At 72.8% G+C, this 111,867-nt stretch carries 108 protein-coding genes and 7 tRNA genes (2 of these 115 running past the window's edge); 27 read left to right on the plus strand and 88 right to left on the minus strand.

What is annotated here, in order from left to right; genetic code table 11:
• The 5 genes in view from ACFY15_RS22785 to ACFY15_RS22805 are tightly spaced (at most 34 nt apart) and all read right to left on the minus strand, a layout consistent with a single transcriptional unit that may run on beyond the window.
• Positions 1–70 carry the 5' portion of a nuclear transport factor 2 family protein gene (locus ACFY15_RS22785; RefSeq protein ID WP_390688558.1) on the minus strand. Its footprint begins 314 nt before the window's first position, so only the first 70 of its 384 coding nucleotides appear in the window; its start codon is at positions 68–70; its stop codon lies beyond the left edge, outside the window.
• A 16-nt stretch (positions 71–86) separates the two neighbouring features.
• Entirely contained in the window at positions 87–542 is a 456-nt protein-coding gene (locus ACFY15_RS22790; protein WP_390688557.1) for a nuclear transport factor 2 family protein, read from the minus strand.
• 13 nt (positions 543–555) lie between these two features.
• A complete protein-coding gene (locus ACFY15_RS22795; protein WP_390688556.1) occupies positions 556–987 on the minus strand; it encodes a nuclear transport factor 2 family protein in 432 nt (143 codons plus the stop codon).
• A gap of 34 nt (positions 988–1,021) precedes the next feature.
• Positions 1,022–2,668, minus strand: coding sequence for a thiamine pyrophosphate-binding protein (locus ACFY15_RS22800; protein ID WP_390688555.1), 1,647 nt, complete (start codon positions 2,666–2,668; stop codon positions 1,022–1,024).
• A 19-nt stretch (positions 2,669–2,687) separates the two neighbouring features.
• Positions 2,688–3,512, minus strand: a complete 825-nt coding sequence (locus ACFY15_RS22805) for a type 1 glutamine amidotransferase domain-containing protein (RefSeq protein ID WP_390688554.1) — start codon at positions 3,510–3,512, stop codon at positions 2,688–2,690.
• A 273-nt stretch (positions 3,513–3,785) separates the two neighbouring features.
• Here ACFY15_RS22805 and ACFY15_RS22810 point away from each other — a divergent pair, with 273 nt between their 5' ends.
• The 5 genes from ACFY15_RS22810 (at position 3,786) to ACFY15_RS22830 (ending at position 7,217) form a co-directional block, all read left to right on the plus strand.
• A complete protein-coding gene (locus ACFY15_RS22810) occupies positions 3,786–4,058 on the plus strand; it encodes a UBP-type zinc finger domain-containing protein (RefSeq protein ID WP_390688553.1) in 273 nt (90 codons plus the stop codon).
• Positions 4,055–5,785 (plus strand): FAD-dependent oxidoreductase, encoded by a 1,731-nt coding sequence (locus tag ACFY15_RS22815; RefSeq protein WP_390688552.1) that lies wholly within the window; start codon positions 4,055–4,057, stop codon positions 5,783–5,785. Before ACFY15_RS22810 ends, ACFY15_RS22815 begins: the two co-directional genes overlap by 4 nt.
• Positions 5,786–5,846: 61 nt before the next feature.
• On the plus strand, positions 5,847–6,338 hold the full coding sequence (locus ACFY15_RS22820) for a hypothetical protein (RefSeq protein WP_390688551.1): 492 nt from the start codon (positions 5,847–5,849) through the stop codon (positions 6,336–6,338).
• 76 nt (positions 6,339–6,414) lie between these two features.
• Entirely contained in the window at positions 6,415–6,744 is a 330-nt protein-coding gene (locus tag ACFY15_RS22825) for a putative quinol monooxygenase (protein ID WP_390688550.1), read from the plus strand.
• Positions 6,741–7,217 carry a group II truncated hemoglobin gene (locus ACFY15_RS22830; RefSeq protein ID WP_390688549.1) on the plus strand — a complete coding sequence of 159 codons (477 nt, stop codon included), beginning with the start codon at positions 6,741–6,743 and terminating at the stop codon, positions 7,215–7,217. The genes ACFY15_RS22825 and ACFY15_RS22830 overlap by 4 nt, the downstream gene beginning before the upstream one ends.
• A 60-nt stretch (positions 7,218–7,277) precedes the next feature.
• Here the strand turns inward: ACFY15_RS22830 and ACFY15_RS22835 are convergent, their stop codons facing one another.
• The 6 genes from ACFY15_RS22835 to fmt form a co-directional block, all read right to left on the minus strand.
• Positions 7,278–7,640 (minus strand): barstar family protein, encoded by a 363-nt coding sequence (locus ACFY15_RS22835; RefSeq protein ID WP_390688548.1) that lies wholly within the window; start codon positions 7,638–7,640, stop codon positions 7,278–7,280.
• A complete protein-coding gene (locus ACFY15_RS22840; protein WP_390688547.1) occupies positions 7,637–8,074 on the minus strand; it encodes a ribonuclease domain-containing protein in 438 nt (145 codons plus the stop codon). The genes ACFY15_RS22835 and ACFY15_RS22840 overlap by 4 nt, the downstream gene beginning before the upstream one ends.
• 63 nt (positions 8,075–8,137) lie before the next feature.
• A complete protein-coding gene (locus ACFY15_RS22845) occupies positions 8,138–9,154 on the minus strand; it encodes a sugar-binding transcriptional regulator (protein WP_390688748.1) in 1,017 nt (338 codons plus the stop codon).
• A gap of 138 nt (positions 9,155–9,292) precedes the next feature.
• Complete coding sequence (rpe, locus tag ACFY15_RS22850; RefSeq protein ID WP_042809361.1) at positions 9,293–9,979, minus strand: ribulose-phosphate 3-epimerase; 687 nt, start codon at positions 9,977–9,979, stop codon at positions 9,293–9,295.
• Between the two features lie 820 nt (positions 9,980–10,799).
• Positions 10,800–12,266, minus strand: a complete 1,467-nt coding sequence (locus ACFY15_RS22855; RefSeq protein WP_390688546.1) for an RsmB/NOP family class I SAM-dependent RNA methyltransferase — start codon at positions 12,264–12,266, stop codon at positions 10,800–10,802.
• A gap of 127 nt (positions 12,267–12,393) precedes the next feature.
• Entirely contained in the window at positions 12,394–13,338 is a 945-nt protein-coding gene (gene fmt, locus ACFY15_RS22860) for a methionyl-tRNA formyltransferase (protein WP_390688545.1), read from the minus strand.
• 249 nt (positions 13,339–13,587) lie between these two features.
• Here fmt and ACFY15_RS22865 point away from each other — a divergent pair, with 249 nt between their 5' ends.
• Positions 13,588–14,112, plus strand: a complete 525-nt coding sequence (locus ACFY15_RS22865; protein WP_390688544.1) for a hypothetical protein — start codon at positions 13,588–13,590, stop codon at positions 14,110–14,112.
• Positions 14,113–14,391: 279 nt separating this feature from the next.
• Here ACFY15_RS22865 and ACFY15_RS22870 read toward each other — a convergent pair whose 3' ends face one another.
• From ACFY15_RS22870 to pyrR, 14 genes are all read right to left on the minus strand, one after another.
• The gene (locus ACFY15_RS22870; protein ID WP_390688543.1) at positions 14,392–16,512 is read right to left on the minus strand and encodes a primosomal protein N'; all 2,121 of its coding nucleotides are present in this window, start codon (positions 16,510–16,512) and stop codon (positions 14,392–14,394) included.
• A gap of 229 nt (positions 16,513–16,741) precedes the next feature.
• Positions 16,742–17,950 (minus strand): methionine adenosyltransferase, encoded by a 1,209-nt coding sequence (gene metK, locus ACFY15_RS22875; RefSeq protein WP_390825998.1) that lies wholly within the window; start codon positions 17,948–17,950, stop codon positions 16,742–16,744.
• A 194-nt stretch (positions 17,951–18,144) separates the two neighbouring features.
• The gene (gene coaBC, locus ACFY15_RS22880) at positions 18,145–19,371 is read right to left on the minus strand and encodes a bifunctional phosphopantothenoylcysteine decarboxylase/phosphopantothenate--cysteine ligase CoaBC (RefSeq protein ID WP_390689178.1); all 1,227 of its coding nucleotides are present in this window, start codon (positions 19,369–19,371) and stop codon (positions 18,145–18,147) included.
• 89 nt (positions 19,372–19,460) lie between these two features.
• Positions 19,461–19,733, minus strand: a complete 273-nt coding sequence (rpoZ, locus tag ACFY15_RS22885; RefSeq protein ID WP_004948662.1) for a DNA-directed RNA polymerase subunit omega — start codon at positions 19,731–19,733, stop codon at positions 19,461–19,463.
• A gap of 28 nt (positions 19,734–19,761) precedes the next feature.
• A complete protein-coding gene (gmk, locus tag ACFY15_RS22890; RefSeq protein WP_042809918.1) occupies positions 19,762–20,325 on the minus strand; it encodes a guanylate kinase in 564 nt (187 codons plus the stop codon).
• Positions 20,326–20,386: 61 nt separating this feature from the next.
• Complete coding sequence (locus tag ACFY15_RS22895) at positions 20,387–20,710, minus strand: integration host factor (RefSeq protein WP_030234009.1); 324 nt, start codon at positions 20,708–20,710, stop codon at positions 20,387–20,389.
• Between the two features lie 282 nt (positions 20,711–20,992).
• Positions 20,993–21,844: an orotidine-5'-phosphate decarboxylase gene (gene pyrF, locus ACFY15_RS22900; protein ID WP_390689179.1), complete on the minus strand. Its 852-nt coding sequence runs from the start codon at positions 21,842–21,844 to the stop codon at positions 20,993–20,995.
• Positions 21,841–22,950 (minus strand): quinone-dependent dihydroorotate dehydrogenase, encoded by a 1,110-nt coding sequence (locus ACFY15_RS22905; protein ID WP_390689180.1) that lies wholly within the window; start codon positions 22,948–22,950, stop codon positions 21,841–21,843. The genes pyrF and ACFY15_RS22905 overlap by 4 nt, the downstream gene beginning before the upstream one ends.
• A 100-nt stretch (positions 22,951–23,050) precedes the next feature.
• Positions 23,051–26,359 (minus strand): carbamoyl-phosphate synthase large subunit, encoded by a 3,309-nt coding sequence (carB, locus tag ACFY15_RS22910; protein ID WP_390825999.1) that lies wholly within the window; start codon positions 26,357–26,359, stop codon positions 23,051–23,053.
• Entirely contained in the window at positions 26,352–27,491 is a 1,140-nt protein-coding gene (carA, locus tag ACFY15_RS22915; protein WP_390689182.1) for a glutamine-hydrolyzing carbamoyl-phosphate synthase small subunit, read from the minus strand. The genes carB and carA overlap by 8 nt, the downstream gene beginning before the upstream one ends.
• The gene (locus tag ACFY15_RS22920; protein ID WP_390689183.1) at positions 27,488–28,069 is read right to left on the minus strand and encodes a hypothetical protein; all 582 of its coding nucleotides are present in this window, start codon (positions 28,067–28,069) and stop codon (positions 27,488–27,490) included. Before ACFY15_RS22920 ends, carA begins: the two co-directional genes overlap by 4 nt.
• A complete protein-coding gene (locus tag ACFY15_RS22925) occupies positions 28,066–29,358 on the minus strand; it encodes a dihydroorotase (protein ID WP_390689184.1) in 1,293 nt (430 codons plus the stop codon). The genes ACFY15_RS22920 and ACFY15_RS22925 overlap by 4 nt, the downstream gene beginning before the upstream one ends.
• Before the next feature lie 2 nt (positions 29,359–29,360).
• Complete coding sequence (locus ACFY15_RS22930; protein WP_390689185.1) at positions 29,361–30,341, minus strand: aspartate carbamoyltransferase catalytic subunit; 981 nt, start codon at positions 30,339–30,341, stop codon at positions 29,361–29,363.
• Positions 30,342–30,447: 106 nt separating this feature from the next.
• Positions 30,448–31,035, minus strand: a complete 588-nt coding sequence (gene pyrR / locus ACFY15_RS22935; RefSeq protein WP_366453603.1) for a bifunctional pyr operon transcriptional regulator/uracil phosphoribosyltransferase PyrR — start codon at positions 31,033–31,035, stop codon at positions 30,448–30,450.
• A gap of 229 nt (positions 31,036–31,264) precedes the next feature.
• Here pyrR and bldD point away from each other — a divergent pair, with 229 nt between their 5' ends.
• Positions 31,265–31,765: a transcriptional regulator BldD gene (gene bldD, locus ACFY15_RS22940; RefSeq protein WP_007263032.1), complete on the plus strand. Its 501-nt coding sequence runs from the start codon at positions 31,265–31,267 to the stop codon at positions 31,763–31,765.
• A gap of 184 nt (positions 31,766–31,949) precedes the next feature.
• Here bldD and nusB read toward each other — a convergent pair whose 3' ends face one another.
• From nusB to ACFY15_RS23045, 21 genes are all read right to left on the minus strand, one after another.
• Complete coding sequence (gene nusB / locus ACFY15_RS22945; protein WP_390689186.1) at positions 31,950–32,384, minus strand: transcription antitermination factor NusB; 435 nt, start codon at positions 32,382–32,384, stop codon at positions 31,950–31,952.
• Positions 32,385–32,386: 2 nt separating this feature from the next.
• Positions 32,387–32,953 carry an elongation factor P gene (gene efp / locus ACFY15_RS22950; protein WP_366453605.1) on the minus strand — a complete coding sequence of 189 codons (567 nt, stop codon included), beginning with the start codon at positions 32,951–32,953 and terminating at the stop codon, positions 32,387–32,389.
• A gap of 59 nt (positions 32,954–33,012) precedes the next feature.
• Positions 33,013–34,119 (minus strand): aminopeptidase P family protein, encoded by a 1,107-nt coding sequence (locus ACFY15_RS22955; RefSeq protein WP_390689187.1) that lies wholly within the window; start codon positions 34,117–34,119, stop codon positions 33,013–33,015.
• An 83-nt stretch (positions 34,120–34,202) separates the two neighbouring features.
• Entirely contained in the window at positions 34,203–34,937 is a 735-nt protein-coding gene (locus tag ACFY15_RS22960; RefSeq protein WP_390689188.1) for an AAA family ATPase, read from the minus strand.
• A 46-nt stretch (positions 34,938–34,983) separates the two neighbouring features.
• Positions 34,984–35,424 (minus strand): type II 3-dehydroquinate dehydratase, encoded by a 441-nt coding sequence (aroQ, locus tag ACFY15_RS22965; RefSeq protein WP_390689189.1) that lies wholly within the window; start codon positions 35,422–35,424, stop codon positions 34,984–34,986.
• Positions 35,421–36,512: a 3-dehydroquinate synthase gene (gene aroB, locus ACFY15_RS22970; RefSeq protein WP_390689190.1), complete on the minus strand. Its 1,092-nt coding sequence runs from the start codon at positions 36,510–36,512 to the stop codon at positions 35,421–35,423. Before aroB ends, aroQ begins: the two co-directional genes overlap by 4 nt.
• Entirely contained in the window at positions 36,509–37,027 is a 519-nt protein-coding gene (locus ACFY15_RS22975; protein WP_390689191.1) for a shikimate kinase, read from the minus strand. The genes aroB and ACFY15_RS22975 overlap by 4 nt, the downstream gene beginning before the upstream one ends.
• Positions 37,024–38,208 carry a chorismate synthase gene (aroC, locus tag ACFY15_RS22980; protein WP_390826000.1) on the minus strand — a complete coding sequence of 395 codons (1,185 nt, stop codon included), beginning with the start codon at positions 38,206–38,208 and terminating at the stop codon, positions 37,024–37,026. The genes ACFY15_RS22975 and aroC overlap by 4 nt, the downstream gene beginning before the upstream one ends.
• A 114-nt stretch (positions 38,209–38,322) precedes the next feature.
• Positions 38,323–38,514, minus strand: a complete 192-nt coding sequence (locus ACFY15_RS22985; protein WP_390689193.1) for a hypothetical protein — start codon at positions 38,512–38,514, stop codon at positions 38,323–38,325.
• A 36-nt stretch (positions 38,515–38,550) separates the two neighbouring features.
• Complete coding sequence (locus ACFY15_RS22990) at positions 38,551–39,375, minus strand: shikimate dehydrogenase (RefSeq protein WP_390689194.1); 825 nt, start codon at positions 39,373–39,375, stop codon at positions 38,551–38,553.
• Between the two features lie 6 nt (positions 39,376–39,381).
• Positions 39,382–41,085 carry an endolytic transglycosylase MltG gene (gene mltG, locus ACFY15_RS22995; RefSeq protein ID WP_390689195.1) on the minus strand — a complete coding sequence of 568 codons (1,704 nt, stop codon included), beginning with the start codon at positions 41,083–41,085 and terminating at the stop codon, positions 39,382–39,384.
• Positions 41,086–41,213: 128 nt separating this feature from the next.
• Positions 41,214–41,684: a Holliday junction resolvase RuvX gene (gene ruvX, locus ACFY15_RS23000; protein ID WP_389616861.1), complete on the minus strand. Its 471-nt coding sequence runs from the start codon at positions 41,682–41,684 to the stop codon at positions 41,214–41,216.
• Between the two features lie 2 nt (positions 41,685–41,686).
• Entirely contained in the window at positions 41,687–44,356 is a 2,670-nt protein-coding gene (gene alaS / locus ACFY15_RS23005) for an alanine--tRNA ligase (protein WP_390689196.1), read from the minus strand.
• On the minus strand, positions 44,356–44,709 hold the full coding sequence (locus tag ACFY15_RS23010) for a DUF6167 family protein (protein WP_390689197.1): 354 nt from the start codon (positions 44,707–44,709) through the stop codon (positions 44,356–44,358). The genes alaS and ACFY15_RS23010 overlap by 1 nt, the downstream gene beginning before the upstream one ends.
• An 8-nt stretch (positions 44,710–44,717) precedes the next feature.
• A complete protein-coding gene (locus tag ACFY15_RS23015) occupies positions 44,718–45,146 on the minus strand; it encodes a DUF948 domain-containing protein (RefSeq protein ID WP_366453616.1) in 429 nt (142 codons plus the stop codon).
• Between the two features lie 176 nt (positions 45,147–45,322).
• Positions 45,323–45,934, minus strand: a complete 612-nt coding sequence (rpsD, locus tag ACFY15_RS23020) for a 30S ribosomal protein S4 (protein WP_007263048.1) — start codon at positions 45,932–45,934, stop codon at positions 45,323–45,325.
• 223 nt (positions 45,935–46,157) lie between these two features.
• Positions 46,158–46,694 (minus strand): hypothetical protein, encoded by a 537-nt coding sequence (locus ACFY15_RS23025; protein ID WP_390826001.1) that lies wholly within the window; start codon positions 46,692–46,694, stop codon positions 46,158–46,160.
• 201 nt (positions 46,695–46,895) lie between these two features.
• A complete protein-coding gene (locus tag ACFY15_RS23030; protein WP_390689198.1) occupies positions 46,896–48,245 on the minus strand; it encodes a replication-associated recombination protein A in 1,350 nt (449 codons plus the stop codon).
• Between the two features lie 53 nt (positions 48,246–48,298).
• On the minus strand, positions 48,299–48,913 hold the full coding sequence (locus ACFY15_RS23035) for a vitamin K epoxide reductase family protein (RefSeq protein ID WP_390689199.1): 615 nt from the start codon (positions 48,911–48,913) through the stop codon (positions 48,299–48,301).
• Positions 48,914–49,161: 248 nt separating this feature from the next.
• Entirely contained in the window at positions 49,162–50,421 is a 1,260-nt protein-coding gene (gene hisS / locus ACFY15_RS23040) for a histidine--tRNA ligase (RefSeq protein ID WP_390689200.1), read from the minus strand.
• A gap of 8 nt (positions 50,422–50,429) precedes the next feature.
• Positions 50,430–51,140 (minus strand): MBL fold metallo-hydrolase, encoded by a 711-nt coding sequence (locus ACFY15_RS23045; RefSeq protein WP_390689201.1) that lies wholly within the window; start codon positions 51,138–51,140, stop codon positions 50,430–50,432.
• 152 nt (positions 51,141–51,292) lie between these two features.
• On the opposite strand from ACFY15_RS23045, the gene ACFY15_RS23050 reads away from it, so the two are divergent.
• The 3 genes from ACFY15_RS23050 to ACFY15_RS23060 all read left to right on the plus strand — a co-directional run bounded on the left by ACFY15_RS23050 (position 51,293) and on the right by ACFY15_RS23060 (position 54,973).
• Positions 51,293–52,075 (plus strand): peptidylprolyl isomerase, encoded by a 783-nt coding sequence (locus ACFY15_RS23050; protein ID WP_390826002.1) that lies wholly within the window; start codon positions 51,293–51,295, stop codon positions 52,073–52,075.
• A 189-nt stretch (positions 52,076–52,264) separates the two neighbouring features.
• Entirely contained in the window at positions 52,265–53,494 is a 1,230-nt protein-coding gene (locus ACFY15_RS23055) for a DUF349 domain-containing protein (protein ID WP_390689203.1), read from the plus strand.
• A gap of 228 nt (positions 53,495–53,722) precedes the next feature.
• On the plus strand, positions 53,723–54,973 hold the full coding sequence (locus ACFY15_RS23060; RefSeq protein WP_390689204.1) for a hypothetical protein: 1,251 nt from the start codon (positions 53,723–53,725) through the stop codon (positions 54,971–54,973).
• 80 nt (positions 54,974–55,053) lie between these two features.
• Here the strand turns inward: ACFY15_RS23060 and ACFY15_RS23065 are convergent, their stop codons facing one another.
• The 15 genes from ACFY15_RS23065 to pgsA form a co-directional block, all read right to left on the minus strand.
• Entirely contained in the window at positions 55,054–57,477 is a 2,424-nt protein-coding gene (locus tag ACFY15_RS23065; RefSeq protein ID WP_390689205.1) for a RelA/SpoT family protein, read from the minus strand.
• A gap of 295 nt (positions 57,478–57,772) precedes the next feature.
• Positions 57,773–58,330, minus strand: a complete 558-nt coding sequence (locus tag ACFY15_RS23070; RefSeq protein WP_390689206.1) for an adenine phosphoribosyltransferase — start codon at positions 58,328–58,330, stop codon at positions 57,773–57,775.
• Positions 58,327–59,379, minus strand: coding sequence for a protein translocase subunit SecF (gene secF / locus ACFY15_RS23075; RefSeq protein ID WP_390689207.1), 1,053 nt, complete (start codon positions 59,377–59,379; stop codon positions 58,327–58,329). Before secF ends, ACFY15_RS23070 begins: the two co-directional genes overlap by 4 nt.
• Position 59,380: 1 nt before the next feature.
• Positions 59,381–61,183 (minus strand): protein translocase subunit SecD, encoded by a 1,803-nt coding sequence (gene secD, locus ACFY15_RS23080; RefSeq protein ID WP_390689208.1) that lies wholly within the window; start codon positions 61,181–61,183, stop codon positions 59,381–59,383.
• 150 nt (positions 61,184–61,333) lie between these two features.
• Positions 61,334–61,786, minus strand: coding sequence for a preprotein translocase subunit YajC (gene yajC / locus ACFY15_RS23085; RefSeq protein WP_390689209.1), 453 nt, complete (start codon positions 61,784–61,786; stop codon positions 61,334–61,336).
• 164 nt (positions 61,787–61,950) lie between these two features.
• Positions 61,951–63,024: a Holliday junction branch migration DNA helicase RuvB gene (ruvB, locus tag ACFY15_RS23090; RefSeq protein ID WP_390689210.1), complete on the minus strand. Its 1,074-nt coding sequence runs from the start codon at positions 63,022–63,024 to the stop codon at positions 61,951–61,953.
• Between the two features lie 61 nt (positions 63,025–63,085).
• Positions 63,086–63,709 (minus strand): Holliday junction branch migration protein RuvA, encoded by a 624-nt coding sequence (gene ruvA, locus ACFY15_RS23095; protein WP_390689211.1) that lies wholly within the window; start codon positions 63,707–63,709, stop codon positions 63,086–63,088.
• Positions 63,706–64,242 (minus strand): crossover junction endodeoxyribonuclease RuvC, encoded by a 537-nt coding sequence (ruvC, locus tag ACFY15_RS23100; protein WP_390689212.1) that lies wholly within the window; start codon positions 64,240–64,242, stop codon positions 63,706–63,708. Before ruvC ends, ruvA begins: the two co-directional genes overlap by 4 nt.
• 132 nt (positions 64,243–64,374) lie before the next feature.
• A complete protein-coding gene (locus ACFY15_RS23105) occupies positions 64,375–65,127 on the minus strand; it encodes a YebC/PmpR family DNA-binding transcriptional regulator (RefSeq protein WP_389614386.1) in 753 nt (250 codons plus the stop codon).
• Positions 65,128–65,184: 57 nt separating this feature from the next.
• Positions 65,185–65,778 (minus strand): pyridoxal 5'-phosphate synthase glutaminase subunit PdxT, encoded by a 594-nt coding sequence (gene pdxT / locus ACFY15_RS23110; RefSeq protein WP_390689213.1) that lies wholly within the window; start codon positions 65,776–65,778, stop codon positions 65,185–65,187.
• An 11-nt stretch (positions 65,779–65,789) separates the two neighbouring features.
• On the minus strand, positions 65,790–66,707 hold the full coding sequence (gene pdxS / locus ACFY15_RS23115; protein WP_390689214.1) for a pyridoxal 5'-phosphate synthase lyase subunit PdxS: 918 nt from the start codon (positions 66,705–66,707) through the stop codon (positions 65,790–65,792).
• A 171-nt stretch (positions 66,708–66,878) separates the two neighbouring features.
• Positions 66,879–67,421 (minus strand): hypothetical protein, encoded by a 543-nt coding sequence (locus ACFY15_RS23120; RefSeq protein ID WP_390689215.1) that lies wholly within the window; start codon positions 67,419–67,421, stop codon positions 66,879–66,881.
• Positions 67,422–67,491: 70 nt separating this feature from the next.
• Positions 67,492–68,655, minus strand: coding sequence for a glycosyltransferase family 4 protein (locus ACFY15_RS23125; RefSeq protein WP_390689216.1), 1,164 nt, complete (start codon positions 68,653–68,655; stop codon positions 67,492–67,494).
• Positions 68,655–69,557: a phosphatidylinositol mannoside acyltransferase gene (locus tag ACFY15_RS23130; RefSeq protein WP_390826003.1), complete on the minus strand. Its 903-nt coding sequence runs from the start codon at positions 69,555–69,557 to the stop codon at positions 68,655–68,657. The genes ACFY15_RS23125 and ACFY15_RS23130 overlap by 1 nt, the downstream gene beginning before the upstream one ends.
• Positions 69,557–70,219, minus strand: a complete 663-nt coding sequence (pgsA, locus tag ACFY15_RS23135; protein WP_390689219.1) for a phosphatidylinositol phosphate synthase — start codon at positions 70,217–70,219, stop codon at positions 69,557–69,559. The genes ACFY15_RS23130 and pgsA overlap by 1 nt, the downstream gene beginning before the upstream one ends.
• 254 nt (positions 70,220–70,473) lie before the next feature.
• On the opposite strand from pgsA, the gene ACFY15_RS23140 reads away from it, so the two are divergent.
• Positions 70,474–72,678, plus strand: a complete 2,205-nt coding sequence (locus ACFY15_RS23140; protein WP_390689220.1) for an elongation factor G-like protein EF-G2 — start codon at positions 70,474–70,476, stop codon at positions 72,676–72,678.
• 236 nt (positions 72,679–72,914) lie between these two features.
• On the plus strand, positions 72,915–74,597 hold the full coding sequence (locus ACFY15_RS23145; RefSeq protein ID WP_390689221.1) for a hypothetical protein: 1,683 nt from the start codon (positions 72,915–72,917) through the stop codon (positions 74,595–74,597).
• Positions 74,598–74,795: 198 nt separating this feature from the next.
• On the opposite strand, the gene ACFY15_RS23150 is transcribed toward ACFY15_RS23145, so the two are convergent.
• The gene (locus tag ACFY15_RS23150; protein ID WP_390689222.1) at positions 74,796–75,356 is read right to left on the minus strand and encodes an HIT family protein; all 561 of its coding nucleotides are present in this window, start codon (positions 75,354–75,356) and stop codon (positions 74,796–74,798) included.
• A gap of 70 nt (positions 75,357–75,426) precedes the next feature.
• A complete protein-coding gene (gene thrS / locus ACFY15_RS23155) occupies positions 75,427–77,403 on the minus strand; it encodes a threonine--tRNA ligase (RefSeq protein ID WP_390826004.1) in 1,977 nt (658 codons plus the stop codon).
• A 242-nt stretch (positions 77,404–77,645) separates the two neighbouring features.
• On the opposite strand from thrS, the gene ACFY15_RS23160 reads away from it, so the two are divergent.
• Positions 77,646–78,119 carry a GNAT family N-acetyltransferase gene (locus ACFY15_RS23160; protein WP_390689224.1) on the plus strand — a complete coding sequence of 158 codons (474 nt, stop codon included), beginning with the start codon at positions 77,646–77,648 and terminating at the stop codon, positions 78,117–78,119.
• 312 nt (positions 78,120–78,431) lie between these two features.
• Here ACFY15_RS23160 and ACFY15_RS23165 read toward each other — a convergent pair whose 3' ends face one another.
• Positions 78,432–79,646 carry a hypothetical protein gene (locus ACFY15_RS23165; protein ID WP_390826005.1) on the minus strand — a complete coding sequence of 405 codons (1,215 nt, stop codon included), beginning with the start codon at positions 79,644–79,646 and terminating at the stop codon, positions 78,432–78,434.
• Positions 79,646–80,224 (minus strand): DUF4365 domain-containing protein, encoded by a 579-nt coding sequence (locus ACFY15_RS23170; protein ID WP_390689226.1) that lies wholly within the window; start codon positions 80,222–80,224, stop codon positions 79,646–79,648. The genes ACFY15_RS23165 and ACFY15_RS23170 overlap by 1 nt, the downstream gene beginning before the upstream one ends.
• 238 nt (positions 80,225–80,462) lie before the next feature.
• On the opposite strand from ACFY15_RS23170, the gene ACFY15_RS23175 reads away from it, so the two are divergent.
• Positions 80,463–81,188, plus strand: a complete 726-nt coding sequence (locus ACFY15_RS23175) for a 3'-5' exonuclease (protein ID WP_390826006.1) — start codon at positions 80,463–80,465, stop codon at positions 81,186–81,188.
• A gap of 82 nt (positions 81,189–81,270) precedes the next feature.
• On the opposite strand, the gene ACFY15_RS23180 is transcribed toward ACFY15_RS23175, so the two are convergent.
• Positions 81,271–81,342, minus strand: a tRNA-Val gene (locus ACFY15_RS23180).
• Between the two features lie 38 nt (positions 81,343–81,380).
• On the minus strand, positions 81,381–81,854 hold the full coding sequence (locus ACFY15_RS23185) for an SRPBCC family protein (RefSeq protein WP_390826007.1): 474 nt from the start codon (positions 81,852–81,854) through the stop codon (positions 81,381–81,383).
• Between the two features lie 160 nt (positions 81,855–82,014).
• On the opposite strand from ACFY15_RS23185, the gene ACFY15_RS23190 reads away from it, so the two are divergent.
• Positions 82,015–84,660 (plus strand): SCO7613 C-terminal domain-containing membrane protein, encoded by a 2,646-nt coding sequence (locus tag ACFY15_RS23190; protein ID WP_390826008.1) that lies wholly within the window; start codon positions 82,015–82,017, stop codon positions 84,658–84,660.
• A gap of 69 nt (positions 84,661–84,729) precedes the next feature.
• On the opposite strand, the gene ACFY15_RS23195 is transcribed toward ACFY15_RS23190, so the two are convergent.
• Together ACFY15_RS23195 and ACFY15_RS23200 are read right to left on the minus strand one after the other, a co-directional pair.
• Positions 84,730–84,801, minus strand: a tRNA-Val gene (locus tag ACFY15_RS23195).
• A gap of 69 nt (positions 84,802–84,870) precedes the next feature.
• Entirely contained in the window at positions 84,871–85,308 is a 438-nt protein-coding gene (locus ACFY15_RS23200) for a TIGR02611 family protein (protein ID WP_390689230.1), read from the minus strand.
• Between the two features lie 177 nt (positions 85,309–85,485).
• On the opposite strand from ACFY15_RS23200, the gene ACFY15_RS23205 reads away from it, so the two are divergent.
• Both ACFY15_RS23205 and ACFY15_RS23210 read left to right on the plus strand, forming a co-directional pair.
• A complete protein-coding gene (locus ACFY15_RS23205; RefSeq protein ID WP_030011909.1) occupies positions 85,486–85,899 on the plus strand; it encodes an SsgA family sporulation/cell division regulator in 414 nt (137 codons plus the stop codon).
• A 219-nt stretch (positions 85,900–86,118) separates the two neighbouring features.
• On the plus strand, positions 86,119–86,733 hold the full coding sequence (locus ACFY15_RS23210) for a CGNR zinc finger domain-containing protein (RefSeq protein ID WP_390689231.1): 615 nt from the start codon (positions 86,119–86,121) through the stop codon (positions 86,731–86,733).
• On the opposite strand, the gene ACFY15_RS23215 is transcribed toward ACFY15_RS23210, so the two are convergent.
• Both ACFY15_RS23215 and ACFY15_RS23220 read right to left on the minus strand, forming a co-directional pair.
• The gene (locus tag ACFY15_RS23215; protein ID WP_366454309.1) at positions 86,692–86,892 is read right to left on the minus strand and encodes a hypothetical protein; all 201 of its coding nucleotides are present in this window, start codon (positions 86,890–86,892) and stop codon (positions 86,692–86,694) included. The two genes, ACFY15_RS23210 and ACFY15_RS23215, sit on opposite strands and share 42 nt — an antisense overlap.
• Positions 86,893–87,028: 136 nt before the next feature.
• On the minus strand, positions 87,029–87,439 hold the full coding sequence (locus tag ACFY15_RS23220) for a hypothetical protein (RefSeq protein ID WP_390826009.1): 411 nt from the start codon (positions 87,437–87,439) through the stop codon (positions 87,029–87,031).
• Positions 87,440–87,601: 162 nt separating this feature from the next.
• Between ACFY15_RS23220 and ACFY15_RS23225 the strand changes: the two genes are divergently transcribed.
• Complete coding sequence (locus ACFY15_RS23225) at positions 87,602–88,099, plus strand: DsbA family protein (RefSeq protein WP_042820776.1); 498 nt, start codon at positions 87,602–87,604, stop codon at positions 88,097–88,099.
• 1 nt (position 88,100) lies between these two features.
• Here ACFY15_RS23225 and ACFY15_RS23230 read toward each other — a convergent pair whose 3' ends face one another.
• Genes ACFY15_RS23230 through ACFY15_RS23240 form a run of 3 tightly spaced genes read right to left on the minus strand, consistent with a single transcriptional unit; the run spans position 88,101 to position 90,887 of the window.
• Complete coding sequence (locus ACFY15_RS23230) at positions 88,101–88,934, minus strand: GNAT family N-acetyltransferase (RefSeq protein ID WP_390826010.1); 834 nt, start codon at positions 88,932–88,934, stop codon at positions 88,101–88,103.
• 49 nt (positions 88,935–88,983) lie between these two features.
• Complete coding sequence (locus ACFY15_RS23235) at positions 88,984–89,805, minus strand: aminotransferase class IV (RefSeq protein WP_390689236.1); 822 nt, start codon at positions 89,803–89,805, stop codon at positions 88,984–88,986.
• Positions 89,802–90,887 (minus strand): chorismate-binding protein, encoded by a 1,086-nt coding sequence (locus ACFY15_RS23240; RefSeq protein WP_390826011.1) that lies wholly within the window; start codon positions 90,885–90,887, stop codon positions 89,802–89,804. Before ACFY15_RS23240 ends, ACFY15_RS23235 begins: the two co-directional genes overlap by 4 nt.
• A 182-nt stretch (positions 90,888–91,069) precedes the next feature.
• On the opposite strand from ACFY15_RS23240, the gene ACFY15_RS23245 reads away from it, so the two are divergent.
• From ACFY15_RS23245 to ACFY15_RS23265, 5 genes are all read left to right on the plus strand, one after another.
• Positions 91,070–91,142: transfer RNA gene (locus ACFY15_RS23245), tRNA-Gly, on the plus strand.
• A 38-nt stretch (positions 91,143–91,180) separates the two neighbouring features.
• Positions 91,181–91,254, plus strand: a tRNA-Cys gene (locus tag ACFY15_RS23250).
• A gap of 1 nt (position 91,255) precedes the next feature.
• Positions 91,256–91,327: transfer RNA gene (locus tag ACFY15_RS23255), tRNA-Val, on the plus strand.
• 34 nt (positions 91,328–91,361) lie between these two features.
• A tRNA-Val gene (locus ACFY15_RS23260) sits at positions 91,362–91,433 on the plus strand.
• Between the two features lie 48 nt (positions 91,434–91,481).
• Positions 91,482–91,553: transfer RNA gene (locus ACFY15_RS23265), tRNA-Val, on the plus strand.
• A 205-nt stretch (positions 91,554–91,758) separates the two neighbouring features.
• Here ACFY15_RS23265 and ACFY15_RS23270 read toward each other — a convergent pair.
• A complete protein-coding gene (locus tag ACFY15_RS23270) occupies positions 91,759–91,968 on the minus strand; it encodes a hypothetical protein (RefSeq protein WP_390689318.1) in 210 nt (69 codons plus the stop codon).
• Positions 91,969–92,688: 720 nt separating this feature from the next.
• Here ACFY15_RS23270 and ACFY15_RS23275 point away from each other — a divergent pair.
• Positions 92,689–93,927, plus strand: a complete 1,239-nt coding sequence (locus ACFY15_RS23275; protein WP_390689319.1) for a protein kinase — start codon at positions 92,689–92,691, stop codon at positions 93,925–93,927.
• 67 nt (positions 93,928–93,994) lie between these two features.
• Here ACFY15_RS23275 and ACFY15_RS23280 read toward each other — a convergent pair whose 3' ends face one another.
• The 8 genes from ACFY15_RS23280 to ACFY15_RS23315 all read right to left on the minus strand — a co-directional run bounded on the left by ACFY15_RS23280 (position 93,995) and on the right by ACFY15_RS23315 (position 105,425).
• The gene (locus tag ACFY15_RS23280; RefSeq protein WP_390689238.1) at positions 93,995–94,810 is read right to left on the minus strand and encodes a TrmH family RNA methyltransferase; all 816 of its coding nucleotides are present in this window, start codon (positions 94,808–94,810) and stop codon (positions 93,995–93,997) included.
• Between the two features lie 42 nt (positions 94,811–94,852).
• The gene (gene cobA, locus ACFY15_RS23285; protein WP_390689239.1) at positions 94,853–96,088 is read right to left on the minus strand and encodes a uroporphyrinogen-III C-methyltransferase; all 1,236 of its coding nucleotides are present in this window, start codon (positions 96,086–96,088) and stop codon (positions 94,853–94,855) included.
• Positions 96,089–96,478: 390 nt separating this feature from the next.
• Positions 96,479–100,312 (minus strand): nicotinate-nucleotide--dimethylbenzimidazole phosphoribosyltransferase, encoded by a 3,834-nt coding sequence (gene cobT / locus ACFY15_RS23290; RefSeq protein ID WP_390826012.1) that lies wholly within the window; start codon positions 100,310–100,312, stop codon positions 96,479–96,481.
• Positions 100,313–100,557: 245 nt separating this feature from the next.
• On the minus strand, positions 100,558–101,772 hold the full coding sequence (gene cbiE, locus ACFY15_RS23295) for a precorrin-6y C5,15-methyltransferase (decarboxylating) subunit CbiE (RefSeq protein ID WP_390826013.1): 1,215 nt from the start codon (positions 101,770–101,772) through the stop codon (positions 100,558–100,560).
• 60 nt (positions 101,773–101,832) lie between these two features.
• Positions 101,833–102,540, minus strand: coding sequence for a GNAT family N-acetyltransferase (locus ACFY15_RS23300; RefSeq protein WP_390826014.1), 708 nt, complete (start codon positions 102,538–102,540; stop codon positions 101,833–101,835).
• A gap of 178 nt (positions 102,541–102,718) precedes the next feature.
• Complete coding sequence (locus ACFY15_RS23305) at positions 102,719–103,582, minus strand: MetQ/NlpA family ABC transporter substrate-binding protein (protein ID WP_390689243.1); 864 nt, start codon at positions 103,580–103,582, stop codon at positions 102,719–102,721.
• Positions 103,583–103,704: 122 nt separating this feature from the next.
• Positions 103,705–104,373 carry a methionine ABC transporter permease gene (locus tag ACFY15_RS23310; protein WP_390689244.1) on the minus strand — a complete coding sequence of 223 codons (669 nt, stop codon included), beginning with the start codon at positions 104,371–104,373 and terminating at the stop codon, positions 103,705–103,707.
• The gene (locus tag ACFY15_RS23315) at positions 104,370–105,425 is read right to left on the minus strand and encodes a methionine ABC transporter ATP-binding protein (RefSeq protein ID WP_390689245.1); all 1,056 of its coding nucleotides are present in this window, start codon (positions 105,423–105,425) and stop codon (positions 104,370–104,372) included. The genes ACFY15_RS23310 and ACFY15_RS23315 overlap by 4 nt, the downstream gene beginning before the upstream one ends.
• 572 nt (positions 105,426–105,997) lie before the next feature.
• Between ACFY15_RS23315 and ACFY15_RS23320 the strand changes: the two genes are divergently transcribed.
• Together ACFY15_RS23320 and ACFY15_RS23325 are read left to right on the plus strand one after the other, a co-directional pair.
• A complete protein-coding gene (locus ACFY15_RS23320; protein ID WP_390689246.1) occupies positions 105,998–106,366 on the plus strand; it encodes a hypothetical protein in 369 nt (122 codons plus the stop codon).
• Complete coding sequence (locus ACFY15_RS23325) at positions 106,359–106,796, plus strand: hypothetical protein (RefSeq protein WP_390689247.1); 438 nt, start codon at positions 106,359–106,361, stop codon at positions 106,794–106,796. Before ACFY15_RS23320 ends, ACFY15_RS23325 begins: the two co-directional genes overlap by 8 nt.
• Before the next feature lie 22 nt (positions 106,797–106,818).
• Here the strand turns inward: ACFY15_RS23325 and ACFY15_RS23330 are convergent, their stop codons facing one another.
• The 3 genes from ACFY15_RS23330 to ACFY15_RS23340 form a co-directional block, all read right to left on the minus strand.
• The gene (locus ACFY15_RS23330) at positions 106,819–107,325 is read right to left on the minus strand and encodes a GNAT family N-acetyltransferase (protein WP_390689248.1); all 507 of its coding nucleotides are present in this window, start codon (positions 107,323–107,325) and stop codon (positions 106,819–106,821) included.
• A gap of 36 nt (positions 107,326–107,361) precedes the next feature.
• Positions 107,362–107,886, minus strand: a complete 525-nt coding sequence (locus ACFY15_RS23335) for a sigma-70 family RNA polymerase sigma factor (protein WP_366454325.1) — start codon at positions 107,884–107,886, stop codon at positions 107,362–107,364.
• A 73-nt stretch (positions 107,887–107,959) separates the two neighbouring features.
• The gene (locus tag ACFY15_RS23340; protein WP_390689249.1) at positions 107,960–109,120 is read right to left on the minus strand and encodes a glycerophosphodiester phosphodiesterase; all 1,161 of its coding nucleotides are present in this window, start codon (positions 109,118–109,120) and stop codon (positions 107,960–107,962) included.
• A 298-nt stretch (positions 109,121–109,418) separates the two neighbouring features.
• Here ACFY15_RS23340 and ACFY15_RS23345 point away from each other — a divergent pair, with 298 nt between their 5' ends.
• On the plus strand, positions 109,419–110,039 hold the full coding sequence (locus ACFY15_RS23345) for a lysophospholipid acyltransferase family protein (RefSeq protein WP_390826015.1): 621 nt from the start codon (positions 109,419–109,421) through the stop codon (positions 110,037–110,039).
• Between the two features lie 9 nt (positions 110,040–110,048).
• Here ACFY15_RS23345 and ACFY15_RS23350 read toward each other — a convergent pair whose 3' ends face one another.
• Positions 110,049–111,536, minus strand: a complete 1,488-nt coding sequence (locus tag ACFY15_RS23350) for a membrane-associated oxidoreductase (RefSeq protein ID WP_390826016.1) — start codon at positions 111,534–111,536, stop codon at positions 110,049–110,051.
• Between the two features lie 69 nt (positions 111,537–111,605).
• Positions 111,606–111,867 carry the final stretch of an MFS transporter gene (locus ACFY15_RS23355; protein ID WP_390689251.1) on the minus strand. The gene runs 1,283 nt beyond the window's last position, so only the last 262 of its 1,545 coding nucleotides appear in the window; the start codon falls outside the window, past its right edge; it ends in the stop codon at positions 111,606–111,608.

Genomic DNA, 111,867 nt, shown 5'->3' on the forward strand with positions numbered 1-111,867 from the left:
CCCAGTCACCGGCGTTGGCGTACTCGTAGTACTTCCGAAGGACTTCGGTCAGGCTCTCTCGGGCGTCCATCGCGTCTCTCATCCCCTTATCGGTCCCTGCGGGTGCCGTCCGGCGCGAAGGGCGCCCAGAACTGGCTGAAGGCACTGGCGGTGTCGCCGAAGAGCCCGTCGCGGCCCTCGACGATCCGCCCGTCCCGCCACCGCATGAAGTGGAAGACCGGGTAGTCCATCCGCTCGTACGGGGAGGCCCCGGCCGGGTCCGCGCCGTCCCTCAGGGCGGTGTTGCGGCAGACGTCGGCGCTGCAGTCCTCCCCGGTGAGGACGGCCTCCAGCTCCATGCGGAAGGTGCCGCCGGTGAGCTTGTGGGTCTGGCCCATCAGCTCCAGGAAGGCGTCCAGGCTCTCGTACCAGCCGGCCAGCGGGTGGTTGCCGGGCACCAGCCAGCGCAGGTCCTCGGAGTAGTACTCCAGGATGCGCGCGCGGTCTCCGGAGCCGAGGGCGCGGTAGGCGGCCTCGACGCGCTCGCGGGTCACTTCGGTCATCGCCGCGGCCCTCTCAGAGCGAGCCCGAACCGGGCATCGGCGCCAGTTCGTTGACGGTGTACTGCTTGATCAGCGGTCCGTCGGGGCCCGCCACCACGGTCCAGGTCTGGTCGGCGTCGAAGCCGAGCCACTGGCTGCGGGCGGCCGGCGGGTCCCAGATCTTGGCCTGCCAGTTGACGAGGACCCGGACGATCGCCCGGTCGCCCTCGATGACCGGCTCCACCTTGGTGACCGTGTGCACCTCGTCGAAGAAGCGGTGGGTGACGGCCTCGTACCAGCGGCCGAAGCCCTGGTGGCCGAGGAAGGTGTCCTCGGGGACCTTGAACTCCAGGTCCTCGGTGATGAGGGCGAGGACCTGCTCCGGCGGGAGGTGGCGGTCCAGGGCCACGTACCAGTTCTCGGCGAAGGTGCGGATCGCGTCCTCGGTCAGCCGCTCGGCGGGCATGCGGTCTCCTCCTGTTCGGTGGGGTCCGGTCGGTTCAGATCTGGACGTCGACGAGGAACGGGCCGGGGTGGGCCAGCATCCGGTCCGCGGCTGCCGCCGCCTCGTCCGGCTTCTCCACCCGCGTCCCGTCGGCGCCCAGCGCCCGGGCCAGCCCCGCGAAGTCGATCTCGGGGCGGGAGAGGTCGAAGGAGCCCGGGAAGGGGTGCTCGGCGATGTCCCGTTCCCGCCAGTACTGGGCGATGTTGTCGTCGAGCAGCCGGTACTTGCGGTTGTTGCAGACCACGAACTTGGCGTCGATCCCGTGCCGGACCGCCGTCCACAGCGCCTGGTAGGTGTACATGGACCCGCCGTCGCCCGCGAAGCCGACCACGAGCCGGTCCGGGCGGGCCAGCTTGGCGCCGACCGCCCCCGGGAAGCCCACGCCCAGCGAACCGCCCCGGGTGAGGTGGTAGTCGCCCGGGCGCTCCGGCGGGAGGTGGCGGGTGACCAGCGGGGAGGTGGTCAGGGCCTCGTCGAAGACGATCAGGTCCCCGCCGGTGCGTTCGGCCAGCCTCCGCAGGAAGACGGCCATCGGCGTGTCGTCGTCCGGCGAGGCCTGCCCGGCGGCGTCGGCCCGCTCCCGGGCCCGCGCCTCCAGCCGAGCGGCCGCGGCCGCCCGCCGGGCCGGGGTCAGCCGCTGTTCCAGTACGCCGGCCAGCGCGCGCAGCGCCTGGCGCGGATCGGCGGCCAGCCCGAGGTCGACGGGGTGGTTCTTGGCGATCTCGTAGGCGTTCAGGTCGATGTGCACGATCCCGGCGCCGGGCCGGAAGGGGTTCTCCAGTTCGGGGAACACCTCGGGGAAGACGTAGGTGCCGACGATCAGCACCCCGTCCGCCTCCCCGACCAGCTCCTTGCTGTGCGGGCCGAACATGTGTCCCGTCTGGCCGCGGCGCAGCGGGTGCGAGGCGGCGATGTTCACCTCGGACGAGTCGACCTCGTACACGTCGGCGCCCAGCAGCTCGGCCACGGCGGCGAGTTCGGCCTGCGCCCCGGCGAGCGAGACCCCGTCCCCGACGAGGACCACCGGGCGTTCGGCGGCGGCGAGGATCTCGGCCGCCCGGCCCACCGAGGCGGGCGAGGGCGCCACGTCGGTGAGCGGGACCGTGGCGGGCAGGACGGGCTCGGAGTTGAGCTCGTCCAGCACGTCCATGGGCAGGGCCACGAACACCGGTCCGCGCGGCGGGGTGAGGGCGATCTTCACGGCCCGCCGGACCGTGCGCAGGACGGACCGGGGGTCGGTGACCCGGGTCGCGTACTTGGTGACGGGCCTGGCCATGGCCACCAGGTCGGAGGCCATCTGGGCGTCCATGGCGTCGTAGCGCACCCCGGCGTCGCCGGCGACCACGACCAGCGGGGTGTGGCCGCGCAGCGACTGGTAGAGCATGCCGATGCCGTTGCCCAGCCCCACGCCGGAGTGCAACTGGAGCAGGGCCGCACCGCCGGTGGCCCGGGCGTAGCCGTCGGCGATGCCGGCGGCCACGGTCTCCTGGAGGGCCAGGACGTACCGGAAGTCCGCCGCCGCGTCGACCGCGTCGAGGAATCCCTGTTCCACCGTTCCCGGATTTCCGAACATCACCGTCAGGCCGTCGGCCTTGAACTGTTCGATCAGCCTTTCCCGTCCGGGAGTGGCTTCGGAATTCATCGGACTCCCCCTCGTTCCCCTACCACCCGTAACGGGTGAGGCCGTTCTCCAGGACTTCCACGATCTTCTGCCCCGTGAGATACGAGTCGGGGGTGGAACGGCCGGTGACGAAGGGGTAGTCGACAATCACCGACAGCGGATGGCCGAAATTCCCGTGATAGGCGCCGCGCGGCCCGGTCGCGTCGCGCAGGATGTACTCCAGCGGGTACGGCGGCGGCCCCATGTTGAAGTCGGTGCCGAGGAATCCGGTGCCGTCCTTGTAGTCGTACTCCTTGCAGTGCCCGGTGACGTGCTTGCCCCAGATGATGCTCCTGCGGTCGCCCCAGTCGCGGGCGAAGGCCAGGCAGGCGACGCCGTAGCACTCGGCGGCGACGACCTTGCCGGCGTTCCTGAACGCCAGGATCAGGGCGTGGACCCGCTCGTTGTTGGCGAGGTCGACGATGGGACCGCTGCCGCCGACGATGAGGACCGCGTCGTAGTCGGCGATGTCCGCCTCGAGCTTCTCCAGGTCCCGGTGGTACTGCTCCAGCTTGCGCAGATACGCGCCGTCGCTCGTGTACGGGCGCTCCGGCACCCACGCCTCGATGTCGAGGGGCGTGTCGAGGCGGTTCGACTGCTCGAACTCCCGGCCCAGGCGGGCGTTCTCCTCCGAGGTGACCGAGCGGCCGAGCGGAGGGTCGACGAAGTCCGGGTCGAGGCTCGGCGGAAGCGCGTGGGCGCGCTTTCCGGTCGGCGTGGCGAATGTGATCTCGTAGCCCTGCTCGTCGAACTTCGAAACGGGACCGATCAGTTCCTCGGACCAGTAACCGTGTTCGGAGACAATGACCAGAATCTTTCTGCTCACGGATTCCTCCAGGCGCGGCCTGTTGTCGTTTGCGTTCACCACACTGCGTGCGTCCGGAGCCCGCGTCAAAGGGCCGGAATGCGACTTCGTGAGGTAGGGGGCAAGGTGGTGACGACACCTCACCTAGTAGTCCGGCGAGGTCAGGAAGTACCTGCCGGACTTCCTGACCTCGGCCGGATCGCTGAACCGATTCAAGATCCCCGACTTATGGTCTGGACGCGCCGTGATGCGCGGGCGCCGGGTCAGGAGTGCGTGAGGAGAGGGACGGGGACGATGACGAAGGACCTGTTGTGCACACACGTCGACCAGATACGTCCGGTGAAGCCATCAGCCGAGGGCTGCGAGGAGTGCCTGCGCCTGGGGGACGTCTGGGTGCACCTGCGGATGTGCCTGAGCTGCGGGCACGTCGGATGCTGCGACTCCTCGAAGAACCGCCACGCCACCCGGCACTACCGGGCGACCTCCCACCCGATCGCGGCCTCGCACGAGCCCGGTGAGGACTGGGCCTGGTGCTACGCCGACCAGCTGATGCTGGAGCCGGCGTGAGCGCGGCCCAGGGGAGCCCCGCCTCCCCCGCCACGAGCACGGCCGCCGCTCCCGAGCGGGCGGAGAGCCGCAAGCCCGTGATCCTGGCCGTCGACGACGACCCGCAGGTGCTGCGGGCCGTCCGCCGTGACCTGCGCAGCGCCTACGGGGACCGCTACCGGGTGCTGGGCGCCTCCTCGGCCGCCGACGCCCTGAAGATCCTGGACTCCCTCGACCAGCGCGGCCACGACCCCGCGCTGTTCCTCGTCGACCAGCGGATGCCCGACGTCACCGGCGTGGAGTTCCTGCTGGAGGCGGTCAGCCGGTTCCCCGACGCCCGCCGGGTGCTGCTGACGGCGTACGCGGAGACGGACGCGGCCATCACCGCCATCAACCGGGTCCGGCTGGACTACTACCTGCTCAAGCCCTGGGACCCGCCGCACGAGCGGCTCTTCCCGGTCCTGGACGACCTGCTCTCGGACTGGCTCGCCACCTACCGGCCGGCCTACGACGGGATCATCGTCGCGGGCCACCTGGTCTCCCCCGGCACCCACGCCGTCCGGGACTTCTTCACCCGCAACGGGCAGCCGTTCCGCTTCCTGAACGTCGAGCGGGACCCCGAGGCGCTGACGGTGATCGCCGACGCGCGGGCCGGCGCCGCGCTGCCGCTGGTGCGCTTCCCGGACGGCTCGGTGCTCTCGGCCCCGACCGACACGGAACTCGCCCGGCGGCTGGGCCTGTCCACCACGGCCTCCCGCCCGCACTACGAGTGCGTGATCGTCGGCGCCGGCCCGGCGGGGCTCGCCGCCGGGGTGTACGCGGCCTCCGAGGGCCTGTCCACGCTGATGCTGGACTCCCGCGCCCCGGGCGGCCAGGCCGGCACCTCCAGCCTGATCGAGAACTACCTCGGCTTCCCCTCGGGCCTCTCCGGCGGCGACCTGACCCGCCGGGCCACCATCCAGGCCTCCCGGTTCGGCGCCGAGATCCTGCACCCCGTGGAGGTGGTCTCCCTCACCCGGGACGACCCGGCGAAGATCCTGACCCTGGCGGACGGGACGGAGATCAGCGCGGAGACGGTGCTCCTGGCGACCGGGGTCTCGTACAACCGCCTGGAGGCCCCCGGCGCGGACCGCTTCGAGGGCGCGGGCCTGTACTACGGAGCGGCGACCACGGAGAGCTCGGCCTGCATCTCGCAGCACGTGTTCATCGTGGGCGGCGCCAACTCGGCCGGTCAGGCGGCCGTGCACTTCGCCAAGTACGCGGCCCGGGTGACCATCCTGGTCCGGGCGGCCTCCCTGGACGCGAGCATGTCCCGCTACCTGATCGACGAGATCGGGCGCACCCCGAACATCGAGGTGAAGGTCCGCACGACGGTCACCGCCCTGCACGGCGGGGAGCACCTGGAGCGGATCACCCTGCACGACGCGGACACCGGCGAGGACCGGGAGGTCCCGGCCCGGTTCATGTTCACGTTCATCGGGGCCCGGCCGCACACGGACTGGCTGTCGGGGGTGGTGGAGCGCGACGAGTACGGCTTCGTCCTCACCGGCTCCGACCTGATCGCCAACGGCGGGGAGCTCCCGGCGGAGTGGAGCCTGGAGCGCGCACCGTATCCACTGGAGACCAGCGTCCCCGGGGTCTTCGCGGCGGGCGACGTACGGGCCCACTCGGTCAAGCGGGTCGCCTCGGGCGTGGGCGAGGGGGCGATGGCGGTCTCCCTGATCCACCGCTACCGCTCGATGGGCTGAAGCCGAGGGCGAACACCCGGACCCTTGCGATCACAGGGAGAGCGGATGCAACGTTGATTACATGATTACAGCCGAACAGAGCGAGAAGCTCCGCACGTGGTTCGCCGAGCGCCTGCCGGTGGACGTCTACGAGTCCCTCGTCTCGGTCACCGTCGACCGGGAGGAGATCACCGTCGTCGGCGCCGTCCCGGCGTCCGAGTCGGTCAAGGAGTTCCGCGAGCGCACCCGCGAGCAGCGCATGGAGGTGGCCCGCGAGGCCGAGGAGCTCTACCGCCGCAAGGTCGCCTGGGGCGTGAGGTCGGGTGAGGAGACGGTGCTCTTCACCCACCTCGCGGTCCCGGTCATGACCCGGCTGCGCCAGTCCGAGCGCCAGGTGCTCGACACCCTGGTCGCCGGCGGTGTGGCGCGCAGCCGGGCGGACGCGCTGGCCTGGTGCGTGCGCCTCGTCGGGGAGAACGCCGACGAGTGGCTCCGGGAGCTGCGGGAGTCCCTCGACGAGGTGCGCCGGGTCCGCTCGCAGGGCCCCGACATCCAGAAGTCTCGGCCGGAGTGACGGAAATCCCCACCGGGCACTGATGATCCCGGAGAGTATCCGGGACGACCTGATCCCAGGGAGAGGCACGCACACCATGACCACCACCGTCGAGTACATCCGCTACCGGATCGCCTCGCAGGACCAGAAGGCCTTCGAGGAGGCGTACGCCCGCGCGGCCGAGGCCCTGGCCGCCTCGCCGGAGTGCATCGACTACGAGCTGGCCCACAACACCGAGGACACCGAGCGGTACATCCTGCGGATCCGCTGGACCTCGGTCGACGCCCACCTGAACGGTTTCCGCAAGGGCGAGCACTTCCCGGCGTTCTTCCAGGCGATCCGCCCGTACGTGACGAACATCGAGGAGATGCAGCACTACACCGTCACCGACGTGGCCGGCCCGGGAAAGGCCGCCGGACGGTCATGAGCACCACGCCCACGATCTACGAGTGGATGGGCGGCGCGGAGGCCATGCGGCGGCTCACCGACGCCTTCTACGCCCACGCGCTCCAGGACGAGGTCCTGGCCCCGGTCTTCGCGGGCATGGACGCGGAGCACCCGCAGCACGTCGCGGTCTGGCTGTCGGAGGTCTTCGGCGGCCCGGCCGACTACTCGGCTCACCACGGCGGCCACATGCACATGGCCACCAAGCACCTGGGGCGCGGCATCACCGAGCAGCAGCGCCGCCGCTGGGTGGACCTGCTGCTGGACACGGCCGACGAGGTCGGCCTCCCGACGGACCCCGAGTTCCGGGCGGTGTTCGTCTACTACATCGAGTGGGGCACCCGGATGGCCCTGATCTACTCGGGCCCCAACCCGCCGCCGGTGGACACGGCCAAGGTCCCGGTCTGGTCCTGGGGCCAGACCCCGCCGTGGATCCCGAAGGCGAAGGACGCGTGAACGAGCAGGCCCCGCGGCCCGGAAGGGCGCGGGGCCTGCCGCGCGTCCTGCGGCCTCCGCTCAGCCGGCCAGGACCACGGTGAGCGGCGGCGCCCCCTCCTGCCCCCGCCAGAAGTCCACGGCCTCCTCCAGGACCTCCCCGAGCGTCTCCCAGTCCTCGGCCCGCTCGGCGGCGTACCCCCGCCAGGAGGTCACCGCCAGCAGCCGCCCCGGCGCGTCCGGCAGCCAGGACAGGTCGATCAGCGCGTCGGCCAGCGCGTCCCAGTTCCCGCCGAACCACTCCGGCACCGCCAGGGCCGCCCCGCAGCGCCGCATCAGCGCCGCCTTGCTGCGCACGCCGTCCAGGTCGAGCCGTACGGTCGTCCAGCCGGCCTCCTCGGCCGCGGCGAGGGCGGGGGCGAGCGGCTGCGGGTCGAGGGTCATCGGAGAACCGCCCTGAAGGTGTCGTAGTGGTCGTCCGTGTAGTAGAACTCGCCGCCCTCGCCCGTGACGATGCGACGGGCCCCGCGGTCCCGCTCCCCGGGGGTCCTGACCGTGTACTCGTGGTAGTAGCCGCGCTTCTGCTTCGGCAGGGCCTTCTCGAAGTTCCCGAAGACGGTCCCGTCCTGCCGGTACGCGTACGGGCCGCCCTTGTCGATCAGCGCGAGCACCTCGCGCGCCTGCGGGGGCAGCGCGTCGGCCCGTACGGTGGCCATCCCCTTCGCCCAGGAGGGCGCCGGAGCGGCGCCGGCCGCCGTACCGGCGGGCGCGGCCTGCTGGGTCTTGCCGCCGCAGGCCGCGGCTCCCGCCAGCGCGACGCACAGGAACAGGGCCCCCAGCGCGCGCAGCAACGACCGGGGCACGTTCCGAAAGATCATGCGCCGATCGTGCCAAATATCCGTTTTCTTGGCGAATCGCCGGGCGGGGGGCCGCCGCTCGGTCTAGAGTTCGTCCGGATCGGCCCGCTCCAGCGCCGGCCGCAGCCCCGGCTCGGACTCGGTCAGCAGGTAGTCCGCCACCGCCGTGTCCGTGACCAGGCTGGTCACGAGCCCCGATCTGAGCACCGCACCGATCGCGGCGGCCTTGCGCAGCCCGCCCGCGATCGCCACGACCTCGGGGATCCGGCGCAGCCGGTCGGCCTCGACGGTGATGCACCGCTCGCCGAGGTCCCGGCCGACCCGGCGGCCCTCCGCGTCGAAGAGGTGGGCCGACATCTCGGCCGCCACGCCCAGCGAGGCGTAGTGCGCCCGCTCCTCGTCCGTGAGCATGTCGTGCACGGTCGAGATGCCCGGCTCCCAGGAGCCGATGGACACGGCCGCCACGGTGACCTTGTCGAAGTACTCGAAGGCCCGCGCGATGCCCGTCTGGTTGCGCAGCGCCGCGGCCGTCGCCGGGTCCGGCAGCAGCATCGGCGCGTAGATGGGGTGCGCGTCCCCGCCGGAGACCTGTGCGGCGCGCCGCACGGCCTCCACGGACCCGCGCTCGGCCGTCCCGGCGTCGTACACGCCGGTCAGCTGGACGACGGTGCACGGCGGGAGGCGGTGCAGGGAGGCGGCCATGTGGATGGTCGACCGGCCCCACGCCAGCCCCAGGACGTCGCCCTCGTTGACCAGCTCGCCCAGCAGGTCGGCCGCCACCGCCCCGAGGTTCTCCGGATCGGGCGCGTCCTCGCTCGCGTCGGCCGGGGACTCGACCACGACGGCATGCCGCAGCCCGTACCGGGCCCGGAGCGCGTCCGAGCGCTCCGCGTCCAGTTCCGCCGGTACCCGGATCTCGATGCGGACGAGGTCGCGTTCGAGGGCGGTCTCCAGGACCCGGGCCACCTTGAAGCGGCTCACGCCGAACTCCTCGGCGATCTGGATCTTGGACTTGCCCTCCAGGTAGAAGCGGCGCGCCATGGCCGCCGCCTGCACCAGCTCCGCGGGTCCCATCCGCAGGGCTGACCGTCCCGCCGACATTGCAGACACCGCGCTCTCCTCACTGCTGTTCACACTGTCGTGTTCACACTCTCGACTCGCCGTTCATCCTGTCAGATCCAGCGGCCATTGATCAGCCTGGACGGCTCCCGTTCACCGAGCCGTCCACCAACGCTTGTCTCAGTGGTCGCAGGCCCAGGGCGCCGCCGCGATCGCCGCACCCGCCTGGTCACGCAGAGTCCGCACCGCGGCGGCCGGATCGACCGCCCCGTAGACCGCGCTTCCGGCCACGAACACGTCGGCCCCGGCCTCCGCGACCCGCTCGATCGTCGTGGCCGAGACCCCGCCGTCGACCTGGAGCCACAGGTCCAGTCCGTGCTTGGCGATCAGCTCCCGGGTCCGGCGGACCTTGGGCAGCATGATGTCGAGGAAGGACTGGCCGCCGAAGCCCGGCTCGACCGTCATGATCAGCACCATGTCGAGCTCGGGGAGGATGTCCTCGTACTGCTCGATCGGGGTCCCGGGCTTGAGCGCCATCGCCGCCCGGGCGCCCAGGGCGCGGATCTCGCGCGCGAGGCGCACCGGCGCCGCGGCGGCCTCGGCGTGGAAGGTCACCGAGCCGGCGCCGGCCTCCACGTACTGCGGCGCCCAGCGGTCCGGGTCCTCGATCATCAGGTGCAGGTCGAGCGGGGTCTCCGTGGCACGGCTCAGGGACTCCACGACCGGGACGCCGAGGGTGAGGTTCGGGACGAAGTGGTTGTCCATGACGTCGACGTGCAGCCAGTCGGCCCCCTCGACGGCCTTCGCCTCCTCGGCGAGACGGGCGAAGTCGGCGGACAGGATGCTGGGATTGATCTGAACGGCCATGCCCCAAGCCTGCCATGCCCCCGGCCACTTCAGGCCACGGCCCCGGAACTCGTGGTTCTCTTAGCAGCGCTTAAACGACGATGGCCCGGATACCCGCTTGTGCTGCGCGGTGGAGTGTGACCACAACTACACCCATGCCGACCGCCGACGCATCCCCCCGGCCGACCGGCTCCCCCTGCCCGCCCCGGCCGGCGTCGGCCCCTGGCACAGCCCGGACTTCCGCGCCCTCCTCGGCGCCGCGACCCTGAGCCAGTTCGCCGCCAACACCGGCTGCCGCGCTCGGCCTGTTCTGGGCGGCGGGCGGCGTGGGGCTGCCGTGCGGGGCCCGGCCGCCCCGGCCCTTCGCCGCCCGGGCCGGATACGGCCGGGCCCTGACGCTGAGCCTGACCCCGGCGGCCCTGCTGGTCCCACTCGCGGACCGCGGACCGTAGCTGTGGGCGGCAGCGGCGGGCTGGCTGGTGTCCACCGTGACGATCGGCTCCGGCAACGTCTCCGGTGTCAGCCTGCGCCGGCACCTGACACCGGACCCGCTCCTCGGCCGCATGAACGCCACCTTCCGCTTCATGCTGACCGGTGCCCTCGCCCTCGGCTCCGCCGTCTCGGGCCTCCTGGCGGAGCTCACGGACCTGCGGACCGCCCTGTGGGCCGGTACGGCCGTTCTGGCGCTCTCCTTCGTACCGACCCTGGTGCCCCCGTCCGCAGCCGTCGTTCCGCGGGACGATGACCGCCCCCGCAGCCGCCCCCCTGACGGACGTCCGCGCCACCCGCCGCATCCGCCGCGTCTGGTGCGCGGGCGCCGGGCACGTGCCCGGCTGAGCCCCTACGCCGTGCGGCGCAGGAGGGCCAGGTACATGGCGTCCGTGCCGTGCAGGTGCGGCCACAGCTGGACGTCCGGGCCGTCGCCGAGGGCCGGGACTCCCTCCATGTACGGGCGGGCGTCGATCAGCTCGGCCGACACGGGGAGGTTGCCGGCGCCCCGGCCCTTGAGGACGTCGTCCACCACCACCCGGGTCTCCGCCAGGTGCGGGGAGCAGGTCGCGTAGCCCACGACGCCGCCGACCCGCACCGCCGACAGGGCCTCGCGCAGCAGGGCCCGCTGGAGCGGCGCGAAGCCCTCCAGGTCCTGCGGGCGGCGCCGCCAGCGTGCCTCCGGGCGGCGCCGGAGCGCGCCCAGGCCGGAGCAGGGGACGTCCATCAGCACCCGGTCGAAGGAGGCCGGGCGCCACGGCGGGCGGGTGCCGTCGGCGGCGATCACCTGGTACGGGCCCGGGTTGCCGGACAGCGACCGCTCCACGAGACGCGCCCGGTGCGGCTGCTTCTCGGAGGCCAGCAGGAACGCGCCCCGCTGCGCGGCCAGCGCGCCCAGCAGCGACGCCTTGCCGCCCGGGCCCGCGCAGCCGTCCAGCCAGCGCTCGTCGCGGCCCTCGACCGGGGCCGCCGCCAGGGCCATGGCCACCAGCTGGCTGCCCTCGTCCTGGACGCCGGCGCGCCCCTCGCGGACCGCCTCCAGCGCACCCGGCTCGCCGCCCTCGGCCATCCGGACGGCGTACGGCGACCAGCGGCCGGGCAGTGCCGACTCCTCGCCGAGCGCCTCCACCAGCTCCTCGGGCGTGGACCGGCCCGGCCGCGCCACGAGCGTCACCTCGGGCCGCTCGTTGTCGGCCTCCAGCAGGTCCTCGATCCCGGCGCGCCCGCCGCCCAGGGCGTCCCACAGGGCGCTGACCACCCAGCGGGGGTGGGAGTGGCAGACCGCGAGGTGCTCCTCGGCGTCCTCCTCGTACGGCGGCGCGACCCGCTCCAGCCAGCCGTCCAGGTCATGGGCGGCGATCTTGCGCAGGACGGCGTTCACGAACTTCGCCCGCCCGTCGCCCAGCACCACCCGGGCCAGCTCCACGCTCGCCGAGACCGCGGCGTGCGTGGGGATGCGGGTGCCCAGCAGCTGGTGCGCGCCGAGCGACAGCACGTCCAGTACCGGCGGGTCGACCTCGCGCAGCGGCCGGTCGACGCAGGCGGAGATGATCGCGTCGTAGGTGCCCTGGCGGCGCAGGGTCCCGTAGACCAGCTCGGTGGCGAGGGCGGCGTCGCGCGCCTGGAACCGCTCGTCCTGGCGGGCCTTCTTCAGCAGCGGGGGCAGGACGAGGTTCGCGTACGCGTCGCGCTCGTCCACCGCCCGCAACGCCTCGAAGGCCAGCATCCGGACGGGGTCCTTCTGGGGCCGGCGGTAGGGCTTGGCCGGCCGGCCGCCCGGGGCGGCGCTGCGACGGGGCTGGGGGGACTTTTCGCTCACGTGAAAGGTGCTCCGGAGGTACGAGGTGCTTCGGGGTGCTGCTTCGGTGCGGGTGCGGCGGTGGTGCGGGTGCGGCGGTCCTTCGGGTGCCGCGGGCGCCCCCGGCCGGGCGGGGGTGCGGATGGAATCAGCCTACGTCGGCCGCGCCCAGGCGCTCGCCGGGAGCGATGCGCACCCCCCGCGCCCAGTCGGCGCCCTTCATCGGCTTCTTGCCCTGCGGCTGCACCCAGAGCAGCTCGACGGCGTGCGAGCCGGTGCCCACGTACACGTTGTTCTTGGCCGGGGCCAGAACGCCCGGCGCGAGGTCGGTGCGGTCGGGGACGAGCCCCACGGAGATCAGCTTCAGGCGCTCGCCGCGGAAGACGGTCCACGCGCCCGGCGCCGGGGTGCAGCCGCGCACGACGCGGTCGGCGCGCAGCGCGGGGGCGTTCCAGTCCACGCGGGCGTCCTCGACGGTGATCTTCGGCGCGAGGGACACCCCCTCGGCGGGCTGCTCGACGGCGCGCAGGGTGCCGTCCTCGATGCCGTCCATGGTCGCGGTCAGCAGTCCGGCGCCGGCGAAGGCGAGGCGGGTCAGCAGGTCACCGCTGGTGTCGGTCGGGCGGATCTCCTCGGTGAGGACCCCGAAGACCGGGCCGGTGTCGAGCCCCTCCTCGATGCGGAAGGTGGAGGCCCCGGTGACCTGGTCGCCGGCCATGATCGACTGCTGGACGGGCGCGGCGCCGCGCCAGGCGGGCAGCAGCGAGAAGTGCAGGTTGACCCATCCGTGGGCGGGGATGTCCAGCGCGCTCTTGGGGAGCAGGGCGCCGTACGCGACGACGGGGCAGCAGTCCGGGGCGATCTCGCGCAGCCGCGCCTGGAACTCCGGGTCGCGCGGGCGGACCGGCTTGAGGACCTCGATGCCGGCCTCCTCGGCGCGCTCGGCGACCGGGCTGGCGACCAGCCGGCGGCCCCGGCCGGCCGGTGCGTCGGGCCGGGTGACGACGGCCGCGACCTCGTGCCGCCCGGAGGCGATCAGGGCGTCCAGGGCGGGCACGGCGACCTCGGGGGTGCCTGCGAAGACGAGCTTCACTGGGGTCCTACCTCGCTATCTCGGCGTCAGCAGCGGTCCAGTCTAGGGGGCGTGGCCCTCCGCACCCACCGGTGGGACCGGGGGCGTACGCACACACGCGCGCCTCTCGCATATGCCGACACGCCCCCAGGGCGTGACCTGCGCGCACGTTGGCGCGTTGGTCAAGAGAGATTGACCGAAACGGGCCGCGATCAAGAACGGTGTCTGCGGCCCGATCCGCTCTTCAGCACCGGTTCGAGAGGCTTCTCCATGGCCGACCACGCCACCCATGACGCCCAAGCACGGGCCAGTCTGCACCTCCTGGTGCGGGACATCGAGCGGGTTCGCCGGCAGGTGGACGCACTCCGCACGCTCACCGCCCAGCTCGGCAACGTCTACCGCCCGCGCCGCTCCGGGCCCTCCACGGGCTTCGTCGTCTACGGCAGGGCGCCCGCGCCCACCGTCCGCCTCGCCCAGGAACTGCGGGACAGCGTCGAGACGCTCGTCACCGCGGCGGTGGACTTCGACCGCTCCCTCGGCTTCTCCTGGGACGCGGTCGGCTCGGCGCTCGGCGTCACCAAGCAGGCCGTTCACCGCCGCTACGGCGCCCGGCGCGCGCAGGCCGCCGAGGCCGCGGAGCCGTCGGCCGAGGGCGCCGCGACCCGGACGCTGGGCCCGCTGCCCACGATCCCCGCGGCGCGCTCGGTGCCGCCTCAGCCCGTCCGCGAGGACACCCAGGCCGCCGCCGCCCAGGCGGCCCGCCAGTCGGCCTTCCCGGGCCCCCGCAACGGCTGACCCCGCTCCCGCCCCCGCCGCCGGGACGCCGACCCCCGACGGCCCCGGCCCCGCAGGCGCTGCCCGAGTGCCCTGCGGGACCGTCCCCCCACCCGCCCTTCGCCCGCTCCCCGGGCTCCGCCCGGACCCGTTCCGTGCGCTGCGCGGGCCGGACTGCCCGCAGGGCCGTTCCAGCCCCGCCTGCGTTCGAGGGTCTGGGGGCGCAGCCCCAGGAAGCGGCGAGAGGGCGGGTAGGGGACACCGCCCCGCGCAGCGGCACCCGCAGCCGGCACCCGGAACTCAGCCGATGTCCGGCGGATCGATCCGGATCCGCACCGCGTCGGCGGCCGCCACCCCGCGGGCCATACGGGCCGCCTGCGCCGACTTCAGCGCCGCCGCCAGCGCGGCCCCGCTCCCCGGCGGGACCCGGATCAGGGCCCGCTCCCCCGGCGAGGCCTCCCCCCGCCGCCCGGGCAGCGGCACGGGACCCAGCACCTCCGCGTCCGCCGGCAGGGCGGCGGCCCCCAGGAAGGCCTCCAGGGCCTCGGGCCGCCCCGCCACGGCCGCCATCCGCGACACGGGCGGGAACCCCAGCTGGGCCCGCTCCGCGAGCTCCCGCACCGCGTGCCCCACGGGGTCCCAGCGCACCAGGGCCTGGACGGGCCGCAGTGTCGGCTCGGCGACGACCACGACCTGCCCGTCCCCGCGGACCAGGGAGGCGGCGGCGATCCAGCGGCGCAGCGCGTCCTCCCCCGCCCGCAGATCGGGGCGGGTCAGCATCGCCCATCCGTCCAGCAGCAGCGCCGCCGCGTACCCGGCGCCCGCCGCGACCGGTTCGGCCCCGGGGGTCGAGACCACAAGCGCCGGGCGGTCCGGCACCTCGTCCAGGACGTGGTCGCGCCCCGAGGTCCGCACGGGCACGGCCGGGAAGGCCCGGCCCAGCTCCTCCGCGGTCCGTCGCGCGCCCACCACCTGGGCCCGCAGCCGGAAGGAGCCGCACTCCTCGCAGTGCCAGGAGGGCTCACCCCGCCCGCACCAGCCGCAGTGCAGGTCCCGCTCGTCGGGGGCCTCCAGCGGGCCGGCGCACGCGGTGCAGCGGGCCGGGGTCCGGCAGCGCTCGCACGCCAGCCGGGGCACGTACCCGCGCCGGGGCACCTGGACCAGCACGGGCCCGCTCTTGAGGCCCTCCCGGACCGTCTCCCAGGCCAGGCTCGGCAGCCGCGCCGCGCGGGCGGCCCCGTCGCGGGCCAGCAGCTCGTCGCCGACGGTCCGCACGCGGGGGGCGGTGGCCCGCACCGTCTCCCGGTCGGCGACCAGCGGGCGGGCCCAGCCGGACTCGACCAGCTGGGCGGCCTCGACGGTGCAGCTGGTGCCGCCGACCAGGAAACCGCAGCCGTCGGTGACCGCGCGCAGCTCCAGCACCTCGCGGACGTGCGGGAAGGGGGCGTGGTCGTCGCCGTGGCTGGAGTCGCCGTCGTCCCAGACGGCGACGAGCCCGAGGTCCCGTACGGGCGCGAACATCGCGGCCCGGGTGCCGACCACGGCCCGTACCGAGCCCCGGTTGACCGCGAGCCACTCCCGGTAGCGCTTCTCGGGCCCGGAGTCGGCGGTCAGCAGGGCGTGCCGGCCCTCGCCCAGCAGGGCGGTGAGGGCCGCGTCGACCCGGGCGGCGGTGCGCCCGTCGGGTACGACGGCGAGGGCGCCGCGGCCGGATGCGAGGGTGGCCGCCATGGCCCGGGCCAGCTCGTCGGCCCAGCCGGGGCCGGGCAGGGCCGTCCACACGGCGCGCGGGGTGCCGCCGCCGGCCAGGGCGCGCAGGAAGGCGGTCCCGGCGCCGTACCGGCTCCAGCCGCCGGGCTCGGGCACGGGGGGCGGGGGCAGCGGCTCCGGGGAGGGCCTGGCCTCGGCGCGGGCGTTGCGCGGGGGCAGTGCCAGCTGGAGGACGTCGGCCAGGCTGCCCGCGTACCGGTCGGCCACGGCCCGGGCGAGGGCCAGCATGCGGGGGCCGAGGACCACCTCGGGCGAGACCACCTGGGCGAGGGCGGCGAGCGCCCCCTCGTAGTCGGACTCGGCACACCGCTCGACGATGAACCCGTCGATGAGCCCGCCGCCCTCGCGGCGGCCGCCGTGCACCCGGTGGGCGCCCGCGCCGAAGCGGACCCGGACCCGGACGCCGGGCCGGGCGGTCTCGGAGAGCTCGGCGGGAACGGCGTAGTCGAAGAGCCGGTCGAGGTGGAGGACGCCCTTGTTGACGAGGACGCGGGCCACCGGCAGCTCCTCGGCGAGGGCGGCCCCGCGCCAGGTGCGCGGCTTGGCCTTGGGCGCCTTGGCCTTCGCCTCGGCGACCAGGTCCCGGAGCAGTGCGAGCTGTTCCGGCGGTCCGCCGGGGCCGTCTGCGTCGGGTGCGTTCTCGCTGCTCACAGCAGCATTCTTACCAAAGGGCACCGACAGTCGGGGGCCTCCCGAGGTCTCGGCGGGCGACGGCGGTAAGGCGGTCCTTCGACACCGGGCTCGCGTCCGGCTCCGGACGAAGCCGTCACCCCGCGCACCGGGAGGGCCGGGGCAGCCTGTGCGGGGCGGACGGGCGCCGCAACGCGGTACCGCCCCGGACCTGTGGGTCCGGGGCGGTACCGGGTGGAGCGGGTGCCGTTTACAGGCCGGCGGCGGTGCGCAGGGCGTCGACGCGGTCGGTGCGCTCCCAGGTGAAGTCGGGGAGCTCGCGGCCGAAGTGGCCGTACGCGGCGGTCTGCGCGTAGATGGGGCGCAGGAGGTCGAGATCGCGGATGATGGCGGCCGGGCGGAGGTCGAAGACCTCGCCGATGGCGTCCTCGATCTTCTGGACCTCCACCTTGGCGGTGCCGAAGGTCTCGACGAAGAGGCCGACGGGCTCGGCCTTGCCGATCGCGTACGCGACCTGGACCTCGCAGCGGGCCGCGAGGCCGGCGGCGACGACGTTCTTGGCGACCCAGCGCATCGCGTACGCGGCCGAGCGGTCCACCTTCGACGGGTCCTTGCCGGAGAAGGCGCCGCCGCCGTGGCGGGCCATGCCGCCGTACGTGTCGATGATGATCTTGCGGCCGGTCAGCCCGGCGTCACCCATCGGACCGCCGATCTCGAAACGACCGGTCGGGTTCACCAGCAGCCGGTAGCCCTCGGTGTCCAGCTTGATGCCGTCCTCCACGAGCTGCGCGAGCACGTGCTCGACGACGAACTCGCGGATGTCGGGGGCGAGCAGCGACTCCAGGTCGATGTCCGCGGCGTGCTGCGTGGACACGACGACCGTGTCCAGGCGCACGGCCTTGTCGCCGTCGTACTCGATGGTGACCTGGGTCTTGCCGTCGGGGCGCAGGTACGGGATGGTGCCGTTCTTGCGGACCTCGGACAGGCGGCGCGAGAGCCGGTGCGCGATGTGGATCGGCAGCGGCATCAGTTCGGGGGTCTCGTCGCAGGCGTAGCCGAACATCAGGCCCTGGTCGCCCGCGCCCTGCTTGTCGAGCTCGTCCTCGTCGCCCTCGACGCGGGACTCGTAGGCCGTGTCGACACCCTGGGCGATGTCCGGGGACTGGGCGCCGATGGACACCGACACGCCGCAGGAGGCGCCGTCGAAGCCCTTCTTCGAGGAGTCGTAGCCGATCTCGAGGATCTTGTCGCGGACGAGCTGGGCGATCGGGGCGTAGGCCTTCGTCGTCACCTCGCCCGCGATGTGCACCAGGCCGGTGGTGATGAGGGTCTCCACGGCCACGCGCGAGGTCGGGTCCTCGGCGAGGAGGGCGTCGAGGATCGTGTCGCTGATCTGGTCAGCGATCTTGTCGGGGTGACCCTCGGTCACGGACTCCGAGGTGAACAGACGACGGGACACAATGCTCCCTGGGGTTGCAGCGGCTGCTGGCTGATCATTTGGCGGAACGATACCGGGGGCTGCGCCCGATCACGTTCCAGATGCAGTTTATCGGTCGCCGCCGTTTGCCGGACCACCCGTCTCGCCCTGTGGGAGCCGTGTGACCTGCGGCACTCCATTCTGGCGTACGGATTTCCGATCGAGAAGGGCGACGCTCAGGCGGGCTGGGACCCGCTCGGGGGCGTGAGGCGGTCCGCGACCTGGTCCCAGATCACATCCGCCAGAGCCTCCTTCGGACCATAGGGAACCTGCACCTCACCACCGTCGGACGACAGGATCACAGCTTCGTTCTCCTCGGATCCGAAGGTCTTGTTTGCGCCGACCTCATTGACGACGAGCAGGTCGCACCCCTTGCGGCGGAGCTTGGCCCGGCCGTTGTCGAGCACGTGATCGGTCTCGGCGGCGAATCCGACGACGATCTGGCCCGGCCGGGCCCGCTCGGCGGAGATCTCCGCGAGGACGTCGGGATTGCGCACGAGGGCCACCGGGTCGGGCTCGCGCCCCTCCTGCTTCTTGATCTTGCCGTCGGCGTAGGCGGCGGGCCGGAAGTCCGCCACGGCGGCGGCCATCACCACGGCGTCGGCGTCGGCGGCCGCCTTGAGCACCGCCTCGCGCAGCTGGAGGGCCGTGCCGACCCGTACGACGTCCGCCCCGGCCGGGTCGGCCAGCGCGGTGTTGGCGGCCACCAGGGTGACCCGGGCCCCGCGCGCCACGGCGGTGCGGGCCAGCGCGTAGCCCTGCTTGCCGGAGGAGCGGTTGCCGAGGAAACGGACCGGGTCCAGGGGCTCGCGGGTGCCGCCGGCGCCGACGACCACGTGCCGCCCGGCCAGGTCGGGGGCGGCCGAGCCGCGGGCGAGGACGGCGCGGCACACCTCGAAGATCTCCTCCGGGTCGGGCAGCCGCCCCTTGCCGGTGTCCTTGCCGGTCAGCCGCCCGACGGCGGGCTCGACGACCACGGCCCCGCGGCGGCGCAGGGTGGCGACGTTCTCCTGCGTGGCGGGGTGCTCCCACATCTCGGTGTGCATCGCGGGCGCGAAGACCACCGGGCAGCGGGCGGTGAGCAGGGTGTTCGTGAGGAGGTCGTCGGCCAGGCCGTGGGCAGCCTTGGCCAGCATGTCGGCGGTGGCGGGGGCGACGACGACGAGGTCGGCGCTCTGGCCGATGCGCACGTGGGGCACCTCGTCGACGCTCTCCCAGACCTCGGTGGAGGCCGGGTTGCCGGAGAGCGCGGCCCAGGTGGCCTCGCCGACGAAGTTCAGGGACGCCGCCGTGGGCACCACCCGCACCTCGTGCCCGGACTCGGTCAGCCGGCGCAGCAGCTCGCACGCCTTGTACGCGGCGATCCCGCCGCTGACCCCCAGCACGACCTTCGGCTTGTCCACTGCTTCTCCCGTGATCGGTTGCGTCGTACCTATGACACACCACAGGCCCGGCAGCCGTGCTGCCGGGCCTGTGGTGATGATGTCGTGCCCTACTGGGCCGGGGCCTCGATGGCCTCGGAGGTCAGCAGACCCGCGTTGATCTCGCGCAGGGCGATCGAGAGCGGCTTCTCGTGGACGTGGGTGTCCACCAGCGGGCCTACGTACTCCAGCAGGCCCTCACCGAGCTGCGAGTAGTACGCGTTGATCTGACGCGCACGCTTGGCCGCGTAGATCACGAGGCTGTACTTCGAGTCCGTGGCCTCGAGCAGCTCGTCGATCGGCGGGTTGATGATGCCCTCGGGCGCGGTGATGGAAGAGGACACGCTCTACCTTCCGAAGATGGATAAAAGATCAGACAACTGCCATCAAGGCTAGCAGCTCACGTGCTACGTCCTCGACGGAGGTGTTGACCAGGGTGGTGTCGAACTCGGACTCGGAAGCGAGTTCGACCTTGGCGGTGTCGAGCCGCCGCTCGATGACCTCGGGCGACTCGGTGCCCCGGCCGGTGAGCCGGCGGACCAGCTCGTCCCAGCTCGGCGGGGCCAGGAAGACCAGCTGGGCGTCGGGCATCGACTCGCGGACGAGCCGGGCGCCCTGGAGGTCGATCTCCAGCAGCACCGGTTCGCCGTTGTCGAGGCGTTCCAGTACCGCGCCGCGCGGTGTGCCGTAGCGGTTGCCCGCGAACTCGGCCCACTCCAGCAGCTCGCCGTTGGCGATCAGCTTGTCGAACTCGTCGTCGTTGACGAAGAAGTACTGGACTCCGTGTCGCTCACCGGGCCGCGGCTTGCGGGTGGTGGCCGACACCGAGAGCCAGACCTCGGGGTGGACCTTGCGCATATGCGCGACGACCGTGCTCTTGCCGACCCCTGAGGGGCCGGAGAGCACGGTCAGCCGCGGACGAACCTCTGCTGCCATGGAGCAATTATCCAGGTTCTCGGGACTGCCTGAGAACGCCGGGAGAACTTCGGGCGACGCCTCAGGCGCCGCTACCGCCGAACTCACGCTCCAGGGAGGCGATCTGGTTGGAACCGAGACCTCGGACACGCCGGGACTCGGAGATGCCGAGGCGCTCCATGATCTGCTTGGCGCGGACCTTGCCGACGCCGGGCAGCGACTCGAGAAGGGCGGAGACCTTCATCTTGCCGATGACGTCGTTCTCCTGGCCCGTCTTGATGACGTCGTGGAGGGAGGCGCCGGAATGCTTGAGTCGATTCTTCACCTCGGCCCGCTCCCGGCGAGCCGCGGCGGCCTTTTCGAGCGCTGCTGCGCGCTGTTCAGGGGTAAGGGGCGGAAGAGCCACGCCTACGTCACCTCGGATGTCGAACTGTCGGATACGGACCGGCGGGGAGCCCTCGGGCACCACGCCGGGCGAGCTCCCGAACAGCGGTGGAACTGGTTCGCTGCACGTTCACTCAGGTCGGAGACTAGCGGCCAAGGCCGCTCCAGTCAGCGAGAACGGACGAAAAGTCCTGGTCAGCCTCCACTGAACCGTACATCACGGACAAAATACCCCGGTTTTGTCCGGCGAAAGACGTTCGATTCTCGACAGCCCGTGCTGCGCGCCGGTCCGTGACCCGTCCGATCAGGCCGCGACGGCCTCGCGGATCTCGTCGGCGAACCGCTTCGCGGAGGCCCGCAGGGCGTCGGTGTCCGGTCCGTGCCGCAGGACGCCCCGGGAGACGTTCGGGACCACGTTGCCCACGGCCGCGCCGAAGACCGCCGGGAGGTCGGCCGCGGTCGCGCCCTGGGCGCCGATGCCGGGGGCCAGCAGCGGACCGTTGATGTCCAGGTCGAAGGAGGACAGGTCGCCCAGGGTCGCCCCGACCACCGCGCCGAAGGAGCCCATCGGCTCCGCCCCGGCGTTCTCGGCCGCCAGGTGCGCCAGCATCGTCGCCCCGATCGAGCGGCCGTCCTCGCGCACCGCCCGCTGGACCTCGGCGCCCTCCGGGTTGGAGGTGAGGGCCAGGACGAACAGGCCGGCGCCGGACGCGCGCGCCAGGTCCACGGCCGGCTTCAGCGAGCCGTAGCCCAGGTACGGGGAGACCGTCAGGGCGTCCGAGAACAGCGGGGACGAGGGGTCCAGGAAGGCGGAGGCGTACGCGGCCATCGTGGAGCCGATGTCGCCCCGCTTGGCGTCCATGACGACCAGGGTCCCGGCCGCCCGCGCGTCGGCCACGGTCCGCTCCAGCACCGCCACGCCCCGCGAGCCGAAGCGCTCGAAGAAGGCGGCCTGCGGCTTGAACACCGCCACCGAGTCGGCGAGCGCCTCGACGACGGTGCGGGAGAACCGCTCCAGGCCCGCGATGTCGTCGGCCAGGCCCCAGGAGTCCAGCAGGGCGGCGTGGGGGTCGATGCCGACGCACAGGGGGCCGCGTGCGTCCATGGCGGCGCGCAGACGGGCCCCGAAGGGGGTCACAGGGGTCTGGGAGGTCACTGGGCGGCCTTTCGGGTCTCGGCGCCCACGGCCTCGGCCAGGGTCGCGTAGGGGCTGGCGGCCAGGCGCGCGGCCAGGCCCTTGTGGATGGCGCGGGCGTAGAACGGGCCCTCGTAGATGAAGGCGCTGTAGCCCTGGATCAGGGTGGCGCCCGCCAGGATGCGCTGCCAGGCGTCCTCGGCGTTCTCGATGCCGCCGACGCCGACGAGGGTGATCCGGTCGCCCACGCGGGCGTACAGGCGCCGCAGGACCTCCAGGGAGCGCTCCTTGACCGGGGCGCCGGACAGTCCGCCGGTCTCCTTGACCAGAGCGGGGTCCGACTTCAGACCCAGGCCCTCGCGGGCGATGGTGGTGTTCGTGGCGATGATGCCGTCCAGGCCCAGTTCCAGGGCGAGGTCGGCGACCGCGTCCACGTCCTCGTCGGCGAGGTCCGGGGCGATCTTGACCAGCAGCGGGACGCGACGGCCGGTGACCGAGCGGTCGGCGGCCTCCCGTACGGCGGTCAGCAGCGGGCGCAGGGACTCGGTGGCCTGGAGGTTGCGCAGGCCGGGGGTGTTCGGCGAGGAGACGTTGACGACCAGGTAGTCGGCGTGGCGGGCGAGGCGCTCGGTGGAGACCACGTAGTCGGCGGCGGCCTCGGCCTCCGGCACCACCTTGGTCTTGCCGATGTTGACGCCGACGACCGTCCTGAAGACCGGGTTGCGGGCCGCCAGGCGGGCCGCGACGGCCTCGGAGCCCTCGTTGTTGAAGCCCATGCGGTTGATCAGCGCGCGGTCGGGGACCAGGCGGAAGAGCCGCTTCTTGGGGTTGCCGGGCTGCGCCTGGCCGGTGACGGTGCCGATCTCGACGTGGTCGAAGCCGAGCATGGCCATGCCGTCGATGGCGACGGCGTTCTTGTCGAAGCCGGCCGCGAGCCCGAAGGGGCCGTGCATGCGCAGGCCCAGGGCCTCCGTGCGCAGCTCCTTGTAGCGGGGGGCCAGGGCCGCCGCCACGAAGGTGCGCAGCACCGGGGTGCGGGCGGCGAGGCGGATCCAGCGGAAGGCCGTGTAGTGGGCCTGCTCGGGGTCCATCCGCTTGAAGACGAGGTTGAAGAACAGTTTGTACATCGTCCGATTAATCCCTTGAATCCCTGTGTGCGCTCGGAAGGACCTCATGAAAGGGGGGACACCGGTCGCTGTCGCCGGTGTCCCCCTTTCGTACGGGCTGCTAGTCGCGGAAGGCGTTCAGGTGCTCCGCGTGCTCCTGGAGGGACCGCACGCCGACCTCGCCGCGGCCGAGCGCGTCGATGCCCTGGACGGCGGCGGCGAGCGCCTGGACCGTCGTCAGGCACGGGACGCCGCGCGCCACGGCCGCCGTGCGGATCTCGTAGCCGTCGAGGCGGCCGCCGGTGCCGTACGGGGTGTTGACGATCAGGTCGACCTGACCGTCGTGGATGAGCTGGACGACGGTCTTCTCACCGTTCGGGCCCTCGCCCTCGCTGAGCTTGCGCACGACGGTGGCGTTGATGCCGTTGCGCTTGAGGACCTCGGCGGTGCCGGAGGTGGCCAGCAGCTCGAAGCCGTGCGCGACCAGCTCGCGGGCCGGGAAGACCATCGAGCGCTTGTCGCGGTTGGCGACCGAGATGAAGGCGCGGCCCTTGGTCGGCAGGGGTCCGTAGGCGCCGGCCTGGGACTTGGCGTACGCCGTGCCGAAGACGGAGTCGATGCCCATGACCTCGCCGGTGGAGCGCATCTCCGGGCCGAGGACGGTGTCGACGCCGCGGCCCTGGATGTCGCGGAAGCGCGACCACGGCATGACGGCCTCCTTGACGGAGATCGGCGCGTCCAGCGGCAGGGTGCCGCCGTCGCCCTCCTTGGGGAGCATGCCCTCGGCGCGCAGCTCGGCGATGGTGGCGCCGAGACCGATGCGGGCGGCGGCCTTCGCGAGGGGGACGGCGGTGGCCTTCGAGGTGAAGGGCACGGTCCGGGAGGCGCGCGGGTTGGCCTCCAGGACGTAGAGGATGTCACCCGCCATCGCGAACTGGATGTTGATCAGGCCGCGGACGCCGACGCCCTTGGCGATGGCCTCGGTGGAGGCGCGCAGGCGCTTGATGTCGTAGCCGCCGAGGGTGATCGGGGGCAGGGCGCAGGCCGAGTCGCCGGAGTGGATGCCGGCTTCCTCGATGTGCTCCATGACGCCGCCGAGGTAGAGCTCCTCGCCGTCGTAGAGGGCGTCCACGTCGATCTCGATGGCGTCGTCGAGGAACCGGTCGACCAGCACGGGGCGGGTCGGGGAGATCTCGGTCGACTCCGCGATGTACGACTCCAGGCGGGCCTCGTCGTAGACGATCTCCATGCCGCGGCCGCCGAGCACGTAGGACGGGCGGACGAGGACCGGGTAGCCGATCTCGTCGGCGATCGCCTTCGCGCCCGCGAAGGTGGTGGCGGTGCCGTGCTTGGGGGCGGGCAGGCCTGCCTCGGCCAGGACCCGGCCGAAGGCGCCGCGGTCCTCGGCGGCGTGGATGGCCTCGGGCGAGGTGCCGACGACCGGGACGCCGTTGTCCTTGAGCGCCTGGGCGAGACCCAGCGGCGTCTGGCCGCCGAGCTGGACGACGACGCCGGCGATGGGACCGGCCAGCGACTCGGCGTGGACGATCTCCAGCACGTCCTCGAGCGTCAGCGGCTCGAAGTACAGGCGGTCGGAGGTGTCGTAGTCCGTCGAGACGGTCTCGGGGTTGCAGTTGACCATCACGGTCTCGTAGCCGGCCTCGCTGAGCGCGAAGGAGGCGTGGACGCAGGAGTAGTCGAACTCGATGCCCTGGCCGATGCGGTTCGGGCCGGAGCCCAGGATGATCACCGCGGGCTTGGTGCGCGGGGCGACCTCGGACTCCTCGTCGTAGGACGAGTAGAAGTACGGGGTCTTCGCGGCGAACTCGGCGGCGCAGGTGTCGACCGTCTTGTACACCGGGCGGACGCCGAGGGCGTGGCGGACCTCGCGGACGACGTCCTCGCGCAGGCCGCGGATCTCGGCGATCTGGGCGTCGGAGAAGCCGTGGCGCTTGGCCTCGGCGAGGACCTCCGGCTCCAGCTTCTCGACGGAGCCGAGCTCGTCCGCGATCTCCTTGATCAGGAAGAGCTGGTCGACGAACCACGGGTCGATCTTCGTGGCCTCGAACACCTCCGCCTGGGTGGCGCCGGCGCGGATGGCCTGCATGACGGTGTTGATGCGGCCGTCGGTCGGCCGGACCGCGACGCGCAGCAGCTCCTCCTTGTCGCCGGGCTCGCCCACGAAGGTGAACTGCGAGCCCTTCTTCTCCAGGGAGCGCAGGGCCTTCTGGAGGGCCTCGGTGAAGTTGCGGCCGATGGCCATGGCCTCGCCCACCGACTTCATGGTGGTGGTGAGGGTGGCGTCGGCGGCCGGGAACTTCTCGAAGGCGAAGCGCGGGGCCTTGACGACGACGTAGTCGAGGGTCGGCTCGAAGGAGGCCGGCGTCTTCTCGGTGATGTCGTTGGGGACCTCGTCCAGCGTGTAGCCGATGGCCAGCTTGGCGGCGATCTTGGCGATCGGGAAGCCGGTGGCCTTCGACGCGAGCGCCGACGAACGGGACACGCGCGGGTTCATCTCGATGACGATGACGCGGCCGTCGTCCGGGTTGATCGCGAACTGGATGTTGCAGCCGCCGGTGTCGACGCCGACCTCGCGGATGATCGCGATGCCGATGTCGCGCAGCCGCTGGTACTCGCGGTCGGTGAGCGTCATCGCCGGGGCGACGGTGATGGAGTCGCCGGTGTGGACGCCCATGGGGTCGAAGTTCTCGATGGAGCAGACGACGACGACGTTGTCCTTGGTGTCGCGCATCAGCTCCAGCTCGTACTCCTTCCAGCCGAGGATGGACTCCTCCAGGAGCACCTCGGTGGTCGGGGAGAGCGTCAGGCCCTGGCCGGCGATGCGGCGCAGCTCGTCCTCGTCGTGGGCGAAACCGGAGCCGGCGCCGCCCATGGTGAAGGAGGGGCGCACGACGACGGGGTAGCCGCCGAGGGTCTCGACGCCCGCCAGGACGTCGTCCATGGAGTGGCAGATGACCGAGCGGGCGGACTCGCCGTGGCCGATCCTGGCCTTGACGGCCTCGACGACGCCCTTGAAGAGGTCGCGGTCCTCGCCCTTGTGGATGGCCTCGACGTTGGCGCCGATGAGCTCGACGCCGTACTTCTCCAGCACGCCCTGCTCGTGCATGGAGATGGCGGTGTTCAGGGCCGTCTGGCCGCCGAGGGTGGGCAGGAGCACGTCGGGGCGCTCCTTGGCGATGATCTTCTCGACGAACTCGGGGGTGATCGGCTCGACGTACGTGGCGTCGGCGATCTCCGGGTCGGTCATGATCGTCGCGGGGTTGGAGTTCACCAGGATGACCCGCAGGCCCTCGGCCTTGAGGACGCGGCAGGCCTGGGTGCCGGAGTAGTCGAACTCGGCGGCCTGGCCGATGACGATCGGGCCGGAGCCGATGACCAGGACGGACTGGATATCGGTGCGCTTAGGCACGCTCGGCCTCCATCAGGCTAACGAAGCGGTCGAAGAGGTACGCGGCGTCGTGCGGGCCGGCGGCCGCTTCGGGGTGGTACTGGACGCTGAAGGCCGGCTGGTCGAGCAGCTGGAGGCCTTCCACGACGTTGTCGTTCAGGCAGACGTGGGAGACCTCGGCGCGGCCGAAGGGGGTCTCCGACACCTTGTCGAGAGGCGCGTCGACGGCGAAGCCGTGGTTGTGCGCGGTGACCTCGACCTTGCCGGTGGTGCGGTCCTGGACCGGCTGGTTGATGCCGCGGTGGCCGTACTTCAGCTTGTAGGTGCCGAAGCCGAGCGCGCGGCCCAGGATCTGGTTGCCGAAGCAGATGCCGAAGAGCGGGGTCTTGCGCTCCAGGACGCCCTGCATGACGGCGACGGGGCCGTCGGCGGTGGCCGGGTCGCCCGGGCCGTTGGAGAAGAAGACGCCGTCCGGGTTCACCGCGTACACGTCCTCGACGGTGGCGGTGGCGGGCAGCACGTGGACCTCGATGCCGCGCTCGGCCATCCGGTGCGGGGTCATGCCCTTGATGCCGAGGTCGACGGCGGCGACGGTGAAGCGCTTCTCGCCGATCGCGGGGACGACGTACGCCTCCTTGGTGGCGACCTCGGCGGAGAGGTTGGCGCCCTTCATCTGCGGCTGCGCCTGGACCTTCGCCAGCAGGGCCGCGTCGTCGGCGATCGACTCGCCGGAGAAGATGCCGACGCGCATGGCGCCGCGCTCGCGCAGGTGGCGGGTCAGGGCGCGGGTGTCGACGCCGCTGATGCCCACGACGCCCTGCTTGACGAGCTCCTCGTCCAGCGAGCGCTGCGAGCGCCAGTTGGACGGGATGCGCGCGGGGTCGCGCACGACGTAGCCGGAGACCCAGATGCGGGAGGACTCGGGGTCCTCGTCGTTGACGCCGGTGTTGCCCACGTGGGGGGCGGTCATCACGACGACCTGCCGGTGGTACGACGGGTCGGTGAGGGTCTCCTGGTAGCCGGTCATGCCGGTGGAGAACACGGCCTCGCCGAAGGTCTCCCCCACTGCGCCGTAGGCGCGGCCGCGGAAGATCCGGCCGTCCTCCAGGACGAGTACGGCGGGAGCTTTCGCTCCCCTGGTGGAGGTCGTCATCGTTCGGCGCCTTCCGTCGTGATGGATGTGTTCATGGAATTGATGGCCTCGACCCAGGCGGCGTGCTCGGCCGCACGGTCGGAGCGGAATCCGGAGTCGATCAGCTTGTCGCCGTGCGCCCAGGTGACGACGAGCAGACCGCCCTCGGTGAGTACCTTGCCCGCGATTCCCTTGTCGAGGCGGGCGCCGCGCAGCTGCGAGGCCGGTACGAAGAAGTCGGTGGCACCCGGACGGACCACGTCGAGGCCCGCGTCGGTGAGGGTGAGCTCCACGCGGCTGCGCACCCCCAGACCCTGGGCGACGATCCGGTCGAGCCACTGCCCGGCGGTGGTGGACCCGTGGTACCGGCCGGTCAGGGCCAGCCGGTGCTCGGGGAGACCGCCGGGGGCGGCGGGCAGTTCCGGCAGGTCGTTCTGCAGGGTGCCGCGCCATTTCCAGCCCTGCCGCATCAGCCAGTACACGAACGCGATGAAGACGAGCAGACCGGCCACCCACGCGATGCGGGCGCCCCAGTCCGTCACCTCCGCCGAGTGTCGTTCGGCGGCCTCGGCGGCCAGTTGGATTACTGCAGGTGTCACGCGAGTTTCCCGTCCACGACCGTTGCCCGGCCCCGCAGGAAGGTGTGAGTGACGCGCCCCGGCAGCTCACGGCCCTCGTAGGGCGTGTTGCGGCTGCGGGAGGCGAAGTGTGCGGGGTCCACGACACCACGGTACGAGGTATCGACCAAGGTCAGGTTCGCGGGTTCACCTGCCGAGACGGGCCTGCCGTGCTGGTGGGACAGGCCGCCGATGCGGGCCGGGGCGACGGACATGCGCTCGGCGACGCCCGCCCAGTCGAGCAGGCCGGTCTCCACCATCGTCTGCTGGACGACGGAGAGCGCGGTCTCCAGGCCCACCATGCCCATGGCGGCGGCGGCCCACTCGCAGTCCTTGTCCTCGTGCGGGTGCGGGGCGTGGTCGGTGGCGACGATGTCGATCGTGCCGTCGGCGAGCGCCTCGCGCAGGGCCATCACGTCGCGCTCGGTGCGCAGCGGCGGGTTGACCTTGTAGACCGGGTTGTACGAGCGGACCAGCTCGTCGGTGAGGAGCAGGTGGTGCGGGGTGACCTCGGCGGTGACGTCGATGCCGCGGGACTTGGCCCAGCGGACGATCTCGACGGAGCCGGCGGTGGAGAGGTGGCAGATGTGCACGCGGGAGCCGACGTGCTCGGCGAGGAGGACGTCGCGGGCGATGATCGACTCCTCGGCCACGGCCGGCCAGCCGCCCAGACCCAGCTCCGCGGAGACGACGCCCTCGTTCATCTGGGCGCCCTCGGTGAGGCGGGGCTCCTGGGCGTGCTGGGCGACGACGCCGCCGAAGGCCTTCACGTACTCCAGGGCGCGGCGCATGATCACGGCGTCGTCCACGCACTTGCCGTCGTCGGAGAAGACGGTGACGCGGGCGGCGGACTCGTGCATGGCGCCCAGCTCGGAGAGCTTCTTGCCCTCCAGGCCGACGGTGACGGCGCCGATGGGCTGCACGTCGCAGTAGCCGGACTCCTTGCCCAGGCGCCAGACCTGCTCGACGACGCCGGCGGTGTCGGCGACCGGGAAGGTGTTGGCCATGGCGAAGACGGCGGTGTAGCCGCCGGAGGCGGCGGCGCGGGTGCCGGTGAGGACGGTCTCGGAGTCCTCGCGGCCCGGCTCGCGCAGGTGGGTGTGGAGGTCGACGAGGCCCGGGAGGAGGATCTGGCCGCCTGCCTCGATGACCTGGGTGATGCCCTCGGCCCAGACCTGGGGGCCGACCTCGGCGATGGTCTCGCCGTCGATCAGGACGTCCTGCGCCTCGCCGCCGAGGACCTGCGCACCGCGGATAAGGATCTTGCTCATGGTTACTTGTTCTCCTCGGTGCGGGACGTGGTGACGGCGGGCTCGGAGCCTCCGAGCAGCAGGTACAGGACGGCCATGCGGATCGAGACCCCGTTGGCGACCTGTTCGACGACCGTGCAGCGGTCGGAGTCGGCGACCTCGGCGGTGATCTCCATGCCGCGGACCATCGGGCCGGGGTGCATCACGACGGCGTGCTCGGGCATCCGCGCCATGCGGGCGGCGTCCAGGCCGTAGCGGCGGGAGTACTCGCGCTCGGTCGGGAAGAAGGCGGCGTTCATGCGCTCGCGCTGCACACGCAGCATCATGACGGCGTCGGACTTCGGCAGCACCTCGTCCAGGCTGTACGAGACCTCGCAGGGCCAGTTCTCGACGCCGACCGGCACCAGGGTGGGCGGGGCCACCAGGGTGACCTCGGCGCCGAGGGTGTGCAGCAGGTCGACGTTGGAGCGGGCCACGCGGCTGTGCAGGACGTCGCCGACGATGGTGATCCGGCGGCCGTCGAGGCCCTTGCCGAGCCCGGCGTCGCGGCCGACCAGGCGGCGGCGCATGGTGAACGCGTCGAGCAGGGCCTGGGTGGGGTGCTGGTGGGTGCCGTCGCCGGCGTTGATCACCGGGGCGTCGATCCAGCCGGAGTTGGCGAGCCGGTAGGGGGCGCCGGAGGCGTGGTGGCGGATGACGACCGCGTCGACGCCCATGGCCTCCAGGGTCTGGGCGGTGTCCTTGAGGGACTCGCCCTTGGAGACGCTGGAGCCCTTCGCGGCGAAGTTGATGACGTCGGCGGAGAGGCGCTTCTCGGCGGCTTCGAAGGAGATCCGGGTGCGGGTCGAGTCCTCGAAGAACAGGTTGCAGATCGTGCGGCCGCGCAGGGTGGGCAGCTTCTTTATCGGCCGGTCGGCGACCCGGGCCATCTCCTCGGCGGTGTCGAGGATGAGGACGGCGTCGTCGCGCGTGAGGTCGGCGGCCGAGATGAGGTGGCGCTTCATCTGGGTGCTCCGTAAGTCGGGAGGGCAGGCAGGCGGGGCTGACGGTGGTGCGGGCAGGGCAGGCCGGGGCACGGACCCCGCCTCGGGGCCCCGTACCCGGGGTGGGCTACTGCGCTGCTGCCTGGACGGTCCGCTGGCCGAGCAGTACGGCGTCGCGGCCGTCCTCCTCCTGGAGCTGGACCTTGACGGTCTCCCGCAGCGACGTGGGCAGGTTCTTGCCCACGTAGTCGGCGCGGATCGGAAGTTCGCGGTGGCCGCGGTCGACGAGGACCGCGAGCTGGACGGCGCGGGGGCGGCCGAGGTCGCCGAGGGCGTCGAGGGCGGCGCGGATGGTGCGGCCGGAGAAGAGGACGTCGTCGACGAGGACCACGAGGCGGCCGTCGATGTCGTCACCGGGGATCTCGGTGCGGCCGATGGCCCGCGCGGGCTTCATCCGCAGGTCGTCGCGGTACATGGTGATGTCGAGGGAGCCGACCGGGACCTTCGTCCCGGTGATCTCCTCGAGCTTGGCGGCCAGCCGGCGGGCGAGGTGGACACCGCGGGTGGGGATGCCGAGGAGCACCACGTCGTCGGCGCCCTTGGCGCGTTCGACGATCTCGTGGGCGATACGGGTCAGGACCCGGGCGATGTCCTGCGCCTCCAGCACGGGGCGCATCGCTTCATCGGGAGAGACCTGGGAAACCTGGCTGTCCATGAAGAGGACCTCCTTCTCCGCCTCACGGGACGGACCTTAAAGGACGTCTGATGTACGCCGCCCACGGTACCAGGACCCCGAGGACACCCGCGCACCGGGTGCCCGCGCTCCGCCCCGTAGGAGGGCGTCGATGACCATTCGGCTTGACGCATCCACGTAACGCTGCGTAACCTCACAGTGAGTTACCAGCCGCGCGGCGGAGCCGCACGTCACAGCGTCCGGGAGCGTTATGTCCAGCGAATACGCCAAACAGCTCGGGGCCAAGCTCCGCGCCATCCGCACCCAGCAGGGCCTCTCCCTCCACGGAGTCGAGGAGAAGTCCCAGGGCCGTTGGAAGGCCGTGGTGGTCGGTTCGTACGAGCGCGGGGACCGCGCCGTGACCGTCCAGCGCCTGGCCGAGCTGGCGGACTTCTACGGGGTTCCGGTCCAGGAGCTGCTCCCGGGCACGACCCCGGGCGGAGCCGCCGAGCCGCCGCCGAAGCTGCGCCTCGATCTGGAGCGCCTGGCGGGCGTGCCCGCCGAGAAGGCCGGCCCGCTCCAGCGTTACGCCGCGACCATCCAGAGCCAGCGCGGCGACTACAACGGCAAGGTGCTGTCGATCCGCCAGGACGACCTGCGCACCCTGGCCGTCATCTACGACCAGTCCCCCTCGGTCCTGACCGAGCAGCTGATCAGCTGGGGCGTCCTCGACGCCGACGCGCGCCGCGCCGTGGCCCACGAGGACATCTAGTCCCCCGGCCGGGGCCGGCCACCAGCAGAAACGTACCGGCGGGTGCCGGGACCCCAGGGTCCCGGCACCCGCCGGTTTTTCGTGTCCCGCACGGGGCGCGCAGCGTGTCCCGTGCGGGACACGCATACGGAAGGGCCCGCAACGCGGACGTTGCGGGCCCTTCCGTATGCGCGCGGTGCGCGCGTCAGTCCTCGCCGCGGCGCAGGCTCGGCTTCAGGTCCTTGAAGCGGGCCAGCATGCCGTTGACGAACGCCGGCGAGTCGTCCGTGGAGAACTCCTTCGCCAGCTGCACCGCCTCGTCGATCGCCACGGCGTCCGGGGTCTCGTCGACCCAGATCAGCTCGTAGGCGCCCAGCCGCAGGATGTTCCGGTCGACGACCGGCATGCGGTCGAGCTCCCAGTCCACGGCGTAGGTGACGATCAGGTCGTCGATGCGGTTCACCTTCTCGGAGTACCCCTCGACGAGGTCCATCGTGAAGGCGCTGACCGGCGGCTGCCGGACGTCCGCATTCGCGTGCCGGATCCAGTCCGCGAGGACCTCGCGCACGGGAACGCCGCGCTGGTCGGCCTCGAAGAGGATCTGGAAGGCGCGCTTGCGCGCGTTGCTCCGGGCAGCCACGGTTAGCCGTTCACCCGGCCGAGGTAGGCGCTGGTGCGGGTGTCGACCTTGATCTTCTCGCCGGTGGTGACGAAGAGCGGGACCTGGATCTCGTGGCCGGTCTCCAGCTTGGCGGGCTTGGTGCCGCCGGTGGAGCGGTCGCCCTGGACGCCCGGGTCGGTGTGCTCGATGGTCAGCTCGACGGCGGCCGGGAGCTCGACGTAGAGCACCTCGCCCTCGTGCTGGGCCACGGAGGCGGTGAAGCCCTCGATGAGGAAGTTGGCGGCGTCGCCGACGGCCTTGCGGTCGACCATCAGCTGGTCGTAGGTCTGCATGTCCATGAAGACGAAGTAGTCGCCGTCCATGTACGAGAACTGCATGTCACGGCGGTCGATCGTGGCGGTGTCGACCTTCGTGCCGGCGTTGAAGGTCTTGTCGACGACCTTGCCGGAGAGCACGTGCTTGAGCTTGGTGCGCACGAAGGCCGGGCCCTTGCCGGGCTTGACGTGCTGGAACTCGACGACGGACCAGAGCTGGTCACCGTCGAGCTTGAGCACCATGCCGTTCTTGAGGTCGTTCGTGGAAGCCACGGTTGCGGAATCTCCTGCACTGGAAGACCAGGGAGGCGCACCCAGCCCGGCACAGCGGACTACAGTGCGAGCAGCTCCTTGGTCGTAATGGTGAGTAGCTCGGGACCGCCGTCCGCCTCGGGGCGCACGACGAGCGTGTCATCGATCCGGACACCTCCCCGGCCCGGGAGGTGAACCCCCGGTTCGACGGTGACCGGCACGCAAGCGTCCAGTTTACCCATTGCCGTAGGTGCAAGCTGCGGGTCCTCGTCGATTTCGAGGCCGACCCCGTGTCCCATGCACCCGGCGAGGGCTTCGCCGTGCCCCGCCGAGCCCAGTACGGACCGCGCCGCGTGGTCCACTTCGCGGTACGCGGCCCCGGGCAGCAGCGCCTCCCGGCCGGCCCGCTGGGCGGCGAAGACCAGTTCGTACAGCTCGATCTGCCAGTCGGCCGGAGTGGTGCCGATCACGAACGTACGGCCGATCTCGCAGCGGTAGCCCCGGTAGTTCGCGCCGAGGCAGACGGACAGGAAGTCGCCCTCCTCCACCCGCCGGTCCGAGGGACGGTGCCGGGAACGGCCGGAGTGCGGGCCGGTGCCGACCGAGGTCGGGAAGGCCGGGCCGTCGGCGCCGTGGTCGACGAGCCTGCGCTCCAGTTCCAGGGCCAGGTGGCGTTCGGTCCGCCCGACCAGGATCGACTCCAGCAGCTCGCCGAGGGCCTGGTCGGCGATCTCGGCGGCGATGCGCAGGCAGGCGATCTCCTCCTCGTCCTTGACCAGCCGCTGCTGCTCCACGGCGGTACCCAGGTCGGCCAGGCGCAGCCGGGGGGCCACAGAGCTCACGGCGCGGTGCCGGGCGACGGTCAGGTGGTGTTCCTCGACGGCGAGGGAGTCCGCGCGCACGGCGGCGGCGCGGTCGGCCGCGGCCACCGCCGGATCGGCGCCGGGGCCGCCCAGCAGACTGAGCGCCAGCCCCTCGTCCAGCCGCCCCTCGTCGACCTCGCCGGTGGGGGCGGCGGCGCAGAACAGCTCGTCATCGGCGGGCCCGACCAGCAGGACGGCGCCCGGCGGGGACGCCCCGGCGAGGTAGCGGACGTTCGCCGGACGCGTGATCAGGGCAGCGGAGTTGCCCGCGGCGGCGCAGCGCTCGCGGAGCAGGCCCCTGCGGGCCGCGTACACGTCTGACATGTCTTCGAGCCTACGAGCGCCCCGCGCATCCGGCCCGGCGAGCGCGTCCGGACGGGGCCGGGGCGGCCCCTCCCCCGCGGCTCCTACCAGCGGGGAGGGCTCGCCAGGGCCCGGGCGAGGACCTCGTCCAGGGCGCGGGCGGTGGCCTCCACGTCGAGGTGGGAGTTGTCGATGATCGGCAGCCCCGAGCCGTACCAGCCGGCCATCCGACCGTGGATGCGGGCGACCTCCTCGTCGGACAGGCGCCGGTTGCCGGAGCGGGCGGCGTTGCGGTCCAGGACGATCTCCAGGCCGGGCAGCAGCACGACCGGGAGCAGGGCGGGGCCGACGTGGCGCTTCCAGCCGCCGAGCCCGACCACGGGCCGGTCCGGGAAGACGGCGTCGTCGAGGATGCAGGAGATCCCGTTGGCCAGGAAGTTGCGGGCGGCGAAGCCGCAGGTGCGGCGGGCGAGGCGGTACTGGGCCTCGGAGTGGTCGTTCCAGCCGGCCTGCGGGTCGGCGAAGCCCGAGCGGACCCATTCGCGGACGTCGTCGAGGCTGATGTGAGCGGTCGGCACCGGGCGGGTCGCCGCCCAGTGCCGGGCCACGGTGGTCTTGCCGGCGCCCGCCGGGCCGATGAGCAGGACGGCGAGCGTGGCGCCGCCCGTCCCCCCGGCGGGGGGAGAGGGCGGTGCGGGCGCGACGGGGGGCAGCGGGATGTGCCCGGTCGCCTCGGGCACCGGGGGCGCCGGCCAGCCCTGTGCAGGGGGTATCGGCGGTGGCGGGGGTGCCGCCGGGGGATGCCCCGGCGGACCCCAGCCCCCCACTCCGTGCTGCATCCTCGCCACTCCGTCTCGTTCAGGCGACTGATGCGAGAACGTTATCTCAGGTCGTGAGCTCTTCGGCCAGCGCGCGCAGCGCCAGCCGGTAGGAGCCCAGTCCGAAGCCGGCGACGGTACCGGTGGCCACCGCCGCGATGACCGAGGTGTGCCGGAACTCCTCCCGGGCGTACGGGTTGGAGATGTGCACCTCGATCAGCGGCGCGGTGCGCTGGGCGGCCGCGTCGCGCATGGCGTACGAGTAGTGCGTGAAGGCGCCCGGGTTGATCACGACCGGGATCTTCCCGTCCGCCGCCTCGTGCAGCCAGCGCACGAGCTCCCCCTCGTCGTTGGTCTCGCGGACCTCGACGTCGAAGCCGAGCTCGGCGCCCAGGGTGCGGCAGCTCTCGACCAGTCCGGCGTACGAGGTGGCCCCGTAGACGTCGGGCTCGCGGGAGCCGAGCCGGCCCAGGTTCGGGCCGTTCAGCACCAGGACGGGGCGGCTCACGCCGACACCTCACCGTAGGCGGCGATCAGGTGGGCCGGATCGGGGCCCTCCAGGACGGTCGGCTTGCCCAGCCCGTCGAGGACGATGAAGCGCAGCAGGTTACCGCGGGACTTCTTGTCGACCTGCATGGTCTGGAGCAGCTTGGGCCACTGGTCGCCGCGGTAGGTCAGCGGCAGGCCGACGGAGGCGAGGACGGTCCGGTGCCGGTCGGCCGTCGCGTCGTCGAGGCGGCCCGCGAGGCGGCCCAGCTCGGCGGCGAAGACCATGCCGACGGAGACGGCCGCGCCGTGGCGCCACTTGTAGCGCTCGTTCTTCTCGATGGCGTGCGCGAGGGTGTGCCCGTAGTTGAGGACCTCCCGCAGGCCCGACTCCTTGAGGTCGCTGGAGACCACGTCGGCCTTGACCCGGATGGAGCGGACGATCAGCTCGGCCGTGTGCGGGCCCTCGGGCGTGCGCGCGGCCTGCGGGTCCTCCTCGATCAGGTCGAGGATCACCGGGTCGGAGATGAAGCCGGCCTTGATGATCTCGGCGAGGCCGCTGACGTAGTCGTTGACGGGCAGCGAGTCCAGCGCCGCGAGGTCGCACAGCACCCCGGCCGGCGGGTGGAAGGCGCCGACGAGGTTCTTGCCCTCGGCGGTGTTGATGCCGGTCTTGCCCCCGACGGCCGCGTCCACCATCGCCAGGACGGTGGTCGGGACCGCGACCCAGCGCACCCCGCGCAGCCAGGAGGCCGCGACGAAGCCGGCCAGGTCGGTGGTGGCGCCGCCGCCCACGCCGACGATCACGTCGGTGCGGGTGAAGTTGGACTGGCCCAGCGCCTTCCAGCAGTAGGCCGCCACCTCGACGGTCTTGGCCTCCTCGGCGTTGGGCACCTGGATGGCGATGGCCTCGTAGCCCTGCTCGGCCAGGTCCGCGCGGAGCGCCTCGCCGGTCTCGGCGAGGGCCTCCGGGTGGATCACGGCGACCCGCCGGGCCGTCGTTCCGATCAGGCCGCCGAGCTCGCCGAGCAGCTGCCGGCCGACCAGCACGTCGTACGCGTCGTGTCCGGCGCTCGCGCCGACCTGGATCCGCGTCACCTGGTCTGTCATACGTCCTTCAACTCCAGAGCGTCGAGGACCGCCTGGGCGACCTCTTCGGGGGTGCGCTCGTCCGTGGCCACCACGACGCGCGCTACTTCGGTGTACAGGGGGCGCCGCGCGTCCATCAGCTCGCGCCACTGGCGGCGCGGGTTGACGGCCAGCAGCGGGCGGGCCGCGCCGAGGCCGACGCGGCGCACGGCCTCCTCGACCTCCATAGACAGGTAGGCGACGGGCAGGGCGGCCAGCAGGGCACGGGTGTCCGCGTCGAGGACGGCGCCGCCGCCGAGGGAGAGGACCCCCGTGTGCTCGGCGACGGCGGTGGCGACCGCCCGCCGCTCCAGCTCACGGAAGTACGGCTCGCCCTCGTCGACGAAGATGTCGGAGATCTCGCGGCCCTGGGCGGCGACGATGTCCGCGTCCGTGTCCCGGTAGGCGACGCCGAGCCGTTCGGCGAGCAGCGCCCCCACCGTGGACTTGCCGGACCCCATGGGGCCGACGAGGACGACCAGCGGTCCGCCCGTCACCGGATCTGCAGGTGGTCGAGGTAGGACCGCACGTTGCGCCGGGTCTCGGGGACGGAGTCGCCGCCGAACTTCTCGACGACCGCGTCGGCCAGCACGAGCGCGACCATGGCCTCGGCGACGATGCCCGCGGCGGGCACGGCGCAGACGTCGGAGCGCTGGTGGTGCGCCACCGCCGCCTCGCCGGTGGCCACGTCGACGGTGGCCAGGGCGCGCGGCACGGTCGCGATGGGCTTCATCGCGGCGCGGACGCGCAGCAGCTCGCCGGTGGTCAGGCCGCCCTCGGTGCCGCCGGAGCGGCCGGAGGTGCGCCTGATGCCCTCAGGGGTGGAGACGATCTCGTCGTGGGCCTGGGAGCCGGGCACGCGGGCCAGCTCGAAGCCGTCGCCGACCTCGACGCCCTTGATGGCCTGGATGCCCATGAGCGCCGCGGCGAGGCGGGCGTCGAGGCGGCGGTCCCAGTGGACGTGGGAGCCGAGGCCTACGGGCACGCCGTAGGCGAGGACCTCGACGACGCCGCCGAGGGTGTCGCCGTCCTTGTGGGCCTGGTCGATCTCCGCGACCATCGCCTTCGACGCGTCGGCGTCGAGGCAGCGCACCGGGTCGGCGTCGAGCTTCTCGACGTCGGCGGGGGTCGGGTAGACGCCGTAGGGGGCCTTGGCCGAGGCCAGTTCCACCACGTGCGAGACGATCTCGATGCCCGCGACCTCCTTGAGGAAGGAGCGGGCGACGGCACCGAGGGCGACGCGGGCGGCGGTCTCACGGGCGCTGGCGCGCTCCAGGATCGGGCGGGCCTCGTCGAAGCCGTACTTCTGCATGCCCGCGAGGTCGGCGTGGCCGGGGCGCGGGCGGGTCAGCGGCGCGTTGCGGCCGGTGTCCTTGAGCAGCGAGGGGTCCACCGGGTCGGCCGACATGACCGTCTCCCACTTGGGCCACTCGGTGTTGCCGACCATCACGGCGACCGGGGAGCCCTGGGACAGCCCGTGGCGGACGCCGCCGAGGAAGGTGACCTCGTCCTGCTCGAACTTCATCCGGGCACCGCGTCCATAGCCGAGGCGGCGCCGCGCCAGGTGGTCGGCCACCAGCTCGGTGGTGACCGGGACGCCGGCGGGAAGGCCCTCCAGCGTCGCGACCAGGGCCGGTCCGTGCGACTCTCCTGCGGTCAGCCAACGCAACCTGCTCAACGATGCTCCTCATGCTCGCGCCTGGCACTGCCACGGCGTGTCCGGTGCGCGGACCGCGACCGCCGGTACCCGAATCCTCCCACGTCCCGGGGGTACCACCGCGCTCCGGTCCAGCTATCGGACGGCCGTCTCACGCCGGCGCCACCACCGGTAGCCCTCCAGGAGGAGCAGGACGGCCACGAGGGAGGCGAGGATCCACTTCGCCCAGGCCGGCAGACTGCCGAGCATCACCTTCACGAACATCAGGACGCCGTACGCCGCGTCCCACTTCGACGCCAGCGTCTGACCCGATCCGAACGCTTCCACGCGCCCCCTCACCCCGAAGAACAGCAGGCGGGAAGCCTAACGCGCGGCGAGCGCCCGCTCTCCCGCGGCCCGCATGGCCGCCAGGGGTCCGGGGGTGCGGCCGGTCATCAGCTCGAACTGGAGGACGGCCTGGTGCACGAGGAGGTCGAGGCCGCCCAGCAGGGTGCCGCCTCGGCCGGACCAGGCGGCCGCGAGGGCCGTGGGCCAGGGGTCGTACAGGACGTCGAAGAGTGCGCCCGGGGCCGCGGGTACGGCGGCCGCGAGTCCGTCGGTGGCGCCCGCCGGGGTGGTGGCGATCACCAGGGGGGCCGTCAGGGCCTCCGCGGCCCGCGACCAGTCGGCGGTGCGGACGTCCACGCCGAGCCGCTCGCCCCAGCGGCGCATCTCGTCGGCGCGGCCGGCCGAGCGGACGTACGCGGTGATCTCGCCGGTGCAGATCCGGGCGAGGGCCGCCAGCGCCGAGGAGGCGGTGGCGCCGGCCCCGAGGACGGCGGCGGCGGGGACCTTCTCGACCCCGCGCTCGCGCAGGGCCGCGACTATGCCGGGGATGTCGGTGTTGTCGCCGACGCGGCGGCCGTCCCCGGTCAGGACGAGGGTGTTGACCGCCTCCACCGAGGCGGCAGTGTCGCTGATCTCGTCCAGCAGCGGGATGACCGCCCGCTTGAGCGGCATCGTCAGGGAGAACCCGGCCCACTCGGGGCCCAGCCCCGCCACGAACCCGGGGAGCGCGGCCTCGTCGATCTCGAACCGGTCGTAGGACCAGTCGCCGAGGCCGAGCTCCCGGTAGGCCGCCCGGTGCAGTACCGGTGAGAGGGAGTGCTCGATGGGAGAACCCAGCACCGCGGCCCGCGTCCGTGACATGTCCTGCTACCCGCCGTTCTTCTTCTGCGCCTGGCGCTCCTGGAACTCCGCGACGAGCTTCAGGTGCTCGTCGTAGGTCTTGGTGAAGGTCGTCTTGTTGCCGTCGACCGACACGAAGAACATCCAGCCGCCGTGATCGGGGTTGAGCGTAGCGGTCAGCGCGTCCAGGCCGGGGTTGTCGATGGGGCCGGGCGGGAGGCCCTTGACGAAGTGCGTGTTGTACGGGTGGTCGAAGGCCTGGGCTTCCTTCAGGTTGAAGTTGATCTCGCTCTGGCCCTTGACGTAGTTGTACGTCGAGTCGAACTGGAGCTTCTGGTTCGTGACGTCGTTGGTCTTCTTGAGGCGGTTGTAGACCACCTCCGCCATCTTCCGGAAGTCGTCGTGGTTCTTGCCCTCGGCGTTGACGAGGCTCGCGACGCTGATCACCTGGAGCGGGTTCTCCAGGTTGAGCTCCTTGGCCTTGGCCTCGACGCCCAGCTCCGCGTACTTGTCGGAGGCGTTCTTGACCATCTGCTTGAGCAGGGACTCGGGGGTGCTGTCCTTCTTGAGGTCGTACCGCATCGGGTACAGGAAGCCCTCGAGCGGGTCCATGATCTTCGGGTTGCTCGCGGCCCAGGCCGGCAGGCCGAGGTTCTTGGACTCGCGCGAGGCGATCTCCCGGGTGGTGCCGTCCGGTTTGCCGAGCTTCTTGTCGATCATCTTGTAGACGTCGGCGTTCCGCGCGCCCTCGGGAATGGTGATGACCGCGAGCTTGCTGGGGTCGATCATCAGCGCGACGGCGGCCGTACCCGACATCTTCTTCTTCAGCGGGTAGATGCCGGGCTGGATCGACTTGCCCTTGGGGTTGGCGTTCGCGGCGTCCACGAAGGCCTGGGCGCTGGCGACCACGCCGGCTTCCTTCAGGATGCGGCCCATCTGGCCGAGGCCCGCGTTCTTGGGGATCTCGACGTCGACGGTCTCGTCCGTGCCCTCGCCCGCGAAGTCCTCGGTCGCGCCGAACCGGTCCTTCAGGTAGCCGTAGCCGTAGTAGCCGCCACCGCCGACGACGCCGAGGATCACCACGGCGGCGATGAGGCAGGCGGTGCCGCTGCGCTTCTTCTGCTGCTTCTTGCCGGCCTTGCCGCGGCCCGCCCGGCGGCCGCCGGCCGCGGGCTCCTCGGCGTCGTCCTCGCCGTCCGCGGGCAGGAGGGAGTCCTCCGGCTCCTCGGCCTCGGCCGGTTCCGGTTCCAGGTGGCGCTGGTTCGGGGGCTGCGGCGGCGGGAAGGCGTCCGGCGTCGCGTACAGGTCGGGCGCCTCGCCGGGATAGGCCCCGGCGGACTGCTGGGCGTACGGGTCGGCGCCCGCGTAGGGGTCCGTCTGGACGGCGGCCACGTACTGCTGCTCGTGGCCGCCGTCCCAGCCCTGGCCCTCGTACGGCGGCTGCTGGAGCTGCTGCTGCCCCTGGGCGTGCTGCGCCGCGTACGCCTGCTGCTCGGCGTACTGCATCTCCTGCTGCGGGTACTGCGCGGGGTATTCCTGCTGGTACTGGGGCTGCTGGTACTGCGGGTCCTGGTGCTGCGGCTCCAGAGGGTGCTGGTACTGCTGCTGCGGGTCACCGCCGTAGGGCACCTGCCCCTGCTGCGTCTGGTGCGCGGTCCACCCCTGGTCCCCGTACAGGGGGTCCTGGGGGTTCCACGGTTCGGAGCCGTGGCCCCGGCCATAGTCAGTCATCGGTCCCCTAGAGCCGCGAGACGTAGGCCGCGGCTCATTTCGGCCGCGGCACCCGGTTCCGCCTCTTGAGTGGTGGGCGACGGCTGTTCGAATGCCGTCTCATCGCGCGGAACGTTACCGTATTGCGATCAGACAACCACTTCGACGCACTCGCCGGGCGGATTACCCGATACCCGTTCGGTCTCAAGAGCGTTCTGGAGGATGACCACGGCGGCCGCCTGGTCGATGACCGACCTGCCCTTCTTCGCGTTCCTCCCGGAGGCGCGCAGGCCCTGGGCGGCGGTGACCGTGGTCATCCGCTCGTCCACCAGACGGACCGTCACCGGTTTGACGCCCTTGGCCAGTTCGTTCGCGAAGGCACGCACCTTGGCCGCGGCCGGCCCCTCCCGCCCGCTGAGCGAGCGGGGGAGGCCGACGACGACTTCGAGGGGCTCGTACTCCTCGACGAGCTGCCGCAGCCGCCGGTGGGCGGCCGGGATGTCCCGGCCCGGGACGGTCTCCACCGGTGTGGCCAGCACCCCGTCGGGGTCGCACGAGGCGACCCCGATCCGGGCGTCTCCGACATCGATGGCCAGACGGCGGCCGCGGCGCAGGCTCATCGTCAGGCCGTCTCGACGACGAGGCGTTCGACCGCGGCGATGGCCTCGGGCACGGCGCCCGGGTTCTGGCCGCCGCCCTGGGCCACGTCCGGCTTGCCGCCACCGCCGCCGCCGAGGGTCTTCGCGGCGGTGCGGACCAGGTCACCGGCCTTGAGGCCGCGCTCGCGGGCCGCCTCGTTGGTGGCGATGACGGTCAGCGGGCGGTCGTTCGCCACGGTGAACAGTGCGACGACGACCGGGCGGTCGCCGGGGATGCGGCCGCGGATGTCCAGGACCAGCTTGCGCAGATCGTCGGCGCCCGTGCCGTCCGGCACCTGACCGACGACGAGGGCGACGCCGCGGATGTCCTGGGCGCCGGCGGCGAGGCCGGCGGCGGCCTGGAGGACCTTCTCCGCGCGGAACTTCTCGATCTCCTTCTCGGCGTCCTTCAGCTTGCCGAGCATGGAGGCGATCTTCTCCGGGAGCTCCTCCGGACGGCCCTTGACCAGCTCCTGGAGCTGGGCGACGACCGTGTGCTCCTTGGCGAGGAAGTTGTACGCGTCCACGCCGACCAGGGCCTCGACGCGGCGCACGCCGGAGCCGATGGAGGACTCGCCGAGCAGCTTCACCAGGCCCAGCTGGGCGGTGTTGCCGACGTGCGTGCCGCCGCAGAGCTCCTTGGAGAAGTCGCCGATGGTCACGACGCGGACCCGCTCGCCGTACTTCTCGCCGAACTCGGCGATGGCGCCCTGCTTCTTCGCCTCGTCGATGCTCATGATCTCGGCGGTGACGTCGAGCTCGCGGGAGAGCACGTCGTTGATCTTCTGCTCGACGTCGGTGAGGACCGTGCCGGGGACGGCGTTCGGGGAGCCGAAGTCGAAGCGGAAGCGGCCGGGGCTGTTCTCGGAGCCGGCCTGGGCGGCCGTCGGGCCGAGGGCGTCGCGCAGCGCCTGGTGGGTCAGGTGGGTGGCCGAGTGGGCGCGGGCGATGGCCCGGCGGCGCTTGATGTCGATGGCGGCGTACGCGGAGGCGCCCACCGTCACCTCGCCGACCTGGACGGAGCCCTTGTGGACGGAGACCCCCGGGACGGGCTGCTGGACGTCGCGGACCTCGATGACGGCACCGGTGTCGAGCTTGATGCGGCCCTGGTCGGCGAGCTGGCCACCGCCCTCGGCGTAGAACGGGGTCCGGTCGAGGACGACCTCCACCTCGTCGCCCTCGGAGGCGGCGGGCGCGGAGACGCCGTTGACCAGGAGGCCGACGATGGTGGCCTCGCCCTGGTTGGTGGCGTAGCCGGTGAACTCCGTGGCGCCGGAGCCGTCGGCGATCTCGCGGTAGGCGGAGACGTCGGCGTGGCCGGTCTTCTTGGCCTTGGCGTCGGCCTTGGCGCGGTCGCGCTGCTCCTGCATCAGGCGGCGGAAACCGGTCTCGTCCACGGAGAGGCCCTGCTCGGCGGCCATCTCCAGGGTGAGGTCGATCGGGAAGCCCCACGTGTCGTGGAGCAGGAACGCCTTGTCGCCGGAGAGGACCGTGCCGCCGGCGGCCTTGGTCTCGGTCACGGCGGTGTCGAGGATGTTGGTGCCGCCCTTGATGGCCTTGAGGAAGGCGGCTTCCTCGGCGATGGCGACGGTCTCGATGCGCTTGCGGTCGGTGACGAGCTCCGGGTACTGCTGCCCCATCGTGTTGATCACGACGTCGACGAGCTCCCGGACCACCGGGCCGGTGGCTCCCATGAGGCGCATGTTGCGGATGGCGCGGCGCATGATGCGGCGCAGCACGTAGCCGCGGCCCTCGTTGCCGGGGGTGACGCCGTCGCCGATGAGCATGACGGAGGTGCGCATGTGGTCGGCCACGACGCGCATGGACACGTCGGTGTCCTTCGCGGCGCCGTAGCGGACACCGGTCAGCTCGGTGGCCTTGTCCATGACCACGCGCAGGGTGTCGGTCTCGTACATGTTCTGCACGCCCTGCAGGATCATCGCGAGGCGTTCGAGGCCGAGGCCGGTGTCGATGTTCTTCGACGGCAGGTCGCCGAGGATCGGGAAGTCCTCCTTGCCGTCGCCGGCGCCCCGCTCGTACTGCATGAAGACGAGGTTCCAGATCTCCACGTAGCGCTCGTCGTTGACGGCCGGGCCGCCCTCGACGCCGAACTCGGGGCCGCGGTCGTAGTTGATCTCCGAGCAGGGACCGCAGGGGCCCGGGACGCCCATGGACCAGAAGTTGTCCTTCTTGCCCAGGCGCTGGATGCGCTCGGCGGGGACGCCGATGACGTCGCGCCAGATCGTCTCGGCCTCGTCGTCGTCGAGGTAGACGGTGATCCAGAGCTTCTCCGGCTCCAGGCCGTAGCCGCCGTCCGCCACGGAGCTGGTGAGCAGCTCCCAGGCGTACTTGATGGCGCCTTCCTTGAAGTAGTCGCCGAAGGAGAAGTTGCCGCACATCTGGAAGAAGGTGCCGTGGCGGGTGGTCTTGCCGACCTCTTCGATGTCCGGGGTGCGGACGCACTTCTGCACGCTGGTGGCCCGGGGGGCCGGCGGCTTGGTCTCACCGAGGAAGTACGGCTTGAACGGGACCATGCCCGCGTTGACCAGGAGCAGAGTCGGGTCGTCCGCGATGAGCGACGCCGAAGGGACAACGGTGTGACCGCGCTCCTCGAAGAAGCTCAGCCAGCGGCGGCGGATTTCAGCCGACTCCATCAGTGGTCCTCATTCCGGTTGTACGTAACCGCCGAGTGGTTCGGACGGTGGGTGGTGGTGTCGTTCGCGATGGCCCGCAGCCGCCGCGGCCCGGGGAGGGCGGTGACGTTGTCGGGCCGGTCGGGGTCCTGGGTCAGGCCCAGGGCGTCGTTCAGCTCGCCCTCGCGCTGCGTCATTCCCGCCTTGACGTCGAGGGCGAAGTCCTTGAGGCGGTGGCCCGCCTCCACGGCCTTGTCGGCCGCCTGGGCCGCGAGGCTCTCCGGCGTCAGCTTCTTCAGCCGGCGGTTGACCTTGGTGGTGGCCCAGACGCCGGCGGCGGCGCCGGCGGTGAACCAGAAGGCTCGGCGGAACATCGGAGGTCTCAGCCCTTCTGCTTGCGGCGCCGGGGCTCCGGCACCGTGCGGCCGACGATCACGGTGCGCCGGGGGGTCCGCTCGGGTCCCGTGTCGGTCCTGCCCAGTGCCCTGCGCACCCCGTACCCGAAGGCCGCGACCTTGACGAGCGGGCCTCCGAAGGTGGAGGCGACGGTGGAGGACAGCGCGGAGGCGTTGGAGGTGACCTCCTGGACGTCGCTCGCGATGGCGTCGACCCGGTCGAGCTGGGTGCGCGCGGAGCGGACGGTCGTGGACGCGTCCGCCAGCAGCGGGACGGCCTGCTCGGTGACGTCGGCCACCAGCTTGGTGGTGGCCCTGAGCACCTGGGCGAGCCTGGCCAGCGCCACCGCGAGGAAGGAGACCAGGATGGCCCAGAAGACGGCCACGATGATCCCGGCCACCTCTCCACCGGACACGTTGCACCGCTTCCTGAATCTGGAAAACCTACGGGTTAAGTCTGCTCCGACCCTATCGCGCCGGAGATCCGCCGCAGTACCGGATTCCAGTGGTGCTCCTCCGGACACGGCAAAGCCCGCCGCCCCCGGAGGGGACGGCGGGCCGGACCAGCCTGTGAGTGGCTACGTCCGCTGGATCAGCGGGCGTAGTACTCGACGACGAGCTGCTCGTCGCAGATGACCGGGATCTCCTTGCGGTTCGGGTCGCGGTCGAGGCGGAAGGCCAGGGCCTTCAGGTTGACCTGCAGGTAACGCGGGGTCTCACCCTCACCGGCGTAGCCACCCTCGCGGGCGACCTGGAAGGGGTGCTTCTCGCGGCTGCGCTCGCGAACCGTGATGACGTCGTCGGGACGCACGCGGAACGACGGCTTGTCGACCTTGCCGCCGTTGACCTCGATGTGGCCGTGGACGACCATCTGGCGGGCCTGGTAGATGGTGCGGGCGATGCCGGCACGCAGGACCAGGGCGTCCAGACGACGCTCGAGCTCGACGACCAGCGCCTCGCCCGTCTTGCCCTCGGCCTTCTTCGCGCGGTCGTACGCGCGGGCCATCTGGCGCTCGGAGATGTCGTACTGGGCGCGCAGACGCTGCTTCTCGAGCAGACGGACCTTGTAGTCCGAGTTCTGCTTGCGGCCACGGCCGTGCTCGCCCGGCGGGTAGGGGCGGGCCTCGAAGTACTTGACGGCCTTCGGCGTCAGGGCGATGCCGAGGGCACGGGACTTCTTGACCTTGGGTCGCTTCTGGTTCACGGGGAACCTACCTCCATGTAAGTTAGGTGAGGCTTACCTTATCGAGGAGGACGTAATGTCTCGACCACATGGGATCCCCCTGCCCAGTGCGCATCGCAGTTCGGGTTCCAACGAAACGGAATCCGCTTTCGACGACGATAAGCAAGGTCAGCCGCGTCCCAGGGAAGGCGTTCGGCAGCTCACCGGAGCCGAACGCGTACGAACCCTCGTAGAGTCCAACGCCTCAGTATCCCTCACTCTGCCGGGTGCTCGTGACCAGGTGTGGACCCGTGACCAGCACGAGTGCGGGACGGGGGCGCCGGCCGCTCGGACCGTCGCCCCGGACGGGGACGTGATTCTCCTGGTGCCAGGGGAATCCGCGGCGGCCAGGGCCGCCGCTCACGCCCAGGACGACGACCTCCCCGCCGTGATCGAGATCACGGACGTGGCGCCGGTGTCCGTGCCCCATCGTATCCGGGGCCGCGCCCGGCTCGCCGGGTGGCTGACGCCGGTGCGCGGGGCCGACCGCGCGGTCTGCGCCGCCCTCATGGCCGAGCGCCACGCGGTGGACGAGCTGCCCGGGCTGACGGAGTCCTCCGACGCCGACGTCCCGTACACGGGCCGGCCGGCCTGGACGCTGCTGCGCCTGGAGGTCGGCGAGATCTCCGTGGACGACCTGTGGGGCGCCGCGCGGGTGGACTCCGACGAGCTGGCCGCCGCCGAACCGGACCCGATGACGGCCCACGAGGCCGAGCTCCTCCAGCACCTGGCCTCCGTCCACCCCGGACGCCTGGCCGGCCTCCGCGCACTGCTGGGCTCCCGGGAGGCGGCCGGGCTGACCCCCGTCCCCCTCGCCCTGGACCGCCTCGGGCTGCGCGTGCGCTTCACCGGCAGGCCCGGCCGCGCCGCCTTCGACGCCCGCTTCGACTTCCCCGAACCGGTGGCCTGCGTCTGCGGCCTGCCGCCGCGCTCCCGGCCGGGTTCAGTTCCCGCGCAGCCGCTCGCGGACCTTCTCGACCACGTCCGCGTACCGGGCCTCCGCCCCGTAGCGGGTCGGCTCGTAGTACCGCTTGCCGTGGATCTCGTCCGGGGCGTACTGCTGGGCCGCGATGGCGCCCGGGACGTCGTGCGGGTAGACGTATCCGACGGCGTGCCCCAGCTTGGCCGCGCCCTTGTAGTGCCCGTCGCGCAGGTGCGCCGGCACGGTACCGGCCAGACCGGCCCGTACGTCGGCCAGCGCGGCGCCGATCGCGGTGGTAGCGGTGTTGGACTTCGGGGCCAGGGCCAGGGCGATGGTGGCGTGCGACAGGGTCAGCGCCGCCTCCGGGAAGCCGATCATCGCCACCGCCTGGGCCGCCGCCACCGCCAGCGGCAGCGCGGTGGGGTCCGCCAGGCCGATGTCCTCGCTCGCGGAAATCATCAGCCGCCGCGCGATGAACCGGGGGTCCTCGCCGGCCTCGATCATCCGGGCCAGGTAGTGCAGCGCGGCGTCCACGTCGGAGCCCCGGATGGACTTGATCAGCGCGCTCGCCACGTCGTAGTGCTGGTCGCCGTCCCGGTCGTAGCGGACCGCCGCCCGGTCGACGGCCTCCTCCAGGGTCTGGAGGGTGATCTCCTCCTCGCTCTTGGCGATCGCCGATCCGGCTCCCGCCTCCAGCGCGGTCAGCGCCCGGCGGGCGTCGCCCCCGGCGATCCGCAGCAGGTGCGCCTCGGCGTCGGCGGGCAGGCGGACCGCGCCGCCCAGCCCCCGTTCCTCCTCCAGCGCGCGCCGCAGCAGCCCGCTCAGGTCGCCGTCGGTGAGCGGCTCCAGCGTCAGCAGCAGCGAGCGCGAGAGCAGCGGGGAGATGATCGAGAAGTACGGGTTCTCCGTGGTCGCCGCGATCAGGGTGACCCAGCGGTTCTCCACCGCCGGCAGCAGGGAGTCCTGCTGCGCCTTGCTGAAGCGGTGGATCTCGTCGAGGAAGAGGACGGTCTCCTGGCCGTAGCCGCCGGCGGCGCGCTTGGCGCCCTCGATGACGGCCCGGACCTCCTTGACACCCGCCGTGATCGCCGACAGCTCGACGAACCGCTTCCGGGTGGCCTGGCTGACCACGTAGGCGAGGGTGGTCTTGCCGATTCCCGGCGGCCCCCAGAGGATCACCGACGAGGCTCCGGCCGGTCCCCCGGCACCCTCCCCCACCAGGCGGCGCAGGGGCGAGCCGGGCTTCAGCAGGTGCTGCTGGCCGACCACCTCGTCCAGGGTGCGCGGGCGCATCCGGACGGCCAGCGGGGCGCTGGCCGGATCCTTCTCCCGGCGTTCCTCGGCGGCTGCGGTGAAGAGGTCTGGTTCCACCCCTAGAGCCTATGCGAGGCCACCGACAGGCCCGCCCGGACGGCCGGGCGGACTCAGGAGGTCCAGAAGTCCCACCAGCGGGTCAGGATCAGCATCCCGATGATCCCGATGTGCAGGGCGGGCAGGACCCAGGTGAACTCGTCCAGGAAACCGCGCAGCCAGCCGGGCGCGGGCAGCAGGCCCGTGCGGACGTTGTACGAGGTGACGTACCAGAACATCAGGATCGTGCAGACCCAGGCCAGGCAGCACCACAGGCACAGCGAGTTGATGTTGTACAGCGACTGGTACGTCAGCCAGGCGCAGAAGCCGACGCCGAAGAGCATGCCGGCGTTCAGGGTCAGCCAGTACCAGGGGCGGAAGCGGGCGCCGGCGATGATGCTCATGCCGACGCAGACGACGATCCCGTAGGCGACGAGGCCCATCATCGGGTTCGGGAAGCCGAACGCCGACGCCTGCTCGCTCTTCATGATGTTGCCGCAGGAGACGACCGGGTTCAGGCTGCAGCCCGGCGTGAAGTTCGGGTCCTCCAGCAGCTTGAACTTGTCGATGGTGATCACCCAGGCGGCCAGCAGGGCCGCCGCCCCGGTGATGACCAGCAGCAGGGCCAGCGCCCGGCTCCCGCCGTAGGTCCGCGGAGCGGTGTCCGCGCCAGCACCCGTAGTCGTCATCCCGCCCGCTCCACATCCCACATCGGCAAGGTCATCAAGCACGGCCATTGTGCCGTACGGCGGACGCCGCCTTCCGTTCGATCCGGATAAGGACGGCCCGGAACGGACGCCGGGGGCGGGGGCGGGGGGGCCCCCCCCCCCCCCGGGGCCCGCCCCCCCCCCCCGCCCCCGGGGGGGGGGGGGGGGGGGGGGGGGGGGGGCCCCCCCCCCCCCCCCCCGGCGGACCCGCGTCACGGACCGGACGGACCTCAGGCCAGGCGGGCCCGCACCTCGGCGACCAGGTCGGACACCGCCACGGCGCTCTGCTCGCCGGACTCCATGTCCTTGAGCTGGACCACGCCCTCGGCCAGGTCGCGGTCGCCCGCGACCACCGCGAAACGCGCCCCGCTGCGGTTGGCGTCCTTCATGGCGCCCTTGAGGCCCTTTCCGCCGTAGGACATGTCCGCCGCGACCCCGGCCCTGCGCAGCTCGGTCACCAGTCCGAACACGGCCGGCTTGGCCTCGCCCAGCGCGACCGCGAAGACCGCCGTGGCCGACGGGATGTCCAGCTCCACGCCCTCCGCCTCCAGGGCGAGCACGGTCCGGTCCACGCCCAGCGCCCAGCCGACCGACGGCAGGGCCGGTCCGCCGATCATCTCGGACAGGCCGTCGTAGCGGCCGCCGCCGCCGACCGCGGACTGGGAGCCCAGGCCGTCGTGGACGAACTCGAAGGTGGTGCGGGTGTAGTAGTCGAGGCCGCGGACCAGCTTCTCGTCGTCCTCGAAGGCCACCCCGGCGGCGGTGACCAGCGCCCGGACGTCCTCGTGGTACGCCTTGCACGCGTCGCACAGGTAGTCGCGCAGCACGGGGGCGCCGACCAGCTGCTTCTGCACGTCGGGCCGCTTGTCGTCGAGGACCCGCAGCGGGTTGATCTCGGCCCGGCGGACGGTCTCCTCGTCGAGGTCGAGGCCGCGCAGGAAGCCCTGCAGCGCCTCCCGGTACACCGGGCGGCACTCCTTGTCGCCGAGCGAGTTCAGCAGGATGCGGAAGTTGCGCAGGCCCAGCGAGCGGTACGCCTGGTCGGCGAGGATGATCAGCTCGGCGTCCAGCGCGGGGTCCTCGGCGCCAATGGCCTCGGCGCCGACCTGGGAGAAGTGGCGGTAGCGGCCCGCCTGGGCGCGCTCGTAGCGGTAGTACGAGCCGGAGTACCAGAGCTTGACGGGCAGGCTGCCCAGCTTGTGCAGGTTGCCCTGGAGGGCCGCGCGCAGCACGGAGGCGGTGCCCTCGGGGCGCAGGGCGAGCTCGTCGCCGCCCTTCGTCGTGAGGGTGTACATCTCCTTGCTGACGATGTCGGTGGACTCGCCGACCCCGCGGGAGAACAGCTTCACGTCCTCGAACCCGGGGGTCTCGACATATCCGTAGCCGGAGTTCCTCAGGGGTGCGGAGATCGCCTCGCGCACCGCCAGGAAGCTGGCGGAGCGGGGCGGCAGCAGATCATACGTGCCCTTGGGGGCCTTGAAGGTGCTCACGAAACTCGTCACATTCCTCGTCGTGGGGCGGCGGTGCCGTCTCCCGGGCCGGCGGCGACCTCCCGCAGGTACGGGTTGGTCGCGCGCTCGCGGCCGATGGTGGTCTGGGGACCGTGGCCGGACAGCACCACGGTCGAGTCCTCCAGCGGCAGGCACACGCGGGCCAGCGACTGGAGCATCTCGGCGTGGGAGCCGCCGGGCAGGTCGGTGCGTCCGATGGAGCCGGCGAAGAGCAGGTCGCCCGAGAAGAAGACCGGCGGTACGTCGGCCTGCTCGGGCATCCGGAAGGTCACCGACCCCTTGGTATGCCCGGGCGCGTGCGCCACCGAGAACTCCATCCCTGCCAGCTTCAGGGCGCTGCCGTCGGACAGCTCGCGGACGTCGTCCGGCTCGCCGACGGTCAGCTCGCCCATGAGCGGCATGCCGATGGAGCGGCCGAGTGCCTTCTCCGGGTCGCTCATCATGTAGCGGTCCTCGGGGTGGATCCAGGCGGGAACGTCGTGCGCTCCGCACACCGGGACCACGGAGGCCACATGATCGATGTGGCCGTGGGTCAGGACGACCGCGACGGGCTTGAGACGGTGCTTCCTCAGTGTCTCCTCGACTCCCTGGGCGGCCTGGTGGCCCGGGTCGATGATGACGCACTCCTCACCCGCGGCGGGGGCGACCAGGTAGCAGTTGGTCCCCCAGGCCCCGGCGGGGAACCCGGCAATCAGCACGTTCGTCCTCAATCGTCGTCCGTCGGGCGGCAGCAGTTCGGAATCTGCTGCTCAGAGCCTACCGGCGCCCCTCATCACACAGCGAACCCATATACGGTACGGCCTAACCGAGCCCGGACAGCGGTACCAGAGACGCACAAGGAGACGACCCGGTGGTCACGAGCGATCAGCGTCGGCGACAGCTCGCCAGGGAGAAGTACGAGCGCCAGCAGAAGCGCCGCGCAGAGGCCCGCCGCAAGTCACGGCAGCGGCTGGCGATCATCGGCGCGGCCTCGGCCGCCGTGATCGTGGCCCTGATCGGCCTGGTCGCGGGCGGTGTCTTCGACGGCAAGGACGAGAACGACGCGTCGGCCGAGCCCTCGGCCTCCCCGTCGGCGCCCGAGCCGAAGAAGTCGCCCTCCCCGGCGATGGCGATCGACGACAAGGCGAAGTACACCTTCGACCTGAAGACCAGCGCGGGCGACGTGAAGTTCGAGATGGACGCGTCGAAGACCCCCCAGACGGTCAACTCCTTCAAGTCGCTCGCCGACAAGGGCTTCTTCGACAAGACCAAGTGCCACCGCCTGGTGACCTCCGGGATCTACGTGCTCCAGTGCGGCGACCCCGAGGGCACCGGCCGGGGCGGCCCGGGCTACACCATCCCGGACGAGAACCTGGACTCCCTGGGCAAGCCGAACGAGCAGGGCCAGGTCGTCTACCCAGCCGGCACGGTGGCGATGGCCAACACGGGGCAGCCCGGCACCGGCGGCAGCCAGTTCTTCCTGGTCTACAAGGACAGCCCGCTGGCCCCCTCCTACACCCCGTTCGGCAGGATCGACGCGGCCGGGCTGAAGGTGCTGAAGGAGGTCGCCAAGGCCGGGACGGCCGACGGGGCCCAGGACGGCGCCCCGAAGGCCCCCGTGACCATCGAGAAGGCCGCCGTCACCAAGAACTAACGGGGTCCGGCGGCCCCGGCCCGGCCGGCCCGCGCCCCCTGCGGCGATATTCCGTCGTGCGGGATGCGGACAGCCGGCCCGGCGGTCGCCTATGTTGGCGTTGTGCAGGGCGGGCGCTGCCCGCCCCTGGAAACTGTGGACGATGCCGGGGGGACACGACCCCGCGCGGCATCAGGTGGAGGAGGCGCTGTGAGCAGCGACCCGTGGGGCCGAGTCGACGAGACCGGCACCGTGTACGTGCGTACTTCCGAGGGCGAGCAGGTCGTCGGCTCGTGGCAGGCGGGCACCCCCGAGGAGGCCCTGGCCTACTTCGAGCGCAAGTACGAGGGCTTGGTGGTCGAGATCGGCCTCCTCGAACGGCGGGTGCGGACCACCGATCTGTCCGCCAAGGACGCCCAGACGGCCATCGACCACCTGCGGACCCAGGTGGAGGAGCACCACGCCGTCGGCGATCTCGACGCGCTGCGCGTCCGGCTCGACAAGCTGGTGGCGACGGTGGACTCGCGGCGCGAGGAGCGCAAGGTCCAGAAGGCCAAGCAGGCGGACGAGGCCCGTGCGGCCAAGGACGCCCTGGTGACCGAGGCCGAGCAGCTGGCGCAGAGCGACCAGTGGCGCAGCGCCGGCGAGCGGCTGCGCGCGCTGGTCGACATCTGGAAGGGCCTGCCCCGGCTCGACCGCAAGTCGGACGACGAGCTGTGGCACCGCTTCTCGCACGCCCGGTCGGCCTTCTCCAAGCGCCGCAAGGCGCACTTCGCCGCGCTGGACGCCCAGCGCGAGGAGGCCCGCAAGGCCAAGGAGAAGCTGGTCGCGGAGGCCGAGTCGCTGTCGAAGTCGACGGACTGGGGTCCGACGGCGGCCCGCTACCGCGAGCTGATGGACAGCTGGAAGGCGGCGGGCCGCGCGCAGCGCGAGGCCGAGGACGACCTGTGGAACCGCTTCCGCGGTGCGCAGGACGTCTTCTTCGCGGCGCGCGGCGAGGTCTTCGCGGAGCGGGACGCCGAGCAGGTGGAGAACCTGAAGCTGAAGGAGGAGCTGGCCGTCGAGGCGGAGCGGCTCCTCCCGGTGACCGACCTGAAGGCGGCCCGGGCCGCGTTCCGCTCCGTCAACGAGCGCTGGGAGGCCATCGGCCACGTGCCGCGCGACGCCCGTCCCAAGGTCGAGGGCCGGATGCACGCCGTGGAGCGGGCGATCCAGGAGGCCGAGGAGGGCGAGTGGCGGCGTACCAACCCGGAGGCGCGGGCGCGTGCTGCGGGTCTGACGGGCCAGCTCCAGGCGGCCGTCGACAAGCTGCGCGGTGAGATCGACTCCGCGCGCGCGGCCGGCAACAACGCCAAGGCCGACAAGCTGTCCCGCGAGCTGGAGGGCCGCCAGGCCCTGCTGGACCAGGCGCTGAAGGGCCTGGAGGAGTTCGGCGGCTGACACGGCCGCCGTCCTCGGACGGACACGACGGACGGGTACCACCGGTCACCGCCGGTGGTACCCGTCCGTCGTGTACGGGGGTGCGGGCCCGGTTGTGGGCGGGTATGTGTGCGTCCGATTCGTTACGTGGTTTCAGCACAGGGTGCGCGCGGGTTGCACCCTCCACCTGTGTAACGTTGTACGTTGCCGCCTCGGCGGCCTTCTGCCGGGCGACGACCAGGATCGAATGTGACGCATACCCAGATACGCGCCGATGTCCCCGACTCGCTTCTCGTCGCCGGACCGCTCACCGGCAAGAAGGACTCCGGACTCCGTGGTGTCGGACGGCGCGTACTCGCGAACCTGAAGCGTGCCCGCAAGGCCCTGCTGGTCCACCTCGCCCTGCGTGCGACCGGTCTCGCCGTCATGGCGATCTGGGCCGAGCGCAAGGACGTGCGTCCGCTGGAGATCCTGGGCGGGCGCTGGGACGCCGTCTACTACCTGCACATCGCCGAGAACGGTCTGACGACCCCGCTGGCGACGCCGTCGCCCTGCGCGTTCGCGGGGCCGAGCTGTCAGATGGCGTTCTTCCCCGTGTACCCGATGCTGGTGCGGTACACCTCGTACGTCACGCACCTGCCCATGAACTGGGTGGCGATGGGGCTGGCGATGTTCGCGTCGGTCGTCGCCGCGTGGGGCATCTTCGCCGTCACCGACAAGATCTACGGCCGCCGGGTCGCGCTCTTCACCTGCGCCCTGTTCGCGATCGTGCCGGCGGCCCTCGTCCAGTCGATGGCGTACACCGAGCCGCTGTTCCTCGCCCTGTCCGTGTGGGCGATGTACGCGGTGATGACGAAGTCCTGGGTGACGGCCGGTGTGCTGGCCCTCTTCGCCGGGGCCACCCGGCCCTCGGGTTCGGCGATCGTCGCGGCCGTGGTGCTGGCGGGGGTCTGGGAGTACGTGCAGTGGCTGCGCAAGCGCCGCTCGCAGCGGCCCCCGGTGGGACGGATCGTCGCCGCCTCGCTGATCGCCCCGCTGGGCTGGTTCGGGTACGTGGGCTACGTCGGCTGGCACTTCGGGCGCTGGGACGGCTACTTCGAGCTCCAGCGCCGCTGGGGTTCGGTGTACGACGGCGGCTTCGACACCCTCAACGAACTGAAGAAGACCTTCACCGAGGTGCACACCACCCTCAACCACGTGGTGGTCTCGCTGACGGTGGTCACCGCCGTGGTGCTGTTCGTGCTGATGACGCGCCGGCGCCGGCCCCCCATGGTGGTGTGGATCTTCGCGGCCATGATCATGCTGGTGGCGCTGGGCGGGGCGGGCTTCTACTTCTCGAAGATGCGCTTCATCATGCCGGCGTTCCCGCTGCTCTTCCCCTTCGCGCTGGCCCTGGCCCGGGCCCGGCGGAGCACGGTGGTGTGGATCCTCGGGTCCGCCACGGCCGTGTCCGCGCTCTTCGGCGGCAACCTCAACTTCGTCTGGTGGGGCTGCCCCTGACCGGGCCCGCCGCGCCGGACACGACGGTGGGCGCCATCCCCTCGGGGGTGGCGCCCACCGTCGTGTGCCCCGCCGGCCGGCTACGGCCTGCGGGCCGAGGTCACGCGGTAGACGTCGTAGACGCCCTCGACGCTCCGTACGGCCTTCAGGACGTGCCCCAGGTGCTTCGGGTCGCCCATCTCGAAGGTGAACCGCGAGGTGGCCACCCGGTCGCGCGAGGTCTGCACGGCCGCGGAGAGGATGTTGACGTGCTGGTCCGACAGGACCCGCGTGACGTCCGACAGCAGCCGCGAGCGGTCCAGCGCCTCGACCTGGATGGCGACCAGGAAGACGGAGGACTGGGTCGGCGCCCACTCCACCTCCAGCATCCGCTCGGGCTGCTGGGAGAGGGAGTCGACGTTGACGCAGTCCGCGCGGTGAACCGATACGCCACTGCCGCGCGTGACGAAGCCGATGATCGGGTCGCCCGGCACCGGCGTGCAGCAGCGGGCCAGCTTCACCCACACGTCGTCGACGCCCTTGACGACCACGCCCGGGTCGGCGTTGCCGCGGCGCTTGGTGCGGGCGCGGGACGGCGGGACGCTCTCCTCGATGTCCTCGTTGGCCGCCTCCTCGCCGCCGAGGGCCTGCACCAGCTTCTGCACGACGCCCTGCGCGGCCACATGGCCCTCGCCGATCGCCGCGTAGAGGGAGGAGATGTCGGGGTAGCGCATCTCGTGCGCGAGGGTGACGAGGGAGTCGCCGGTCAGGATCCGCTGGATCGGCAGGTTCTGCTTGCGCATGGCCCGCGCGATGGCGTCCTTGCCGTGCTCGATGGCCTCGTCGCGGCGCTCTTTGGAGAACCAGGCGCGGATCTTGTTGCGGGCCCGCGGGGACTTGACGAAGCCCAGCCAGTCGCGGGACGGGCCGGCGCCCTCGGCCTTGGAGGTGAAAACCTCGACCAGGTCGCCGTTGTCGAGGGTCGATTCGAGCGGGACGAGCCGCCCGTTGACCCGCGCCCCTATGGTGCGGTGGCCGACCTCGGTGTGGACCGCGTACGCGAAGTCCACGGAGGTCGCCCCGGCGGGCAGGGCGATGACGTCGCCCTTGGGGGTGAAGACGAAGACCTCGTTGCGCGAGAGGTCGAAGCGCAGCGAGTCGAGGAACTCGCCCGGGTCCTCCGTCTCCTTCTGCCAGTCGAGGAGCTGGCGCAGCCAGGCCATGTCGTTGACGGTGTCCTGGCCGGCGCTGCCCTTGGCGGCCTGCGGGACGTCGGTGCGGATCTTGGAGGCGCCGGCGACGGTCTGCTGCTTGTACTTCCAGTGCGCGGCGATGCCGTACTCGGCGCGGCGGTGCATGTCGAAGGTGCGGATCTGGAGTTCGACCGGCTTGCCGTTGGGCCCGATGACCGTCGTGTGGAGCGACTGGTACATGTTGAACTTGGGCATCGCGATGTAGTCCTTGAACCGGCCCGGGACCGGGTTCCAGCGCGCGTGCACGGTACCGAGGGCCGCGTAGCAGTCCCGGACGGTGTCCACAAGGACGCGGATGCCCACCAGGTCGTAGATCTCCGCGAAGTCACGGCCGCGGACGATCATCTTCTGGTAGACGCTGTAGTAGTGCTTGGGGCGGCCGGTGACCGTGGCCTTGATCCGGGCGGCCCGGAGGTCGGTCTGCACCTCGTCGGTGACGATGGCCAGGTACTCGTCGCGCTTGGGGGCCCGCTCGGCGACCAGGCGCACGATCTCGTCGTACATCTTGGGGTAGAGGATCGCGAAGGCGAGGTCCTCCAGCTCCCACTTGATCGTGTTCATGCCGAGGCGGTGGGCCAGCGGCGCGTAGATCTCGAGGGTCTCGCGGGCCTTCTTCTCCTGCTTCTCCCGCTTGAGGTAGCGCATGGTGCGCATGTTGTGCAGGCGGTCGGCGAGCTTGATGACCAGGACCCGGGGGTCCTTGGCCATGGCGACGACCATCTTGCGCACGGTCTCGGCCTGGGCGGCCTCGCCGAACTTGACCCGGTCGAGCTTGGTGACGCCGTCGACGAGGAGGGCCACGGCGTCGCCGAAGTCGCGGCGGAGCTGGTCGAGGCCGTACTCGGTGTCCTCGACGGTGTCGTGCAGCAGGCCCGCCATCAGGGTGGCGGGGTCCATCCCGAGTTCGGCGAGGATCGTGGTCACCGCGAGCGGATGGGTGATGTACGGGTCGCCGCTCTTGCGCTTCTGACCGCGGTGCCAGCGCTCCGCGACCTGGTAGGCCTGCTCGATCTGGCGCAGCGTCGCCGTCTCGATCTTCGGGTCGTTGCTGCGGACTATACGGAGCAGGGGTTCCAGTACCGGGTTGTACGGGTTGGAACGCTGCACGCCGAGGCGGGCCAGCCGGGCGCGCACCCGGTTGGAGGACCCGGCGGGCTTGACCGGGAGCGGCTTGACCGGCGGGGCCGGCGGGGGCGTGGCTGCGGCCGCCGCGGCCGGATCGGCCTTGGGGTCGGGCTGCGCGGCGGAGAGTGGCTGGACCTCGTCTGGCAAGAGCGCTCCTCTGGGGGTCCCGCCGGAGGGAGTCCGGGGGAGGATCCGAGACCCCGGTCAGGTCCGGATAAACCATGGTAGCGAGGGTTCCGCCACGCCGTTCTCCCCGGCCGCACGGCGGGACGGAACACCAGCCCCCTTCCACCCCGGCTCCGCCCGCGCCGCGCCCGGATCCCGGCCCCGACCGCACGGATCCGGCCCCGCCGCCCCCGCCCGCGCCCGGATCCCGGACCGGCACAGCGAAACGGCGGGCCCCCGGGGTGTCCCGGGGGCCCGCCGCTGCGACAGGGAGGGGTCAGACCACGATCAGGGCGTCCAGCGGAGCCCCCGCGAGGGCCCCGGCCAGCTTGGCCCGGCCCGGGAGGAACGACAGCTCCATCAGGACCGCCACGCCCGCGACCTCGGCCCCGGCCCGCCGGATCAGCTCCAGCGAGGCCTCGGCGGTGCCGCCGGTGGCCAGGACGTCGTCGATGACCATGACCCGGTCACCCGTCGACAGGTCCTCGGCGTGGACCTCGATCTCCGCCGTTCCGTACTCCAGCTCGTAGGCCTGCGCGAGCGTGGCGCCCGGCAGCTTGCCGGCCTTGCGCACGGGGATGAAGCCGATGCCCGCCTTGACGGCGACCGGGGCGGCCAGGATGAACCCGCGCGCCTCCAGCCCGACGATCTTCGTCGCGCCGTAGCGGCCGGCCAGCTCCACCAGGGTGTCGGTCAGGGCGCCGAAGGCCGCCGGGTCGGCGAGCAGCGGGGTGATGTCCTTGAACACCACGCCCGGCTTCGGGTAGTCCGTGACGTCCGTGATCCGGCTGAGCAGCAGCTCACGCACCTCGGGGGTGCAGGAGGCGATGGTCACCGGCGCCGCCTCCCCTGGCCGCTCTGGGCCACGACCTGCGGGGTCTCGTCCGCGTCGGCGTCGAGGTCCTCGCCCTTGGCGGCCGCGGCGGCCCGCTTGGCGAGCACGCGCTTCTTCAGCGCCTTCATCGCCGGCTCGCGCTCCTTCAGGTCCACGACCAGCGGGGTGGCGATGAAGATCGACGAGTACGCACCGGCCGCGAGGCCGACGAACAGCGACAGCGAGATGTCGTTGAGCATGCCCGCGCCGAGGAAGCCGCCGCCGATGAACAGCAGGGCCGCGACCGGCAGGAGCGCCACGACGGTGGTGTTGATCGAGCGGACCAGCGTGCCGTTGATGCTGCGGTTGGCGACGTCGCTGAAGGTGTAGCGGGTCTGCTTGGTGATGTCCTTCGCGCCCTCCTTGAGACCGTCGAAGACGACGACGGTGTCGTAGAGGGAGTAGCCGAGGATGGTCAGCAGACCGATCACGGTGCCCGGGGTGACCTCGAAGCCGACGAGCGCGTACACGCCGACGGTGATGGTGAGGTCGTGGACCAGCGCGATCAGGGCCGCGACGGCCATCCGCCACTCGAAGGCGATGGCGAGGTAGATCACCACGAGGACCATGAAGATCGCGAGACCGGTCCAGGCCTTGTTCGCGATCTGCTCGCCCCAGCTCGGGCCGACGAGGTCCGCGTTGATCTGGCCCGCGTCGACCTTGAGGTCGGCGGCGAGCTGCTTCTTCACGGAGGCGGCCGCGTTGGTGTCCAGACCGGAGATCTGGATGCGCAGGCCGCCGGTGCCCAGCTCCTGGACGATCGCGTGGTGCCCCGAGGCCTTGTCCGCGGCCTCGGTCGCCCGTGCGACGGAGACGGCCGTCTTCGGGGTGGTGAAGACGGCGCCGCCCTTGAACTCGATGCCCATGTTGAGGCCCTGGACGGCCAGCGCCACGATCGCCGTGATGGTGATCAGGACGGAGACGCCGTACCAGAGAAAGCGCTTGCCGACGAAGTCGTAGCCGACCTCACCGCGGTACAGCTTGGCGCCGAGATCTCCCAGCTTCGACATCTCACGCCTCCTTTGCGTCGACGGGGGCGGGGACGGGGCCGGTACGGCGGGACCGGCGCAGCGGCGGCTTGACGCCGAGCCGCTTCGGGTCCAGCCCGGACCACGGGTGGCCGCTGGAGAAGAACTTCGTCCGCGCCAGCAGGGTCATGACGGGCTTGGTGAAGAGGAACACCACGACCACGTCGAGCAGGGTGGTCAGACCCAGCGTGAAGGCGAAGCCCTGCACCTTGCCGACGGTGACGATGAAGAGCACGGCGGCGGCGAGGAAGGAGACGAAGTCGGAGACCAGGATCGTGCGCCGGGCGCGCGGCCAGGCCCGCTCGACCGCCGGACGCAGGGTGCGGCCCTCGCGGATCTCGTCGCGGATGCGCTCGAAGTACACGATGAACGAGTCCGCCGTGATGCCGATGGCGACGATCGCGCCGCAGACCGCGGGCAGGTTCAGGGCGAAGCCGATGCCCTTGCCCAGCAGCGCCATGATCGTGTACGTGAGGATCGCGGACACCATGAGGCTGACGATCGCGATGAAGGCCAGACCGCGGTAGTAGACCAGCAGGTAGATCACGACGAGGGCCAGGCCGATGGCGCCGGCGATCAGGCCGGCCTTCAGCTGCTCGCCGCCGAGCGCGGCGGTGACGGTGGTGACGCTGTCCTCCTGGAAGGACAGGGGCAGGGCGCCGTACGAGAGCATGTTGCCCAGGTCCTGCGCGGACTGCTGGGTGAAGCCGCCGGAGATCTCGGCGTTGCCGCCGGTGAGCGCCTGGCTGACGGACGGGTCGGAGATGACCTTGCCGTCGAGGACGATCGCGAACTGGTTCTGCGGGGGCGTCTTGGTGGCCAGCTCACCGGTGATCTTGGCGAACTTGTCAGCGCCCTTGTCGGTGAACTGCATCTGCACGATCCACTGACCGCGCTGCTGGTCGATGACGCCCTTGGCGTCCTTCACGTCCTGGCCGTTGACCTGGGCCGGACCGAGGATCCACTTGCCCCAGGTGGTGCCGCGCTGGCCACAGGCGATCGTCGGCTCGTCGGGCCTGGCGCCCTTGCCGGCGGCGGCGCGCTGGTCCTCCTTGGTGCAGTCCAGCGCGGCGAACTTCGCCTGCAGGTCCGCCACGGCGGGGTCCACCGGCGGGGTCGGGGCGGGGGCCGGGGCCGAGGCGGGGGGCGTGGCCTTGTTGTCGTCTGCCTTCTTCGACTCGCTCGCCGAGGGCGAGGGAGTGGGGGTGCCCGGGGCCTTGAGGGCCTCGCTGAGCACACGGCCCTGGGAAGTGGCGCTGGACGACGGGGTGGCCGGCGCGGACGGCTTGGTGCTGCCCTCGGCCTTCGGGGCGCCGGAACCGCTCGCGGAGGGGCTCGGGGAGCCGCTCGGCTTGGTCTCGGGGGCGGCGGGGGCGCCGTCCGCGAAGGCGAGCACGGGGCGGAAGTACAGCTGGGCGGTGGTACCGACCTGCTCACGCGCCTGCTGCTCGTTCACGCCCTTGGGGATGTTCACGATGATGTGGTCGCGGCCCTGGGTCTGGACCTCGGCCTCCGAGACACCGAGACCGTTGACACGGCGGTCGATGATGCCGACGGCCGTGTTCATGTTGGTCTCGTTGACGGCGTCCGGCTTGCCGGGCTCGCTCTTCGCCTTGAGCGTGATGCTCGTACCGCCGGCGAGGTCGATGCCCAGGCGGGGCGTCGTCTGCTTCGTGAGGAACATCCCCGCGGTGAGCGCCACCATCGCGATCAGGATGAAGGCCAGGGCGCCCCCCGGCCTCCCCTGAGCCCCCGTGGGCCGCCGGCCCTTCTTCGGTGCTGCCACCTTGTCGTTTCTCCCTGTCCAACCGCCCCGCGCCGGGTCAGCGCGCGGACGGCCACGAAATGTGTGGTGGGGACCCCTGCCCCCCGCAGAAGTTCACTGCGGGAACCGCGGCGGATGCCGGTCGGACACCGCCGCGGTCCCTGCCCGGCGCTACTTCGCGCCGGACTCGCCGTCGGTCTTGCCGTCCTTCGGCTCGTCGTCCTTGTTCAGGTCGAGCTTGGGGGCGTCCTCCGGGGCGGAGTCCTTCGACAGGTCCGTCTTCGGGGACTCGGAGTCCGTCAGCGAGGAGGCGTCGTCGGGGACGGTCAGACCGTCCGTGGCGGTGCCGTGGACGATGCGGTTGTACTCCTCGTCCTCCAGCACGGCGCCGATGGCGTTCTTCGCGTAGATCGCGTGGACGCCGGGGGCCACCTCGAGGGTGACCGTGTCGTCACCGATCTCCTTGACCGTGGCGTACATGCCGCCGATGGTGCGGACGCCGGTGCCGGGCGTCATGTGGTCGCGCATCTGCGCGGCCTGCTGCTGCTTCTTCTTGGCGGAGCGGGTCATCAGGAACATCGCCCCGATGAGCACGATGAACGGGAGGAGTGTCACGAGATTCACGGGACGGAGATCCTATCCACGACCGCGCGGGAGACGGCCTTTTTCTACGGGGGTGGGCACACCGACCCGAAGGGTCGGCATCGGCGGAGTCTAGGCGAGTCCGCACCGATGGAACAACGCCCAGCATGGCACCGCAGTTCCTGACCGGTCGAACCTCCGCGCCGTCAGGCCCCGAACAGGCCCTGTTGTCCGCTTGATCCGCCGGCCGCGTGCTGCGGGGGGACAAGCCCCAGGTGAGCCCATGCGGCGGGGGTCGCGACCCGCCCCCGCGGGGTGCGCGCCAGCAGCCCCTCCCGGACCAGGAACGGCTCGGCGACCTCCTCGACCGTCTCGCGCTCCTCCCCCACGGCGACCGCGAGGGTGGACAGCCCGACGGGACCGCCGCCGAACAGCTTCAGCAGGGCCTCCAGCACCGACCGGTCCAGCCGGTCGAGCCCGCGCGCGTCCACCTCGTAGACCTGGAGGGCCGTCGCGGCCACCTCGCGGGTGATCGCCCCGTCGGCCTTGACCTGGGCGTAGTCGCGGACGCGGCGCAGCAGGCGGTTGGCGATGCGCGGGGTGCCGCGGGAGCGGCCGGCGATCTCGGCGGCTCCGGCGGTGTCGATCTCCACGTCGAGGAGGCGGGCGGAGCGGTGGACCACGCGCTGGAGCTCCTCGGGCGCGTAGAACTCCATGTGGCCGGTGAACCCGAAGCGGTCGCGCAGCGGCGGCGGCAGCAGGCCGGCCCGGGTGGTGGCGCCGACGAGGGTGAACGGCGGCAGTTCCAGCGGGATGGCGGTCGCGCCGGGCCCCTTGCCGACGATCACGTCGACGCGGAAGTCCTCCATGGCCATGTACAGCATCTCCTCGGCGGGCCGGGACATGCGGTGGATCTCGTCGAGGAAGAGGACCTCGCCCTCCTGGAGGGAGGAGAGGATGGCGGCGAGGTCGCCGGCGTGCTGGATCGCGGGGCCGGAGGTGATCCGGATGGGCGCGCCCATCTCCGCCGCGATGATCATGGAGAGGGTGGTCTTGCCGAGGCCGGGCGCGCCCGAGAGCAGGACGTGGTCGGCGGTGGCGCCGCGCTGGCGGGCCGCCTTCAGGACGAGGTCGAGCTGCTGGCGGACCTTCTCCTGGCCGACGAACTCGCCGAGGTCCTTGGGGCGCAGGGCCGCCTCGACAGCGGTGTCCTCGCCGTCGGCCGCGGCGGCGACCAGCCGATCGGGCTCGGGGGTGTCGGTCTCGTCGTCCCAGGTCACGATGTTCGGTCTGCCTTCTCGTTCGTACCGGGTGCGGTGGCTGCGGTCGACCGGGGAGCGGTCAGCGGGTGCGGTTCAGGGTCTGCAGGGCCGCCCGCAGGAGCTGGGGGACGGGCGCGGAGCCCCCGGCGGCGATGGCCGCCTCCGCCTGCGGGGTCACCGCGTCAACGGCGTCCTCCGCCTCGCGGGAGGCGTAGCCGAGGCCGATGAGGGCCGCCGTGAGCTGCTCCGTCCAGGCGGCGGGCCCGGAGGCCGCGGGGGCCCGCTGCGCGCCGACCACGGGGGCCGCCCCCAGCTTGCCCTTCAGCTCCAGCAGGAGCTTCTGCGCGCCCTTCTTCCCGATCCCGGGCACGGCCGTCAGCGCCTTCTCGTCGCCCGACTCGACGGCCAGGCGCAGCGCGTCCGGGCTGTGCACGCCGAGCATGGCCTGGGCCAGCCTGGGCCCCACGCCGCTGGCGGTCTGGAGCAGCTCGAAGACCTGGCGCTCGTCGTCGTCCGCGAAGCCGTACAGGGTCAGGGAGTCCTCCCGGACCACCAGGGAGGTGGCCAGCCGGGCCGGCTCGCCGGTGCGCAGGCCCGCGATGGTGTTCGGGGTGCACTGCACGGCCATCCCCACTCCCCCGACCTCGATCACGGCCAGGGTGGGGGTGAGCGCGGCGACCGGTCCGCTGACGAAGGCGATCATCTCGTACGGCCTTTCAAGGCGGAGGCGTGCAGGGCTGCCGCCTGCTGGAGGCGGTTCTGGGCGGGGGACCGCCAGATGTGGCAGATGGCGAGGGCCAGCGCGTCGGCGGCGTCGGCCGGCCTGGGCGGTTCGGCGAGCCGCAGCAGCCGGGTCACCATGGCCCCGACCTGCGCCTTGTCGGCGCGGCCGCTGCCGGTGACGGCGGCCTTGACCTCACTGGGGGTGTGCAGGGCGACGGGTATCCCGCGGCGCGCCGCGCAGAGCATGGCGACGGCACTGGCCTGGGCGGTGCCCATCACGGTGCGGACGTTGTGCTGGCTGAAGACCCGCTCCACTGCGACGAGTTCCGGACGGTGCGCGTCGAGCCACTCCTCGATGCCGCGCTCGATGGCCACGAGCCGGTGCCCCAGCTCGGCGTCGGCGGGCGTGCGCACGACCCCGACGCCGATCATGGTCAGGGGCCGTCCCGCGACCCCTTCGACCACGCCGACACCGCACCGCGTCAGCCCCGGGTCCACGCCCAGTACGCGCACCGCGCCCCTCCCTCTTCGATCGCCAGTGCGTGCAGGCTATCCCGCACCACTGACAACGCCGACGGGCCGACAGGGTGTGTCCTGTCGGCCCGTCGGAACAGCAGCCGTCGATCGAGCCACCCCGAAGGGGGACTAGGCGTCGACCTTCTCCATGACCTCGTCCGAGACGTCGAAGTTGGCGAAGACGTTCTGGACGTCGTCGCTGTCCTCGAGCGCGTCGATCAGCTTGAAGATCTTGCGCGCGCCCTCTTCGTCGAGCTCGACCTGCATGGTCGGGACGAAGCTGGAGTCGGCGGAGTCGTAGTCGATGCCGGCCTCCTGGAGCGCGGTGCGGACCGCGACCAGGTCGGTGGCCTCGCTGATGATCTCCCAGGTGTCGCCGTTGTCGTTGACTTCTTCGGCACCGGCGTCCAGGACGGCGCCGAGGACGTCGTCCTCGGAGAGCTCGGCCTTGGGCAGCAGGATGACGCCCTTGCGGTTGAACAGGTACGAGACCGAGCCCGGGTCGGCCATGGAGCCGCCGTTGCGGGTCATGGCGACGCGGACGTCGGAGGCGGCGCGGTTGCGGTTGTCGGTGAGGCACTCGATGAGCACCGCGACACCGTTCGGGCCGTAGCCCTCGTACATGATCGTCTCGTAGTCGGCGCCGCCGGCCTCGAGGCCGCCGCCGCGCTTGACCGCGGAGTCGATGTTCTTGTTCGGGACCGACTGCTTCTTCGCCTTCTGGACGGCGTCGAACAGCGTCGGGTTGCCCTCGATGTCGGCGCCGCCCATACGGGCCGCGACCTCGATGTTCTTGATCAGCTTCGCGAAGAGCTTGCCGCGCTTGGCATCGATCACGGCCTTCTTGTGCTTCGTCGTAGCCCATTTAGAGTGGCCGGACATCCGCCTGTCTCCTTCGCGTAACCAACAGTGTTCATCTCAGATCCTACCGGGACCTGATTACAGCACCGCGCGCACCATGTCGACGAAGTACGCGTGGACGCGGTCGTCGCCGGTCAGCTCGGGGTGGAACGAGGTGGCGAGGACGTTTCCCTGCCGCACGGCGACCGTGTGGCCGTCGTACGTGGCGAGGACCTCGGCGGAGGCACCGACCGACTCGACCCACGGGGCGCGGATGAAGACGCCCTCGACGGGGCCGCCCTCTATGCCGCTGAAGTCGATCTGCGCCTCGAAGGACTCGTTCTGCCGGCCGAAGGCGTTGCGGCGGACGATCATGTCGATGCCGCCGAGCGTCTCCTGGTCGTCACGGCCGTCCAGGAGCTTGTCGGCGAGCATGATCATGCCGGCGCAGGTGCCGTAGACCGGCATCCCGGCGCGCACGCGCTCGCGCAGCGGCTCCAGCATGCCGAACAGGACGGCGAGCTTCGACATGGTCGTGGACTCGCCGCCGGGGATGACCAGGGCGTCGACCTCGGCGAGCTCCTCGGGACGCCGGACCGGCCTGGCCACGGCGTCCGCCGCGGCCAGGGCGATCAGGTGCTCCCGTACGTCGCCCTGGAGGGCCAGGACACCGATCACGGGGGGGTTGCTCATCGTGGGGTGCCCTACCAGCCGCGGTTGGCGTAGCGCTCGGCCTCGGGGAGGGTGTCGCAGTTGATGCCGACCATGGCCTCGCCCAGGTTGCGGGACGCGTCCGCGATGACCTTCGGGTCGTCGAAGAAGGTGGTGGCCTTCACGATGGCGGCGGCACGCTTGGCAGGGTCGCCGGACTTGAAGATGCCGGAGCCGACGAAGACGCCCTCGGCGCCGAGCTGGCGCATCAGCGCGGCGTCGGCCGGGGTGGCGACGCCACCGGCGGAGAACAGGACGACGGGGAGCTTGCCGAGCTCGGCGACCTCCTTGACGAGCTCGTACGGGGCGCGCAGCTCCTTGGCGGCGGCGTACAGCTCGTTGTTGTCGTAACCGCGCAGCCGGGCGATCTCGTTCTTGATCTGGCGCAGGTGGCGGACGGCCTCGACGACGTTGCCGGTGCCGGCCTCGCCCTTGGAGCGGATCATGGCCGCGCCCTCGGCGATGCGGCGCAGGGCCTCGCCCAGGTTGGTGGCGCCGCAGACGAAGGGGGTGGTGAAGGCCCACTTGTCGGAGTGGTTGATCTCGTCGGCCGGGGTCAGGACCTCGGACTCGTCGATGTAGTCGACGCCGAGGGACTGGAGCACCTGGGCCTCGACGAAGTGGCCGATGCGGGACTTGGCCATGACCGGGATGGAGACGGCCTCGATGATCTCCTCGATCATGTTCGGGTCCGACATCCGGGCCACGCCGCCGTCCTTGCGGATGTCGGCCGGAACCCGCTCCAGGGCCATGACGGCCACGGCGCCGGCGTCCTCGGCGATCTTCGCCTGCTCGGCGTTGACCACGTCCATGATCACGCCGCCCTTGAGCTGCTCGGCCATGCCGCGCTTGACGCGGGACGTGCCGATGGCCGACTCAGCGGACTGGGGGGAGGTGGGAAGCGTGCTCACGGGGTGACCTCACTCGAAAGGAACTCGAAAAGGGAGACGGGTACTACTGGGCAGAGAAAACCCCACCGACCAGTCCACTACAAGGGCCAATATGGAGCCGGTGGCCCCTTCATTTGTCCCCGGCGGCCCTGGTGGACCCGTTCGGCCCAGTGCCCCGGCCCTCCCCGGCGGCTACGCGGGGCGGTCCGCGAGGTCGGCCGGGGGCTCGTCGTCCATCTCGAAGGCCAGCGGGAACGGCGCGTGCCCGGCCAGCCGGAACCACCGGACCTTGCGGTGCGTGTGCAGCGCCCGGGCGGCCCGTACGGCGTCGTTGAGGAAGCGCCGGGCCATCGGCACCCGGCGCACCGCCGCGGCCAGCTCCTCGGCGGCGGCCTCGCCCCCGGGGGCGGCCTTGAGCACCTCCACCTGGTCGGCGTCGGCGAACACCGCGCGCAGCGCCTGGCTGAGCTCGCTCTCGGCGACCTCCCGGTTCTCCTCCTCGGCCTGCCGGGCGGCGTGCGCGGCCTCGTACAGCACGAGCGAGGAGGCTGGGTCGAGCGCCCCGGAGGTGGCCACCTCCGCGACGACGGAGGCGCGCCGCACGAGCTGCGCGTCCAGGGCGGCCCGGGCGGCGTCCATCCGGGTGTGCAGCCGGTCCAGCCGCCCGGCGGTCCAGCTGAGGTAGACCCCGACGGCGCCGAGCGCCACCGCGATCCAGACAAGGTTTTCGATCACGGGCGGCGACACTACCCGCTACGGGCCGCCGCCCGCCCGCCCCGAGGAGCGGGAACGGGCCGCCCGGGGCCTATCCCTCCCGCGAGAAGCCGAGGCGGGTGCGGAGGGGGACGCGTTCGTCGGCGGCCACCGCGGCCGCGCCGTCGGTCACCGTCTCGTAGACGGCCAGGATGTCCGCGCCGACCGTCGACCAGTCGAAGCGGCGCACGTGCGCCGAGCCGCGGGCGCTCAGTTCCGCGCGCCGGTCCGGGTCCCGCAGCAGGGCGATCGCCGCGGCCGCCAGGGAGTCGGCGTCCTCGTTGGCGAACAGCTCCCCCGCCGCGCCCTGGTCCAGCACCTGGGCGAAGGCGTCGAGGTCGGACGCGAGGACGGCCGCCCCCGCGGACAGGGCCTCGACCAGGATGATCCCGAAGCTCTCGCCGCCGGTGTTGGGGGCGACGTAGACGTCGACGCTGCGCAGCAGGCGGGCCTTGTCCTCGTCGGAGACCATGCCGAGGAACTCCACACGGGAGCGCAGCTCGGCCGGCAGCGAGGCCACGGCCTCCTCCTCGTCGCCGCGGCCCGCCACCAGCAGCCGTACGTCCGGGCACTCGCGGACGATGCGCGGGAAGGCGGCCATGAGCACCGGCAGCCCCTTGCGGGGCTCGTCGATGCGGCCGATGAAGCCCAGGGTCGTGCCGCCCCACTCGGGCTTCGGGTCGGCCTTGGCGAAGAAGTCGACGTCGACGCCGTTGGGGATGACCACGGCGTCCCCGCCGAGGTGCTCGACCAGGGTGCGCCGGGCGTACTCGCTGACCGCGATCCGGGCGCTGATCTTCTCCAGCGCGGGCTGGAGGATCGGGTACGCCGCGATCATCGCCCGGGAGCGGGGGTTGGAGGTGTGGAACGTGGCCACGATCGGCCCCTGCGCCGCCCAGCAGGACAGCAGCCCGAGGGAGGGGGAGGCCGGCTCGTGGATGTGGATGACGTCGAAGACACCCTCGTGCAGCCAGCGCCGTACGCGGGCGGCCGACAGGAAGCCGAAGTTCAGCCGGGCGACGGACCCGTTGTAGGGCACCGGCACGGCCCGCCCCGCCGAGACCACGTAGGGGGGCAGCGGGGTCTCGTCGTCCGCGGGGGCCAGAACGGACACCTCGTGGCCCAGCCGGATCAGGTGTTCCGCCAGGTCGCGGATGTGGAACTGGACGCCGCCCGGAACGTCCCAGGAGTACGGGCAGACGATGCCGATCTTCACTACGCGCGCTCCTCCAGGTCGTCGAGCCACAGGCGCTGGAGCATGTGCCAGTCCTCCGGGTGCTCGGCGATCCCCGACGCGAAGGCGTCGGCCAGCGCCTGGGTCATCGCGGCGGTCCTCTCGGTCCGCGTCCCGGTCCCGGGCACCTCCACCTCGGGGTGGATCCGGCCGTACATCTTCGGGGCGTCGCCGTAGTGCAGGGTGGCCGGCAGCAGGACCGCACCGGTCTGCTGCGCCAGCAGCGCGGGCCCGGCGGGCATCCGGGCGGTGGCACCGAAGAAGTCCACCTCGACACCGGAGGCCGAGAGGTCCCGGTCGGCGACCAGGCAGATCATCCCGCCGGCGCGCAGCCGGCGCGCGAGGGTGCCGAAGGCGGCCCCGCCGCTGTGCGGCAGGACCTCCATGCCCAGACTCTGCCGGTAGGCGACGAAGCGGTCGTAGAGGGACTCGGGCTTGAGCCGCTCGGCGACGGTGGTGAAGGGGACGCCGACGTGGCCGGTGACCCAGGCTCCGGCCAGGTCCCAGTTGGCCAGGTGCGGCAGGGCCACGATCACCCCGCGGCCGGAGGCGAGGGCCTCGCGCAGGATGTGCTCGTCCTTCATGGTGACGTCCGTGCCGAAGCGCTGCGGGTCCATGGCGGGCAGCCGGAAGGACTCCATCCAGTAGCGCATGTACGAGCGCATGCCCGCCTGCGACAGCGCGCGCAGCCGCTCGGGGCCGGCGTCGGGCACCACCCGGGCCAGGTTGGACTCCAGGCGCAGCACGCTCTTGCCGCGCCGCTTCCAGACCGTGTCGGCGATCCTGCGTCCGAGGGCCGCGGCCGCCGGCTCGGGGAGCTTCTTGACGCCCGCCCAGCCGAGTCCGTAGAGCCCGTCGACCAGTCTGTCCCTGCCGTTGCCCATCAGAGCGCGCCGCCCTCGGCGGGGGCCGCCGCGTCGGCCTCGGCGGCCTCGCGGCGCACCGTGACCACCCGCTGGACCAGGGTGACGAGCGAGCCGGCCGCCACCGCCCACAGGGCGAAGGGCAGCAGCACGCCGATCCACGAGGGCACCCCGAAGATCTGGAGCCCGGACAGGCCCGCCGCGACGAGGGTGATCACCAGGCGTTCGGCGCGCTCGACGAGCCCGTTGACGGCGACCGGCAGCCCGATCGCCTCGCCGCGGGCCTTGGTGTACGAGACCACCTGGCCGCTGGCCAGGCAGAAGATCGCCACCGCGCACAGCGCGTTGTCGTTGCCGGAGCCCGCGTACCAGAGCGCCAGGCCGCCGAAGATCGCCGCGTCGGCCACCCGGTCGAGGGTGGAGTCGAGGAACGCGCCCCAGCGGCTGGAGACCCCGGCCTGGCGGGCCATGTTCCCGTCCACCAGGTCGGAGAAGACGAACAGGGTGATGGTGATCGTGCCCCAGAAGAACTCGCCCCGGGGGAAGAAGACCAGCGCCCCGGCCACCACACCGGCGGTTCCGATCAGCGTGACCGCGTCGGGGCTCACCCCCCGGCGGAGGAGAAATGCGGCGAACGGCGTGAGAACACGCGTGAAGAACGCACGCGCGTACTTGTTCAGCATGGCCTTCCCAGAGGGTCGCTGGGCCGCGCGGCCACCACGGCCACCGGCTGGCCCATCGTAGCCAGCACCCCGGGTGCGGGGCGCCCCGCACCCTCCGGTTCGCCCTGCGCAGTCCTTCGGCCATCCCCTCGCCGGGCCCCCTTCACACCGCCGTCCGTGACCGGTACGACGTATGGACGCAGTGTGACGCCGGTGCAAAGCTCGAAGAACCCCGATCACCCTCCTTCACCGCGACACCGGGAGGCACGAGCATCATGGGACCCACATCACACCAAGCCGGGGCCGCCGGCAGGGCACTGACGGCCGACCGCCCCGACGCCCTGCGCAACGTCGTGCTGGTCGGCCACAGCGGCGCCGGCAAGACCACCCTGGTCGAGGCCCTGGCCCTGACCGCGGGGGCCGTGAACCGCGCCGGACGGGTCGAGGACGGGGGCACGGTCTCGGACTACGACGAGATCGAGCAGCGCCGCCAGCGCTCCGTCCAGCTCTCCCTGGTCCCCGTCGAATGGGCCGGAATCAAGATCAACATTCTGGACACCCCCGGATACGCCGACTTCGTCGGGGAACTGCGGGCCGGCCTGCGCGCCGCGGACGCGGCCCTCTTCGTCGTCTCGGCCGCCGACGGCATCGACGGGGCGACGCGGATGGTCTGGGACGAATGCGAGGCCGTCGGCATGCCGCGCGCCATCGTCGTCACCCATTTGGAGGCAGCCCGCTCCGATTACTCGCAGACGGCCTCCGTGTGCGGCGAGATCTTCGGCGCCGACGACCCCGACGCCGTCATCCCCCTCTACCTCCCCCTGCTCGGGGCCGCCGGGCCCGACGGCCACGCCCCCGTCACCGGCCTGCTCGGCCTGCTCTCCCGGCGCGTCCACGACTACACCTCCGGCGAACGGGCCGAACGCGACCCGGACCCCGACGAGCTCGCCCTCATCGACGGCGCCCGCTCCCGCCTCATCGAGGGAATCATCGCCGAGAGCGAGGACGAGACCCTCATGGACCGCTACCTCGGCGGCGAGGACATCGACGTCAAGACCCTCGTCGAGGACCTGGAGCGGGCCGTCGCGCGCGGTACCTTCCACCCCGTCCTGATGGCCGCCCCCGCCGCCGACGGGGCCCGCCAGGGCCTGGGCACGGTGGAACTACTCGAACTGATCACCGGCGGCTTCCCCAGCCCGGCCGAACGCGCGCCCCTCGCGGTCACCGCCCCCGACGGCAGCCCGCGCCCGGACGTCACCTGCGACCCCTCCGGCCCGCTCCTCGCCGAGGTCGTCAAGACCTCCTCCGACCCCTACGTCGGCCGCGTCTCCCTCGTCCGCGTCTTCTCCGGCACCCTGCGCCCCGAGGAGACCGTCCACGTCTCCGGGCACGGCCTGGAGGACCGCGGCCACGAGGACCACGATGTCGACGAGCGCATCGGCACCCTCACCTCCCCCTTCGGCAAACAGCAGCGCGCCCTCGGCACCTGCATCGCCGGCGACCTCGCCTGCGTGGCCAAGCTCACCCGCGCCGAGACCGGCGACACCCTCTCCGCCAAGGACGCCCCGCTCCTGCTGGAGCCCTGGGCGATGCCCGAGCCGCTGCTCCCCCTCGCCATCGAGGCCCACAGCAAGGCCGACGAGGACAAGCTCTCCCAGGGCCTGGCCCGGCTCGTCGCCGAGGACCCCACCATGCGCCTGGAGCAGAACCCGCACACCCACCAGCTCGTCCTGTGGTGCCTCGGCGAAGCCCACCAGGACCTCGCCCTGGAACGGCTGCGCACCCGCTTCGGGGTCCAGGTCGACCCGGTCCCCCACAAGGTCAGCCTGCGCGAGACCTTCGGCGCCAGGGCCGCCGGGCGCGGCCGGCACGTCAAGCAGTCGGGCGGGCACGGCCAGTACGCCATCTGCGAGATCGAGGTGGAGCCGCTCCCGCCCGGCAGCGGCATCGAGTTCGTCGACAAGGTGGTCGGCGGCGCGGTGCCCCGCCAGTTCATCCCCTCGGTGGAGAAGGGCGTACGGGCCCAGGCCGCCCGCGGCGTCGCGGCCGGCTACCCGCTGGTCGACGTACGGATCACCCTGCGCGACGGCAAGGCCCACTCGGTGGACTCCTCCGACGCCGCCTTCCAGACGGCGGGCGCCCTCGCCCTGCGCGAGGCCGCCGCGGAGAGCCCGATCCACCTGCTGGAACCCGTCGCCGAACTCGACGTCGTCGTCCCCGACGAGTACGTCGGCCCCGTCATGAGCGACCTGGCCGGCCGCCGCGGCCGCGTCGTCGGCACCGAACAGGCCGAACCGGGCCGGACCCGGGTGCGCGCCGAGGTCCCCGAGATCGAGATCGGCCGCTACGTCGTGGACCTGCGCTCCGTGTCCCACGGCACGGGCCGGTTCGCCCGCGCCTACGCCCGGCACGAGCCGATGCCCCCACACCTGGCGGACAAGGTTCGCGAACAGGCGGAAAAGGGAAGCCCGTTGACATAGTGCCCACCCGGCGCTCCGGCCACCGCCCACCCAACCCGCTTGCGGTGGGCGGTATTTCCCTGTCCCATGACCATGGGGCGGAACACACCGTTAGGCTCTTCGGGCGCGACGCAGAGCACAACGGACCACGACGGAGCGCAACGGGCACGACGGGCACGACAGCGACGGGCACGACAGCGACGGGCACGACGAGCACGACCGGCAAAGAGCACAGTGGCACGGCGATGGGGGCAGCGGTGGCGGACGACGGTTTCGACTTCAGGCCCGGGGCACAGATTCCTCTGCAGGGGGGCGGCGGCCAGACCGCGGCGACCAACGCGCTCGCGTCCGCCGCGTACCGCGACGGCGGCGGGGACACCAGGCTGAAGGACATACTCGGGGCCAACAGCGAGAACCACCCGGCCTCGGTCAAGGCCCCGAAGATCTCCCTCTTCGAACCCAACCTCGGCGAGGCCTTCTGCCGCGCCGTCGAGGCCCGCACCCTCGGCGCGGGCCGCAAGCCCCTCATCCAGTCCTTCGGCGCCGACCCCCAGACCGTCGTCGAGCACTGCCTGGCGGCCTCCCGCATCCGCAAGGAACGCGACCGCCGGCTGCGCCTGATCATGCTGGTCTGCGGGGTGGCCTTCCTGCCCGGCCTGCTGATGTGGCTGGGCCTCTTCCAGCTGCGCAAGACCCTGGCCAAGGGCGAGGGCAAGAAGAACAGCTGGATCGGCACCGCCCTGCTGGTGGGCGTCGCCCTCGTGGCAGCCGCCCTGCTCTATCGCGTGGCCTACCGCCAGCCGGGCAGCGGCCTGCTGGAGCTCTACCTGCTCGGCGCCATCGTCGCCCCGGTCCTCGGCTGGTACGCGGCCCGCCGGATCTGCGAGAGGACCGCCGCCGACCTGCGCTCCCGCTGGGACGGCCTGCTCGGCGGCGGGGGCGCGGTCACCGCCAAGATCCCGGAGGCGGTCCCCGGCAACCCCGACGAGAAGGCCCGCGAGGACCTGCGCCACCAGCTGGCCAAACTCACCGCCGAGAACCGCAGCAACTCCGTCTTCTACGCCGGCCCCAAGGGCATCCTCGGCATGGGCACCCGCTGGGGCAGCTGGCAGATGGCCGAGGAGCTGACCCCGAAGACCGAGGGCCACGAGATCCACCCGTTCCGCAGCTGGGACGTCATACGCGCGATCGACACCCAGCTGCGCAAGCTGGAGCGCGGCCCTCTGCACACCGGCGGTTTCCCGCCCGCGTCGATCCAGCACTGGATCGTCACCCCCGTCGGCGAGGGCGCCGCCGAGGTGGCGCGGCCCGGCGGCGAGGACGTGGACACCTTCCTGGTCAAGCCGCACGAGATCACCCGGATCTGCAACGAGCAGCAGTTCAGCGCCGGCAACCGGCACTACCTGGGCGTCCAGTGGCCCCTGTGGGACGGCCAGCTCGTCATCACGATGCTGGTCACCGTCACCGTGCTCTACAAGACCCTGCGCGTGGACGTCACCGCGCATGCCCTCGGCCCCGTGCACGGCCTGTTCACCACCAAGTCCAAGCCGCCGGTGGTCGAGGTCCCCAAGTCCATCAGGTTCTGGGAGACGGTGGAACGCCCGCTGCCGCTGGTGGACGCGAGCGAGGTGGTCCGGCTGGCCGTACGGGCCCCCCTCACCTGGTACCCGCCACTGCTGGACCACTTCGGCGGCAAGCTGGTGCTGCCCGAGCCCTTCGGCCTGCGGCACGTCTGGGCGGGCTCCATGTGGCGCCACCGCTTCATGGCGGACGACGCCCTGCGCACGGTGGCCCCGGTGCTGCGCGCGGTGCACGCGGCGGCCTTCAAGGTGCTGGACGAGAACGGCGTGGACACCTCGGCCTTCACCAACCGCTCCTCGATCATGAACGGCCTGATCCAGGAGCCGGCCCCGCGCAAGGCCGACGTCTACGAGGCATAGGGGGCGGCCCGGGCGGGCTGACGCCTACGCGGCCGCCCTGGCGGCCCCGAACGCGCAGCGGGCCCGGGCGGTCCTGGCGGAGGTCAACGAGAAGATCCGCACGGCCCTGCGCCGCCCCCCGCCGGGGCCGCCGCTGGGCCTCGCCGGGTTCGACGCGGAGGCGGTCCCGGCGGCGCGGCGTTCCGGTCGCCGCGACGGCTAGTCGTTCGGCCAGGCGTCGGCGAGCATCTGGCGGGTGTCCGCGAGGAGTTGCGGCAGCACCTTGGTGTGCCCGACGACCGGCATGAAGTTCGTGTCCCCGCCCCAGCGGGGCACGACGTGCTGGTGCAGGTGCGCGGCGATCCCGGCGCCGGCGGCGCCGCCCTGGTTCATGCCGATGTTGAAGCCGTGCGCCCCGGACGCCTTGCGCAGCGCGACCATGGCCCGCTTGGTCAGGTCCGCCAGCTCCGCCGTCTCGGGGCCGTCGAGCTCGGTGTAGTCCGCGACGTGGCGGTACGGGACGACCATGAGGTGGCCGCCGTTGTACGGGTACAGGTTGAGCACGGCGTAGACGTGCTTGCCCCGCGCCACGACCAGGCCTTCCTCGTCGGACATCTCCGGAATCCCGCAGAAGGGACAGCCGTCCCCGGCCTCCGGGCCGGTCGGCTTGTTCTCGCCCTGGATGTAGGCCATCCGGTGGGGCGTCCACAGACGCTGGAACGCGTCCTGCGTACCCACACCGATCTGCTGCTCCGGCTCAGTCGTCATAGGACGCAGCATATGACCTCGCCCGGACCGACGAGGAAGGCCCCCGGAAAGTGATCACTTTCCGGGGGCCCCGTGCCGTGCGTCAGACCTGGACGCGGTCGGCGACGACCTTGGCCAGCTTCGCCAGCGCCTCGTCCTTGGGGATGCCGTTCTCCTGCGAACCGTCGCGGTAGCGGAAGGAGACGGTGCCCGCGGCCATGTCCTCGTCACCGACGATGATCATGAACGGGACCTTGAGCTTCTGGTGGTTGCGGATCTTCTTCTGCATCCGGTCGGAGGAGGCGTCCACCTCGACCCGCAGGCCCAGCTTCTTCGCCGCGGCGGCGAACTCCTGGAGGTACTCGACGTGCCCGTCGCCGATCGGGATGCCGACCGCCTGGACCGGGGCCAGCCACGGCGGCATGGCGCCCGCGTAGTGTTCCAGGAGCACCGCGAAGAACCGCTCGATCGAGCCGAACAGCGCGCGGTGGATCATGACCGGACGCTGGCGGGAGCCGTCGGCCGCGGTGTACTCCAGGTCGAAGCGCTCCGGCAGGTTGAAGTCGAGCTGGACGGTCGACATCTGCCAGGTGCGGCCGATGGCGTCGCGCGCCTGCACGGAGATCTTCGGGCCGTAGAACGCCGCGCCGCCCGGGTCGGGGGTCAGCGGGAGGCCCTGCTTCTCGGCGACCTGCTGGAGGACCGCGGTGGCCTCCTCCCAGACCTCGTCCGAGCCGACGAACTTCTCCGGGTCCTTGGTGGACAGCTCCAGGTAGAAGTCGGTCAGACCGTAGTCGCGCAGCAGGTTCAGCACGAAGGTGAGGGTGCGGTCGAGCTCCTCGGCCATCTGCTCACGGGTGCAGTAGATGTGCGCGTCGTCCTGGGTGAAGCCGCGGGCCCGGGTCAGGCCGTGGACCACACCGGACTTCTCGTACCGGTACACGGTGCCGAACTCGAACAGGCGCAGCGGCAGCTCACGGTAGGAGCGCCCGCGCGCGTCGAAGATCAGGTTGTGCATCGGGCAGTTCATGGGCTTGAGGTAGTAGTCCGTACCACCGTCGAGCTGCATGGGGGGGTACATGCCCTCCGCGTACCAGTCCAGGTGGCCACTCTTCTCGAAGAGGGCGCCCTTGGTGGCGTGCGGGGAGTAGACGAACTCGTAGCCCTCCTCCTCGTGCCGGCGGCGCGAGTAGTCCTCCATGGTCCGGCGGATGATGCCGCCGCGCGGGTGGAAGACGGCGAGGCCGGAGCCGATCTCGTCCGGGACGGAGAAGAGGTCGAGCTCGTTGCCGAGCTTGCGGTGATCGCGCTTCTCGGCCTCGGCGAGGAAGTCGAGGTGGGCCTTCAGCTCCTCCTTCGACGGCCACGCGGTGCCGTAGATGCGCTGGAGCATCGGGTTCTTCTCGCTGCCGCGCCAGTAGGCGGCCGCGTTGCGCATCAGCTTGAACGCCGGGATGTTGCGGGTGGTGGGCAGGTGGGGACCGCGGCAGAGGTCCTTCCAGCACAGCTCGCCGGTCTTGGCGTCCAGGTTGTCGTAGATGGTCAGCTCGCCGCCGCCCACCTCGACGTCCGCGCCGTCGTCGGAGGACGCGGAGCCCTTGATGCCGATGAGCTCCAGCTTGTAGGGCTCGTCGGCGAGCTCCTCGCGGGCCGCCTCGTCGGAGACCACGCGGCGGGCGAACTTCTGGCCCCGCTTCTGGATCTCCTGCATCTTCTTCTCGATGGTCTTCAGATCATCGGGGGTGAAGGGCCTGGCGACGTCGAAGTCGTAGTAGAAGCCGTCGCGGACCGGCGGGCCGATGCCCAGCTTGGCCTCGGGGAAGAGCTCCTGCACGGCCTGCGCCATGACGTGCGCGGTCGAGTGGCGCAGGATGTTCAGGCCGTCCTCGGAGGAGATCTCCACCGGCTCGACGGTCTCGCCGTCGCGGACCTCGCAGGAGAGGTCCTTCAGCTCGCCCGCGACGCGCGCGGCGATGACGGTGCGCTCGGCGGCGAACAGCTCGGCCGCCGTAGTGCCCGTGGCCACCACGCGCTCGTCCCGCTCGGAATCGCGTTGGATGATCACACGGACGTCTGACACCGGTTTCTCCTGAAGTCTGGGGGCCCTTCCCGGCGGCAGCCGGGCGGGGATCGCGCCGCTGGTTTCCGGCGCGTGTGAATCGTACCGAGCCGAGCGGCCGCGCCGCTAAACGGTTGTTCCCGGCCGCCCCGGTGTTCCCCGCCGGGGCGGCCGGGGAGGTGCGGAAATGCCGGCGCGGGCCGCTGGAGGCGCGGGTAGCGTGGCCGTGCCGTGCCCGCCGCGCCCCCGAAGGGACCCTCCGCATGCCGAGCCCCCGTGTCCGTCCGCTGGACCTGACCGACGAGGCGACCGCCGTCGCCGTGCACCGGATCGGGCTGGCCGCGTACGCCGTGGAGGCGGAGCTGATCGGCTTCGACGCGATCCCCGCGCTGGGCGAGGGCCTGGAGGAGATGCGGGGGCGGGCGCTGGGCTGGCTGGGGGCGGTGGGGCCGGACGGGGGCATCGAAGGCTTCCTGGCCTGGGAGGTGACGGCGGCGGGCGGCCCGGTGGGCATCGACCGGCTGTGCGTGGACCCCGCCCGGTTCCGCCGGGGCGTGGCCTCGCTGCTGCTGCGGCACGCGCTGGAGGAGCTCTTCCCGGACCGGGCGGTGGAGGTGGCCACGGGCGCGGACAACGCCCCGGCGGTGGCCCTGTACGAGCGCCTGGGCTTCGTCCGGGGCGCCGACTTCTCCCCGGTCCCCGGCCTGCGGATGGCCTCGTTCACGCGCGGCGCGTAGCCCGCCGCCCGCCGGCTCCTCCCCCGCCCCGCGCCCGGGACCCGGTGCGCCGCCCGGACGGCCCGCCAGGGCTTGTCGTCGGGCGGGGCCGCCCGGCGTTCCCGCTCTCCAGCTTCTCCCCGGCGCCGGACGCCTCCGGGATCCTGGTGACGGGCATGGCCGAGGGCGCCGCCTCGAAGGACCTCGGGGCCCGCCCGGAGCGGCTCGGCGGCGGCATCCCGGTCACCGTCGAGCGGGGCGCCCCCCTCACGGCCGCGGTGAGGGCCCGGCCGCGGACGCCGGCGACCCGGCCCGTAAGGGCCATTGGCGCGCTCAGTCGTCGGACGGCAGGACGTCCTCGGGGTCGAAGGCCGCGTCCAGGGACTTCATCAGCCGGTCCCGCTCCACCTCGTCCAGCGGGACCGGCACCACGTCCGAGGCCTCGGCCAGCCGGCGGAAGCCGCCCCGCCGCGACAGCCGGCCGCTGATCCGGACCGGGAGTCCCGCCAGGTGGGCGTGGACGGCGATCCGGTACGACTCCTCCCCGAGCGCGGCCCGTACGTACGGGACCTCCGCGCCGGCCAGCACCCGCAGCCGGACCGTCCCCCCGCCGCCGGAGACCGCCCGGCGCATCCGCACCACGGCCCCCGCGAGCCGTACGGGGACGGCCGGCTCGGCCCGGGTGTAGCGGGCGGAGGCCTCGCGGAGCACGGGCAGGTCGCCGGGCGAGAACTCCACCGGCTCCGGCCGCGCCGCGCATCCGGCCGGGACGCCGGCGGCGGGGGCCCAGGCCAGCGCCATCCGGGCGCCCTCGGACCCCTGGACGAGGGCGATCAGCGCGTCGGCGAGCTCGCGGCTGACGCCCGCGGCGACGGCCGCGTCGAAGGCCTCCATGCCGCCGGTGGCCCGCTGGTAGTCCACGGCCTCGCGGGCCGCGTGCAGGGCGTGGTGCAGCCGTGTCACCAGGCCCCGGCCGCCGTCCACCGGTACGTACGCGGCGAGCCGGCGCCCGTCGGGGCCGGGTCCCACCAGGACCCCCTCCAGGGCCCGTTCGGCCTGGGCGCGGTGGCGGGCCCCGTAGTAGCCGGCGCGGGCGCGCTCGGCGAGGGCGCCGGCCAGCAGCAGCCGGCGGGCCGCCGAGCGCAGCCGCTCCTGCGCGGTCCAGGCGGCCCCGCCCCGGAACCCGTACGGCGCCTCGGGGATCTCGCGCTCCCACCGGATCTCGTCGCCGGGCACGCTCAGCCCGAACAGCACCTCGCGCGCCGAGGGCAGGCTGCTGCGCGACAGGGCGGTCAGGGCCTCCTCCAGCAGGTCGGCGCAGTCGGGGAAGGTCCGGGTCTCGGGGACGAGCAGGCTGGTGCCCCCCTGCCCCGGAGGGGTCCAGCGCCCGTAGCGGCCCGCCGCACCGCCCCGCCGCAGCCAGCCGTGCCGGTGCAGCAGCGCGCCGAGGACCTGGGGGTCGACCAGCGCGGGATCGGGGACGCCGGGGACGGCCGGCCGCACGGGCGGCAGCGGGAGCGGTGCGAGGCGCGGTGGGTGACGGTCCATCAGGGTGTCCCTCCCGACCCGACCCGGGTCATGATCTCGCACAGCGCCCGGTCGTCGAAGATCCGCGTGGTCGGGATCCGCACGGTGGTCCGGCGCCGGCCGGTCACCGGGTGGCCGGCGAGGTTGGTCCAGTAGCAGCAGTGCCGCAGGTCGAGCCGGTCGTGCCCGGCGCTCAGCCAGTGCTCCCGCTCCCGGGGCACGAGCATCACGACGAGGATCTTGTGCACGGCGACCGGGGTGCGGGCGAGCTTCACGAGGTGCTCGTTGTCGAGGGTGAAGCCGAAGGTGGGACCGGCGGGCCGCGGCGGGACCTGGTAGGTCGCCTTCAACTGCACCTTGATGGTGACCTCGTCGTCGACGGTGTGTCCGGGTGCACCGTGGCTGACGTGCCAGTCGATGCCGTTGTCCGGGAACGGCTGGGACAGCGAGCAGCCGGCGGCGGCCGCGACGGCGTGCAGGTATCCCACTTGGAGGGTCTCCATACAGGCGGTGGTGGCGAGTGTGCCGCGCAGCGGACCGGTCCTCGCTCCGGTGTCCGCGTCCAGCACCCCGCCCGGTTCGGGCTGCGCGAGCGCCATAGCCGGCTCCCCATGCCTTCCGGGCTCTGCCGTGCGGGTGGTGGTGGGTGGTGAGGTGGTGCGGGGTGACGGGCGGTCACGTGTACGACCCCCCAGGGGTGTTGTCTCCGCACCCGGCTGCGCGCAAACGGCGTACGGGGCAAACAGCCCGGGTATCACGGAATCGGCGGGGGCGGCAGGTCCCGGGGCGGTGGCGCCCGGTACGCCCCGTCTGCCGATCGGGGACGAGGAGTTCGCCATGACACGCTGGTACGAGGGGCCTCTGGCCGCCTTCGACACGGAGACCACCGGGGTGGACGTCGAGCAGGACCGGATCGTGTCCGCCGCGCTCGTCGTGCAGGAGTGTGCGGGCGGCCGGGTCCGCGCCACACGCTGGCTGGTCAATCCCGGCATCCCGGTGCCCCGGGGCGCCACGGAAGTGCACGGCCTGACCGACGAGCACCTCCAGCGGAACGGCCGCTGGCCGGCTCCGGTGGTGGAGGAGATAGCCCGTGCGCTGGGCGAGCAGCAGCTGGCGGGCCGGCCGGTGGTGGTGATGAACGCGCCGTTCGACCTGACGCTGCTGGACCGGGAGTTGCGCCGGCACCGGGCGTCGACGCTCGCCCGGTACCTGGACGACCGGCCGTTGACGGTGCTGGACCCGCGGGTGCTGGACAAGCACCTCGACCGCTACCGCAAGGGCCGCCGGACGCTGACGGACCTGTGCGCGCACTACGGGATAGAGCTGGAGGGGGCACACGACGCCTCGGCGGACGCGATGGCCTCGCTGGAGCTCGTACGGGCGGTGGGGCGCCGGTTCGCGGCGCGGCTGGAGCGGCTGACCCCGGCGGAGCTGCACCAGCTCCAGGCGGTGTGGCACGCGGCGCAGGCGCGCGGGCTCCAGGCGTGGTTCGCCCGGCAGGGCACTCCGGAGACGGTGGATCCGCACTGGCCGCTGCGGCCGGAGGTCCCGGCGGCGGCCTGAGCTGCCCGGCGCGTACGGGGCCCTGACAAGGCCGTGGAATGCGGAAGGCCGGTCCGTCAGCAGACGGACCGGCCTGTCCCGGTGGGCGATACTGGGATCGAACCAGTGACCCCTTCGGTGTGAACGAAGTGCTCTCCCGCTGAGCTAATCGCCCGGGAACGCACTGAACAATACAAGAGCGCCGGGGTCTGTTCAAACCGCTTCGGGCGGGGCGGTCAGGCGGGCGGCGAGGCCGCGCCGCCCGGCGCGCATCATCAGCGTGTGGTTGAGCCTCAGTACGGGCCGCCCGGCGAGCGAGAACCGCCGCAGCAGCGGGGCCCGCACCTCGGCCTCCTGCTCGTAGACGGCCCGGGTGCGGCAGGCGGCGGTCCCGCCGCGCGGGCGTACGGTCCACCGGGCCCAGCCGTCGAGGTCCCCGCCGAGCGCCACTTCCAGGACGCCCCGGGAGGGGTCGCGGAGCAGGCCGGTGAGGGTGACGCGGATCTCGTAGGGCAGGACGGAGCGGATCACCGCGGTCCCGGAGTGCCCGTCGGCCGGCGTGACCCGGCGGACCTGGGGCCACCAGCCGGGGTAGTGCCCGGGGTCCTCCAGCAGGGCGTAGACGAGGGCGGGCGGGGCGTCGAGGTCCCACACGCTGCGGAAGCGGTAGTGCGTCCAGCGGGCCATGGCCCCAGTCTGGCCCGCCGCGCGCCGGCGCGGGGCGGTTTCCCGCGAAGGCCCCCGGGACGGGGAGGCCGGGATGCGGAGGGGGGTGTTTGCGTACTCAGGGGCGATCTGAGTACGCACGCCCATGTCCTGACGGCGTGACGGGCGCCACACTCCGGCTATGGACACCCCTCTGCCGCCGGCCCGGGAGCTGGCGCTCATCGATGCCGAGCTGGCCCGACTGGACGCCCGGCGGCTGCACTTGCTGGCCCGCCGGGACTGGCTGCTGCGACTGCTGTGGCCGTCGGGCCCGATGCCGGCGGGGACGGCGGCGGGTGCGCAGGCCTGGGGGACGGCGGCGGGTGCCTTCGGGCCGCCGGCCGCGCCGTTCACCCCGGCCGGCGGCCTTCCCGCCGCCCCGGCCCCTCGTACCGCCGCCGCGAAGCCGGGTGCCCAGAACGTGCTGCTGGTGCTGGGCGCGGTCCTGCTGGCGGTGGCCGCACTGGCCTTCACCCTGGTGAGCTGGGGCTCCCTGGGCATCGGGGGGCGCGGCGCGGTGCTGGGCGTGGTGACGGCTGCGGCGCTGGCGGCGCCGCTGGCGCTGGTGCGGCGGGGGCTGCGTTCGACGGCCGAGGCGGTCGCGGGGGTGGCGCTGGCGCTGACGGTGCTGGACGCGTACGCGCTGCACGCGGTCGCCCTGCCGGACGGCGGCGGCACCGCCTTCGCGGCGTGGGCGGCCGCGGCGCTGGCGGGGCTGTGGGCGGGCCACGGGGCGGTGGTGCGCGGGCTGCGGACGGCGCCGCTCGCCGCGGTGGGTGCGGGGCAGCTGCCGTTGCCGCTGGCGGCGGCCGCGGCGGGGGCCGACCTGACGGGGACCGGCTGGGCGCTGCTGGCGACGGCCGCGCTGGACGCGGTGCTGGCGGTGGCGGTGGCACGGCGGGCGGTGCGGGTGGCCGCGTGGGGGTGCGCGGGGGCGCTGGGCGGGTCGGCGATGGCGGCGGGGCTGGCGGGTTCCCTGGTGGAGCCCGGGGCGGCCGGCCCGGCGCTGCTGCTGGCTGCGGGGGCCCTGCTGGGCGTGGCGGTGGCCTGGCGGGAGCCGCGGGCTTCGGCGGCCGCGGTCGCGGGAGGTCTGGCGGCGGTGGCGGCGGTGGGTGCGCTCGTTCCGGCCGGGTCGGGTTCCGTGTGGTGGCCGGTGGCGGTGCGGGTGGCGGCGGGGCTCGCGCTGGTGGCGGCGGTACGGGCGGGCCGGCTCCCGCAGCCGGTGCGGCGGGGGCTGGCCCGGGCCGGGGCGGGGGTGGCAGCCCTGGCCGCGCTGGCGGGGCTGCCGGCGGTGTTGTGGCTGCTGGTGTCGCGGCCGGCGTCGGCGGGCGGGGACTGGGCCGCGGCGGGGCCGCGCGCGGAGGGGCCGGGGGCGGGGCTCGCGGTGGTCCTGCTGCTGGCGGCCGGGGTCTTCGGCCTCCTCCCCCGCGTCCGGCCGGCCGAACCCGCCGCCTCCGCGGCCGCGCACGGGAACTCCGGGGCCCTGCCGGGCGCGGCGGGCGGCCTGCACGGGGCCGGACCATCGGGGGGCGCCCCGGGGCAGCCCGAGCAGGCGACCACGACCGGTGGTCCGGGCGGGACCGGTCCCCGGCGGGACGCCCCGGCACTGCCGGAGCGGGAGGCCGCGACCGGCAGCCCGGGCGGGACCGGTCCCCGGCGGGACGCCCCGGGGCTGACGGGGCGGGAGGCTCCGGCGGTGGGGGTGGTCTGCGGGTGGGCCGGGCTGTTCGCGGCGTCGGCGGGAGCGGGGCTGCCGGTGGCGGCGGTGCTCGTGGCGCAGCTGGCGCTGGTGGTGGCGGCCGGGGCGGTGGCCCTGCGGGCCGCGGAGCCGGCCGTGGCGTGGGCGGCCGGCGGGTGCGCGGCGGTGGGGGCCTTCGGGGTGTCCCTGGCGGCGCTGGACGGCCGTACGGCCACCGTCGCGGTGTCCGTGGCGCTGGGCACCGCGGCCGCGCTGGGAGCGGCGTACGGGGGCGCCCGGGCGGCGCTGCGGGGCGCCGGTGCGGTGGGGGCCGTCGGGTACGCGGCGGCGACGGTGGTGGCGCTGGGCGCGTCGGCGGGCGTGGCGCCGGCCTGGACGGGGGTGGGGGTGCTCGCCGTCGCGGCGGCGGTGGTGGCCCTCGGGCCCCGGCTGGGCGCGGTACGCGTGCCGGCGGAGGTCGCGGCGGCGGGGGCGGGGCTGCTCGCCCTGGCCCTGACGGTCGGGGACGCGCCGGTGTCGGCCCTGGCGCTGGGGCTGGGCGGGGCGGTCTGCGCGGCGGGGGCGCTGCGGGCCGACCGGCGGGGGCTGGGCCGGGCGGCGGGGCCGCTGGGCGTGGCGGCGGTCTGGGTGCGGCTGGGGGCGTCGGGGGTGGCGGTGCCGGAGGCGTACGCGCTGCCGGTGACGGCGCTCGCCCTGGCGGTGGGCCTGGTGCGCCGGCGCCGGGACCCGCGGGCCTCGTCCTGGGCCGCGTACGGGCCGGGGCTGGCGGCAACGCTGCTGCCGAGCCTGGCGGCCGTCTGGGGCGACCCGTACTGGCCGCGGCCGCTGCTGCTGGGCCTGGGGGCGCTCGCGGTGACGCTGGCCGGGGCGCACCGGCGGCTCCAGGCGCCGCTGCTGCTGGGCGCGGTGGTGCTGGCGGGGGTGGCGGTGCACGAGCTGGCCCCGTACGTGGTGCAGGTCGCGGGTCTGCTGCCGCGCTGGGTGCCGCCCGCGCTGGCGGGGCTGCTGCTGCTGGCGGTGGGGGCGACGTACGAGAGCCGGCTGCGGGAGGCCCGCAGGCTCCGCGCGGCCCTCGGCCGGCTCCGCTGAGGGGCCGGGCGCCGGGAAACGGCGGAGGCCCCGGAGATTCTCGAGAATCTCCGGGGCCTCTGCTCCGGGTGGGCGATACTGGGATCGAACCAGTGACCCCTTCGGTGTGAACGAAGTGCTCTCCCGCTGAGCTAATCGCCCGGGCACACCGCAAACATTACCGCATGTCAGCGGTGCTCCTTGACCACCCCCGGGACCACCCCCGGACGATCACTGGTCCTTGAGGTGCCACGGCGGCGTGAGGCCGTACTTCCACAGGTAGACGCCGATCAGCGCGCCCGCGATGGCCAGGCCGACGCTGGTGAGGATGATGTTGCGGCGCCTGACCTTCGGGTCGAGGGCCTTCTGCGCGGCCTCGGTGACCTTGCGCTTGGTCCAGCGCAGGACCAGGTGGGCCCACGCGAACTCGGTGGCCCAGATCGCCAGGCCGGCGAAGATCGCGACCCAGCCCGGTCCGGGCAGGACGAGCATCGCGACGCCGGCGCCGATGACGACCAGGCCGACGACGAAGACGCCGACCTGCCAGCTCAGGTGCAGGCTGCGGTTGGCCTTGATGAAGGCGGGCGCCTTCGAGACGTGCGGCGCCTCCTCGTCGGCGATACCACCCGTAGCGGATTCGTTGATTCCGCGATCACTCCCCGTATTCATGGCGCCGAATCTACCGGAGCCGGATGCACACGTGAATGCCGGTTTGGATCCGCCGTCCGAGGGACCCAGAGGTCCGCAAAACGGTCAGAGGGGTTTACAACGGCACCGTAGGTGGCATGTCGATTTCGCCGACGTGCGAATCCCCGAGCGCACACTGAGCGAAAGGCCCTGGCGCTTATGAACACCACGGTCAGCTGCGAGCTGCACCTGCGCCTCGTTGTGTCGAGCGAGTCCTCCCTGCCTGTTCCGGCGGGCCTGCGGTATGACACGGCCGATCCCTACGCCGTGCACGCCACCTTCCACACCGGCGCCGAGGAGACGGTCGAATGGGTGTTCGCCCGCGACCTCCTCGCCGAGGGCCTCCACCGGCCTACCGGTACCGGCGACGTCCGCGTCTGGCCGTCCCGCAGCCACGGCCAGGGCGTCGTCTGCATCGCCCTGAGCTCACCGGAGGGAGAAGCGCTGCTGGAAGCACCCGCACGAGCCCTCGAGTCGTTCCTGAAGCGCACGGATGCGGCGGTCCCGCCCGGGACCGAGCACCGGCACTTCGACCTCGACAAGGAGCTCTCCCACATCCTGGCCGAAAGCTGAGCCAGACCCCCAGCCGCCCGGCACCGTCCGACTCGGGGCGACGGTGCCGCACGGACAACCCCATACGGCAGGACCGGCGCTGTCCCCGCGGGAGCCACCCGCGGGGGCGGCGCCGGTGTGCTGACCGGGCGCCCTGTTGACGCCAACCGCTAGAGTCGGCCCCCACGGCGGCGGCAGCGGCCCGTCGCCGACAGGCCGGCCTCCAGGGAGCGACCCCCCGTGCAGATCCCCCACGACACCCGTCGCGCGCTCGACGTCGTCGTCGCGCTGGTCAACACCGCGGCCGAGCCGGACCGGCCCGACGGACTGGCCGACGTCACCGCGCTGCACGGCTTCGTCAAGGAACACGCGATCAGCGACGTCGGCGAACTGGGCTCCCGCGACCTCACCGGGGTCCGGACGGTACGGGACAAGTTCGCGCAGGTCTTCGCGGCACCGAACTCCCGCGCGGCGGCCGCGCTGATCAACGAGCTGGTGGCCACGGCCGGCACCACCCCGCGGCTGACCGACCACGACGGCTACGACTGGCACGTGCACTACTTCGCCCCGGGGGCGTCGGTGGGCGACCACCTGGCGGCCGACGGCGGCATGGCACTGGCCTTCATCGTGGTCTCCGGAGAGCAGGAGCGGCTGCGCCGCTGCGAGGCCCCGGACTGCCGACGGGCCTTCGTCGACCTCTCACGCAACCGCTCGCGCCGCTACTGCGACAGCCGGACCTGCGGGAACCGGCTGCACGTGGCCGCGTACCGGGCCCGCCGCAAGGGCGCCGACAGCCACCCGGAGGGCTCCGGTTCAGAGCAGGTAGAGATCGTGCACGGCGGCGAGCAGCAGTAGGACCCCGATCACCGCCAGGAAGATCATCAATGGCGGCTGGGAGAGGGCGAACAGACAGCCGCGCGCTTCGGGGGATCCGGGGGGCGCGGGGGCCAGGGCGACGGGGGCCTCGGCAACGGGGACGGGAGCCGGCGGCTCACCCTGCGATGTGTCGAGCATGTCGGGGTGATGATCGCGCAGCCGACCCCCCGAACGCCCCGAATCATGCGGTAGTTCGCCGTCTCTCCCCACTTCGGGTGGTTTCCCCGGGCTTCTCCCGCCCCCCGGCGGCCCGGTGCGCTAGGGGGCCAGGGGCTCAGATGCCGTGCTTCTTCAGGATGGCCTCGATGTCGGAGAAGTCCTCCCCCGGGGCGCTGCGCGGCTTCGCGGCGGGCCCGGCCGCCCCGCCGCCCAGGGCGGGCGCCGAGGCGCCGGGGGCGACGGCCCCCGGGGCCTTCCCGGAGGCGGCCGCGCCGCGGCGCTCGACGGCCCGGGTGGTCGCAAGCAGCACCCACGACAGGGCAAGCAGCGCGAAGCCGATCCACACGGCCGGCTGGAAGACGATCCCGGACAGCCACTCCACCACCCCGGTCAGCACCAGGCCCAGGGGCACCAGCGCGTACGCGGTGATCCGCGCGGCCTTCAGGAAGCGCCTGCGGTACGCGGTCACGGCGGCGATGCCCAGGCCCGCCGCGGACACCGCGCTACAAATGGTCTCGGCGAGCATGCGGTCCTCCGGCGGGCTGCGGTGGGCGTTCTGTCCCTTCCATCCTGCACCGGCCACCGCCGCCGCGGCCACGGCCACGGCCCCGCGCGGCCCGATCTCCGGGACATCTCGGGGTCGCTCCTCCTCCCCGGGTGCCCCCGGGGGGTCTGGGAGACTGTCCGCATGACCGATTCCGTGATCCTCGACGTCTGGTGCGAACTCCAGTGCCCGGACTGCCACAGCGCCCTGGACGACGTGCGCGCCCTGCGGGCCCGTTACGGCGACCGGCTGGACATCCGGCTGCGCCACTTCCCGCTGGAGAAGCACAAGCACGCCTTCGCCGCCGCGCAGGCCGCCGAGGAGGCCCTGGAGCAGGGGCAGGGCTGGCCGTACGCGGAGGCGGTGCTGGCCAGGACCGCCGAGCTCGGCGAACGCGGCGAGGCCGTACTGCTGGACGTGGCCCGCGAACTGGGCCTGGACGCCGAGGAGTTCGACACCGCCCTGATCGACGGCCGGCACATCCTGATCGTCGACGCCGACCAGGCCGAGGGCAAGGCCATCGGCGTGACCGGCACTCCCACCTACGTGATCGACGGACAGCGCCTGGACGGCGGCAAGAGCCAGGAGGGCCTGCGCGCCCGCATCGAGGAGATCGCCGACCGGCTGCTCGCCGCCGGCTGACTCAGAGGAGTTCCTTGGCGTAGTTGACCCGGGTGGTCCGGTAGCCGAGGGACTCGTACAGCCGCAGGGCCGGCACGTTGCCGGCGAACACGTGCAGCGCCAGCTCGCGGTGGCCCTGCGCGATCGCCGTGCGCTCCGCGAGGAGCATCAGGTCCCGGCCGTAGCCCCGGCCCCGGTGCTCCTCGGCCACCGCGACCTCGTACACGTACGCCTCCGCGCCCGCCTCCCCGGCCGGCGCGAGCCACAGGTGCCCGACCGGGGTCCCGGCCGCCTCCAGGACCGCGAAGGTGGCACCGGGGGTGTCCAGGCCCTGCGGGAGCTGCCCGTCGTGGTCGGCCTCCGACTTGGCCCGCGCGGCCTCCGGGTCCATCCCCCGGGCCGCCCAGCTCGCCGCGTACTCCTCGCGGGCCCGGACGTCCCACGCCGCGTACTCGGCCCGCGTCATCGGGCGGCCCCGCACCCCCTCGGAGAGGGCCGGCGGGCCCTCCGGGAGCTCCTTGGACATGTTCCGGCCGGATTCGGCGTAGCCGAGGGCCGCGGCCAGCCGCAGGCCGCCCGGGGAGTCCGCCGGGACCGAGATCCGCACCCGGCGGCAGCCCCAGCCGCGCAGCACCTCCTCGGCGGCCAGCGCGGCGACCGTGGCCCGGCCGCGGCGGCGGTCCGGCTCGTCGACGGCCAGGTCCCGGATCTCCCCCACCGTCGGCCCGAAGGGCGTGTCGGCGGCGATCACGAGGGCCCCGACGCGCCTGCTGTTGACGCGGATTTCGTACGGGCGCGAGCGCGCGCCGCCCTCGCTCTGCTGAAGCGGCCCGCTCGGCCGCAGGGTGGTGGTCATCCGTCGAGTTCTACCCGCCGCGCGCCGGTGTCACCACGGTGCGCGGGGCTCACGGATCGAGGTCGGACGCGGCGCGCTCCTCGAAGACCCGCATGGCCTTGGCCGTGACGGGCCCGGGGGCGGCCGCCAGGGTGCGCCCGTCGACGCGGTGGACGGCCTGGACGTCGCGCAGGGTGGAGGTCAGGAAGACCTCCTCGGCCCGCTCCAGGACGTCGAAGGGCAGGTCGGTCTCGTGGGCCCCGGTCCATTCGACGGCCAGCGCGCGGGTGATGCCGGCGAGGCAGCCGGAGGCCACGGGCGGGGTGTGGAGCTCCCCGTCGAGGACGACGAAGACGTTGGAGCCGGTGCCCTCGCAGAGTTGCCCGAGGGTGTTGGCGAAGAGGGCCTCGGAGGCCCCGTCCCGGTGCGCCCGCGCGAGGGCGACCACGTTCTCTGCGTACGAGGTGGTCTTCAGGCCGGTCAGCGGGGAGCGCTCGTTGCGGACCCAGGGGACGGTGATCACGGCCGTGGTGTCGGGCCGGCGGACGGTCTCGCCGACGGCGACGACGAGCGTGGGCCCGGTCTCGCCGCGGTCGGAGCCGAGCGGGGACGGGCCGCCGGTGCAGGTGATCCGCAGCCGGCCGAGCGGCATCGGGTTGGCCTCCAGGACGGCGGCGCAGGCGCGCCGGACCTCGTCGAGGTCGGGGTCGGGCAGGCCGAGGCCCCGGGCGGAGCGGGTGAGGCGCTCCAGGTGCCGGGTGAGGGCGAAGACGGTGCCGTTCTCGGCCTTGAGGGTCTCGAAGACCCCGTCGCCCACCGTCAGCCCGTGGTCGAGGACGGACACCTTCGCGTCGGCGGCGTCCCGCAGCGTTCCGTCGAGCCAGATCCTCACCGTACGGTTCCTCCACTCAGGTCGTGCGTCGTCTCGTCGGCACCCGGCACGGGCCCCTCCGAGGCCAGGGCGAGCAGCCGGGCGGCCTTCAGCTCGGTCTCGGCCCACTCCCGCTCGGGGTCGGAGCCCCAGGTGATGCCCGCACCGGTGCCGAAGCTCAGGCGGGGGCCGCCGGGGGCCTCGCGGTCGATCCAGAAGGTGCGGATGCCGACGGCGAGCGACGCGGTGCCCCGGTCGGCGTCCACCCAGCCGATGCCCCCACAGTAGGGGCCGCGCGGGGCCGTCTCCAGCTCTTCGATGATCCGCAGGGCGGAGGACTTGGGCGCGCCGGTGACGGAGCCGGGCGGGAAGGTGGCGTCGAGCAGTTCGGGCCAGCCGGCGCCCTCGGCGAGCTCGCCGCCGACCGTGGAGACCAGGTGGACCAGGCCGGGGTGCTCCTCGAGGGCGCACAGCTCGGGGACGGTGACGGAGCCGGTGGCGCAGACGCGGCCCAGGTCGTTGCGGACGAGGTCCACGATCATCACGTTCTCGGCGTGGTCCTTGGGCAGCAGGTCGGCCGCGGTGCGGCCGGTGCCCTTGATCGGCCCGGACTCGACGCGCCGGCCGGCCCGGCGCAGGAAGAGCTCCGGGGAGGCGGTGGCGATCTCCACGCCGTGGGCGCGGAGCCGAATCGTTCCTGCGTAGGGGGCGGGGTTGCCGCGCGCGAGGAGGGCGGTCAGGGCGTCCACGTCGGCGGCGGCCGGGTCGGGCAGCGGCGCGGAGACCACGCGGCAGAGGTTGGCCTGGTAGACCTCCCCCGCCGCGATGTACTCGCGGATCCTGCGGACGCCCGCGACGTACGCGGAGCGGTCCAGGGAGGAGGTCCAGCGGTGGGCGGCGGGGCCGCGCCAGGCGCCGGGGACGGGTGCGGGCACCGGGTCGGGGCGTATGTCCCCGAAGCGCGCGCAGATCAGCCGACCCTCGAAGTCCGCGCTCACCACCCAGAACCCGGTGGAGTCCAGGGCGGTGGGATCGCTGGTGACGTCTCGGAGGTCGGTCGCGAGGAGGCCGCCGAAGCGGGCCAGGGGAGGCAGGTCGTGCACGGCTGCGAGTCTATGACCGGTGGCGCGATGCCGCCGGTGAGGTGACCGGCGGGTGACCTCTGGTGACCGGGTCGGCAGCACGCTGCGGAAACGCGTTTTTGAGCTGGCCCGGGAATCCGCTAGAGTTCAACACGTCGCCAGGGAGCGAAGGGGAAAAACCCCGGAGCGAACACGGTGACACTGCGGACGTAGCTCAGTTGGTAGAGCACCACCTTGCCAAGGTGGATGTCGCGAGTTCGAGTCTCGTCGTCCGCTCTGAGTGGGGGATCTTCCCGAGACCCCGCACACTCCGAGGTGGAGTGGCCGAGAGGCGAGGCAACGGCCTGCAAAGCCGTCTACACGGGTTCAAATCCCGTCTCCACCTCCAAGGACGATTAGCTCAGCGGGAGAGCGCTTCCCTGACACGGAAGAGGTCACTGGTTCAATCCCAGTATCGTCCACTGGTCCGCAAGGACCCGGTCCGTAAGGATCCCCGCGCGATTAGCTCAGCGGGAGAGCGCTTCCCTGACACGGAAGAGGTCACTGGTTCAATCCCAGTATCGCGCACGCAGTACATGCACCACCTTTTTGACCTGCGGTTCTTCACCGCAGCCCGCGCGATTAGCTCAGCGGGAGAGCGCTTCCCTGACACGGAAGAGGTCACTGGTTCAATCCCAGTATCGCGCACCGCAACCGGAAGCCCCGGCCGTCCAGACGGCCGGGGCTTCCGTGCGTGCACTGCGTGCGGGGACGTGGAAAGGGGTGTTGCCCGTACGGCTCCCCAGCCGTACGGGCAACACCCTTCAACTGCCGTCCGCCGCTCCCCCGTCCCCACGGGGTTCGACAGGCCGATGTCCCGGCCCGGGCCGCTCTCCCGGACCCGGGGCGCCGCTCAGCGCCCCAGCATCACGCCCACGGACGACGCCTGCGCCGCCACCTGATCGAATCCTCCGAAGAGGAAGAGCAGGAGGGCGGCCAGGGGGAGCACCATGGCCGCGGCCACCAGCGGGTGGCGCGTACCGGACTCATGGCCGTTGAACGCGAACAGCCTGCGTCCCTGCCGTGCGATGTCCGCCATGGTCCTCTCCCTGTCGTCTGGCAGCGGCGGGCCCGTGACCTCGGGGGACGAGTGCGCCACCCGCCGCTCGTCTTCAACACTAGGCGCCGGGAAGGCCGTCGGCCTCATGCCCTCGTACCCATTGCCGGGCCTCCGGGAGGATGACGCGGACACCCCGCGCCTACTCCCCTGGGTGGAGATCCCCGCCGCCCTCTGGGGGTCATCCCGGAGGGGATGGGGGGACGACCGAAGGGTGTCGACCCCTCGACCTGCCGCACACCGGGCACGGAAGGAAGGTCGCAGCCGGACTCGCCCGCCACCAGCGGGTGATGGCCCGCCGCAGGCATGAGTGTCGGACACAGCTCGCACGCGGCTCCGCGGGACCACAGGTCGGCCGGCCGGCGCCCGCGGGGCGGTGGGGCGGCCTCCACACTTCGTCCGGTGACTTCGCTCACTTCAGCCACTCCCCGCGCACACGTGTCCTCGTACGGGGTGTTGACGGGCCCGGTCGTGCGCCGCTGTTCCTCCCTCCTTGCCGCGGGTGGCCGCAGGGGCTCTGACGAGGCCAATCCCCTTGGCGCGAGGGCCCCTTGGGGGCGTCGTCCGACGTCCCCCGAACGGGGGCCGTGCGGGCCGACACACCCTCAAGTGGCGTGCCACGCACTGACAATCGAATCTCCCGACGAGGGCGCGGCCTCTGAGCACCGGTGCCGGATGGTCCGTAAGCTGTGCCAGGTCAGCAGGACGACCGTCAGCGGGGTGGACATGGCGATGATGCGGCTCCGGCGCGAGGATCCGCGTGTCGTCGGCTCCTTCAGACTGCACCGGCGGCTCGGTGCCGGCGGCATGGGGGTCGTCTACCTGGGCTCCGACCGGCGCGGTCAGCGCGTCGCCCTCAAGGTGATCCGGCCCGACCTGGCCGAGGACCAGGAGTTCCGCTCCCGGTTCGCCCGTGAGGTGTCCGCCGCCCGGCGGATCCGCGGCGGGTGCACCGCCCGGCTGGTGGCCGCGGATCTGGAGGCCGAGCGCCCCTGGTTCGCCACCCAGTACGTGCCCGGCCCCTCGCTGCACGACAAGGTGGCCGAGGACGGCCCCCTGACGGCGGCGCAGATCGCCGCCATCGGCGCCGCGCTCTCCGAGGGACTGGTCGCCGTCCACGAGGCCGGCGTCGTCCACCGGGACCTGAAGCCCTCGAACATCCTGCTGTCGCCCAAGGGGCCGCGGATCATCGACTTCGGCATCGCGTGGGCCACGGGGGCCAGCACCCTGACCCACGTCGGCACCGCGGTGGGCTCCCCCGGCTTCCTCGCGCCCGAGCAGGTGCGCGGCGCCGCCGTCACCCCGGCCACCGACGTGTTCTCCCTCGGCGCCACCCTCGCCTACGCCGCGATGGGCGACTCGCCCTTCGGGCACGGCAGTTCCGAGGTCATGCTGTACCGGGTGGTGCACGAGGAGCCGCACCTGGTCGGCGTTCCGGACGCGCTGGCCCCGCTGGTGCAGGCCTGCCTCGCCAAGGATCCCGAGGAACGGCCGAGCACGCTCCAGCTGTCGATGCGGCTCAAGGAGATCGCCGCCCGCGAGGCCCAGGGGCTGGGCGACGTCCGCCCGCCGGCCCAGCGCGCCCGGGTCGAGCGGACCACGGGCCGGCTGCCAGAGCGGGCCGCCGGGTACGCGGGGCAGGACACGGAGCGGCGCACCGGCGGCCGGACCGCCGCCGAACGCCCCGCGGACCGCGGCGGCGACCGGCCGGGAGGCACCACGCCCGCGCCCCGGCCGCAGGGGCCGCACAGCGGGGCCCGCCCGAGGCCGTCGGGCCCCCGCAACCCGGGGTCGACGGCGGGCCGTACGGGGAGCCGTACCGGGGGCCGCACGGGGCCGCGCACGACCGGCACGGGGCGGCGGCCCTCGCGGCCGGACCCGAAGCTGCTGCGGCAGCGGCTGATCGTGTTCGTGGTCGTGACCCTGCTGGTGGCGCTGGGAATCGCGCTCGCGCAGAAGCTGTGACCGGGAAGACGAAGGGGCGCCCTGCCGTGCGGCAGGGCGCCCCTTCCTGCGTCGCTTCGGGGGCCGGCTAGGAGCGTCCGCCGCCCGCGACCGCGTAGAAGGCCACGGCCGCGGCCGCGCCCACGTTGAGCGAGTCCACCCCGTGCGCCATGGGGATGCGTACCCATTCGTCGGCGGCGACCAGCGCCTGCGTCGAAAGGCCGTCGCCCTCGGCGCCCAGCATCAGCGCCACCCGCTCCAGGGTGTGCGGGGCCGCCACGTCGATCGGCGAGGCCTTCTCGTGCGGCGTGAGGGCGAGGAGCCTGAAGCCCGACTCCCGGACGGTGTCCAGGCTCTTGGGCCAGGCCTCCAGGCGGGCGTAGGGGACGGAGAACACCGCGCCCATCGACACCTTCACCGAGCGGCGGTAGAGCGGGTCCGCGCAGTCCGGCGACAGCAGCACCGCGTCCATGCCCAGGGCGGCGGCGCTGCGGAAGATGGCACCGATGTTGGTGTGGTCGTTGACCGCCTCCATCACGGCCACCCGGCGGGCCGACGCCAGCAGCTCCTGGGCCGTGGGCAGCGGCTTGCGCTGCATCGAGGCGAGGGCGCCGCGGTGCACGTGGTAGCCGGTGACCCGCTCGGCGAGGTCCGGGCTCACGGCGTAGACCGGGGCCGGGATCTCGTCGATGACGTCGCGCATGACGTCCACCCACTTGGCGGAGAGCAGCATCGAGCGCATCTCGTACCCGGCGTCCTTGGCCCGCCGGATGACCTTCTCGCCCTCGGCGATGAACAGGCCCTCGGCGGGTTCGCGGCGCCGTCTCAGCTCCACGTCGGTCAGGCCGGTGTAGTCGCTCAGGCGCGGGTCGTCGGGGTCTTCGACGGTGATGAGATCAGCCACAGGGTGATACTGCCTTGTCCGGGGTGTGGTGCCAACGGCCTGTCAGGCGCCGGCGGTGGGAAGCTCGCCGGGGACGTGCACGCCGACCACGTCACCGATGACGATGACGGCCGGCGGGCGGACCTCCTCGGCGCGGACGGTCTCGCCGACCGTGGCCAGGGTGGCGTCCACCCGGCGCTGGGTGGCGGTGGTGCCCTCCTGGATGACCGCCACCGGGGTGTCGGCGGAACGGCCGTGCTTGACGAGGGCCTCGGCGATCAGCCCGATCTTGTCGACGCCCATCAGGACGACCAGGGTGCCGGTGAGCCTGGCCAGCGCCGCCCAGTCCACGAGGGAGCGCGGGTCGTCGGGGCCGACGTGGCCGCTGACCACGGTGAACTCGTGCGCCACGCCGCGGTGGGTGACGGGGATCCCGGCCGCGCTGGGCACCGAGATGGAGCTGGAGATGCCCGGTACGACCGTGCAGGGGATGCCGTGCTCGGCGAGGGCCTGGAGCTCCTCCATGCCGCGGCCGAAGACGTACGGGTCGCCGCCCTTGAGCCGGACGACGGCCTTGCCGGCCCTGGCATGCTCGATGAGGGCGTTGTTGATGGCCTCCTGGGCCATGAAACGGCCGTACGGGATCTTCGCGGCGTCGATGACCTCGACGTGCGGCGGGAGTTCGTCGAGCAGGTCGCGGGGGCCGAGCCGGTCGGCGATCACCACGTCGGCCTCGGCGAGCAGGCGCCGGCCGCGCACGGTGATCAGGTCCGGGTCGCCCGGACCGCCGCCGACCAGTGCCACGCCGGGGGTGTGCGGGCGGGCGGCGGTGAGGGAGCCGTCGCGCAGCCCCTCGACGACGGCGTCGCGGACGGCGGCGGAACGGCGCGGGTCGTTGCCGCTGAGCACGGCCACCGTGACGCCCTCGACCCGGCCGGTCGCCGGGGTCCAGGCGGTCGCCGCCTCGGCGTCGTCGGCCCGCACGCACCAGACCCGCTTGGCCTCGGCCTCGGCGGAGGCACGGTCGTTGGCCTCCCGGTCCCGGGTGGCGATCAGGGCGTACCAGGCACCGTCGAGGTCACCGTCCTGGTAGCGGCGCCGCTCCCAGCGGATCTCCCCCGTCTCGGCCATCGCGTCCACGGAGGGGGTCGCGGAAGGGGAGACCAGCAGGACGTCCGCACCGGCGGCGACGAGGGCGGGCAGGCGGCGCTGGGCGACCTGTCCGCCGCCGATGACGACGACGCGGCGCCCGGTCAGGCGCAGTCCTACGGGGTAGGCGGGGTGTGCCGGGTTTCCCATGGCGGTTGCGGCTCCTGATGCGGCGGGTGTGTTCGGCGGGCCGCTGCTGCGCTGGAGCGGCTGACGGACCGTGCGGGCGCCCGTCCGGGACCACGATACGACCCATAGCCGCTGGTGGTACCTGCGGGGGCGAAGTTTGGCGGGGCGGTGGGGGGTCGCGGCGCGGACCCGCCCTCGCCCCCGCGAGGGGCCGGGCGGTGGGTCGGGCCCGCGGAGGACAGGACCCGGACCGGCGGTCTCGGGAGGTGTCGGGGCCTTCCCGTCAGTCTCATGGTCCGTCCGCGTCCGGCCGCAGGCGGAGAGGGGGGTGAGCAGGTACCTCCCAGCCCCGACCGGAACGCAGTGGGGCCGGACACCCTGTGGTGTCCGGCCCCGTCTGGCTGGCTTCGGCTACTTCTCCGTCACGCCCGCCGCGTCGAACGTGGCCACCTCGTGCATCGCGCGGGCCGCGCTCTGGACCAGGGGGAGGGCCAGGAGGGCGCCCGTGCCTTCGCCGAGGCGGAGGTCCAGGTCGACCAGGGGGCGCAGGCCCAGCTTGTTCAGGGCGGCCACGTGGCCCGGTTCCGCGCTGCGGTGGCCCGCGATGCACGCCGACAGGGCCTCGGGGGCGACGGCGCGGGCCACGAGGGCGGCCGCGCCGGCGCTCACGCCGTCCAGGATGACCGGGGTCCGCAGGGAGGCGCCGCCGAGGATCAGGCCGACGATCGCGGCGTGCTCCAGTCCGCCGATGGCGGCCAGGACGCCGATCGGGTCGTTCGGGTCCGGCTGGTGGAGTTCCAGGGCGCGGCGGACCACGTCGACCTTGCGGGCGTGGGTCTCGTCGTTGATGCCGGTGCCGCGGCCGGTGACCTCCGCCGGGTCGACACCCGTGAAGACCGAGATCAGGGCGGCCGACACGGTGGTGTTCGCGATGCCCATCTCACCCGTGAGGAGGGCCTTGTTGCCCGCGGCGACGAGGTCGCGTGCGGTCTCGATGCCGACCTCGATGGCCGCGATCGCGTCCTCGCGGGTCATCGCGGGGCCCTGGGAGAGGTCGTCCGTACCCGGGCGGACCTTGCGGGGCAGCAGGCCGGGGGTGGCCGGCAGCTCGCCCTTCACGCCGACGTCGACGACGCAGACCTCCGCGCCGACCTGGTTGGCGAAGGCGTTGCAAACGGCCCCGCCGCCCAGGAAGTTGGCCACCATCTGCGTGGTGACCTCCTGGGGCCAGGGGGTGACGCCCTGGGCGTGGACGCCGTGGTCGCCGGCGAAGATCGCGACGGCGGCCGGCTCCGGGATCGGCGGCGGGCAGACCCGGGAGAGGCCCGCCAGCTGTGCGGAGATGATCTCCAGCATGCCGAGGGCGCCCGCGGGCTTCGTCATGCGCTTCTGCCGCTCCCAGGCCTCGCCGAGGGCCTTGGCGTCGAGCGGGCGGATGCTGGCGACGGTGTCGGAGAGCAGGTCGTGCGGGGCCTCGCCGGGCAGCGCGCGGCGCCCGTACGTCTCCTCGTGGACGACCCAGGCCAGTGGGCGGCGCTGGGCCCAGCCCGCCTGCATCAGCTCCGGCTCCTCGGGGAACTCGTCGACGTAGCCGACGCACAGGTAGGCGACGACCTCCAGGTGCTCGGGGAGCCCCAGCGCGCGGACCATCTCGCGCTCGTCGAAGAAGCTGACCCAGCCCACGCCGAGGCCCTCGGCGCGCGCGGCGAGCCAGAGGTTCTCGACCGCGAGGGCGGAGGAGTACGGGGCCATCTGGGGCTGGGTGTGCCGGCCGAGGGTGTGGCGGCCGCCGCGGGTGGGGTCGGCGGTGACGACGATGTTCACCGGGGTGTCGAGGATGGCCTCGATCTTCAGTTCCTTGAACTGCTTCGCCCGGCCCTTGGGCAGCGACTTGGCGTAGGCCTCGCGCTGGCGCTGGGCGAGCTCGTGCATCGTGCGGCGGGTCTCCGCCGAGCGGATGACGACGAAGTCCCACGGCTGGGAGTGCCCGACGCTCGGGGCGTGGTGGGCGGCCTCCAGGACGCGCAGCAGCACCTCGTGCGGGATCGGGTCGGTGCGGAAGCCGTTGCGGATGTCGCGGCGCTCGCGCATGACGCGCAGGACGGCCTCGCGCTCGGCGTCGGCGTAGCCGGGGGCCGGCTCGCCGACGGAGGGCTGGGGCTCGGCGGGGACCTCGGCGGCGGCTTCGCCGTCGGCCGGGGCCTCTTCGCCGGTGGCGGGCTCGGCCCCGTCGGCCGGCTGCGCGGCGGCGGTCTCCGCTGCCTGCTCGGCCGGTGCGTCGGCCTGCGCGGCGGGGTCGGCCGGCTCGGCCGGGGCCTCGGCGGCCTCGACGCCGTCGGCGGCCTGGGCCACGGTCTCCGCGGGGGCGGCCTCGGCGGGCGCCTCGGCGGCCGGTGCCTCGGGCTCCGCCGGGGTCTCGGCAGGGTTCTGGGCGGGCTCCGGCGCGGCCTCGGCAGCCGGTGCGGGAGCGCCCTCGGCAGCGGCGACGGCCTCGGGGGCCGGGACGACCTCGGGGGCGGCGGGGGCCTCGGGGGCGGCGGGGGCCTCGGCGGCGACGGCCACAGCGCCCTTGGGGGCCGGGGCGGCCGGGGCGGCCGGCTGCTGCGCGGGAGCGGCCTGCTGCGCCTCGACGGCTCCGACCGCGACCGGGCCTTCCATCACGGGCTGGCCCTCAGCCACGGGCTGGCCCTCAGCCACCGGCTGACCCTCAGCCACCGGCTGGCCCTCGGCCACCGGCTGGCCCTCGGCCACCGGCTGGCCCTCGGCCACCGGCTGGCCCTCGGCCACCGGCTGAGCCTCGGCCACCGGCTGGCCCTCGGCCACCGGCTGGCCCTCGACCACCGGCTGGCCCTCGGCCACCGGCTGGCCCTCGGCCACCGGCTGGCCCTCGACCACCGGCTGGCCCTCGACCACCGGCTGGCCCTCGACCACCGGCTGAGCCTCAGCCACCGGCTGGCCCTCGACCACCGGCTGAGCCTCGACCACCGGCTGGCCCTCGGCCACGGGCTGAGCCTCGACCACCGGCTGAGCCTCGGGCGCAGCCTGGCCCTCGGCCACGGGCTGAGCCTCGACCACGGGCTGGCCCTCGGCCACGGGCTGAGCCTCAGCCACCGGCTGGCCCTCGACCACAGCCTGCGCCTCGGCAGCGCCCTGCGCCACCTGCTCGGCGCCGACACCGGCAACCGCACCCCCGGGCGCGGCCGCCCACGGTTCACCGGCCTGCGGCGGGATCTCACCCGGCTGCGGGGCCGCCGGGGCCTCCGCGCCCGGGACGGCGTCCAGGTACTCGGGGCCGGAGGCGGGCGCACCCGGCTGCCCCGGAACGGGCGCGGCGGCCTGCGGCTCCCCGGCGCCCGCGGGCACGGCAGCGAGCTGGGCCTCAGGGGCGAGCTGGGCCTCGGGGGCGGCCGGGGCGGCGGCAGCCTCCGGGCCGGGCTCCGGGGCCGTCTGCGCCGCCGGCGCGGCGGTGGGGGCGGCGGCCGGGGCGGCGGGGGCCACGGCGACGGCGGGCGCGGCCTGAACCGGCTGCGCAGCGGGCGCGGCGGCGGGGCCCCGGTCCGCGAGGGACCGGACGACTCCCCCGGTGGCCTCGGGCACGGGCGGGCCCATGTGCAGGGGCCGGCGCGAGGGGTTCACGGGGGCGGCGGGCGGCATCTGCCCGGCCGCGGCGGGGGCCGCCGGCGGGACGACGAGGCCGCCGAGGTCCAGGGAGCCGGAATCACGGCCGCCGGCCTCGTGCGCGCCCGCGCTGTACGCGGCGGGGTCGGCGAAGGGCTCGGGGAACGCGGCGTCGGGGTAGCCGGCCTCGGGGAGGCCCGCTGCGGGCTGCGCGCCGAGGGGCTGGCCGGCGAGGGACTGGTCGTGGAGCGGCTGGCCCGGCATCGGCTGGCCCGGCATCGCGTAGCCCGGATCCGGGAAGCCGAGGTGCCCCTGTTCGGGGTAGCCGGCGGCCTGGGGCTGGGGGTACTCGGCGTACCCCTGTTCGGCGGGGAACTCGCCGGGGAAGGCGGGGACCGGCGGGACCACCTGCGGGTCGCTCCAGGAGCCCTGGCCGTGCCCGCTCGGCATGAGGAGCAGCTCCTCGTCCTCGGCGGGGTCGTCGACGAGGTCCTGGAAGGCGTAGCCGGCCGGGGGCATCGGCGGCAGGGGGGGCATCTGCGGGACCGGAGCGGGAACGCCCTGCTGATCCACCATGCCCGCGTTGTCCGGGTGACCCTCGCCCGGGACCTGGCCGGTGTCAGTCATGCTTACCCCTCGCCCATCGGTGTTGCCTCTTCGCCTCTTCGATCGCCCGGCGCCCTGGTGGCCCGACGAGCGGGGTCCCCGCGCGGCGCCACGTCTCGCGTGCGCCCGCACGACAACTCCTGAGCATTGTCGCGCTCGTCGGCCACCGTGTCGGCCGGAAACCGGCACGGTCCCCTGTGGACTGCGCCACGTCGTGCGCCTGCCGGGCGGTACGACGATCGGCCAGCCTACCCCGGGCTCCCGTGTCAGCGGTTCACGGGGCGTTCGGCTGCCAGCAGGAACACGACGGAACGCTCCTGTTCGGCCCAGGTCCTGGTGTCGAGGCCCACGGACTGGAGGAGCGCGCACTCGACGGCGTACCCGTGTTCGGTCAGCGTCCGCCCGATGGCCTCCGCCTCGTCGCGCGTGGAGGCGTGGCTGACGATCCGTTCGGGGCGGCGGTCCGCGACGGCGGCGACGACTTCGGCGCCGCCGCCCCCCACCCGTACGACATCGGGTTCGGGCAGGTTCTCGAGCACGTGTGGAGCACGGCCCTCGACGACCTGGATCTGTACACCCCGGCTGCGGGCGGCGGCTGTTGCCCGTTCGCAGGCGCGCGGGTCGGCGTCGACGGCGATGACGGCGGCGCCGAAGGCGGCGGCGTCGACGGCGAGGGCTCCGTGGCCGGTGCCGATGTCCCAGACGAGGTCGCCGGGCCGGGGTCCGAGGCGGGCGAGCTGGGCGGCGCGCAGCTGGGCAGACTCCCCCTCCCCCGTGTCCGGGTCGGTGAGGGCGCGGGCCCAGCCGCGTCCGGCGGCGGGGGCCTGGGCGGGGCCCTGGCCGAGGATCCAGGGGGCGTCGGCGGTGGCGGTGTGCCCGGCGCCGCCGATGACGATGACGACGTTGGGGTCGCGCCAGGTGTGGTCGGCGGCGGCGTCGGAGGTGAGGACGGTGACGCGTTCGCGGTCGGTGCCGAGGGCCTCGCAGATGACGAAGGTCCGGTGGACTCCTTCGAGGAGCAGGGCGAGTTCGGCGGGTCCCGCGCCGGGCGAGGTGAGGACGGCGACCTTGCTGCGGGCGCGGCAGACGTTGACGGCGCGGCGCAGGGTACGGGGGTGGGCGACGACGACCTGGGCGTCGTCCCAGGGCATTCCGGCGCGGGCGAAGGCGGCGGCGACGGAGGAGACGGCGGGGACGACCTCGACTTCCAGGCCGTGTTCGGGGGCGCGCAGGGTGCGTACGACGCCGAAGAAGCCGGGGTCTCCGTCGGCGAGGACGACGGCGGTGCCGCGGTGGCCGGCGATGCGGCGGGCGGCGAGGCCGAGGCTGCCGAGGCGGATGCGTTCGGCGCCGGGCGGGACTTCGGGGAGCGCGAGGTGGTGGGCGGCGCCGGCCACCAGGGTGGCCGCGGAGAGCGCGGACCGGGCGGCCGCGGTCAGGGGGGAGCCGTCCCAGCCGATCACCGTGACCCGGTCGGCCATCGTCGTCAGTCTCCTGGGGTGGGGGCAGGCGAGGTTCCGTCGGGGTCCCGCACGTCGAGACTACCTGCTGACGGGTCGGTTCCGGTCCGCGGCGAGGGCGTGGGCCGGGTGGGCGCCGCGGGCCTCTCGGGCTTCGCGGCTGTCGTACGTGTCGTACGCGCCGTAGTCCTCGTCGTAGGCGCCGGAGTCGTCGAGGTCCTCGGGGACCAGGCTCCAGACGATGAGGTCGGTGCGGGTGTCGGCCCAGCTGCCGTCGGCGGCCTGGGTGCGGACGGTCCAGGCGTTGCGCAGGACGCCTTCGCTGATGCAGCCGACCTTCTGGGCGACCTGCTGGGCGGCGGTGTTGTCCGCGGCGGTGCGCATCTCCAGTCTTTCGAACTGCTGCTCGCGGAAGAGCCAGCGGGCGACGGCGAGGACGGACTCGCTGGCGTACCCCTCGCCCCGGGCCCAGGGGGCGGTGACGTGGCGGATCTCGGTGGTGCGGGTGCGCCAGTCGGTGTTGCGGAGGTGGACGCTGCCGACGAGGCGGTGGGTGAGGAACTCGGCGACGGCGAAGACGATGCCGCGGCCGCCGGTGCGTTCGGCGTGGGAGAGGGCGGTGGCCCAGGCGCGGGCGTCGGCGCGGGTGTAGGGGTGCGGGGCCTGGGTCCAGGCGGTGACCTGCTCGTCGTTCATCATCTCGGCGAGCGCGCCGGCGTCCTCCTCCTCGAAGGGGCGCAGCACCAGCCGGTCCGTGCTGATGGTGACGTCCGGGAAGGTGGTAGTCATGCGCAGCTCCATGCCTGAGGCGGACCGTTTGTGCGGGTCGTAGCCACAGCATGCAGCATCGGCCCGGGGATGTGCAGGGCCGGGTTGCCCGGAAGCGGGCAGGCCCGGGGCAGCGCGCGGCCCCGCGCGCCCGGAGGGGTGCGCGGGGCCGGGGATCCGGCGCCGACCAGGGGGTTCCCTAGCGGGCCGGGGTGCCGAAGGCCGGGATGACCGAGCCCTGGTACTTCTCCTCGATGAACTTCTTGACCTCGTCGGAGTTCAGGAGCCTGGCGAGCTTCTGGATGCGCGGGTCGTTCTGCTTGCCGTCCTTGACCGCCAGGAAGTTGGCGTACGGGTTGCCCTCGGCCTTCTCCAGGACCAGGGCGTCCTTGGCGGGCGAGAGGTTGGCCTCGAGGGCGTAGTTGCCGTTGATGACGGCGGCGTCCACGTCGTTCAGGGCGCGCGGGACGGTGGCGGCCTCCAGCTCCTTGAACTCCAGACCCTTCTTGTCGGTGATGTCGGAGAGCTTGGCGCTGGTTCCGACGCCTTCCTTGAGGGTGATCAGGTTGTTCGCGGCGAGCAGCTGGAGGGCGCGGCCCTCGTTGGTCGTGTCGTTGGGGACGGCGACGGTCTGGCCGGCCTTGATGTCCGTGAGGGCCTTGACCTTCTTGGAGTAGAGGCCGAGGGGCTCCAGGTGCACGTTGACGACGGGCACGATGTGGGTGCCGTTCTTCTTGTTGAAGTCGTCGAGGTACGGCTTGTGCTGGAAGTAGTTGCCGTCGACCTGGCCCTGCTCGGTGGCGGTGTTGGGCAGGACGTAGTCCGTGAACTCCTTCACCTCCAGCTTGAGGCCTTCCTTGGCCGCGAGCTTGTCCTTGACGAAGTTCAGGATGTCGGCGTGCGGGCTCGGGGAGGCCGCGATGACGAGGGGCTTGCTCTCGTCGGCCTTGCCGCCGTCGGCGCTGGTGGAGGACGGGTCCGAGGAGCTGCCGCAGGCGGTGAGGCCGAGGGCGAGAGCGGCGGAGGCGGCGGCGAAGGCGGTGAGCTTGATGTTCTTACGCACGAAGAGTGCCTTTCTTGCGGGTGCGGGTCCGGGGTGCGGATCCGCTGGTGGTGGCCCAAGCACGACAAGTGCGGGCTTTCTCCGGTGGGGAGTCTCAGGGGGCGGGGCGGCCCGGGAGGGGCTCAGGCCGTCCGGCCGCGGCGGGCGAGGACGCGGACCACGCCGTCGCCGATCAGCTGGATCACGGTGACGAGGGCGATCAGGACCACGACGGTGGCGACCATGAATCCGGTCTCGAAGCGCTGGAAGCCGTAGGTGATGGCCTTGGAGCCGAGTCCTTCGCCGCCGACGGCGCCGGCCATGGCCGAGTAGCCGACCAGGGTGATGACGGTGGTGGTGACGGCGGCGACCAGGGAGGGCAGGGCCTGCGGGAGCAGGACCTTGCCGACGAGGGTGGGGATGCCGCCGCCCATGGACTCGACGGCCTCGATCAGGCCGTGGTCGACCTCGCGGACGGCCGTCTCGACGAGCCGGGCGAAGAAGGGGACGGCGCCGATGGCGAGCGGGACGATCATGGCGGTGGGGCCGATGAAGGTGCCGACGACGGCGGTGGTGACCGGGATCAGGGCGATCAGCAGGATGATGAACGGCAGCGAGCGGCCTATGTTCACGATCACGCCGAGGGCCTTGTTGAGCGGCTGGTTCCGCAGGAGGCCGCCCTTGTCGGTGAGGACGAGGAGGATGCCGAGGGGCAGTCCGCCGAGGACGGTCACCACGGTGGACCACAGGACCATGTAGAGGGTGTCGTAGGTTCCCTGGGTGAGCAGGGGCTGCATCTCGGACCAGGTCACTTGGCACCATCCTTGACCAGTTCGGCCAGTTCGTTGTCGATCTCGTCCGTCCCGTCCACGACGTCGACCTGGAGGCCCTGCTCGCGCAGGAAGCCGACGGGTACGACGTTGTCCTCGTAGCGGCCGGGCAGCTCTATGCGCATGCGGCCGATCTGGCGGCCGGCGACGGTGTCCATCGCGGCGCCGAGGATCGAGATGTCGATGTTGTACGTGCGGGCCAGCTGGGAGATGACCGGCTGGGTGGCGGCCTCTCCGTGGAAGGTGACGTCGACCACCGTGTGTTCCGGGCCGGTGGCGGTGCCGCTGACCGGGAAGAGTTCGGCGGCGAGCTCGGAGCCGGGGGTGGCGAGGAGCTCGGCGACGGTGCCGGACTCGATGATGCGGCCCTTCTTCATCAGGGCGGCGGAGTCGCAGATGCTCTTGACTACGTCCATCTCGTGCGTGATGAGCAGGACGGTGAGGCCGAGCTGCCGGTTGAGGTCGCGCAGGAGCTGGAGGATGGAGCGGGTGGTCTCGGGGTCGAGGGCGCTGGTGGCCTCGTCGGAGAGGAGCACCTTGGGGTCGCCGGCCAGGGCGCGGGCGATGCCGACGCGCTGCTTCTGGCCGCCGGAGAGCTGGGTGGGGTAGGCCTTGGCCTTGTCGGCGAGGCCGACGAGGTCGAGGAGTTCCAGGGCCTTGCGGGAGCGTTCGCGGCGGTCGACGCCGAGGATCTCCAGGGGGAGCTCGATGTTGGCCTGTACGGTCCGCGAGGACAGCAGGTTGAAGTGCTGGAAGACCATGCCGATGCGGCTGCGGGCCTCGCGGAGCTCCTTGCCGGCGCGCCGGCCGCGGCCGGCGAGGGCGGTGAGCTCGACGCCGTCGACGGTCACGGTGCCGGTGGTGGGGCGTTCCAGCAGGTTCACGCAGCGGATGAGGGAGGACTTGCCGGCGCCGCTCTGGCCGATGACTCCGTAGACCTCGCCCTCGCGGACGTGGAGGTCGACGCCGTCCAGGGCGGTGACCTCGCGGCCACGGGACTGGTAGACCTTCGTGAGGCCCGATGTGGTGATCACAGGAATTCCGTCGCTGTCGAGTGCACGGCGTGCGGGACCGTGCACGGGGCAAACATCTGGGGACGCGATACGGGTCGAACCGTCACAGAGGAAGCGTGTCGACACGTGCGCGGGGCTGGAGCGGCCCGGGCCCGGGGGCAGCGGTGACCCGGGCTGCGGTACGGCTCGCCTCGTCTCGCTTCGGGGCGCGAGACCGCGGGGGAAGGGGCCCTCAGAAGGCGCACATTCGACACATACAACGAGCACCGGGCGTCATCGTCGCCTCGGTCGCAAGGGTGCGGCTGCTCGTCGTGGTCATGGGCTCAGTAAAGCAGACATACCGACTCACCGATCAACGCTGTCCGCATAGCGGACGGAATCTGGTCGCATTCCGGACGGGAGCGGCCATCCCCGGGGCCCCGCCCCGAGGGGTCCGGGACCGCTCCCGGCCAGGCGCGGCACGGGCGGGCGGGGTTCCGGCGGCGGCTGCGCGCGGGGCCGGCCGGAGGTGCCGGCTGTGGCCAAGGCCACGGTCGGGGCCCCGGCGGCGCCCCGTGCGCGGCCGCCCTCCGGGCCCGTAATACCCTCGCTGCATGCTCGACGCCCTGACGGCCGCCCTCGGCGTGGCCGCCCTCGCCCTCGCCGCCTGGTGCGGCCACGCCGTATGGCGGGACCAGCCGACCAAGGACTGGCACTTCATCGGCATGGCCGTGGTGACCCTGCTGGCCCTGGCCCAGCTGGTGGTCGGCGTGGTCCAGCTGGTCCGGGGCGAGAAGCCCGAACAGGGCGCGGTGCTCTTCGTCGCCTACCTGCTGGGCGCCTTCGCGGCGGTCCCGGCCGCCGGGCTGCTCTCGCTGACCGAGCGCACCAAGTGGGGTTCGGTGACGGTGGCCGCGGGCGCGGTCGTCCTCGCCGTGCTCGAGGTGCGCCTCTACGACATCTGGGGATCCGCCGGTGCCTGACACGACGACCGAGACCGAGACCGGCGCCGGGAACGCGGCCGGCGGGCGCAAGCGGCTGGTGTCCGGGCCGGGGCTGCTGCTGGTGTGGCTCTACGGGGTCATGGTGGTGGGCGCGGTCTCGCGCTCGGCCTACCAGATCGCCGGCGAGTTCGACCGGGCGCCGCTGGCCTACTCGCTGTCGGCGGCGGCAGCGCTGGTCTACGCCTTCATCACGTACTCGCTCGTGCGCGGCGGCGACCGGGCCCGGCGGGCGGCACTGGTGTGCTGCGGCGCCGAGCTCGCGGGCGTGCTGGCCGTCGGGACCTGGACGCTGATCCGGCCCGAGGCCTTCCCCGACGCGACGGTGTGGTCGGACTTCGGGATGGGCTACCTGTTCATCCCGGTGATCCTGCCGGTCACCGGGATGCTGTGGCTGCGCGCGAAGCGTTAGCGCCGGGTCGGGCCGCCGGGGCTCAGGCGCTGACGGTGTAGTCGGCGGGGCCCTCGGCGTCCTTCTCCAGGATCACCAGGCGCACGCCGTCGGAGGCGGTGCGGTTGCCGACCTTCGCGTAGCCTGCCTTGCGGTAGAGCCGCAGGTTCGACTCGCTCTTGTGACCGGTGTGCAGCCGGAAGCGGGTGGTGCCGGCGTGGCCGGCGAGGGCCTCCTCGACCGCGCGCAGCAGCCGGGCGCCGAGGCCGTGGCCCTGGAGGCGGGGGTGTACGCACAGCTTGGCGATGCCGGCCGTGCCGTCCTCGCCGAGGCTGCCGCGCACGGTGCCGACGACCTCGTCGCCGAGCCGGGCCACCAGGACGGTGTCCTTGGCGAGCTCTTCCTTCAGGGAGTCCAGTGACTGGGTGAGGGGCTGGATGAGCCAGTTGCCGTACAGCTCGGCCTCCCTCTGGAACGCCAGGTACTGCAGCTTGAAGATCTGCTCGGCGTCTTCGGCGGCCGCCGCCGAAATGGTCACGCTCATGCCCATGTGCGCATGCCTCCCGCTCACCGGTAGCTCTCTGGTCTACCGCTCCTTTCCCCACGGGCCAGGAGCCGCAACCTCTCCGGCGAGCATTCTGCGCAGACATCCCAGGCAACGGGAACGTACCGGCCCCAAACTTCCTTGTGAGATACCCAACTCTCCTGCGATTTCACGGTAGGTGAGGTCCCTGGGCGAGAGAAGTGCGGCCACCAGCTCGGGGCAGCGTCCGGGCAATCGGGCGACCGCCGATCGGAGGGCACGGTTCTGCTCCCCGTGCAGCAGGGCGCGTTCGGGTTCGTCGGCCGTGTCCGCGCGGGCGGCCCCGCACGGGATCTCGCGCCGCGCCCGCCTGCGGGCGAGCCGGGCCTCGGCCCGCACCGCCCGCCTCAGCCAGCGGGCCCGGCCGGCGGGGCCGGGGCCGGGCGGCCCCTGCTCCAGCAGCCTGACCCAGACGGCCTGTTCCAGGTCGGCGGCGTCCAGCCCGGCGGCGGGGGCCTCCGCGGCCGCCTCGGCGGAGAGCAGCGGGCGCAGCTCCTCGATCAGTTCCGGTTCGCGTCGCAGGTCCATGCCGGGCGGGACGCGGCGGCCGGGCCGGGCGGTTTCCCCGCCGGACCCGGCCCACCCGTACGTGGCCGGGGGTCTAGCGGTTGACGCCGCGTCCGGGGCGGAAGGCCTCGGCGGCGAGGAGTCCGGTGTCGGGGTTGTCGGTGAAGATGGCGTCGATGCCGAGCTCGAAGTAGCGCTTGAAGGCGCCGAAGGCGTCCCCGTAGGCGGTGGGGTCGGTGCCCTTGCGGTATTCGGCCGGCAGGAAGCTGTTCTCGTTGCGGGCCGTGTACGGGTGCAGGACGAGCCCGCGGGCGTGGGCGTCGCGCACCAGGGTGGTCGGGGTGCCGAGCCGGCCCTCCGCGTCGCGCGGGACGACGAGGTCCAGGGTGGGGCCGATGCCCTGGGCGAAGCCGGCGATCCACTTCAGGCCCTCGGGCTTGACCAGGTCGGCGATGGTGCGGGGGTCCTTGGCCGCCTCGAAGTCCCAGGGCCGGGTGTTCGCGGCGGAGAGGAGCACCACGCGCGGGGCGGACACCAGGCGGGAGAGCCGCTGGATGCTGGAGGGCTCGAAGGACTGGAGGAAGACGGCGGCGTCCCGGCCGTCGCGGCCGTAGCGGCGCAGCAGGGCGGCCAGCGGCTCCTCCAGGCCGAGGCCGAGGCCGCGGAAGTAGGTGGGGTGCTTGGTCTCGACGTGCAGCCAGACGCGCTTGCCGCGGCGCCTGCCCTCGCGGTCGGCCCAGCGCAGCACCTCTTCGAAGGTGGGGACGGCCCAGCGGCCGTCGTAGAGGGTGTTGCGCTGGCGGATGGCCGGAATGCGCTCCTTGGCGCGCAGGGTGCGCAGCTCGGCGAGGGTGAAGTCCTCGGTGAACCAGCCGGTGACGCAGACCCCGTCGACGGTCTTGGTGGTGCGCCGGCCGGTGAATTCGGGGTGGTCGGCGACATCGGTGGTGCCGCCGATCTCGTTCTCGTGGCGGCAGACGAGGTGGCCGTCCTTGGTGGGGACGAGGTCCTGCTCGATGACGTCGGCGCCGAGGTCGAGGGCGAGCTGGTAGGAGCCGATGGTGTGTTCGGGCCGGTAGCCGCTGGAGCCGCGGTGGCCGATGACCAGGGGGACGGGGAGGTCGCGGTAGCCGCCCTCGCCGTGCCGGGCCTCGGCGGCGGAGGCGGTTCCGGCGGAGAGGGTGCCGATCTGGGTTCCGGCCGCGAGGACCGCGGCTCCCAGGACGGTGCGCCGGGCTGTCCCACCTTGCGTCATCAGTGCCACTCCTTGTTCGGATTCGGTTGGAAATCGCTCGGCTTCTTTTGGAAATCGGCGAGCCGATGGTAGGCAAGGGGGATGGCGGGTGGGTGGGGTCACGCGGAACATGGCGGAAACACACGTCAACACCGCGTATCCACCTCGTGAACCCGATGTGCGATCAGGGGTGACCCGCGAGTATCGTCCTCACCTGCACTACCGCTGTGTGGTGCGAAAACCGCTTTTCGATGCCGGAGGGCTCACGTTGTTCCGTACCGCGCTCATCAAAGCCACTGTCGGATCGGCCATGCGCCTGATGTTCCGCACCAGGGTGGAGGGGCTGGAGAACATTCCGGGCACCGGCCCGGTGATCCTGGCGGGCAATCACCTGACCTTCATCGACTCGATGATCCTGCCGCTGGTGTGCGACCGCACGGTCCACTTCATCGGCAAGGACGAGTACGTGACGGGCAAGGGCGTCAAGGGCCGGCTGATGGCGTGGTTCTTCACCGGCGCCGGCATGATCCCGGTGGACCGGGACGGCGCGAACGGCGGCGTCGCCGCGCTGATGACGGGCCGCCGGATCCTGGAGGAGGGCAAGATCTTCGGGATCTACCCCGAGGGCACCCGCTCCCCCGACGGCCGGCTCTACCGCGGCCGGACCGGCATCGCCCGCCTCACCCTGATGACCGGCGCCCCCGTGGTCCCGTTCGCGATGATCGGCACGGACAAGCTCCAGCCCGGCGGCAAGGGCATGCCCCGCCCGGGCCGGGTCACCATCCGCTTCGGCGAGGCGATGGAGTTCTCCCGCTACGAGGGCATGGACCGCGACCGGTACGTGCTGCGCGCGGTCACGGACTCGGTGATGGCCGAGGTCATGCGGCTGTCGGGCCAGGAGTACGTCGACATGTACGCGACCAAGGCGAAGGCGGCCTGAGCCCCCTCCCTACTGGCGCTGGAGTGACCGGCTGACGCCCGCCGCCGTCGTGGTGGCGAGGATCCAGCCGGTCACGATCAGCAGGTACGAGAGCCACTGGTACCAGCCGCCCGGCGCGAAGGCCTCTTCCTGGCCGAAGCCGATGATCGGCAGCAGCAGGTCGATGGAGTAGAATAGCGGGTTGAAGTCGGGGGCCTCCCCCGGCTTCAGCGGCCTGGGGTGGTGCAGCCCGTACGCGATCCAGCCGGTCAGGACCAGCAGCAGGAGCCAGCCCGCCGCGCGCAGCGGCCGGAAGCCGTAGCCGACGGTGGCGTCCTGGAGCAACCCCCACAGGCGGGCGTGCCGGGGCAGCGTGTGCCGGTGCCGGCGGAGCTTGGCGAGCTGGACGCTGCGGGCGGCCGCCTCGTCGCCGACGGTGCGGTAGGCGGCGGCGAGCTGCTCGTAGGCGTGCGGGAGATAGCCGGACTCCTCCCGCTCCAGCAGCGGCAGCCGCTGCCGGGCGGGCAGGAGCGGGTGCAGCACCCGGTAGCCGAGCCCCTCGGTGCGGACCACCGGCGGCCAGGTGTCCGGTTCGGCGTAGAGCATGTCCAGCTGGCTGCGGCGCAGGTTGACGATGCCCTCGATGGGCGGGCACTTGCGCAGCCACAGCTCCCCTATGGTGCAGCTGCTGGCGCGCAGGGCCACCCCGCCCGGGTTGGCGAGCCGGGCGCGGGTGAGCATCAGCTGGCCGGGGACGCGGGCGCCGGTGAGGTTGACCATTCCCTCGGCCTCCAGCCGGTGGCCGCGCAGGTCGGTGCCGACGGAGACGGTCTCGGCATGCAGGGCGATCCCGCCGGGGGCGAGGAGCCTGGCCCGGTCGAGGCTGATCTGTCCGGCGACGGTGGCGCCGTTGACGCGGAGCTGGCCGTGGACGGTGAGCCCGTCGGCGACGACGTCGGTCCCTATCTCGGCGTGGTTGAGCTGGAGCGGCGGCTCGTCGTGCTCTTCGGCGTCGGGCTCCGCCCCGGCGGCCGGGCGGATCACCGCGTCCTGGAGGAAGAGGCCGCCCGCGATCCGGGCCCCGGCGAGCCGGACGGGCCCGGTGACGCGGCAGCCGCTCAGCCGGAGGGCGAGGTCGACGCTGACGGTGGAGGCGGTGAGTCCGGGCAGCGCCGACTGCGAGAGGCTGACGGCGCGCAGCCGGGCCCCGTACAGCTGGGGTTTGCGCTCGAACCAGCAGCCGCGCAGCCGGATCGCGTGCTCGACGTCGGCGTACTTGAGGTTGAGCTTGCCGGTCACGCGGGCGCCCTTGACGTTGAGCTCGGCGACCTGCGCCGCCGCCACGGGGCGGCTGAGCAGGAGGGCGGCGAGCACGTCGGCGCGTACGGTCCGCCCGTCCCCCCAGCCGTGTCCGTCGGTGGCGTCCTCGCCGGGTCCCTCGCGGAAGTCGACGCCTTCGCCGCGCGGGAAGGCGTCCCATACGCGGCGTTCGGCGGGGGTCAGGTCGGTGATCTCCATCGCCGGGATGGTGGCGTGGGCCCCGACGGACTGTCAACTCCGCTGGGGAAGAGCCTCCCTGGCGTCGGGTCAGTGCTCGACGCCGTCCTGGAGCTCCTGGCCCTTCAGCAGGAACCAGGCCGCCGCGGCGGTGGCGAGCAGGACGGCCGCGCCGACGCCGGAGGCGAGCCGCAGCCCGTCCACGAAGGCCTCCTGGGCCGCGCCGACCATGGTGTGGGCGGTCTGCGGGTCCAGGCTCTTGGCGGCTTCGACGGCCCCGCCGAGGGATTCGTGGGCCGCGTCGGCCACCGGGGCGGGGACCGTCTGCGGGGCGGTGAAGCCCTGGTAGACG

Source organism: Streptomyces sp. NPDC001373 (assembly GCF_042895815.1).
Classification (GTDB): Bacteria; Actinomycetota; Actinomycetes; order Streptomycetales; family Streptomycetaceae; genus Streptomyces.

What these genes read in the sequence shown, in the direction of transcription:
- ACFY15_RS22960 (WP_390689188.1), bottom strand. Translation starts at nt 34,937, where the DNA reads ATGCAGCACGGAGTGGGGGGCTGGGGTCCGCCGGGGCATCCCCCGGCG.
- ACFY15_RS22820 (WP_390688551.1), top strand. Translation starts at nt 5,847, where the DNA reads ATGATTACAGCCGAACAGAGCGAGAAGCTCCGCACGTGGTTCGCCGAG.
- ACFY15_RS23345 (WP_390826015.1), top strand. Translation starts at nt 109,419, where the DNA reads ATGTTCCGCACCAGGGTGGAGGGGCTGGAGAACATTCCGGGCACCGGC.
- ACFY15_RS22845 (WP_390688748.1), bottom strand. Translation starts at nt 9,154, where the DNA reads ATGTCGGCGGGACGGTCAGCCCTGCGGATGGGACCCGCGGAGCTGGTG.
- secF (WP_390689207.1), bottom strand. Translation starts at nt 59,379, where the DNA reads ATGTCGAAGCTGGGAGATCTCGGCGCCAAGCTGTACCGCGGTGAGGTC.
- ACFY15_RS23300 (WP_390826014.1), bottom strand. Translation starts at nt 102,540, where the DNA reads ATGACTACCACCTTCCCGGACGTCACCATCAGCACGGACCGGCTGGTG.
- cobT (WP_390826012.1), bottom strand. Translation starts at nt 100,312, where the DNA reads ATGACTGACACCGGCCAGGTCCCGGGCGAGGGTCACCCGGACAACGCG.
- carA (WP_390689182.1), bottom strand. Translation starts at nt 27,491, where the DNA reads ATGACGACCTCCACCAGGGGAGCGAAAGCTCCCGCCGTACTCGTCCTG.
- ruvA (WP_390689211.1), bottom strand. Translation starts at nt 63,709, where the DNA reads ATGATCGCCTTCGTCAGCGGACCGGTCGCCGCGCTCACCCCCACCCTG.
- ACFY15_RS23190 (WP_390826008.1), top strand. Translation starts at nt 82,015, where the DNA reads ATGGACACCCCTCTGCCGCCGGCCCGGGAGCTGGCGCTCATCGATGCC.
- ACFY15_RS22825 (WP_390688550.1), top strand. Translation starts at nt 6,415, where the DNA reads ATGACCACCACCGTCGAGTACATCCGCTACCGGATCGCCTCGCAGGAC.
- ACFY15_RS23165 (WP_390826005.1), bottom strand. Translation starts at nt 79,646, where the DNA reads ATGGACCGTCACCCACCGCGCCTCGCACCGCTCCCGCTGCCGCCCGTG.
- bldD (WP_007263032.1), top strand. Translation starts at nt 31,265, where the DNA reads ATGTCCAGCGAATACGCCAAACAGCTCGGGGCCAAGCTCCGCGCCATC.
- ACFY15_RS22790 (WP_390688557.1), bottom strand. Translation starts at nt 542, where the DNA reads ATGACCGAAGTGACCCGCGAGCGCGTCGAGGCCGCCTACCGCGCCCTC.
- gmk (WP_042809918.1), bottom strand. Translation starts at nt 20,325, where the DNA reads ATGGCAGCAGAGGTTCGTCCGCGGCTGACCGTGCTCTCCGGCCCCTCA.
- ACFY15_RS23010 (WP_390689197.1), bottom strand. Translation starts at nt 44,709, where the DNA reads ATGTTCCGCCGAGCCTTCTGGTTCACCGCCGGCGCCGCCGCCGGCGTC.
- ACFY15_RS22930 (WP_390689185.1), bottom strand. Translation starts at nt 30,341, where the DNA reads ATGAAGCGCCACCTCATCTCGGCCGCCGACCTCACGCGCGACGACGCC.
- ACFY15_RS23225 (WP_042820776.1), top strand. Translation starts at nt 87,602, where the DNA reads ATGACCGATTCCGTGATCCTCGACGTCTGGTGCGAACTCCAGTGCCCG.
- ACFY15_RS23320 (WP_390689246.1), top strand. Translation starts at nt 105,998, where the DNA reads ATGCTCGACGCCCTGACGGCCGCCCTCGGCGTGGCCGCCCTCGCCCTC.
- pdxT (WP_390689213.1), bottom strand. Translation starts at nt 65,778, where the DNA reads ATGAGCAACCCCCCCGTGATCGGTGTCCTGGCCCTCCAGGGCGACGTA.
- ACFY15_RS23200 (WP_390689230.1), bottom strand. Translation starts at nt 85,308, where the DNA reads ATGAATACGGGGAGTGATCGCGGAATCAACGAATCCGCTACGGGTGGT.
- ACFY15_RS23035 (WP_390689199.1), bottom strand. Translation starts at nt 48,913, where the DNA reads ATGACGACTACGGGTGCTGGCGCGGACACCGCTCCGCGGACCTACGGC.
- ACFY15_RS23215 (WP_366454309.1), bottom strand. Translation starts at nt 86,892, where the DNA reads ATGCTCGACACATCGCAGGGTGAGCCGCCGGCTCCCGTCCCCGTTGCC.
- ACFY15_RS22835 (WP_390688548.1), bottom strand. Translation starts at nt 7,640, where the DNA reads ATGACCCTCGACCCGCAGCCGCTCGCCCCCGCCCTCGCCGCGGCCGAG.
- ACFY15_RS23205 (WP_030011909.1), top strand. Translation starts at nt 85,486, where the DNA reads ATGAACACCACGGTCAGCTGCGAGCTGCACCTGCGCCTCGTTGTGTCG.
- alaS (WP_390689196.1), bottom strand. Translation starts at nt 44,356, where the DNA reads ATGGAGTCGGCTGAAATCCGCCGCCGCTGGCTGAGCTTCTTCGAGGAG.
- ACFY15_RS23160 (WP_390689224.1), top strand. Translation starts at nt 77,646, where the DNA reads ATGCCGAGCCCCCGTGTCCGTCCGCTGGACCTGACCGACGAGGCGACC.
- ACFY15_RS22955 (WP_390689187.1), bottom strand. Translation starts at nt 34,119, where the DNA reads ATGTCAGACGTGTACGCGGCCCGCAGGGGCCTGCTCCGCGAGCGCTGC.
- rpe (WP_042809361.1), bottom strand. Translation starts at nt 9,979, where the DNA reads ATGGCCGTTCAGATCAATCCCAGCATCCTGTCCGCCGACTTCGCCCGT.
- pyrR (WP_366453603.1), bottom strand. Translation starts at nt 31,035, where the DNA reads ATGGACAGCCAGGTTTCCCAGGTCTCTCCCGATGAAGCGATGCGCCCC.
- ACFY15_RS22795 (WP_390688556.1), bottom strand. Translation starts at nt 987, where the DNA reads ATGCCCGCCGAGCGGCTGACCGAGGACGCGATCCGCACCTTCGCCGAG.
- ACFY15_RS22925 (WP_390689184.1), bottom strand. Translation starts at nt 29,358, where the DNA reads ATGAGCAAGATCCTTATCCGCGGTGCGCAGGTCCTCGGCGGCGAGGCG.
- ACFY15_RS22830 (WP_390688549.1), top strand. Translation starts at nt 6,741, where the DNA reads ATGAGCACCACGCCCACGATCTACGAGTGGATGGGCGGCGCGGAGGCC.
- ruvX (WP_389616861.1), bottom strand. Translation starts at nt 41,684, where the DNA reads ATGAGCCTGCGCCGCGGCCGCCGTCTGGCCATCGATGTCGGAGACGCC.
- ACFY15_RS23220 (WP_390826009.1), bottom strand. Translation starts at nt 87,439, where the DNA reads ATGCTCGCCGAGACCATTTGTAGCGCGGTGTCCGCGGCGGGCCTGGGC.
- ACFY15_RS23140 (WP_390689220.1), top strand. Translation starts at nt 70,474, where the DNA reads ATGGGACCCACATCACACCAAGCCGGGGCCGCCGGCAGGGCACTGACG.
- ACFY15_RS23335 (WP_366454325.1), bottom strand. Translation starts at nt 107,886, where the DNA reads ATGGACCTGCGACGCGAACCGGAACTGATCGAGGAGCTGCGCCCGCTG.
- ACFY15_RS23130 (WP_390826003.1), bottom strand. Translation starts at nt 69,557, where the DNA reads ATGGGCAACGGCAGGGACAGACTGGTCGACGGGCTCTACGGACTCGGC.
- ACFY15_RS23175 (WP_390826006.1), top strand. Translation starts at nt 80,463, where the DNA reads ATGACACGCTGGTACGAGGGGCCTCTGGCCGCCTTCGACACGGAGACC.
- ACFY15_RS22810 (WP_390688553.1), top strand. Translation starts at nt 3,786, where the DNA reads ATGACGAAGGACCTGTTGTGCACACACGTCGACCAGATACGTCCGGTG.
- aroB (WP_390689190.1), bottom strand. Translation starts at nt 36,512, where the DNA reads ATGACAGACCAGGTGACGCGGATCCAGGTCGGCGCGAGCGCCGGACAC.
- ACFY15_RS23350 (WP_390826016.1), bottom strand. Translation starts at nt 111,536, where the DNA reads ATGGAGATCACCGACCTGACCCCCGCCGAACGCCGCGTATGGGACGCC.
- ACFY15_RS22800 (WP_390688555.1), bottom strand. Translation starts at nt 2,668, where the DNA reads ATGAATTCCGAAGCCACTCCCGGACGGGAAAGGCTGATCGAACAGTTC.
- ACFY15_RS23275 (WP_390689319.1), top strand. Translation starts at nt 92,689, where the DNA reads ATGGCGATGATGCGGCTCCGGCGCGAGGATCCGCGTGTCGTCGGCTCC.
- ACFY15_RS23230 (WP_390826010.1), bottom strand. Translation starts at nt 88,934, where the DNA reads ATGACCACCACCCTGCGGCCGAGCGGGCCGCTTCAGCAGAGCGAGGGC.
- ACFY15_RS23105 (WP_389614386.1), bottom strand. Translation starts at nt 65,127, where the DNA reads ATGTCCGGCCACTCTAAATGGGCTACGACGAAGCACAAGAAGGCCGTG.
- pgsA (WP_390689219.1), bottom strand. Translation starts at nt 70,219, where the DNA reads ATGCTGAACAAGTACGCGCGTGCGTTCTTCACGCGTGTTCTCACGCCG.
- ACFY15_RS23185 (WP_390826007.1), bottom strand. Translation starts at nt 81,854, where the DNA reads ATGGCCCGCTGGACGCACTACCGCTTCCGCAGCGTGTGGGACCTCGAC.
- ACFY15_RS23170 (WP_390689226.1), bottom strand. Translation starts at nt 80,224, where the DNA reads ATGGCGCTCGCGCAGCCCGAACCGGGCGGGGTGCTGGACGCGGACACC.
- ACFY15_RS22840 (WP_390688547.1), bottom strand. Translation starts at nt 8,074, where the DNA reads ATGATCTTTCGGAACGTGCCCCGGTCGTTGCTGCGCGCGCTGGGGGCC.
- ACFY15_RS23150 (WP_390689222.1), bottom strand. Translation starts at nt 75,356, where the DNA reads ATGCTGCGTCCTATGACGACTGAGCCGGAGCAGCAGATCGGTGTGGGT.
- mltG (WP_390689195.1), bottom strand. Translation starts at nt 41,085, where the DNA reads ATGACTGACTATGGCCGGGGCCACGGCTCCGAACCGTGGAACCCCCAG.
- ACFY15_RS22990 (WP_390689194.1), bottom strand. Translation starts at nt 39,375, where the DNA reads ATGTCACGGACGCGGGCCGCGGTGCTGGGTTCTCCCATCGAGCACTCC.
- ACFY15_RS22865 (WP_390688544.1), top strand. Translation starts at nt 13,588, where the DNA reads ATGGCCGACCACGCCACCCATGACGCCCAAGCACGGGCCAGTCTGCAC.
- ACFY15_RS22905 (WP_390689180.1), bottom strand. Translation starts at nt 22,950, where the DNA reads ATGTACAAACTGTTCTTCAACCTCGTCTTCAAGCGGATGGACCCCGAG.
- ACFY15_RS23340 (WP_390689249.1), bottom strand. Translation starts at nt 109,120, where the DNA reads ATGACGCAAGGTGGGACAGCCCGGCGCACCGTCCTGGGAGCCGCGGTC.
- cbiE (WP_390826013.1), bottom strand. Translation starts at nt 101,772, where the DNA reads ATGGCCGACCGGGTCACGGTGATCGGCTGGGACGGCTCCCCCCTGACC.
- ACFY15_RS23330 (WP_390689248.1), bottom strand. Translation starts at nt 107,325, where the DNA reads ATGGGCATGAGCGTGACCATTTCGGCGGCGGCCGCCGAAGACGCCGAG.
- cobA (WP_390689239.1), bottom strand. Translation starts at nt 96,088, where the DNA reads ATGGGAAACCCGGCACACCCCGCCTACCCCGTAGGACTGCGCCTGACC.